Source organism: Pseudomonas sp. R3-52-08 (assembly GCF_003851745.1).
GTDB lineage: Bacteria > Pseudomonadota > Gammaproteobacteria > Pseudomonadales > Pseudomonadaceae > Aquipseudomonas.
The window spans coordinates 1,027,582-1,140,026 of the sequence record NZ_CP027730.1; the positions used below are offsets into that span (position 1 = coordinate 1,027,582).

General features: G+C 60.4%; 111 protein-coding genes, 1 other RNA gene and 1 riboswitch (2 of these 113 only partly in view). Of the genes, 68 read left to right on the forward strand and 44 right to left on the reverse strand.

Annotated elements, in window-relative coordinates; translation table 11 throughout:
* From C4J91_RS04630 to C4J91_RS04660, 7 genes are all read right to left on the reverse strand, one after another.
* A protein-coding gene (locus C4J91_RS04630; RefSeq protein WP_124361271.1) for an ABC transporter permease subunit crosses the window boundary here: on the reverse strand, positions 1–61 show its 5' portion. 950 nt of this gene lie to the left of the window's left edge; 61 of the gene's 1,011 nt are visible here — the first part of the coding sequence; it begins with the start codon at positions 59–61; its stop codon lies off the left edge, out of view.
* Positions 62–137: 76 nt separating this feature from the next.
* The gene (locus tag C4J91_RS04635; protein WP_124361272.1) at positions 138–1,736 is read right to left on the reverse strand and encodes an ABC transporter substrate-binding protein; all 1,599 of its coding nucleotides are present in this window, start codon (positions 1,734–1,736) and stop codon (positions 138–140) included.
* 80 nt (positions 1,737–1,816) lie between these two features.
* Positions 1,817–3,211, reverse strand: a complete 1,395-nt coding sequence (locus C4J91_RS04640) for an OprD family outer membrane porin (protein ID WP_124361273.1) — start codon at positions 3,209–3,211, stop codon at positions 1,817–1,819.
* Positions 3,212–3,380: 169 nt separating this feature from the next.
* Positions 3,381–4,985, reverse strand: coding sequence for an ABC transporter substrate-binding protein (locus C4J91_RS04645; protein WP_124361274.1), 1,605 nt, complete (start codon positions 4,983–4,985; stop codon positions 3,381–3,383).
* Positions 4,986–5,289: 304 nt separating this feature from the next.
* Complete coding sequence (locus C4J91_RS04650) at positions 5,290–6,918, reverse strand: ABC transporter substrate-binding protein (RefSeq protein ID WP_124361275.1); 1,629 nt, start codon at positions 6,916–6,918, stop codon at positions 5,290–5,292.
* Positions 6,919–7,176: 258 nt separating this feature from the next.
* The gene (locus C4J91_RS04655) at positions 7,177–8,778 is read right to left on the reverse strand and encodes an ABC transporter substrate-binding protein (protein WP_124361276.1); all 1,602 of its coding nucleotides are present in this window, start codon (positions 8,776–8,778) and stop codon (positions 7,177–7,179) included.
* A gap of 92 nt (positions 8,779–8,870) precedes the next feature.
* Complete coding sequence (locus C4J91_RS04660; RefSeq protein ID WP_124361277.1) at positions 8,871–9,584, reverse strand: SIMPL domain-containing protein; 714 nt, start codon at positions 9,582–9,584, stop codon at positions 8,871–8,873.
* Positions 9,585–9,829: 245 nt separating this feature from the next.
* On the opposite strand from C4J91_RS04660, the gene C4J91_RS04665 reads away from it, so the two are divergent.
* The 3 genes from C4J91_RS04665 (at position 9,830) to C4J91_RS04675 (ending at position 13,469) form a co-directional block, all read left to right on the forward strand.
* Positions 9,830–11,092: an ATP-binding protein gene (locus tag C4J91_RS04665; protein WP_124361278.1), complete on the forward strand. Its 1,263-nt coding sequence runs from the start codon at positions 9,830–9,832 to the stop codon at positions 11,090–11,092.
* A complete protein-coding gene (locus C4J91_RS04670) occupies positions 11,085–11,645 on the forward strand; it encodes a response regulator transcription factor (protein WP_124361279.1) in 561 nt (186 codons plus the stop codon). The genes C4J91_RS04665 and C4J91_RS04670 overlap by 8 nt, the downstream gene beginning before the upstream one ends.
* Before the next feature lie 99 nt (positions 11,646–11,744).
* Positions 11,745–13,469: an ABC transporter ATP-binding protein/permease gene (locus C4J91_RS04675; protein ID WP_124361280.1), complete on the forward strand. Its 1,725-nt coding sequence runs from the start codon at positions 11,745–11,747 to the stop codon at positions 13,467–13,469.
* Positions 13,470–13,662: 193 nt separating this feature from the next.
* Here C4J91_RS04675 and C4J91_RS04680 read toward each other — a convergent pair whose 3' ends face one another.
* On the reverse strand, positions 13,663–14,100 hold the full coding sequence (locus tag C4J91_RS04680; protein WP_057724532.1) for a YhcB family protein: 438 nt from the start codon (positions 14,098–14,100) through the stop codon (positions 13,663–13,665).
* A gap of 146 nt (positions 14,101–14,246) precedes the next feature.
* Here C4J91_RS04680 and C4J91_RS04685 point away from each other — a divergent pair, with 146 nt between their 5' ends.
* From C4J91_RS04685 to zapE, 3 genes are all read left to right on the forward strand, one after another.
* The gene (locus tag C4J91_RS04685) at positions 14,247–14,876 is read left to right on the forward strand and encodes an alpha/beta hydrolase (RefSeq protein ID WP_124361281.1); all 630 of its coding nucleotides are present in this window, start codon (positions 14,247–14,249) and stop codon (positions 14,874–14,876) included.
* A 24-nt stretch (positions 14,877–14,900) separates the two neighbouring features.
* Positions 14,901–16,256: a tryptophan--tRNA ligase gene (locus C4J91_RS04690; RefSeq protein ID WP_124361282.1), complete on the forward strand. Its 1,356-nt coding sequence runs from the start codon at positions 14,901–14,903 to the stop codon at positions 16,254–16,256.
* 79 nt (positions 16,257–16,335) lie between these two features.
* Positions 16,336–17,430, forward strand: a complete 1,095-nt coding sequence (gene zapE, locus C4J91_RS04695; RefSeq protein ID WP_124361283.1) for a cell division protein ZapE — start codon at positions 16,336–16,338, stop codon at positions 17,428–17,430.
* 128 nt (positions 17,431–17,558) lie between these two features.
* Here the strand turns inward: zapE and C4J91_RS04700 are convergent, their stop codons facing one another.
* Positions 17,559–18,479 carry a GlxA family transcriptional regulator gene (locus tag C4J91_RS04700; protein ID WP_177412769.1) on the reverse strand — a complete coding sequence of 307 codons (921 nt, stop codon included), beginning with the start codon at positions 18,477–18,479 and terminating at the stop codon, positions 17,559–17,561.
* 220 nt (positions 18,480–18,699) lie between these two features.
* Here C4J91_RS04700 and C4J91_RS04705 point away from each other — a divergent pair, with 220 nt between their 5' ends.
* A complete protein-coding gene (locus C4J91_RS04705; protein WP_124361285.1) occupies positions 18,700–19,836 on the forward strand; it encodes an acyl-CoA dehydrogenase family protein in 1,137 nt (378 codons plus the stop codon).
* 116 nt (positions 19,837–19,952) lie between these two features.
* On the opposite strand, the gene C4J91_RS04715 is transcribed toward C4J91_RS04705, so the two are convergent.
* A complete protein-coding gene (locus C4J91_RS04715) occupies positions 19,953–20,993 on the reverse strand; it encodes an NADP(H)-dependent aldo-keto reductase (RefSeq protein ID WP_124361286.1) in 1,041 nt (346 codons plus the stop codon).
* Positions 20,994–21,243: 250 nt separating this feature from the next.
* Here C4J91_RS04715 and rplM point away from each other — a divergent pair, with 250 nt between their 5' ends.
* The 8 genes from rplM (at position 21,244) to C4J91_RS04755 (ending at position 27,045) form a co-directional block, all read left to right on the forward strand.
* Positions 21,244–21,672, forward strand: a complete 429-nt coding sequence (gene rplM, locus C4J91_RS04720) for a 50S ribosomal protein L13 (RefSeq protein ID WP_003171742.1) — start codon at positions 21,244–21,246, stop codon at positions 21,670–21,672.
* 14 nt (positions 21,673–21,686) lie between these two features.
* Entirely contained in the window at positions 21,687–22,079 is a 393-nt protein-coding gene (gene rpsI / locus C4J91_RS04725; protein ID WP_003216038.1) for a 30S ribosomal protein S9, read from the forward strand.
* Between the two features lie 266 nt (positions 22,080–22,345).
* Positions 22,346–22,939 (forward strand): ubiquinol-cytochrome c reductase iron-sulfur subunit, encoded by a 594-nt coding sequence (gene petA, locus C4J91_RS04730; RefSeq protein WP_034118089.1) that lies wholly within the window; start codon positions 22,346–22,348, stop codon positions 22,937–22,939.
* Positions 22,939–24,150 (forward strand): cytochrome bc complex cytochrome b subunit, encoded by a 1,212-nt coding sequence (locus C4J91_RS04735; RefSeq protein WP_003171746.1) that lies wholly within the window; start codon positions 22,939–22,941, stop codon positions 24,148–24,150. The genes petA and C4J91_RS04735 overlap by 1 nt, the downstream gene beginning before the upstream one ends.
* Entirely contained in the window at positions 24,150–24,929 is a 780-nt protein-coding gene (locus C4J91_RS04740; RefSeq protein WP_057724540.1) for a cytochrome c1, read from the forward strand. Before C4J91_RS04735 ends, C4J91_RS04740 begins: the two co-directional genes overlap by 1 nt.
* Before the next feature lie 147 nt (positions 24,930–25,076).
* Complete coding sequence (locus C4J91_RS04745) at positions 25,077–25,694, forward strand: glutathione S-transferase N-terminal domain-containing protein (protein ID WP_124361287.1); 618 nt, start codon at positions 25,077–25,079, stop codon at positions 25,692–25,694.
* Between the two features lie 17 nt (positions 25,695–25,711).
* Complete coding sequence (locus C4J91_RS04750; RefSeq protein WP_124361288.1) at positions 25,712–26,131, forward strand: ClpXP protease specificity-enhancing factor; 420 nt, start codon at positions 25,712–25,714, stop codon at positions 26,129–26,131.
* Between the two features lie 158 nt (positions 26,132–26,289).
* On the forward strand, positions 26,290–27,045 hold the full coding sequence (locus C4J91_RS04755) for a FadR/GntR family transcriptional regulator (protein WP_124361289.1): 756 nt from the start codon (positions 26,290–26,292) through the stop codon (positions 27,043–27,045).
* Between the two features lie 10 nt (positions 27,046–27,055).
* On the opposite strand, the gene C4J91_RS04760 is transcribed toward C4J91_RS04755, so the two are convergent.
* A complete protein-coding gene (locus tag C4J91_RS04760; protein ID WP_124361290.1) occupies positions 27,056–27,244 on the reverse strand; it encodes a hypothetical protein in 189 nt (62 codons plus the stop codon).
* 550 nt (positions 27,245–27,794) lie between these two features.
* Between C4J91_RS04760 and kdgD the strand changes: the two genes are divergently transcribed.
* The 5 genes from kdgD to C4J91_RS04785 all read left to right on the forward strand — a co-directional run bounded on the left by kdgD (position 27,795) and on the right by C4J91_RS04785 (position 34,375).
* A complete protein-coding gene (gene kdgD / locus C4J91_RS04765; RefSeq protein ID WP_057724545.1) occupies positions 27,795–28,706 on the forward strand; it encodes a 5-dehydro-4-deoxyglucarate dehydratase in 912 nt (303 codons plus the stop codon).
* A 54-nt stretch (positions 28,707–28,760) separates the two neighbouring features.
* Positions 28,761–30,206, forward strand: a complete 1,446-nt coding sequence (locus C4J91_RS04770; RefSeq protein ID WP_124361291.1) for an aldehyde dehydrogenase family protein — start codon at positions 28,761–28,763, stop codon at positions 30,204–30,206.
* Positions 30,207–30,391: 185 nt separating this feature from the next.
* Positions 30,392–31,756, forward strand: coding sequence for an MFS transporter (locus C4J91_RS04775; protein WP_124361292.1), 1,365 nt, complete (start codon positions 30,392–30,394; stop codon positions 31,754–31,756).
* Between the two features lie 10 nt (positions 31,757–31,766).
* The gene (garD, locus tag C4J91_RS04780; protein WP_124361293.1) at positions 31,767–33,320 is read left to right on the forward strand and encodes a galactarate dehydratase; all 1,554 of its coding nucleotides are present in this window, start codon (positions 31,767–31,769) and stop codon (positions 33,318–33,320) included.
* A gap of 113 nt (positions 33,321–33,433) precedes the next feature.
* Positions 33,434–34,375, forward strand: coding sequence for an AEC family transporter (locus C4J91_RS04785; protein WP_124361294.1), 942 nt, complete (start codon positions 33,434–33,436; stop codon positions 34,373–34,375).
* A gap of 16 nt (positions 34,376–34,391) precedes the next feature.
* Here the strand turns inward: C4J91_RS04785 and C4J91_RS04790 are convergent, their stop codons facing one another.
* The 5 genes from C4J91_RS04790 to gatC form a co-directional block, all read right to left on the reverse strand.
* Complete coding sequence (locus C4J91_RS04790; protein ID WP_256658980.1) at positions 34,392–35,438, reverse strand: calcium/sodium antiporter; 1,047 nt, start codon at positions 35,436–35,438, stop codon at positions 34,392–34,394.
* 59 nt (positions 35,439–35,497) lie between these two features.
* Positions 35,498–35,869 (reverse strand): septal ring lytic transglycosylase RlpA family protein, encoded by a 372-nt coding sequence (locus tag C4J91_RS04795; RefSeq protein WP_124361295.1) that lies wholly within the window; start codon positions 35,867–35,869, stop codon positions 35,498–35,500.
* A 157-nt stretch (positions 35,870–36,026) separates the two neighbouring features.
* Positions 36,027–37,472: an Asp-tRNA(Asn)/Glu-tRNA(Gln) amidotransferase subunit GatB gene (gatB, locus tag C4J91_RS04800; protein ID WP_124361296.1), complete on the reverse strand. Its 1,446-nt coding sequence runs from the start codon at positions 37,470–37,472 to the stop codon at positions 36,027–36,029.
* A gap of 10 nt (positions 37,473–37,482) precedes the next feature.
* Positions 37,483–38,934, reverse strand: a complete 1,452-nt coding sequence (gene gatA, locus C4J91_RS04805; protein ID WP_124361297.1) for an Asp-tRNA(Asn)/Glu-tRNA(Gln) amidotransferase subunit GatA — start codon at positions 38,932–38,934, stop codon at positions 37,483–37,485.
* Positions 38,935–38,950: 16 nt separating this feature from the next.
* Positions 38,951–39,238 (reverse strand): Asp-tRNA(Asn)/Glu-tRNA(Gln) amidotransferase subunit GatC, encoded by a 288-nt coding sequence (gene gatC / locus C4J91_RS04810; RefSeq protein ID WP_005784804.1) that lies wholly within the window; start codon positions 39,236–39,238, stop codon positions 38,951–38,953.
* Between the two features lie 210 nt (positions 39,239–39,448).
* On the opposite strand from gatC, the gene mreB reads away from it, so the two are divergent.
* The 8 genes from mreB to tldD all read left to right on the forward strand — a co-directional run bounded on the left by mreB (position 39,449) and on the right by tldD (position 50,632).
* Entirely contained in the window at positions 39,449–40,486 is a 1,038-nt protein-coding gene (gene mreB, locus C4J91_RS04815) for a rod shape-determining protein MreB (RefSeq protein ID WP_002555108.1), read from the forward strand.
* A gap of 169 nt (positions 40,487–40,655) precedes the next feature.
* Positions 40,656–41,720, forward strand: a complete 1,065-nt coding sequence (gene mreC, locus C4J91_RS04820; RefSeq protein WP_256681659.1) for a rod shape-determining protein MreC — start codon at positions 40,656–40,658, stop codon at positions 41,718–41,720.
* Entirely contained in the window at positions 41,720–42,208 is a 489-nt protein-coding gene (gene mreD / locus C4J91_RS04825) for a rod shape-determining protein MreD (protein WP_124361299.1), read from the forward strand. Before mreC ends, mreD begins: the two co-directional genes overlap by 1 nt.
* Before the next feature lie 50 nt (positions 42,209–42,258).
* Entirely contained in the window at positions 42,259–42,855 is a 597-nt protein-coding gene (locus C4J91_RS04830) for a nucleoside triphosphate pyrophosphatase (protein WP_124361300.1), read from the forward strand.
* Between the two features lie 71 nt (positions 42,856–42,926).
* Positions 42,927–44,384: a ribonuclease G gene (gene rng / locus C4J91_RS04835; RefSeq protein ID WP_124361301.1), complete on the forward strand. Its 1,458-nt coding sequence runs from the start codon at positions 42,927–42,929 to the stop codon at positions 44,382–44,384.
* 76 nt (positions 44,385–44,460) lie between these two features.
* Positions 44,461–48,276, forward strand: a complete 3,816-nt coding sequence (locus tag C4J91_RS04840) for a YhdP family protein (RefSeq protein WP_124361302.1) — start codon at positions 44,461–44,463, stop codon at positions 48,274–48,276.
* 48 nt (positions 48,277–48,324) lie between these two features.
* Complete coding sequence (locus C4J91_RS04845) at positions 48,325–49,173, forward strand: carbon-nitrogen hydrolase family protein (RefSeq protein ID WP_124361303.1); 849 nt, start codon at positions 48,325–48,327, stop codon at positions 49,171–49,173.
* Between the two features lie 16 nt (positions 49,174–49,189).
* A complete protein-coding gene (gene tldD, locus C4J91_RS04850) occupies positions 49,190–50,632 on the forward strand; it encodes a metalloprotease TldD (protein ID WP_124361304.1) in 1,443 nt (480 codons plus the stop codon).
* 45 nt (positions 50,633–50,677) lie between these two features.
* Here the strand turns inward: tldD and yjgA are convergent, their stop codons facing one another.
* On the reverse strand, positions 50,678–51,199 hold the full coding sequence (gene yjgA / locus C4J91_RS04855) for a ribosome biogenesis factor YjgA (RefSeq protein ID WP_124361305.1): 522 nt from the start codon (positions 51,197–51,199) through the stop codon (positions 50,678–50,680).
* A 108-nt stretch (positions 51,200–51,307) separates the two neighbouring features.
* Between yjgA and pmbA the strand changes: the two genes are divergently transcribed.
* The 6 genes from pmbA to C4J91_RS04885 all read left to right on the forward strand — a co-directional run bounded on the left by pmbA (position 51,308) and on the right by C4J91_RS04885 (position 56,561).
* Positions 51,308–52,654, forward strand: coding sequence for a metalloprotease PmbA (pmbA, locus tag C4J91_RS04860; protein WP_124361306.1), 1,347 nt, complete (start codon positions 51,308–51,310; stop codon positions 52,652–52,654).
* 146 nt (positions 52,655–52,800) lie between these two features.
* Complete coding sequence (locus C4J91_RS04865) at positions 52,801–53,196, forward strand: FagA protein (protein ID WP_124361307.1); 396 nt, start codon at positions 52,801–52,803, stop codon at positions 53,194–53,196.
* Positions 53,189–54,565 carry a lyase family protein gene (locus C4J91_RS04870; RefSeq protein WP_124361308.1) on the forward strand — a complete coding sequence of 459 codons (1,377 nt, stop codon included), beginning with the start codon at positions 53,189–53,191 and terminating at the stop codon, positions 54,563–54,565. The genes C4J91_RS04865 and C4J91_RS04870 overlap by 8 nt, the downstream gene beginning before the upstream one ends.
* A gap of 28 nt (positions 54,566–54,593) precedes the next feature.
* Positions 54,594–55,022, forward strand: coding sequence for a hypothetical protein (locus tag C4J91_RS04875; protein ID WP_124361309.1), 429 nt, complete (start codon positions 54,594–54,596; stop codon positions 55,020–55,022).
* Position 55,023: 1 nt separating this feature from the next.
* Complete coding sequence (locus tag C4J91_RS04880; protein WP_124361310.1) at positions 55,024–55,635, forward strand: superoxide dismutase; 612 nt, start codon at positions 55,024–55,026, stop codon at positions 55,633–55,635.
* 32 nt (positions 55,636–55,667) lie between these two features.
* On the forward strand, positions 55,668–56,561 hold the full coding sequence (locus tag C4J91_RS04885) for a ZIP family metal transporter (protein ID WP_124361311.1): 894 nt from the start codon (positions 55,668–55,670) through the stop codon (positions 56,559–56,561).
* 25 nt (positions 56,562–56,586) lie between these two features.
* Here C4J91_RS04885 and C4J91_RS04890 read toward each other — a convergent pair whose 3' ends face one another.
* From C4J91_RS04890 to C4J91_RS04935, 10 genes are all read right to left on the reverse strand, one after another.
* Positions 56,587–56,859, reverse strand: coding sequence for an HPr family phosphocarrier protein (locus C4J91_RS04890; protein WP_124361312.1), 273 nt, complete (start codon positions 56,857–56,859; stop codon positions 56,587–56,589).
* 16 nt (positions 56,860–56,875) lie between these two features.
* Positions 56,876–57,733, reverse strand: a complete 858-nt coding sequence (gene rapZ, locus C4J91_RS04895; protein ID WP_124361313.1) for an RNase adapter RapZ — start codon at positions 57,731–57,733, stop codon at positions 56,876–56,878.
* A gap of 2 nt (positions 57,734–57,735) precedes the next feature.
* Positions 57,736–58,200: a PTS IIA-like nitrogen regulatory protein PtsN gene (gene ptsN / locus C4J91_RS04900; protein WP_124361314.1), complete on the reverse strand. Its 465-nt coding sequence runs from the start codon at positions 58,198–58,200 to the stop codon at positions 57,736–57,738.
* Between the two features lie 10 nt (positions 58,201–58,210).
* Complete coding sequence (hpf, locus tag C4J91_RS04905; protein WP_057724572.1) at positions 58,211–58,516, reverse strand: ribosome hibernation-promoting factor, HPF/YfiA family; 306 nt, start codon at positions 58,514–58,516, stop codon at positions 58,211–58,213.
* Between the two features lie 76 nt (positions 58,517–58,592).
* On the reverse strand, positions 58,593–60,086 hold the full coding sequence (locus tag C4J91_RS04910) for an RNA polymerase factor sigma-54 (RefSeq protein ID WP_057724573.1): 1,494 nt from the start codon (positions 60,084–60,086) through the stop codon (positions 58,593–58,595).
* 196 nt (positions 60,087–60,282) lie between these two features.
* The gene (gene lptB, locus C4J91_RS04915; protein WP_003171806.1) at positions 60,283–61,008 is read right to left on the reverse strand and encodes an LPS export ABC transporter ATP-binding protein; all 726 of its coding nucleotides are present in this window, start codon (positions 61,006–61,008) and stop codon (positions 60,283–60,285) included.
* Entirely contained in the window at positions 61,008–61,541 is a 534-nt protein-coding gene (gene lptA, locus C4J91_RS04920; protein WP_043050759.1) for a lipopolysaccharide transport periplasmic protein LptA, read from the reverse strand. The genes lptB and lptA overlap by 1 nt, the downstream gene beginning before the upstream one ends.
* Positions 61,528–62,100, reverse strand: coding sequence for an LPS export ABC transporter periplasmic protein LptC (gene lptC, locus C4J91_RS04925; RefSeq protein WP_124361315.1), 573 nt, complete (start codon positions 62,098–62,100; stop codon positions 61,528–61,530). The genes lptA and lptC overlap by 14 nt, the downstream gene beginning before the upstream one ends.
* Positions 62,101–62,108: 8 nt before the next feature.
* Positions 62,109–62,633 (reverse strand): HAD family hydrolase, encoded by a 525-nt coding sequence (locus tag C4J91_RS04930; protein ID WP_124361316.1) that lies wholly within the window; start codon positions 62,631–62,633, stop codon positions 62,109–62,111.
* Positions 62,634–63,608 carry a KpsF/GutQ family sugar-phosphate isomerase gene (locus C4J91_RS04935; protein ID WP_124361317.1) on the reverse strand — a complete coding sequence of 325 codons (975 nt, stop codon included), beginning with the start codon at positions 63,606–63,608 and terminating at the stop codon, positions 62,634–62,636.
* A gap of 307 nt (positions 63,609–63,915) precedes the next feature.
* On the opposite strand from C4J91_RS04935, the gene C4J91_RS04940 reads away from it, so the two are divergent.
* From C4J91_RS04940 to hisC, 10 genes are all read left to right on the forward strand, one after another.
* Entirely contained in the window at positions 63,916–64,725 is an 810-nt protein-coding gene (locus C4J91_RS04940; protein ID WP_057724577.1) for an ATP-binding cassette domain-containing protein, read from the forward strand.
* On the forward strand, positions 64,725–65,522 hold the full coding sequence (gene mlaE, locus C4J91_RS04945) for a lipid asymmetry maintenance ABC transporter permease subunit MlaE (protein WP_057021555.1): 798 nt from the start codon (positions 64,725–64,727) through the stop codon (positions 65,520–65,522). Before C4J91_RS04940 ends, mlaE begins: the two co-directional genes overlap by 1 nt.
* Positions 65,522–65,989, forward strand: coding sequence for an outer membrane lipid asymmetry maintenance protein MlaD (gene mlaD, locus C4J91_RS04950; protein ID WP_003171814.1), 468 nt, complete (start codon positions 65,522–65,524; stop codon positions 65,987–65,989). Before mlaE ends, mlaD begins: the two co-directional genes overlap by 1 nt.
* Positions 65,990–66,000: 11 nt before the next feature.
* Positions 66,001–66,648, forward strand: a complete 648-nt coding sequence (locus tag C4J91_RS04955; RefSeq protein ID WP_124361318.1) for a phospholipid-binding protein MlaC — start codon at positions 66,001–66,003, stop codon at positions 66,646–66,648.
* Positions 66,645–66,950 carry a lipid asymmetry maintenance protein MlaB gene (locus C4J91_RS04960; protein ID WP_124361319.1) on the forward strand — a complete coding sequence of 102 codons (306 nt, stop codon included), beginning with the start codon at positions 66,645–66,647 and terminating at the stop codon, positions 66,948–66,950. The genes C4J91_RS04955 and C4J91_RS04960 overlap by 4 nt, the downstream gene beginning before the upstream one ends.
* A 116-nt stretch (positions 66,951–67,066) precedes the next feature.
* Positions 67,067–67,306, forward strand: a complete 240-nt coding sequence (locus tag C4J91_RS04965; RefSeq protein WP_124361320.1) for a BolA family protein — start codon at positions 67,067–67,069, stop codon at positions 67,304–67,306.
* A gap of 23 nt (positions 67,307–67,329) precedes the next feature.
* The gene (murA, locus tag C4J91_RS04970) at positions 67,330–68,595 is read left to right on the forward strand and encodes a UDP-N-acetylglucosamine 1-carboxyvinyltransferase (protein WP_124361321.1); all 1,266 of its coding nucleotides are present in this window, start codon (positions 67,330–67,332) and stop codon (positions 68,593–68,595) included.
* Positions 68,596–68,810: 215 nt separating this feature from the next.
* Positions 68,811–69,446, forward strand: a complete 636-nt coding sequence (hisG, locus tag C4J91_RS04975; RefSeq protein ID WP_003171824.1) for an ATP phosphoribosyltransferase — start codon at positions 68,811–68,813, stop codon at positions 69,444–69,446.
* Between the two features lie 126 nt (positions 69,447–69,572).
* Positions 69,573–70,889, forward strand: coding sequence for a histidinol dehydrogenase (gene hisD, locus C4J91_RS04980; protein WP_124361322.1), 1,317 nt, complete (start codon positions 69,573–69,575; stop codon positions 70,887–70,889).
* Positions 70,890–70,892: 3 nt separating this feature from the next.
* Entirely contained in the window at positions 70,893–71,945 is a 1,053-nt protein-coding gene (gene hisC / locus C4J91_RS04985) for a histidinol-phosphate transaminase (RefSeq protein WP_124361323.1), read from the forward strand.
* A gap of 113 nt (positions 71,946–72,058) precedes the next feature.
* On the opposite strand, the gene C4J91_RS04990 is transcribed toward hisC, so the two are convergent.
* On the reverse strand, positions 72,059–73,333 hold the full coding sequence (locus C4J91_RS04990) for a uracil-xanthine permease family protein (RefSeq protein WP_124361324.1): 1,275 nt from the start codon (positions 73,331–73,333) through the stop codon (positions 72,059–72,061).
* Positions 73,334–73,335: 2 nt separating this feature from the next.
* Positions 73,336–73,974, reverse strand: coding sequence for a uracil phosphoribosyltransferase (gene upp, locus C4J91_RS04995; protein WP_017138223.1), 639 nt, complete (start codon positions 73,972–73,974; stop codon positions 73,336–73,338).
* A 163-nt stretch (positions 73,975–74,137) separates the two neighbouring features.
* Here upp and C4J91_RS05000 point away from each other — a divergent pair, with 163 nt between their 5' ends.
* From C4J91_RS05000 to C4J91_RS05010, 3 genes are all read left to right on the forward strand, one after another.
* Complete coding sequence (locus tag C4J91_RS05000) at positions 74,138–74,695, forward strand: hypoxanthine-guanine phosphoribosyltransferase (protein ID WP_065885799.1); 558 nt, start codon at positions 74,138–74,140, stop codon at positions 74,693–74,695.
* Between the two features lie 3 nt (positions 74,696–74,698).
* Positions 74,699–75,166 carry a WbuC family cupin fold metalloprotein gene (locus tag C4J91_RS05005; protein ID WP_124361325.1) on the forward strand — a complete coding sequence of 156 codons (468 nt, stop codon included), beginning with the start codon at positions 74,699–74,701 and terminating at the stop codon, positions 75,164–75,166.
* Between the two features lie 108 nt (positions 75,167–75,274).
* Positions 75,275–75,562 (forward strand): PA4642 family protein, encoded by a 288-nt coding sequence (locus tag C4J91_RS05010; RefSeq protein WP_124361326.1) that lies wholly within the window; start codon positions 75,275–75,277, stop codon positions 75,560–75,562.
* A gap of 103 nt (positions 75,563–75,665) precedes the next feature.
* On the opposite strand, the gene mqo is transcribed toward C4J91_RS05010, so the two are convergent.
* On the reverse strand, positions 75,666–77,204 hold the full coding sequence (mqo, locus tag C4J91_RS05015; RefSeq protein ID WP_124361327.1) for a malate dehydrogenase (quinone): 1,539 nt from the start codon (positions 77,202–77,204) through the stop codon (positions 75,666–75,668).
* 700 nt (positions 77,205–77,904) lie between these two features.
* Entirely contained in the window at positions 77,905–78,138 is a 234-nt protein-coding gene (locus C4J91_RS05020; RefSeq protein WP_124361328.1) for a hypothetical protein, read from the reverse strand.
* A 182-nt stretch (positions 78,139–78,320) separates the two neighbouring features.
* Here C4J91_RS05020 and C4J91_RS05025 point away from each other — a divergent pair, with 182 nt between their 5' ends.
* Complete coding sequence (locus tag C4J91_RS05025) at positions 78,321–78,905, forward strand: YajG family lipoprotein (protein ID WP_124361329.1); 585 nt, start codon at positions 78,321–78,323, stop codon at positions 78,903–78,905.
* 55 nt (positions 78,906–78,960) lie between these two features.
* Here C4J91_RS05025 and C4J91_RS05030 read toward each other — a convergent pair whose 3' ends face one another.
* On the reverse strand, positions 78,961–79,170 hold the full coding sequence (locus C4J91_RS05030) for a hypothetical protein (protein WP_124361330.1): 210 nt from the start codon (positions 79,168–79,170) through the stop codon (positions 78,961–78,963).
* A gap of 180 nt (positions 79,171–79,350) precedes the next feature.
* Between C4J91_RS05030 and C4J91_RS05035 the strand changes: the two genes are divergently transcribed.
* A complete protein-coding gene (locus C4J91_RS05035) occupies positions 79,351–79,608 on the forward strand; it encodes a hypothetical protein (protein ID WP_124361331.1) in 258 nt (85 codons plus the stop codon).
* A 121-nt stretch (positions 79,609–79,729) separates the two neighbouring features.
* Here the strand turns inward: C4J91_RS05035 and C4J91_RS05040 are convergent, their stop codons facing one another.
* Positions 79,730–80,893: a 1-acyl-sn-glycerol-3-phosphate acyltransferase gene (locus C4J91_RS05040; protein WP_177412819.1), complete on the reverse strand. Its 1,164-nt coding sequence runs from the start codon at positions 80,891–80,893 to the stop codon at positions 79,730–79,732.
* A gap of 133 nt (positions 80,894–81,026) precedes the next feature.
* Between C4J91_RS05040 and C4J91_RS05045 the strand changes: the two genes are divergently transcribed.
* The 4 genes from C4J91_RS05045 (at position 81,027) to C4J91_RS05060 (ending at position 83,054) form a co-directional block, all read left to right on the forward strand.
* Positions 81,027–81,209: a CPXCG motif-containing cysteine-rich protein gene (locus C4J91_RS05045; RefSeq protein WP_124361333.1), complete on the forward strand. Its 183-nt coding sequence runs from the start codon at positions 81,027–81,029 to the stop codon at positions 81,207–81,209.
* Between the two features lie 15 nt (positions 81,210–81,224).
* Entirely contained in the window at positions 81,225–81,485 is a 261-nt protein-coding gene (locus tag C4J91_RS05050) for a putative signal transducing protein (protein ID WP_124361334.1), read from the forward strand.
* 36 nt (positions 81,486–81,521) lie between these two features.
* Positions 81,522–82,142 (forward strand): SOS response-associated peptidase, encoded by a 621-nt coding sequence (locus C4J91_RS05055; protein ID WP_124361335.1) that lies wholly within the window; start codon positions 81,522–81,524, stop codon positions 82,140–82,142.
* Between the two features lie 93 nt (positions 82,143–82,235).
* Positions 82,236–83,054 (forward strand): M48 family metallopeptidase, encoded by an 819-nt coding sequence (locus C4J91_RS05060; RefSeq protein ID WP_124361336.1) that lies wholly within the window; start codon positions 82,236–82,238, stop codon positions 83,052–83,054.
* 88 nt (positions 83,055–83,142) lie between these two features.
* On the opposite strand, the gene C4J91_RS05065 is transcribed toward C4J91_RS05060, so the two are convergent.
* From C4J91_RS05065 to C4J91_RS05075, 3 genes are all read right to left on the reverse strand, one after another.
* The gene (locus C4J91_RS05065; RefSeq protein WP_124361337.1) at positions 83,143–83,727 is read right to left on the reverse strand and encodes a TMEM165/GDT1 family protein; all 585 of its coding nucleotides are present in this window, start codon (positions 83,725–83,727) and stop codon (positions 83,143–83,145) included.
* 89 nt (positions 83,728–83,816) lie between these two features.
* A riboswitch (yybP-ykoY riboswitch) is annotated at positions 83,817–83,935 on the reverse strand.
* 51 nt (positions 83,936–83,986) lie between these two features.
* Positions 83,987–84,985 (reverse strand): class I SAM-dependent methyltransferase, encoded by a 999-nt coding sequence (locus C4J91_RS05070; RefSeq protein ID WP_124361338.1) that lies wholly within the window; start codon positions 84,983–84,985, stop codon positions 83,987–83,989.
* Between the two features lie 30 nt (positions 84,986–85,015).
* The gene (locus C4J91_RS05075; protein WP_372238300.1) at positions 85,016–85,978 is read right to left on the reverse strand and encodes a 2-hydroxyacid dehydrogenase; all 963 of its coding nucleotides are present in this window, start codon (positions 85,976–85,978) and stop codon (positions 85,016–85,018) included.
* Positions 85,979–86,065: 87 nt separating this feature from the next.
* Between C4J91_RS05075 and C4J91_RS05080 the strand changes: the two genes are divergently transcribed.
* The 5 genes from C4J91_RS05080 to C4J91_RS05100 all read left to right on the forward strand — a co-directional run bounded on the left by C4J91_RS05080 (position 86,066) and on the right by C4J91_RS05100 (position 95,210).
* The gene (locus C4J91_RS05080) at positions 86,066–86,698 is read left to right on the forward strand and encodes a LysE family translocator (protein ID WP_124361339.1); all 633 of its coding nucleotides are present in this window, start codon (positions 86,066–86,068) and stop codon (positions 86,696–86,698) included.
* A 246-nt stretch (positions 86,699–86,944) separates the two neighbouring features.
* Positions 86,945–88,627 (forward strand): fatty acid--CoA ligase, encoded by a 1,683-nt coding sequence (locus tag C4J91_RS05085; protein ID WP_124361340.1) that lies wholly within the window; start codon positions 86,945–86,947, stop codon positions 88,625–88,627.
* 333 nt (positions 88,628–88,960) lie between these two features.
* Positions 88,961–90,820 carry a DUF1302 domain-containing protein gene (locus tag C4J91_RS05090; RefSeq protein WP_124361341.1) on the forward strand — a complete coding sequence of 620 codons (1,860 nt, stop codon included), beginning with the start codon at positions 88,961–88,963 and terminating at the stop codon, positions 90,818–90,820.
* Between the two features lie 42 nt (positions 90,821–90,862).
* Positions 90,863–92,227: a DUF1329 domain-containing protein gene (locus C4J91_RS05095; protein WP_124361342.1), complete on the forward strand. Its 1,365-nt coding sequence runs from the start codon at positions 90,863–90,865 to the stop codon at positions 92,225–92,227.
* 253 nt (positions 92,228–92,480) lie between these two features.
* Complete coding sequence (locus tag C4J91_RS05100; protein WP_124361343.1) at positions 92,481–95,210, forward strand: LuxR C-terminal-related transcriptional regulator; 2,730 nt, start codon at positions 92,481–92,483, stop codon at positions 95,208–95,210.
* A 12-nt stretch (positions 95,211–95,222) separates the two neighbouring features.
* Here C4J91_RS05100 and C4J91_RS05105 read toward each other — a convergent pair whose 3' ends face one another.
* Genes C4J91_RS05105 through C4J91_RS05120 form a run of 4 tightly spaced genes read right to left on the reverse strand, consistent with a single transcriptional unit; the run spans position 95,223 to position 98,665 of the window.
* Positions 95,223–95,783, reverse strand: coding sequence for a membrane integrity-associated transporter subunit PqiC (locus tag C4J91_RS05105; protein WP_124361344.1), 561 nt, complete (start codon positions 95,781–95,783; stop codon positions 95,223–95,225).
* Positions 95,784–95,797: 14 nt separating this feature from the next.
* A complete protein-coding gene (locus tag C4J91_RS05110) occupies positions 95,798–97,453 on the reverse strand; it encodes an intermembrane transport protein PqiB (RefSeq protein WP_124361345.1) in 1,656 nt (551 codons plus the stop codon).
* Complete coding sequence (locus C4J91_RS05115; RefSeq protein ID WP_124361346.1) at positions 97,434–98,078, reverse strand: paraquat-inducible protein A; 645 nt, start codon at positions 98,076–98,078, stop codon at positions 97,434–97,436. The genes C4J91_RS05110 and C4J91_RS05115 overlap by 20 nt, the downstream gene beginning before the upstream one ends.
* Positions 98,075–98,665 carry a paraquat-inducible protein A gene (locus tag C4J91_RS05120; RefSeq protein ID WP_124361347.1) on the reverse strand — a complete coding sequence of 197 codons (591 nt, stop codon included), beginning with the start codon at positions 98,663–98,665 and terminating at the stop codon, positions 98,075–98,077. The genes C4J91_RS05115 and C4J91_RS05120 overlap by 4 nt, the downstream gene beginning before the upstream one ends.
* Before the next feature lie 370 nt (positions 98,666–99,035).
* Here C4J91_RS05120 and C4J91_RS05125 point away from each other — a divergent pair, with 370 nt between their 5' ends.
* The gene (locus C4J91_RS05125; RefSeq protein ID WP_057724610.1) at positions 99,036–99,809 is read left to right on the forward strand and encodes an OmpA family protein; all 774 of its coding nucleotides are present in this window, start codon (positions 99,036–99,038) and stop codon (positions 99,807–99,809) included.
* A 66-nt stretch (positions 99,810–99,875) separates the two neighbouring features.
* Here the strand turns inward: C4J91_RS05125 and C4J91_RS05130 are convergent, their stop codons facing one another.
* The 4 genes from C4J91_RS05130 to C4J91_RS05145 all read right to left on the reverse strand — a co-directional run bounded on the left by C4J91_RS05130 (position 99,876) and on the right by C4J91_RS05145 (position 103,322).
* A complete protein-coding gene (locus tag C4J91_RS05130; protein ID WP_124361348.1) occupies positions 99,876–100,457 on the reverse strand; it encodes a BON domain-containing protein in 582 nt (193 codons plus the stop codon).
* A complete protein-coding gene (locus C4J91_RS05135) occupies positions 100,454–101,047 on the reverse strand; it encodes a phosphoheptose isomerase (protein WP_024073509.1) in 594 nt (197 codons plus the stop codon). The genes C4J91_RS05130 and C4J91_RS05135 overlap by 4 nt, the downstream gene beginning before the upstream one ends.
* A 92-nt stretch (positions 101,048–101,139) precedes the next feature.
* Entirely contained in the window at positions 101,140–101,511 is a 372-nt protein-coding gene (locus C4J91_RS05140) for a YraN family protein (protein ID WP_124361349.1), read from the reverse strand.
* A complete protein-coding gene (locus C4J91_RS05145) occupies positions 101,511–103,322 on the reverse strand; it encodes a penicillin-binding protein activator (RefSeq protein WP_124361350.1) in 1,812 nt (603 codons plus the stop codon). Before C4J91_RS05145 ends, C4J91_RS05140 begins: the two co-directional genes overlap by 1 nt.
* A gap of 176 nt (positions 103,323–103,498) precedes the next feature.
* On the opposite strand from C4J91_RS05145, the gene rsmI reads away from it, so the two are divergent.
* The 9 genes from rsmI to mraY all read left to right on the forward strand — a co-directional run.
* Positions 103,499–104,404 carry a 16S rRNA (cytidine(1402)-2'-O)-methyltransferase gene (gene rsmI / locus C4J91_RS05150; RefSeq protein WP_164484510.1) on the forward strand — a complete coding sequence of 302 codons (906 nt, stop codon included), beginning with the start codon at positions 103,499–103,501 and terminating at the stop codon, positions 104,402–104,404.
* A 96-nt stretch (positions 104,405–104,500) separates the two neighbouring features.
* An RNA gene (rnpB, locus tag C4J91_RS05155) (RNase P RNA component class A) lies at positions 104,501–104,854 on the forward strand.
* Between the two features lie 355 nt (positions 104,855–105,209).
* On the forward strand, positions 105,210–105,665 hold the full coding sequence (gene mraZ / locus C4J91_RS05160; RefSeq protein WP_124361352.1) for a division/cell wall cluster transcriptional repressor MraZ: 456 nt from the start codon (positions 105,210–105,212) through the stop codon (positions 105,663–105,665).
* The gene (gene rsmH / locus C4J91_RS05165; protein ID WP_164484511.1) at positions 105,662–106,609 is read left to right on the forward strand and encodes a 16S rRNA (cytosine(1402)-N(4))-methyltransferase RsmH; all 948 of its coding nucleotides are present in this window, start codon (positions 105,662–105,664) and stop codon (positions 106,607–106,609) included. The genes mraZ and rsmH overlap by 4 nt, the downstream gene beginning before the upstream one ends.
* Positions 106,606–106,899 carry a cell division protein FtsL gene (gene ftsL, locus C4J91_RS05170; RefSeq protein WP_124361353.1) on the forward strand — a complete coding sequence of 98 codons (294 nt, stop codon included), beginning with the start codon at positions 106,606–106,608 and terminating at the stop codon, positions 106,897–106,899. Before rsmH ends, ftsL begins: the two co-directional genes overlap by 4 nt.
* Positions 106,899–108,641: a penicillin-binding protein 2 gene (locus tag C4J91_RS05175; RefSeq protein WP_164484578.1), complete on the forward strand. Its 1,743-nt coding sequence runs from the start codon at positions 106,899–106,901 to the stop codon at positions 108,639–108,641. Before ftsL ends, C4J91_RS05175 begins: the two co-directional genes overlap by 1 nt.
* Positions 108,641–110,104: a UDP-N-acetylmuramoyl-L-alanyl-D-glutamate--2,6-diaminopimelate ligase gene (locus C4J91_RS05180; RefSeq protein ID WP_124361355.1), complete on the forward strand. Its 1,464-nt coding sequence runs from the start codon at positions 108,641–108,643 to the stop codon at positions 110,102–110,104. Before C4J91_RS05175 ends, C4J91_RS05180 begins: the two co-directional genes overlap by 1 nt.
* A complete protein-coding gene (murF, locus tag C4J91_RS05185) occupies positions 110,097–111,467 on the forward strand; it encodes a UDP-N-acetylmuramoyl-tripeptide--D-alanyl-D-alanine ligase (protein WP_124361356.1) in 1,371 nt (456 codons plus the stop codon). The genes C4J91_RS05180 and murF overlap by 8 nt, the downstream gene beginning before the upstream one ends.
* Positions 111,467–112,445: the 5' portion of a phospho-N-acetylmuramoyl-pentapeptide-transferase gene (mraY, locus tag C4J91_RS05190; protein WP_124361357.1), read on the forward strand. 104 nt of this gene lie beyond the right edge of the window; only the first 979 of its 1,083 coding nucleotides appear in the window; its start codon is at positions 111,467–111,469; its stop codon lies beyond the right edge, outside the window. The genes murF and mraY overlap by 1 nt, the downstream gene beginning before the upstream one ends.

Consider the following 112,445-nt stretch of genomic DNA (forward strand, 5'->3'; position numbering starts at 1 on the left):
ACGTGATGCCGAAGAACGTGGGGATCAATAACCCCAGTCGGCGGGCAATAAAACTAAACATCTTGGTGTGTACCTCAATCAGCCGGTTAGGCAGGTTCGGCGCCGTCAGGGTCGACGGCGCCGAGCGTTTTTCTTATTTACTTCACCTGGGTGGTGGCGAAGTTATTAGTCCCCAGAGGGCTTTGGGTGAAGCCTTCTACGTTCTTGCGCATGGCGGTGAACAGTTTCGGATAAGCCATGGGGAGCCATGGTTGGTCCTTGTCGAAAACGTCCTGTGCTTGTTCATAGAGTGCAGCGCGCTGGGCGGGTTCAGCGGTGGCGCGCGCTTTGTCGATCAAGTCTTGAAACTCTTTGTTACACCAGCGCGCGTAGTTTTCGCCGTTTTTCGCTGCATCGCAACTCAGGTTTGGCGTCAGGAAGTTGTCAGGGTCGCCGTTATCACCGACCCAGCCAGCCGATACCATGTCGTGCTCGCCGTTTTTAGCGCGCTTGAGCATCTCGCCCCATTCCATGACTTTGATATTCACCTTCAGGCCGATCTGCGCCAGATCCGCCTGCATGCGCTGGGCGCCGAGCATCGGGTTGGGATTGGTCGGGCCGCCGCCGTTACGCGTGAACAGGGTGAATTCAGTGCCTTCCGGCACGCCTGCTTCCTTGAGCAGGGCGCGAGCCTTGTCCAGATCGCGGGGCGGGTTCTTCAGTTTGTCGCTGAAACCCAGCAAGGTCGGCGGATAAGGACCAGTCCCCACCACCGCATTGCCTTTGCCGAACAGCGCTTCGGTGTAGCCGGCCTTGTCGAACGCGATATTGATCGCGTGACGCACCCGCGCATCGCTCATGTATTTGTGGGTCGTGTTCAAGGCGGTGTAACTGGTGGTCATCGCCGCCAGCTCATCGACTTTCAGGTTTGGGTCTTTCTTGATGCTTGGAATGTCATCCGGCTTGGGGGACAGTGCGATCTGACATTCGTTGGCCTTGAGCTTCTGCAGGCGCACGTTGTTATCGGTGCTGATCGCCAAGATCAGCGGGTCGACTGCCGGTTTGCCACGGAAGTAGTCGGGGTTGGCCTTGAAGCGCGCCTGGGCATCTTTCTGATACCGGGTGAAGATGAACGGGCCAGTGCCGATAGGCTTGGCGTTGAGGTCTTCGGTCTTGCCGGATTTGAGCAACTGGTCGGCGTATTCCTTCGAATGGATTGAAGAGAATGCCATGCCCAGGTCGGCCAGGAAGGGTGCTTCAGGACGCGTCAGGGTAAAGACAACGGTGTAGTCGTCGGTCTTCTCTACGCTCTTGAGCAGTTCCTTGAAGCCCATGCTTTCGAAATACGGGTAGCCCACGAGGGACTTTTTATGCCACGGGTGATTCGGGTCCAGCTGACGCTGGAAACTCCAAAGCACGTCGTCGGCGTTCAGGTTGCGCGTGGGTTTGAAATAGTCGGTGGTGTGGAACTTGATGTCGTCACGCAGGTGGAACGTGTAGGTCAGGCCATCGGCGCTGATTTGCGGCAGGTCCTTGGCCAGGGCCGGGACCACTTCGGTGGTGCCGGGCTTGAAATCCACCAGGCGGTTGAACATGGTTTCCGCAGCGGCGTCAGCGGTCACGGCGGTGGTATACAGGACCGGGTCAAAACCTTCCGGGCTGGCTTCGGTGCAGACCACCAGCGGTTTGGCCGATACGCCGATCGCCACGCTCAGCAGCGCAGCGGCCATGGCAGCTTGTAACGGGAGCATTTTCATTCAGAGCCCTCTGCAATCGATGGAGCCAGAAACGCGTAGGCGGCGAGCTCGTCCTGAGCCCGCCGCCTGCCTGGCGCTAATTAAAGAATGTTGAACGGAATGGTGGTGACCAGACGGAATTCCTTGATGCTGCCGTCGGACTGGAACTCGCTGCCACGGTGCTCAACATAGGTTGCGCGCACGGTAGTGGCTTTGAGTGGGCCGCTCTGCAGGGCATAAGAGGCGCCTACACCGTATTCCTGGTGCTTCTCGCCGTCCTGGGACTGAATGCCGTCGTAGGCGAACTTGGCCCGGCCGTTGTTGCCGGTGTAGTGGGTGCCGTCGATGTCCCAGCCGCGCGCCGAGTAGGCGTTGAACTTCAGGCCTGGCACGCCGTATTCGGCCATGTTGATGGCGTAGGCGATCTGGAAGGACTTCTCGTTCGGGCCGTTGAAGTCCGAGGTCAGGGAGTTGGCCAGGTAGATGCCGTTGGTTTCGTGCAGGTAGTCGAAGTACTCGTTACCGTTCACTTGCTGGTAAGCGAAGGTCAGGCTGTGTGCCTGGTGAGTCAGGCCCAGGGACAGGGAGAAGGTATCGTTGTCGATTTCCCCCATCTCTTTTTTGCCTTCATCGACCGTCTTGTAGTAGTTGAAACCGGTGGTCAGGCCCAGTTGCTTGGCGTCGCCCAGTTCGTGGGTAGCACCGAAGTAGTACTGGTTCCAGAAGTCCTTCACGTTGGCGGCGAAGAAGCTGGTCTTCAGGCTTTTCAGCGGCTGGTAGTTCACACCCAGGGTGGAGACTTTGTCGGTTTCTGCGCCATTGCCGTATTCGCTGCGGAATTTCGACAGGCTCTGTTCGCTACGCGGTGACACGCGATCGAAGACACCGCCCTGGAACGACAGGTTGCTGAACTCTTCGCTGTTGAAGCTCACACCCTGGAAGCTGGAAGGCAGCGCACGGTTACCGATGGTATCGACGATGCCGCTGCTGAAGTTCTGGCGACCGGCGGTCAAGGTGGTGTTGGACACACGGAACTGCACGTTGGCCAGGCCCAGTTTGCTCCACTGATCTACAGCGTCGCCGTTGGAATCGGCCAGGGTGCGGTTGGAGCCGCCTTTGATGTCACGCTTGCTGCGGTCCAACACCAGCGCGTTGTACACCGCCACTTCGGTCTTGACGCCAACAGTGCCCTGGGTGAAACCCGAGCTGGCGTTGAGGATGGTGCCCTGTACCCAGTTGGTACGGTTGCGGTCGGTACGGGTTTCGCCGTGCTTCTGGTAAGCGAAGGTGCCCCCACGGTATTTGCTTTCATGGGAGTACCAGTTACGCGTGGTACCGCCCAGGCTGAAATCTTCGATAAAGCCTTTGGCCTCGCTTTGCGCGCTGGTGCCGGCCAGGGTGGTAGGAACGAAGTCCTGGCTCTGCGTTTCAGCGTAGGCGGTGGCCGTGATGCTGCTGATGGCCAGGGCCAGAAGCGCTTTGCTGCTCAGTTTCATGGGTGAAGCTCCTTTGGTTCTCTTTTTTATGCCGGTCTTTTTAGGTGAACCGGCTATTGGGTGTGTAACTCGTTCAAGCTATTGCAAACGTTTGGCGTAGGAAAAATCCCAACAAAAGGCTGCACGTTTGCCGAAAGGCCGCCAGGCCCTTCGCCATCCGGTTATTTTCTTATGGGGTGATACTGACGCCCGAGAACACGTTGCGGCCGAAGGGGCTCACCTTGAAGCCTTCGACTTTGGCGCTCAACGGCTGGTTGACCGTCGAGTGGGCGACTGGCGTGATCGGCACCTGCTGCTTGAGCAGTTGCTGCGCCTGTTTGTACAGAACAGTCCTTTGTTCGCGGTCGGTCACGACCTTGGCTTGCTTGATCAGCTTGTCGTACGCCGGGTCACACCACATGGAGTAGTTGTTCCCGCCGATGGCGTCGCAGCTGTAGAGGGTGCCCAGCCAGTTGTCCGGGTCACCGTTGTCACCGGTCCAGCCGATCAGGCTGACATCGTGCTCGCCGTTCTTGGTGCGCTTGATGTATTCGCCCCATTCGTAGCTGACGATCTTCACTTTCAGGCCGATCTTGGCCCAATCGTTCTGCAGCATTTCCGCCATCAGCTTGGCGTTGGGGTTGTACGGCCGTTGCACCGGCATCGCCCATAGGGTGATCTCGGTGCCTTCCTTCACGCCGGCGGCCTTGAGCAGTTCCTTGGCTTTTTCCGGGTTGTAGGCGGCGTCCTTGATGCTGTCGTCGTAGGACCACTGGGTCGGCGGCATGGCGTTGACCGCCAGTTGCCCGGCGCCCTGGTACACCGCATTGAGGATGCTCTGCTTGTTCACCGCCATGTCCAGCGCCTGGCGCACTTCGAGCTGGTCGAAGGGCTTGTGGCGCACGTTGTAGGCGATGTAGCCAAGGTTGAAGCCGGGCTTGGTCAGCAGTTGCAGGTTCGGGTCGGCCTTGAGTGCGTCGACGTCGGCGGGACGCGGGTGCAGGGTGACCTGGCATTCGCCGGCCTTGAGCTTCTGCACGCGCACCGAGGCGTCGGTATTGATGGCGAAGATCAATTGGTCGAGCTTGACCTTGCTGGGGTCCCAATACTGTTTGTTGGCCACATAGCGAATCTGCGAGTCTTTCTGATAACGCTGGAACACGAACGGGCCAGTGCCGATGGGCTTCTGGTTGATATCGCTGGGTTTGCCTTCCTTGAGCAATTGCTCGGCATACTCGGCCGAGAGGATTGCGGCGAAGCTCATGGCGATGTTTTGCACGAATGCGGCATCCACCGTATTCAGGGTGATCACCACGGTGTGCGGGTCGGTTTTTTCGACCTTGGCAATGTTCTTGTTCAGGCTCATGCCGTTGAAGTACGGAAACTCGGTGGGGTAGGCCTTGCGGAACGGGTGGTCAGGGTCAAGCATGCGGTTGAACGTGAACAGCACGTCGTCGGCGTTGAAGTCGCGTGTCGGCTTGAACTCCTTGTTGCTGTGGAACTTCACGCCTTCGCGCAGATGAAAGGTGTAGGTCAGCCCGTCTTCGGAAATATCCCACTTGGTTGCCAGCCCAGGCACTACGTCAGTCGCACCTTTTTCGAACTCGACAAGACGGTTGTATAACGGCTCAGCGGCATCGTTGTCGGTGGCGGTGGTGTATTGCGCCGTGTCAAAGCCCGCCGGGCTGCCCTCGGAGCAGAACACCAGGCTCTTCTTTTCGGCGGCCTGAGCCGTGGTGGCCACAGCCAGCAGGCTGGCGGCAAACATTGCGGATAGAACGGTGGTATGGCGCATGACGATTCCGATCCTTGTGTGTAGTTATCAACAGCGAGCAATCCCTCAGGCCTGTAGCCAAGGGGACATCACTGGTCCCACATGCGGTAAGTGCCTTTCCCGAATTGGTACCTCTGTAGTCCTACGACGTTATGGGTCGCGGACTTCACAGTAAATGCGCCAAATCGGATTGACCCTGTAGGCAACGGAGGCACGAAGCGCAGTTCATTGCTGTAAGGCGGCAACGCTTGCGGGTGTGGTCTGTTTCCTACGGGTCTGGCAGATGTAATAACGGCGACGTTATGAGCGTCGCCGCTATCGATCCTTACTTGCCGCTTACGCTGACGCCATAGAAGGAGTTCAAGCCAAACGGGCTGATCTTGAAGTCCTGCACGGTGTTGCGCATGGGTTGATACACCGTCGAGTGCGCGATAGGTGTGTAAGGCAGTTCACGTTTAAGCAGTTGTTGCGCCTGTTTGTACAGTTCGGTGCGCTTGGCAACGTCTGTGGTCGCCTTGGCCTGGCTGATCAGGGCGTCGTAGTCTTTGTTGACGAATTTGGAGAAGTTGTTGCCGTTCAATGCCGGGGATGAAAACAGCGTGCCGAGCCAGTTGTCCGGGTCACCATTGTCACCGCTCCAGCCAATGATCATGGCCTGGTTCTCACCACCTTTGGAACGCTTGATGTACTCGCCCCACTCGTAGCTGACGATGTTGACCTTCAGGCCGATCTGTTTCCAGTCGCTCTGCAGCATCTCGGCCATCAGCTTGGCGTTCGGGTTGTACGGACGCTGTACTGGCATGGCCCACAGGGTGATCTCGGTGCCTTCCTTGATGCCGGCTTCCTTGAGCAGTTCCCTGGCTTTTGCCGGGTCGTACTTGGCATCCTTGATAGTGGTGTCATACGACCACTGGGTTGGCGGCATGGCGTTGACGGCCAATTGGCCAGCGCCCTGGTACACGGAGTCGATGATCTGCTGCTTGTTCACCGCCATGTCCAGCGCCTGGCGAACCCGCAGGTCAGCCAATGGGTTCGGCGTGGTCTGGCCTTTAAGCACAGGCATCACGTTATAGGCGATGTACCCCAGGTTGAAACCGGCCTGGTGCGGCATTTTCATGTCCTTGTCCGCTTCCAGTGGCTTGATGTCCGCCGGGCGAGGATAGGCCGTGATCTGGCACTCGTTTTTCTTCAGTTTCTGGATGCGGACCGATGGGTCCGTGGAGATTGCGAAGATCAGGTTGTCGATCTTGACGTCTTCAGGCTTCCAGTATTCCTTGTTGCCGGTGAAGCGAATATTGGAGTCTTTCTGGTAGCTCTTGAACACGAACGGGCCAGTGCCGATTGGCTTCTGGTTGATGTCGCTGGCCTTGCCTTCCTTCAACAGCTGGGCGGCGTATTCGGCCGACTGGATCGAGGCGAAGCTCATCGCCAGGTTCTGGATGAAGGCGGCGTCCACGGTGCCAAGGGTGAACTTGACGGTGTGGTCATCGACTTTTTCGATGTTCTTGATGTTCTTGTCCATCTCCATGTCGGAGAAGTACGGGAACTCAGTGGGGTAGGCTTTGCGGAACGGGTCGTCCTTGTTGATCATGCGGTTGAACGTGAAGAGCACGTCATCGGCATTGAATTCACGCGTCGGCTTGAAATACGGGGTGGTGTGGAACTTGACGCCTTCCCGAAGGTGGAAGGTATACGTCAGGCCGTCCGGGGACACGTCCCAGCTGGTAGCGAGGCCAGGAATCACGGCGGTGCCGCCACGTTCGAACTGGCTCAGGCGGTTGAACATGGTTTCGGCCGAGGCATCGAAGTCTGTTCCGGTGGTGTACTGGCCTGGGTCAAAACCGGCCGGGCTCCCTTCGGAGCAGAACACCAGGTTAGTTGCCGCTTGGGCAAACGGGGCTGCGGCCATAAGGCCAGCGCTCACTAATAACGGAAGGACTGCGTGTTTAAGCATGTTGGCCTCATGATTTGTTGTCATTTTTGGTGGTGAGGGCGACCTCGTGAGTCGGCCTGCGGATACTTATGCAGGCGCCATACCCATTGCAAGATGTTGAACGGTTGCAAGCGCCAAACAGTGGGACGGGCGTACAAGAATGTCGCATTTATGAAAGTTTCGACATAAATGCATCTATTTGGCGGGTTTTTTCGGTGCGCCGTGCGCACCGAAAAGGCCCAGCCGACGTGTCTAGTGCACTCGGTTGGGGCGTTGTTGTTACTTATCTAGACTCACGCCATAGAACGGTGTCAGCCCAAAGGGGCTGATCTTGAAATCGCGAACTTCCTTGCGCAGCGGCTGGAAAACCGTCGAGTTCGCAATAGGCGTTATAGGTACTTGTTCCTTAAGGATTTGTTGAGCCTGCTGATACCACTTGATGCGCTGGTCGCGGTCGTTGCTGACCTTGGCCTGCTGCACCAGCTTGTCATAGGCCGGGTTACACCATTTGGCGTAATTGCTGCCCTTGACCGCGGCACAACTGTAGAGCACGCCGAGCCAGTTATCCGGGTCGCCGTTATCGCCGGTCCAGCCGTAGATCATGGCGTCATGCTCACCATTTTTGGCGCGCTTGATGTATTCGCCCCACTCATAGCTGACGATGTTGGCCTTGATGCCGACCTTGGCCCAATCCTGCTGGATCATTTGTGCCGACATGCGCGCGTTCGGGTTGGAGGCGCGTTGCACGGTCATCGCCCACAGGTTGATGGTGGTACCTGGTGCAACCCCTGCTTCTTTTAGTAGCGCCCGGGCCTTGGCCGGGTCGTAGGGGGCGTCCTTGATCGTCGGGTCATAAGACCATTGCGCAGGAGGGAGAGCGTTCTGCGCCAATTGTCCGGCGCTTTGGTAAACGGCCTTGATGATGGCCGGTTTGTCGATGGCCATATCCAGCGCCTGGCGCACCTTGAGTTGGTCCAGCGGCGGGTGGGTGACGTTGTACGCCAGGAAACCCAAATTGAAGCCGGCCTGCTGCTGCACGCGCAGGTTTGGGTCCTGCTTGATCACCTCGATGTCGGACGGGCGCGGGTAGCCGCTGACCTGGCATTCACCCGCCTTGAGTTTCTGCACGCGCGCAGCTGCGTCAGGGGTGATGGCGAACACCAGGTTGTCGAGCTTCACGTCCTCGGGTTTCCAGTACTGCTTATTGGCGACGTAACGGATCTGCGAGTCTTTCTGATAGCGCTTGAACACGAACGGGCCGGTGCCGACCGGTTTCTGATTGATGTCCTCGGCCTTGCCCTGCTTCAAGAGCTGGGCGGCATATTCGGCCGATTGCACCGAAGCGAAACTCATCGCCAGGTTCTGCACGAACGATGCATCAACGTTGTTCAGGTTGAAGCGCACGGTGTGTTCGTCGAGTTTGTCGAGGCTCTTGATCGTGGTGTTCAGGCCCATGTCGGTGAAGTAGGGCGACTCGGAGGGGTAGGCCTTGCGAAACGGGCTCTCGGCATCCAGCAGGCGGTTGAAGGTAAACACCACGTCATCGGCGTTGAAGTCGCGGGTGGGGGTGAAGAAATCGGTGGTGTGGAACTTGACGCCGTCGCGCAGGTGGAAGGTATAGGTGAGACCGTCTTCGGACACCTCCCAACGGGTGGCGAGGCCGGGCTCGACTTCGGTACCGCCGCGCTTGAACTGGGTAAGGCGGTTGAATACGGTTTCGGCGGAGGCGTCGAACTCGGTGCCGCTGGTGTATTGGCTCGGGTCGAAGCCGGCGGGGCTGGCTTCCGAGCAGTAGACCAGGGTGGTAGAGGCGTGTGCCAGCGGCGTAACGGCCAGGAGGCCTGCGGCAAGGAGGAGCGGTTTGAAGGCGATTCTTTCCATGGAGACCCCTGAAATGGCAGCCCTATAAAAGCTGCGCAAACGAAAACGGCGGTCACCGAGGTTACCGCCGTTCAGGTGTGTCAGGTAGGGGGTTACTGCATTTGCACTTCAATCACGCCGTCGGCACTCATGTTGACCTGACTGGTGCCGGCCTCCACTTCAGGCGTTGGCGCCGAATCCACCATGGCCGCTTTCATCATCATCCCGCCGCGCGCATACGGCTGTGGATAACCATTGGTGTTGAAGTTCAGGTTGACGATCTTGTAACCCTTGCCGCCCAGCGCATCGGTGGCCAGTTGCGCGCGGGCCTTGAACGCGGCAACCGCGTCTTTGAGCAGCGCGTCTTCGCTGGCCTTGCGCGTGCTGTCAGCGATGGCGAAGTCCATGTTGTCCATTTTCAGGGTGTTCAACAGCTCGCCGGTGAGTTTGGACAGCGCCGGGAAGTCCGCGCTTTCCAGGCGCAGTTCGGCGCGTTCGCGCCAGCCGGTGATTTTCTGATTCTTGCTGTCGTAGATCGGGTAGCTGTTGCGGCTGCCTTGGCGCAGGGTCACGGCCTTGACTTCACGAGCCTGGCCCAACGCCTGGTTCATGGTGGTGGTGATTTCAGCGGCAAGCTTGGCCGGGTCGGCGTTTTGCGCTTCGGTGTAAAGAGTGACGATCATCTTGTCGCGCGCCACTTCCTGGCTGACTTCGGCGCGCAGGGAGATCTGGTTGTAATGCAGTTCATCGGCGGCCATGGCCGGCAGGCTGGCCAGGGCGCTGGCGCCGAGGGTGAGGACCGCTGCACTGCGAGTGAAACGAGACATGAAAGCTCCTTGGGATTGTCGTGTTCGGTATGACTGTAGACGGTGGCATCGGGTTCTTCGGGTTTATGAATTAGAAAAAAGTTTCAAGCTACAAGCTACAAGTGAAAGCGAGGCTGACTTGCAGCTTTCAACTTGTGGCTTATAGCTACAGCGCCCACTGCGTCAAAGAGCCACACACCGAATGCCGAGGCGCTGCTTCGTTTATACTCGTGCCGATCCGCCTGCAGCGCTCATCGGGAGAGCTCATGCTCGCCGCCGTAAAACTGACTTCCGCCACCCGCCAGAACCTCTGGCGCCTGACGTTCATCCGCACCCTGGTCTTGGCCGCACAGGCGGGTTCCGTCGGGCTCGCCTATTGGTTCGACCTGTTGCCGCTGCCCTGGCTGCAACTGGCGGTGACTCTCGGCTTCTCCAGCGTGCTGTGTGCGTTTACCGCCGTCCGGTTGCGCACCACCTGGCCGGTCACCGAATTGGAATATGCCCTGCAATTGGCATGCGACCTGTTTATCCACAGTGTGTTGCTGTATTTCTCCGGCGGTTCCACCAACCCGTTCGTTTCTTATTACCTGGTGCCACTGACCATTGCCGCCGTGACGTTGCCGTGGCGCTATTCGGTGGTGCTGTCGGGCATTGCGCTAACGTTGTACACCTTGCTGCTGGCGCAGTTCTATCCTCTGCAGACGTTTCCCATCGCCCGGGAAAACCTGCAGATCTACGGGATGTGGCTGAGCTTTGCGCTGTCCGCCGCAGTGATCACCTTTTTTGCCGCGCGCATGGCCGAAGAGTTGCGCCGCCAGGAAGAACTGCGCGCGATTCGCCGTGAAGAAGGCCTGCGCGACCAGCAATTGCTGGCCGTCGCCACGCAGGCCGCAGGCGCCGCCCACGAGTTGGGCACGCCGCTGGCGACCATGAGCGTGCTGCTCAAGGAGATGACCCAGGACCATCACGACCCGGCGTTGCAGGATGACCTCAGCGTGCTGCAGGAACAGGTCAAGCAGTGCAAATTGACCCTGCAGCAACTGGTACGCGCCGCCGAAGCCAATCGACGCCTGGCGGTTGAAATGCAGGATGTCACCCAGTGGCTCGACGAAGCGCTGAACCGTTGGCACCTGATGCGTCCCGAAGCCAGTTACCGGTTCAGCCTGTTGGGCCAGGGCAGCGTACCGCGCATGGCGCCGCCGCCTGATCTCACCCAGGCGTTGCTCAACCTGCTGAACAATGCGGCCGACGCCTGCCCCGAGGGCTTGGGCGTGCAGTTGGACTGGGACGCGGAAAACGTCACCATCAGCATTCGTGACCACGGCGCGGGCGTGCCGCTGGCCATTGCCGAGCAAATCGGCAAACCGTTCTTTACCACCAAGGGCAAAGGCTTCGGCCTCGGCCTGTTTTTGAGCAAGGCCAGCGTGACCCGCGCGGGCGGCTCAGTGAAGCTCTATAGTCATGAGGAAGGTGGCACGCTCACCGAGCTGCGCCTGCCCCGTGTCGCACGAGGAGATATCGATGAGTGACGAGATCCAAGTCGAAGGCGAAGAACTGCCGCATCTGTTGCTGGTAGATGATGACGCCACCTTTACCCGCGTGATGGCCCGCGCCATGAGCCGTCGCGGTTTTCGCGTCAGCACTGCGGGCTCAGCCGAAGAGGGCCTGGCCATCGCCCAGTCCGACCTGCCGGACTACGCCGCGCTCGACCTGAAAATGGACGGCGACTCGGGCCTGGTGCTGTTGCCCAAGCTGCTCGAGCTCGACCCGGAAATGCGCGTGGTGATCCTCACCGGTTATTCCAGCATCGCCACCGCCGTAGAAGCGATCAAGCGTGGCGCGTGCAATTACCTGTGCAAGCCGGCGGATGCCGATGACGTGCTCGCCGCGCTGCTTTCCGAGCACGCCGACCTCGACACCCTGGTGCCGGAAAACCCCATGTCGGTCGACCGCCTGCAGTGGGAGCACATCCAGCGCGTACTGACCGAGCACGAAGGCAACATCTCCGCCACTGCTCGCGCCTTGGGCATGCACCGGCGCACGTTGCAGCGCAAATTGCAGAAGCGCCCGGTACGGCGCTGAACGAAGACTGAACAATCTGCCTCAGGCTGCACGGAGCCGTGAACCGATCGCCTATGATCGGTTCAAACGCCTGTCATGATTTCCTACCGAGCCTGAACGATGAATCAGAACGCTGAATACTCCGCGGTCAACGATGCTGTGCGTGGGCAATTCTTCCGCCGAACCTGGGCGATGATCACGCCGTATTGGCGCAGTGAAGAGAAGGGCCGGGCCTGGTTGCTGCTGGCTGCCGTGATTGGTTTGTCGCTGTTCAGCGTGGCGATCTCGGTGTGGATCAACCACTGGTACAAGGATTTCTACAACGCCCTGGAAAAGAAGGACACGGCCGCCTTCTGGCAGTTGATCGGTTACTTCGGCGGCATCGCGGCCGTGGCGATCCTCGGCGCGGTGTATCGCTTGTACCTGACCCAGATGCTCACCATTCGCTGGCGTGCCTGGCTGACCGAAAAGCACTTCGCGCGCTGGCTTGCCCACAAGAACTACTACCAGCTGGAGCAGGGCGGCTACACCGACAACCCGGACCAGCGGATTTCCGAAGACCTCAATACCTTTACCACCAGCACCTTGAGCCTGGGCCTGGGACTGCTGCGCAACGTGGTCAGCCTGGTGTCGTTCTCGATCATCCTGTGGGGCGTGTCGGGCAGCATCGAAGTGTTCGGCATCACCATTCCCGGCTACATGTTCTGGTGTGCGCTGCTGTATGCCGCCGTGGGCAGTTGGCTGACGCACCTGATCGGGCGACGCTTGATCGGCTTGAACAACCAGCAACAGCGCTTCGAAGCGGACCTGCGTTTCTCCATGGTGCGGGTGCGTGAAAATGCTGAAAGCATCGCCCTCTACAACGGCGAACCGAATGAAAAGCAGCGCCTGAGCTCGCGCTTCGGCAAGGTCTGGCACAACTTCTGGGACATCATGAAAGTGTCCAAGCGCCTGACCTTCTTCACCGCCGGCTACAGCCAGATAGCGATTATCTTCCCGTTTATCGTCGCCGCGCCGCGCTACTTCACCGGCAAGATCGAACTGGGCGAGCTGATGCAAATCAACTCGGCGTTTGGCAATGTGCAGGAAAACTTCAGTTGGTTCATCAACGCCTACTCGGAACTGGCGGCGTGGCGTGCCACCAGCGACCGTCTGCTGAGTTTCCAGCAGGCCATGAGCGACAACGAGGAGCGTGCCCCGGCCATCGATGTGCGCCCTGAAGGCGAACACCTGGTGATCAAGGATCTGGGCATGGACCTGGCCGATGGTCGTCACTTGCTCACCGACGCCGACATGACCGTGGAGCCGGGTCAGCGCGTGATGCTCAGCGGGCGTTCCGGCAGTGGTAAAAGTACGCTGCTGCGCGCAATGGGCCATTTGTGGCCGGCAGGGCATGGCAGCATTCGCCTGCCGGCGACGCGTTATCTGTTTCTGCCGCAGAAGCCTTATTTACCGATTGGCACGTTGAAAGCAGTGTTGAGTTATCCACAAGAGGACAGCGATTACCCTGCGCAACGTTATGCACAGGTACTGGAAACCTGCCGCCTGCCGCATCTGGTCAGCCGTCTGGATGAAGCCAACCACTGGCAGCGCATGCTCTCGCCCGGCGAACAGCAGCGCCTGGCCTTTGCCCGCGCCTTGTTGTTCGCGCCGCAATGGCTGTACATGGACGAAGCCACCTCGGCCATGGATGAAGAGGATGAAGCGACGCTGTATCAGGCGTTGATCGATGAACTGCCGGGGTTGAGCATCGTCAGCGTCGGTCATCGCAGCAGCCTCAAGCGCTTCCATGGGCGGCATGTGCGCATCGAGGGTGGGCGGTTGCAGGAACAGCAACCGGCCTAAGGTCATGTGGGGTCAAGTGTGGGAGGGGGCTTGCTCCCGATTGCGGTGTGTCAGTCACCTACTTTGAGTCTGACACGCCGCCATCGGGAGCAAGCCCCCTCCCACATTGGATCTTCACTGAGCAACAGAAACGGCCCAATAAAAAGCCCGGCTGATCATCGATCAGCCGGGCTTTGTGTTGCTGGAAGCTAACTTACTTCTTCAAGCCGTAATGCTCATCCAGCATGCCTGGGGCGTCCGGCGTTTTTGGCGCGTAGTCCCGTGGTGGTTCCTGGTTTTCCCGAGGCGGGGTCAGGCGTTCCCGTGGGGTCTGCGGTGCATCGGAATGCAACGCGGCCAGCAGGCGCTGGCGGGTGATGTCGTCGAGGGCCAGGCGGTTAGCGCCATCGGCGAGATGATCCTGTACTTCCTGGTAGCTCTGGGTGAGCTTCTTGACCAGGGTCGCGGTGCTGTTGAAGTGGGTAACAACCTCGTTCTGATAACTGTCAAAACGTTCCTGAATGTCATCCAGCTGACGCTGCGTGCGGTTAGGCGCGGCATTCGGCAGCAGGCGAGCAACCAGGAATCCAATGGCGACACCGGCAACCAGGGCAAGAGTCGGCAACAACCAAACTAAGAGCGAGTGTTCCACGAGTCCTTCCTCTATAAACGGCTTTGCTTTACGTTAACGGCTCAAACCTGCGCTGTATACCGCGATTAAGCTCGCAATGATGCCATGCACAGACTTTTAGCTAGACGAGTCGACCCCTTGAGAGGTCACGGAGTTCATCCTTGCTCATGCGTGAAACCCCCGTTTTGATCGATGGCCCGGTGGGTCAATTGGAAGCCCTGTACCTGGATCACCCCGCCCCACGCGGTCTGGCGCTGATCTGCCACCCTAACCCGGTGCAGGGCGGGACCATGCTCAATAAAGTTGTCTCGACCCTGCAACGCACCGCCCGCGACGCCGGCTTGATTACGTTGCGTTTCAATTATCGTGGCGTCGGCGCGAGTGCCGGTAGCCACGACATGGCCAGCGGCGAAGTTGACGATGCCGAAGCGGCCGCCACGTGGCTGCGGGAAAAACACCCCGATCTGCCGCTCACCCTGCTGGGCTTTTCCTTCGGTGGCTATGTGGCCGCCAGCCTCGGCGGGCGCCTGGAAGCCAAGGGCGAGAAGCTGGCGCACCTGTTCATGGTGGCTGCCGCAGTGATGCGCCTGCGTGACACGGATGTGCTGCCACATGATTGCCCGTTGACGCTAATCCAGCCGGAAACCGACGAAGTGGTCGACCCGCAAGTCGTCTACGACTGGTCTGGCGCCCTGAAACGCCCCCATGAGCTGCTGAAAGTGGCAGAATGCGGACACTTTTTTCACGGCAAGCTCACCGATCTGAAGGATCTGGTGCTGCCGCGCCTCTCGAATTGATAGCAGTCTGATAAGCGATTACCCATGACGACGCGTACCCGTATCCTCACCGGCATCACCACCACAGGCACGCCGCACCTGGGCAACTACGCCGGTGCGATCCGCCCGGCGATCCTTGCCAGCCAGGACGCCAATGCCGATTCCTTCTACTTCCTGGCCGACTACCACGCCCTGATCAAATGCGATGACCCGCAGCGCATCCAGCGCTCGCGTATGGAAATCGCCGCGACCTGGTTGGCCGGTGGCCTGGATGTGAACCGGGTGACGTTCTATCGCCAGTCCGACATCCCCGAGATTCCCGAGCTGACCTGGTTGCTGACCTGCGTGGCCGCCAAGGGCCTGCTCAACCGCGCCCATGCCTACAAGGCCTCGGTGGACAAGAACGTCGAGAGCGGCGAAGACCCGGATGCGGGCATCACCATGGGCCTGTACAGCTACCCGGTGCTGATGGCGGCGGACATCCTGATGTTCAACGCGCACAAGGTGCCGGTGGGCCGCGACCAGATCCAGCACGTGGAAATGGCCCGCGATATCGGCCAGCGTTTCAACCACCTGTTCGGCAACGGTAAAGAATTCTTCACCATGCCCGAGGCGTTGATCGAAGAAAGCGTTGCCACCTTGCCGGGCCTGGATGGCCGCAAGATGTCCAAGAGCTATGACAACACCATCCCGTTGTTCACCAGCGCCAAGGACATGAAGGAGGCGATCTCGCGGATCGTCACCGACTCACGCGCGCCCGGCGAGGCGAAGGACCCGGACACGTCCCACCTGTTCACGCTGTACCAGGCATTTGCGAGCAAGGCTCAGGAGCAAGAGCTGCGCAGTGAACTGCTGCAAGGCCTGGGCTGGGGTGAGGCGAAGAATCGTCTGTTCCAGTTGCTGGACGGTCAATTGGGTGAAGCGCGCGAGCGTTACCACCAACTGATGTCGCGCCCGTCAGACATGGAAGATCTGCTGCTGGTCGGCGCCAAGAAGGCCCGTGCCGTGGCGGCACCATTCCTCGCCGAACTGCGCGAAGCGGTGGGCTTGCGTTCGTTCGTCAACCAGGCTGCGGCGCCGGTTGCCCCCAAGAAAAAGCCGGCGAAGGCCGCGCGCTTCGTAAGCTTTCGTGAAGACGACGGCAGCTTCCGCTTCCGCCTGTTGGCCGCCGACGGCGAGCAACTGCTGCTGTCGCGCACCTTCGCCGACGGCAAGGCGGCGGGCGCGGTGACCAAGCAATTGCAAAGCGGCGGTACCTTGGACATACGCACCCAAGCCCTGGGCTTCAGCGTATGGCTGGGCGACGCGGCCGTGGCCGACAGCGCCGAGTTCGCCGACAGCGCGTCCCGTGACGCCGCCATCGCCGCCTTGCGCGTCGCGCTGACCCCCTCCGAGGATTAACCCGACCAAGGGTTGATTGCCATTATCCAGGGCCGTCGTTACAGTGACGGCCCGTTTTTGTTGCCTTGCTAACGAAATTATGACGCCCCTAGAACGATATCAAGCTGATCTGAAACGCCCTGACTTCTTCCATGACGCGGCCCAGGAAAATGCGGTGCGTCATTTGCAGCGCCTGTACGAAGACCTGGTCGCGGCTTCGCAAAGCAAGCAGGGCATGCTCAGCAAGCTGTTTGGCAAGAAAGACCGCACGCCGGTCAAGGGCCTGTACTTCTGGGGTGGCGTCGGCCGGGGCAAGACTTACCTGGTGGACACCTTCTTCGAAGCGCTGCCGTTCAAGGAAAAGGTCCGCACCCACTTCCACCGCTTCATGAAGCGCGTGCACGAAGAGATGAAGACCCTGCCGGGGGAGAAGAACCCGCTGACGATCATCGCCAAGCGTTTCTCCGACGAAGCGCGGGTGATTTGCTTCGATGAGTTCTTCGTCTCCGACATCACCGATGCCATGATCCTCGGCACCTTGATGGAAGAGCTGTTCAAGAACGGCGTGACCCTGGTTGCCACCTCGAACATCGTGCCCGATGGTCTCTACAAGGATGGCCTGCAGCGCGCACGCTTCCTGCCGGCCATTGCGTTGATCAAGCAGCACACCGATATCGTCAACGTCGACAGCGGCGTCGACTATCGTTTGCGTCACCTCGAGCAAGCGGAGCTGTTCCACTTCCCGCTCAATGAGGCGGCCCACGACAGCCTGAAGAAAAGCTTCCGCGCGTTGACGCCGGAATGCACCCAGGCCGTGGAAAACGACAAGTTGATGATCGAAAACCGCGAAATCATCGCTTTACGTACTTGCGATGACGTGGCCTGGTTCGAATTCCGCCAACTGTGCGACGGCCCGCGTAGCCAGAACGACTACATCGAATTGGGCAAGATCTTCCATGCGGTGATCTTGAGCGGTGTGGAACAGATGGGCGTGGCCACCGACGACATCGCGCGGCGTTTTATCAACATGGTCGACGAGTTCTATGACCGTAACGTCAAGCTGATCATCTCGGCGGAAGTCGAACTCAAGGACCTCTACACGGGTGGTCGCTTGAACTTCGAATTCCAACGCACCTTGAGTCGTTTGCTGGAAATGCAGTCCCACGAATTCCTTTCGCGCGGACACAAACCGTAAGACACACACGGTAAAAATGTGGGAGGGGGCTTGCTCCCGATAGCGGTGTATCAGTGCCAGATGTGCTTACTGACACACTGCCATCGGGAGCAAGCCCCCTCCCACATTGGTTTTGTGTGCATCCTCCGTCAGGCGGCCTGCTGGAACTGCTGGCGATACTGATTCGGCGACAACTCAGTGTGCTGCCTGAACAACCGCGCAAAGAAACTCGCATCGTCATAACCCACCTCATAGCTGATGGTCTTGATGCTCTTGCGGCTGCCCGACAGCAGGCCCTTGGCCGTCTCGATGCGCAGGCGTTGCAGATAATGCAGCGGCTTGTCGCCGGTGGCAGTCTGGAAGCGTCGCATGAAGTTGCGGATGCTCATGCCGTGCTCGCGGGCGACGTCTTCAAAGCGGAACTTGTCGGCGAAGTGTTCTTCGAGCCAATGCTGGATCTGCAGGATGATCACATCCTGGTGCAGCTTCTGCCCGCCAAAACCGATGCGCCCTGGCGAGTAGCTGCGTTGCACCTCATACAGGATGTCGCGGGCCACGGCCTGGGCGATGTTGGCGCCGCAGAAGCGTTCGATCAGATAAATGTAGAGGTCGCAGGCGGAGGTGGTGCCGCCGGCGCAATACAGGTTATCGGCGTCGGTCAGGTGCTTGTCCTGGTTGAGTTGCACCTTGGGGAAGCGTTCGCTGAAGGCGGTGAAGAAGCGCCAGTAGGTGGTCGCCTCCTTGCCATCGAGCAGGCCTGCTTCGGCCAGCCAGAACACACCGGTGGCTTCTCCGCACAGCACGGCGCCGCGGGCGTGCTGTTCGCGCAGCCAGGGCAGTACCTGTGGGTAGCGGGTGCACAAGGCCTCGAAGTCGTCCCAGAAGGCGGGCAGCACGATGATGTCGGCATCTTCCAGGCCGCCGTCCACCGGCATGATCACATTGCTGAAGCTGCGCACCGATTGCCCGTCGGGGCTGACCAGGCGCGTCTCGAATGCGGGCGTCAGGCCCAGGCCCTGTTGCTTGCCATACCGCAGGCTGGCGAGATGGAAGAAATCCTTGGCTTGCATGAGGGTTGAAGCGAAGACCCGATCAACGGCCAGGATGCTGACGCGCCGCAAGGGCGTAGAGATTTGGTTAGACATAATTTCATTTATTCTTATAGGGGAAAGTGGTCACCAGACGGCTGGATCGTCTTATTTTTTGTCGCATGTGTCCAGTGTCCCGTGACGCATTCGCGGCATAGGCTCAGTGGGCTCATTCTTGTCCGACAATCCTCACAGGTGACCCATGATTCCCAGAACCTTGTTCAGCCCGGAGCACGAACTCTTCCGCGAAAGCGTGCGTACCTTCCTCGACAAAGACGCCGCGCCATTCCATGGGCAATGGGAGAAACAGGGTTACATCGACCGCAACCTCTGGAACAAGGCGGGGGAGGCGGGGATGCTGTGTTCGCACGTACCGGAAGAATACGGTGGGCTGGGCGCGGATTTCCTTTACAGCGCGGTCGTGATCGAAGAGATCAGCCGCCTGGGCTTGACCGGCATTGGCTTTTCCCTGCATTCGGACATTGTTGCGCCGTACATTCTGCATTACGGCAGTGAGGCGTTGAAGCACAAGTACCTGCCCAAGTTGATCTCCGGCGAGATGGTCACGGCCATCGCCATGACCGAGCCGGGGGCCGGTTCCGACCTGCAAGGGGTGAAGACAACGGCTGTGTTGGACGGTGATGACTATGTGATCAACGGCTCCAAGACGTTCATCACCAACGGCTACCTGGCCGACTTGGTTATTGTGGTGGCCAAGACCGACCCCAAGGCCGGCGCCAAGGGCACCAGCCTGTTCCTGGTCGAGGCCGACACGCCGGGCTTCGATAAGGGCAAACGCCTGGAGAAGGTCGGCATGAAGGCCCAGGACACCTCTGAGCTTTTCTTCCAGGACGTGCGTGTGCCCAAGGAAAATCTGCTGGGCCAGGCCGGCATGGGCTTCGCATATTTGATGCAGGAATTGCCCCAGGAGCGGCTGACGGTGGCGATTGGTGCGCTGTCGTCAGCTGAGGCGGCGTTGCAGTGGACGCTGGATTACACCCGCGAGCGCAAGGCGTTTGGCAAGGCGATAGCTGACTTTCAAAACACCCGCTTCAAGCTGGCAGAAATGGCCACCGAGATTCAGATCGGCCGTGTGTTCGTGGACAAATGCCTGGCGCTGCACCTGGAAGGCAAGCTGGATGTGCCCACGGCGGCGATGGCCAAGTATTGGGCCACGGACCTGCAATGCAAGGTGCTCGATGAGTGCGTGCAACTGCACGGCGGGTACGGTTTCATGTGGGAATACCCGATTGCCCGTGCGTGGGCGGACGCGCGGGTGCAACGGATTTATGCGGGGACCAATGAGATCATGAAGGAGATCATTGCGCGGGCGCTTTGATGCTCGTTCCCACGCTCCGCGTGGGAATGCCTCAGATGACGCTCCGCGTCATGGCTCTTGCAGCGGACGCGGAGCGTCCAAGCCGGCGTTCCCACGCAGAGCGTGGGAACGATCAATCAAGGCGCCGGATTCGGATGATCCTTTTGAATCGCCTCAATCCCGTCCAGCACTTCTTTGGACAATTTCAAATCGGCACTGGCAATGTTGCTGTCCAACTGCTCCAGGCTCGTGGCCCCGATAATATTGCTGGTCACAAACGGCTGTTGCGTCACAAACGCCAACGCCATCTGCGCCGGGTCCAGCCCATGCTCCCGCGCCAGTGCCACATAACGGCTGCACGCCGCTTCCGACTGTGGGTTGAAATAACGACTGAAACGGCTGTACTCCGTCAGACGCGCCTTGGCCGGGCGCGCACCGCCTTCGTACTTGCCGCTGAGCATGCCGAATGCCAGTGGCGAGTAGGCCAGCAAACCGCATTGTTCGCGGATGGCAATTTCTGCCAGGCCCACTTCAAAGCTGCGGTTGAGCAGGTTGTAGGGGTTCTGGATCGACACCGCGCGGGTCCAGCCACGGGCTTCGGCCAGGGCCAGGAATTTCATGGTGCCCCACGGGGTTTCGTTGGACAGGCCAATGTGGCGGATCTTGCCGGCCTTGACCTGCTCATCCAGCGCTTCAAGGGTTTCCTCCAGCGGGGTGAGGTCGTCTTCGTCCTTGTGTTTGTAGCTCAACTGGCCAAAGAAATTGGTACTGCGCTCCGGCCAGTGCAACTGATAGAGGTCGATCCAGTCGGTTTGCAGGCGCTTGAGGCTGGCGTCGAGGGCGTCGACGATATGCTTGCGGTTGTGGCGCAGGTAGCCATCGCGGATATAGTCGATGGTGTTGCCGGGGCCGGCGATCTTGCTGGCGAGGATCCAGTCGGCGCGATCGCCACGGCTCTTGAAGTAATTACCGATATAACGCTCGGTGGTGGCGTAGGTTTCGGCCTTGGGCGGTACCGGGTACATTTCTGCCGTGTCGAGGAAGTTGATGCCCGCGGCCTTGGCCCGTTCGATCTGTGCGAAGGCCTCTGGCTCGCTGTTCTGCTCGCCCCAGGTCATGGTGCCCAAGGCAATCGCGCTTACGTTCAGATCGGTCCGGCCCAGCTGTCGATAATCCATCGGGTACTCCTTCAGGGGAAAACATTCATAAAAGCAGGTTGAATTTTTTTTCGCAATCTGCATAATTGCCCACCTCTTTCTGCAGTGGAAGTGATGCGCCGTCTGCCGAAGAATCTTGCCGTTGAACGGACGCGCTGACCCGAGCCCCCGATAGCGTCTGTATCCGGCTGCCTTTGACCTTGTCAAAGTACGCACTATTCAGTAAGATCCGCCGTCTAATTTACAGGGCGGCCCCTGAGGCTATTAAAGAATGACAACTTTTACTGCAAAACCGGAAACAGTTCAGCGCGACTGGTTTGTCGTCGACGCCGCTGGTCAGACCCTGGGTCGTCTGGCCACTGAAGTCGCCAGCCGTCTGCGTGGCAAGCACAAGCCTGAATACACCCCGCACGTTGATACCGGTGACTACATTGTCATCATCAACGCTGAGCAGGTACGTGTTACCGGCAACAAAGCGCAAGACAAAATGTACTACCGTCACTCCGGTTTCCCAGGCGGTATCAAGTCTTCCAACTTTGAAGGCCTGATCTCCAAGAAGCCTGAAGCCCCGATCGAAATCGCGGTCAAAGGCATGCTGCCTAAGGGCCCACTGGGTCGCGATATGTTTCGCAAGCTGAAAGTCTATGCGGGCGCTGTACACCCTCATGCTGCTCAGCAGCCCCAAGAACTGAAGTTTTAACGGAATAGTTCATTATGTCGGCGACTCAAAATTACGGCACTGGCCGTCGCAAAACCGCAACCGCACGCGTTTTCCTGCGTCCGGGCACTGGTAACATCTCGATCAACAACCGCACTCTGGAAAATTTCTTCGGCCGCGAAACTGCCCGCATGGTAGTTCGTCAGCCGCTGGAACTGACCGAGACTGTTGAAAAGTTCGACATCTACGTCACCGTTATCGGTGGCGGTGTAAGTGGTCAAGCTGGCGCAATCCGCCACGGTATCACTCGCGCTCTGATGCAGTACGACGAAACCCTGCGTGGCGCTCTGCGCAAAGCTGGCTTCGTTACTCGCGATGCTCGTGAAGTTGAACGTAAGAAAGTTGGTCTGCGTAAAGCGCGTAAGCGTCCGCAGTACTCGAAGCGTTAATTCGCTTTACGTTCCACAAAAACGCCCAGCCTCCTCACGGAGCTGGGCGTTTTTTATTGCCTGCGATTTATGCACATTTTTCGCCGTGACAACTTGCCACATCCACAGACCCCCTATACTACAAGGCCTGGGGGTGGTGACCCGGGCAATTCCCTTGTCATCCGTGGGGCTTTTCATTACCATCCGTCAAAATTTTTATAAGTAAAGATTCAACACTTAGTAGACGCCTGATTTAACAGGCCAAAAAGCTGATGGGAGAGGACTGAATGAGCAATGACGGCGTGAATGCAGGCCGGCGTCGCTTCTTGGTAGCAGCCACATCCGTGGTGGGTGCTGCAGGAGCGGTGGGGGCTGCGGTCCCGTTCGTGGGGTCATGGTTTCCCAGTGCCAAGGCGAAAGCCGCAGGTGCACCGGTGAAGGTGAATGTCAGCAAGATCGAGCCAGGGCAGCAGATGATTGCTGAATGGCGCGGCCAGCCGGTATTCATTGTTCGTCGTACCGAGGAAATCCTGGGGAATCTGAAAAAGATCGAAGGCCAGTTGTCTGACCCTAAATCCGAGAATTCCGACCAGCCCGCCTACGCCAAGAACGAAGTGCGCTCGATCAAGCCAGAGATTCTGTTGCTGGTAGGTCTGTGTACCCACCTGGGTTGCTCACCCACCTTTCGCCCGGAAGTCGCCCCTGTCGACTTGGGCAAGGACTGGGTCGGCGGTTATTTCTGCCCGTGTCACGGTTCCCATTACGACCTTGCCGGCCGTGTCTACAAGTCTCAGCCCGCGCCCCTGAACCTGCCGGTTCCTCCGCATACCTACGAAACTGACGACCTCATTGTCATTGGCCTCGATAAGGAGAACGCGTGATGAGCAAGTTCATGGATTGGGTGGATGCGCGTTTCCCCGCCACCAAAATGTGGGAAGACCATCTCAGCAAATATTACGCGCCAAAAAACTTCAACTTCTTCTACTTCTTCGGCTCCCTGGCACTGCTGGTACTGGTCAACCAGATCGTCACCGGCGTGTGGTTGACGATGAGCTACACGCCGTCTGCGGAAGAGGCGTTCGCCTCCGTCGAATACATCATGCGTGACGTCGAGTACGGCTCGATCCTGCGCCTGCTGCACTCCACCGGCGCGTCGGCGTTCTTCATCGTCGTCTACCTGCACATGTTCCGTGGCTTGCTCTATGGCTCGTACCAGAAGCCGCGCGAACTGGTGTGGGTGTTCGGCATGCTGATCTACCTGGCGCTGATGGCCGAAGCGTTCATGGGCTATCTGCTGCCGTGGGGCCAGATGTCGTATTGGGGTGCCCAGGTGATCATCTCGCTGTTCGGGGCGATCCCGGTGATCGGCAACGACCTGACCCAGTGGATCCGTGGTGACTACCTGATCTCCGGTATTACCCTGAACCGTTTCTTTGCCTTGCACGTCGTCGCCTTGCCGATCGTGATCCTGGGCCTGGTGGTATTGCACATCCTGGCGCTGCATGAAGTGGGCTCCAACAACCCGGATGGTGTGGACATCAAGAAGCATAAGGACGAGAACGGCATCCCGCTCGATGGCATTCCATTCCACCCTTATTACACCGTGAAAGACATTGTCGGCGTGGTCGTGTTCCTGTTCGTGTTCTGCTCGATCGTGTTCTTTTTCCCGGAGATGGGTGGTTATTTCCTTGAGAAGCCTAACTTCGAACAAGCCAACGCGTTCAAGACGCCCGAGCACATTGCCCCGGTCTGGTACTTCACGCCGTTCTACGCAATCCTGCGTGCGATCCCCGACAAACTCATGGGCGTGATCGCCATGGGCGCGGCGATCGCGGTGCTGTTCGTGCTGCCGTGGCTGGATCGCAGTCCGGTCAAGTCCATGCGCTACAAGGGTTGGCTGAGCAAGATCTGGCTATGGGTGTTCTGCATTGCGTTTGTGATCCTGGGTGTGCTGGGCGTATTGGCGCCGACCCCTGAGCGCACGTTGCTGTCGCAGGTCTGCACCTTCCTGTACTTCGCCTACTTCATTCTGATGCCGTTCTACACCCGGCTCGAGAAGACCAAACCGGTTCCGGAAAGGGTGACTGGCTGATGAAAAAATTATTTGTTGCATTAGTGCTTGCGGCCCTGCCGCTTCTGTCTTTGGCTGCCGAGCATGGCGCGGAACTGGAAAAAGTCGACATCGATGTCGCCGATAAAGCCGCTTTGCAAGATGGTGCACGTACCTTTGCCAACTACTGCATGGGCTGCCACAGCGCCAAGTTCCAGCGCTACGAGCGGGTTGCCGATGACTTGGGCATCCCCCATGAGTTGATGCTGGAGAAACTGGTGTTCACCGGAGCCAAGATCGGCGACCACATGAACATCGGCATGAAACCGGCAGACGCCAAGGCCTGGTTCGGCGCAGCACCGCCCGACCTGACCCTGGTGGCGCGCGTGCGTGGCACCGACTGGCTCTATGGCTACCTCAAATCCTTCTACGAAGACCCCGCCCGCCCTTGGGGCGTGAACAACAAAGTGTTCCCGAACGTCGGCATGCCTAACGTTCTGGTCGGCCTGCAGGGGCGCCAAGTGGTAGGATGCAAGCAAGTCCAGGTCGTTGAAGATGGCAAGAAGCAATATGATCCGTTGACCGGCACCCCGCTGACCCATGAAGCGTGCGATCAACTGACCATCGTGCCCAAGACCGGTACGCTGAATGAAGAGCAGTTCGACGAGAAGGTCAAGAACCTGGTGACCTTCCTGGCCTACTCGGCCAACCCGGTCAAACTGCAGCATCAGCGCATCGGTACCTACGTCTTGCTGTACCTGGCTTTCTTCTTCGTATTCGCCTATCTGCTCAAACGCGAGTACTGGAAGGATGTGCATTGATCCAACCGTAAGCAATTGCTGTTAATCTTGCGCGCCCAGCGGCATCTCTGAACACGTAGCGTCGGTTGTTCCAGACGTTACAGAGATGCTCCCTGGGCGCGCTCGTTTTTGAGCTTTCGATAATTTCAACAAGCGAGGAGGACCGCCATGGGCGTGACCAACCGGTTGGCCTGTTACTCCGACCCCGCCGACCACTATTCCCACCGAGTACGCATCGTGCTCGCAGAGAAGGGTGTCAGCGCCGAGATCATCAGTGTGGAAGCGGGCCGTCAGCCGCCGAAACTGATCGAAGTGAACCCTTACGGCAGCTTGCCCACCCTGGTCGATCGTGACCTGGCGTTGTGGGAGTCAACCGTGGTGATGGAATACTTGGATGAGCGTTATCCGCATCCGCCTTTGCTGCCGGTGTACCCGGTGGCGCGCGCCAACAGCCGCCTGCTGATCCATCGGATCCAGCGTGACTGGTGCCGGCTGGTGGATGTGATTCTGGATTCACGCAGCAAAGAGCCGGCCCGTGTCGTGGCGCGCAAGGAATTGCGCGAAAGCCTGACCGGCGTTTCGCCGCTGTTCGCCGACAAGCCTTTTTTCCTCAGTGAGGAACAAAGCTTGGTGGATTGCTGCCTATTACCCATACTCTGGCGCTTGCCGATTATGGGCATTGAACTGCCGCGGCCTGCCAAGCCGCTGCTTGATTACATGGAGCGCCAGTTTGCGCGTGAGGCTTTCCAGGCGAGTCTGTCTGGTGTCGAACGCGATATGCGCTAAGGCTTAAGGAGCCGCTGATGAACTCCAGTCGACCCTATCTGGTCCGCGCGCTCTATGAGTGGATTGTGGACAACGATTGCACCCCGCACATGCTGGTCAATTCCGAATTTCCTGCGGTGCAGGTTCCGCAGGGTTTTGCCAGTGACGGACAGATTGTATTGAACGTATCGCCCAGTGCCGTGCGCCACCTGCACATGGACAACGAAGCGGTCAGCTTCGAAGGGCGTTTCGGCGGCGTGCCGCATACGCTGTTTGTGCCGATTGGCGCCATCCTCGGGATTTATGCCCGTGAGAATGGCCAAGGCATGGTGTTCGATCTGGAGTCGCCTTTCGAGGATGACGAAACGATCGAAGGCGAAGGCGGCGATGACGTGCCGCCACCTGATAACGAGCCACCGCGCCCTACGGGCCGGCCGAGCTTGAAAGTGGTGAAGTAAGCGGCTGTTGCCTTCGGGCGAGCCTGAAAAATGCCTCGGCGGTTGCCGGGGCATTTTTTTGTCTGCCGCGCAGAAGTGAAAGTCTCGACAGGAACGGTGATCGTACAACCGCCATGGGCTATGATGCGTCTTCAGTTCGCCGAGAAAGATGATCCATCATGGAAAACGCCAACGCCGCCCCACGTCTGCCCCGCAAGCGCCGCAGCCTTGCCCAGGAATTGGTCACGGTGTTGTCCGAACAAATCCGCGACGGCCAGCTCAAGCGTGGCGACAAGCTGCCCACTGAGTCGGCGATCATGGATGCCCATGGTGTGAGTCGTACCGTGGTGCGCGAGGCCATCTCGCGCTTGCAGGCGGCGGGGCAGGTGGAGACGCGTCACGGCATCGGTACGTTCGTATTGGACACGCCAAGCCCGAGCGGTTTCCGCATCGATCCGGCCACCGTGGTGACGTTGCGCGATGTGTTGGCGATTCTGGAGTTGCGTATCAGCCTGGAAGTGGAATCAGCAGGCCTGGCTGCCTTGCGCCGCAGTGACGAGCAGCTGGCGGCGATGCGTGCGGCCCTCGATGCCTTGAATGAAAGCGCGGCCCACGCGGGTGATGCGGTGGCGTCAGACTTTGCGTTCCACCTGGAAATAGCGCTGTCCACCGGCAACCGTTATTTCACCGACATCATGACCCACCTGGGCACCAGCATCATTCCGCGTACCCGCCTGAATTCGGCGCGTCTGGCCCATGATGACCAGCAGCATTACATGGGACGCCTGAGTCGCGAACACGAAGAGATTTATGAGGCGATCGCGCGCCAGGATTCGGACGCGGCGCGTGCGGCGATGCGGTTGCATTTGACCAACAGTCGGGAAAGGCTGCGCCATGCCCATGAAGAGGCGGAGGCGGAGGCGCAGCGTGGGTGAGCTGACGTGTTCAGGCTAGATCGAATTCTATTCCTGTAACGCTGCCATCAGCGTCATAAACGAACGTCTTTTTCAGTACTTCCCAAACCTGCCCATCCATATTCAGAAAATCACCTTTGTTCGGTAATTCCTCAATACTAATGTTCGCAGTGCTATTTTTCTTGGTGCCTTTGAATTTGACCGGGATTTTAGTTGTCATGATCAAGCCTCATTGAGCAGGAACAAAATAGGGTAGTGCCCGCACGTTGCCTATGCTCCCTGCAAGTGCGTGTGGGCTTGACCACGTTAGGGGGCCTGAGGGTGGGGAGGGTACTGTCAGAATTCACAGTTCTGACGAGCGGTATCAAGCACGGCCATGGTCCTGCCCAGCCACGGAAGAGGCCTGCCGGTTTTGTCATCCTTGAGTAACTCGTGCGTACTCCACCGCCCCCATCACATCCTTGCGGCGCAATTCATGGCGTACGCCATTTCCAATGCCTGGTCGGTACCGGTTTGATAAGCGGCCACCGCCTGTTGCAAGTCCGCGCTATGTCGTAAGACATCGTTCTAATTGGCTGTGTGCATATACCGTCAGGCCGAGAGCCAAGGAAAAACACGTAGGTCAAGAAGTCTGCTTCATCGGCAAGCTTGAGGTGAACACTGACGATTTGCAGTTGACGAATCTTTTTATAGTTGTACGATGACGTACGACATCACCATAACCAACAATAACCTTTCGACAGAAAGTCTTTACCCAGGGTGTTCGAATAATGAATCCACAAGAACTGAAGTCCATCCTCTCCCACGGTCTGCTGTCTTTTCCGGTGACCGATTTCAACGCCCAGGGTGACTTTCACCAGGCGGGCTATATCAAGCGTCTGGAATGGCTTGCCCCGTACGGCGCCACAGCGCTGTTCGCCGCGGGCGGCACCGGTGAGTTTTTCTCCCTGGCCGCCAGCGAATATTCCCAGGTTGTGAAGACCGCTGTTGATACCTGCGCCACCAGCGTGCCGATTCTTGCCGGTGTCGGCGGCGCGACCCGCCAGGCCATCGAATACGCTCAAGAGGCCGAGCGCCTGGGTGCCAAGGGCTTGCTGCTGCTGCCGCACTACCTGACTGAAGCCAGCCAGGACGGGGTTGCCGCCCACGTTGAAGCGGTGTGCAAATCGGTCAAGATCGGCGTGGTGGTGTACAACCGCAATGTCTGCCGCCTGACCGCGCCGCTGCTCGAGCGCCTCGCCGAGCGTTGCCCGAACCTGATCGGCTACAAGGACGGCCTGGGTGACATCGAGTTGATGGTGTCGATCCGTCGTCGTCTCGGCGACCGTTTCAGCTACCTCGGCGGCCTGCCGACCGCAGAGGTTTATGCCGCTGCCTACAAGGCCCTGGGCGTGCCGGTGTACTCCTCGGCGGTGTTCAACTTCATCCCGAAAACCGCGATGGATTTCTACCACGCGATTGCCAAGGATGATCACGCCACTGTCTCCAGGATCATCGACGATTTCTTCCTGCCCTACCTGGACATCCGTAACCGCAAGGCCGGTTACGCCGTGAGCATCGTCAAGGCAGGTGCGAAAATCGCCGGCTATGACGCCGGCCCGGTGCGCACCCCGCTGACCGACCTGCTGCCGGAAGAATACGAAGCCCTGGCCGCGCTGATCGACAAGCAAGGCGCGCAATAACTTATCAACAAGGCCGCTGAGCAATCAGCGGCCTTTTGCGTCAGGAGAAGATTCGTGTCCCAAGCAAAACGTTTCGAGAACTACATCAACGGTGAATGGGTTACCGGCACCGACTACTGCACCAATATCAACCCGTCGGACCTTTCCGATGTGATTGGCGAATACGCCAAGGCCGATGTCGCCCAAGTCAACGCCGCTATCGAGGCCGCTCGCGCCGCATTTCCGGCCTGGTCCACCTCCGGCATCCAGGCGCGCCATGATGCGCTGGACAAAGTCGGCAGCGAAATCCTCGCCCGCCGCGAAGAACTCGGCACCCTGCTGGCCCGGGAAGAGGGCAAGACCCTGCCCGAAGCCATCGGCGAGGTGACCCGCGCCGGTAACATCTTCAAATTCTTCGCCGGTGAATGCCTGCGCCTGTCTGGCGACTACGTGCCGTCGGTGCGCCCGGGCGTCAATGTAGAAGTTACCCGTGAAGCCCTTGGCGTGGTCGGCTTGATCACCCCATGGAACTTCCCGATCGCCATCCCGGCGTGGAAAATCGCCCCGGCCCTGGCCTATGGCAACTGTGTGGTGATCAAGCCGGCCGAACTGGTGCCCGGCTGTGCCTGGGCCCTGGCCGACATCATTTCCCGCGCCGGTTTCCCTGCCGGGGTGTTCAACCTGGTGATGGGCAGCGGCCGCGTCGTGGGCGATGTGTTGGTCAACAGCCCGAAAGTCGACGGCATCAGCTTCACCGGTTCGGTGGGCGTGGGCCGTCAGATCGCTGTCAGTTGCGTGTCGCGCCAAGCCAAGGTGCAGCTGGAAATGGGCGGCAAGAACCCGCAGATCATTCTCGACGACGCCGACCTCAAGCAGGCAGTCGAGCTGTCGGTGCAGAGCGCGTTCTACTCCACCGGCCAGCGTTGCACTGCATCCAGCCGCCTGATCGTCACCGCCGGCATCCACGACCAGTTCGTCGCGGCCATGGCCGAGCGCATGAAGTCGATCAAGGTCGGCCACGCACTCAGCAGCGGTACCGACATTGGCCCGGTGGTCTCCCAGGCCCAGTTGGACCAGGACATGAAGTACATCGACATCGGCCAGAGCGAAGGTGCGCGGCTGGTCAGCGGTGGCGGTCTAGTGACCTGCGATACCGAAGGCTACTACCTGGCGCCGACGCTGTTTGCCGACAGCGAAGCCGCCATGCGCATCAGCCGTGAAGAAATCTTCGGCCCAGTGGCCAACGTGGTGCGCGTGGCCGACTACGAGGCGGCGCTGGCCATGGCCAACGACACCGAATTCGGTTTGTCGGCGGGCATTGCCACTACGTCGTTGAAGTACGCCAACCACTTCAAGCGTCATTCCCAGGCCGGCATGGTCATGGTCAATTTGCCCACCGCTGGCGTGGATTACCACGTTCCGTTCGGTGGCCGTAAGGGGTCGTCCTACGGTTCGCGTGAGCAAGGTCGCTATGCGCAAGAGTTCTACACCGTGGTGAAAACCAGCTACATCGGCTCGTAACACGCGACACAGACTCGCATCCCTGTAGGAGCGAGCTTGCTCGCGAAAAAACTCAAGGGCACCGCGTGCATCCTGAATGCCCGCGTATTCGTTGACGCTTTTCGCGAGCAAGCTCGCTCCTACAGGGGGCGGCACACAACAAGACAATTACCCGCAAAAAAAATAATTAGTGGGAGTACTTCTACATGCAAGCGACCAAGCCGACCCACGTCCGCTATTTGATCCTGCTCATGCTGTTCCTGGTGACCACGATCAACTACGCCGACCGTGCAACTATTGCCATCGCCGGTTCCAGCCTGCAAAAAGACCTCGGCATCGACGCGGTCACCCTCGGTTACATCTTCTCTGCATTCGGTTGGGCCTACGTCGCCGGGCAAATTCCCGGCGGTTGGCTGCTCGACCGGTTCGGCTCGAAAAAAGTCTATGCCCTGAGCATCTTCACCTGGTCACTGTTCACCGTGCTGCAAGGCTACGTCGGTGAGTTCGGTATCTCCACGGCCGTGGTTGCGCTGTTCATGCTGCGTTTCATGGTGGGCCTGGCCGAAGCGCCTTCGTTCCCCGGTAACGCACGTATCGTCGCGGCCTGGTTCCCGACCGCCGAGCGCGGTACGGCTTCGGCGATCTTCAACTCGGCGCAGTACTTCGCCACCGTGTTGTTCGCGCCGCTGATGGGCTGGATCGTCTACAGCTTCGGCTGGCAGCACGTGTTTATCGTGATGGGGGCGATTGGCATCGTGTTCTCGCTGATCTGGCTGAAAGTTATCCACAGCCCGCGCCAGCATCCGATGATCAACACCGCCGAGCTCGATTACATCGCGGCCAACGGCGCGATGGTGGATATGGACCAAGACAAGGGCAAGGGTAAGAAAACCGACGGACCGAAGTGGGATTACATCCGCCAGTTGCTGACCAACCGCATGATGCTGGGCGTGTACCTGGGCCAGTATTGCATCAACGGCATCACCTACTTCTTCCTGACCTGGTTCCCCGTTTACCTGGTGCAAGACCGTGGCATGACCATCCTCAAGGCGGGTTTCATCGCCTCGCTGCCGGCCATCTGCGGGTTTATCGGCGGCGTGCTGGGCGGGGTGATTTCCGACTACCTGCTGCGCAAGGGTCATTCCCTGACCTTCGCTCGCAAGGCGCCGATCATTGCCGGCCTGCTGGTGTCCAGCAGCATCATTGCGTGTAATTACGTCGACGTTGAATGGATGGTGGTGGGCTTCATGGCCCTGGCCTTCTTCGGCAAGGGCGTTGGCGCACTGGGCTGGGCGGTGGTGTCCGACACCTCGCCGAAACAAATCGCCGGCCTCAGTGGTGGCTTGTTCAATACCTTCGGTAATCTTGCCTCCATCACCACGCCGATTGTGATTGGCTACATCATCAGCACCACCGGCTCGTTCAAATGGGCCCTGGTATTCGTGGGCGCCAATGCGTTGGTGGCGGTGTTCAGCTACCTGGTCATCGTCGGCCCGATCAAGCGTGTAGTACTCAAAGAGCCGCCAGCCAAGGGCCCTGAGTTGACCAACCTAACCGAAGCGCATTCCTGAGGTTCGTGTGATGCAGTTGATTGAACATGCCGACTCGCCGCGCTCGATTCGTTTGCACGAGCGCGACAATGTAGTGATCGTGGTGAACGACCAGGGCGTCCCGGCCGGCACCGAGTTTCCGGACGGCCTGGTCACCGTGGAGTTTATCCCGCAGAGCCATAAGGTAACGTTGGAAGACATTCCCGAAGGCGGCCAGATCATTCGCTACGGCCAGACCATTGGCTACGCGCTGGCGCCGATCCCGCGTGGCAGCTGGGTGCAGGAAGACCAGTTGCGCATGCCCACCGCGCCGCCGCTGGACAGCCTGCCGTTGTCCACCGAGGTGCCTGGAACCCAGGCGCCGCTGGAGGGTTTTACCTTCGAGGGCTACCGCAACGCCGATGGCACCGTGGGCACGCGCAATATCCTCGGGATCACCACCACGGTGCAGTGCGTGACCGGCGTGCTGGACTATGCCGTCAAGCGCATCAAGGATGAATTGCTGCCCAAGTACCCGCACGTCGATGACGTGGTGGCGCTGACCCATAGCTACGGCTGCGGCGTGGCGATCACGGCCACGGACGCCTACATCCCGATCCGTACCGTGCGCAACCTGGCGCGCAACCCGAACCTGGGCGGCGAAGCCCTGGTGATCAGCCTGGGCTGCGAGAAATTGCAGGCCGGACAAGTGATGCACGACAACGACAGCTCCGTCGACCTGAGCGAGCCTTGGCTGTACCGGTTGCAGGATTCCAGCCACGGCTTTACCGAGATGATCGAGCAGATCATGGCGCTGGCCGAGGTGCGCTTGAAAAAGCTCGACCAGCGCCGCCGCGAAACGGTGCCTGCGTCCGAGCTGATCCTGGGCATGCAATGCGGCGGCAGTGATGCATTTTCCGGCATCACCGCCAATCCGGCGCTGGGGTATGCGTCAGACCTGTTGTTGCGTGCCGGGGCTACGGTGATGTTTTCCGAAGTGACGGAAGTCCGTGACGCTATTTACCTGCTGACGTCTCGGGCGCAGAGCAAAGAAGTCGCCCAGGAGCTGGTCAGAGAAATGGACTGGTATGACCGTTACCTGGCCAAGGGCGAGGCGGATCGCAGCGCCAATACCACGCCGGGCAACAAGAAGGGCGGGTTGTCGAACATCGTCGAGAAGTCGTTGGGCTCCATCGTCAAATCCGGCAGCAGCGCGATCAACGGCGTGCTCGGCCCTGGCGAGCGCGTCAAGGGCAAGGGCCTGATTTTTTGCGCGACCCCGGCCAGTGACTTTGTGTGCGGCACCTTGCAACTGGCGGCGGGCATGAACCTGCATGTGTTCACCACCGGGCGTGGCACACCTTACGGGCTGGCGATGGCGCCGGTGGTGAAGGTGTCGACCCGCACCGAGCTGGCCCAGCGCTGGCCGGACCTGATCGATATCGACGCCGGGCGCATCGCCACCGGGCGCGCGAGCATCGAAGAGCTGGGCTGGGAGTTGTTTCACTTCTACCTGGATGTGGCCAGCGGCAAGAAGCAGACGTGGGCGGAGCGGCACAAGCTGCATAACGACATCACGTTGTTCAATCCGGCGCCGATTACTTGAGACCGAGTCGCCTGCTATCGGGGGCTTGCCCCCGATAGCGGTCTACCAGGCACCATCGAGCTGTATGGCTTATCATTAACCAACTAACGACGCTCACCAAGGTTCTCCCCGGCATGCTGGCAATCTTCCTCACCACGCTCACCATCACCGCGCCGGTGTTCGCCATGCTCTTCCTCGGTGTGCTGCTCAAGCGCATCCGCTGGATCAACGACAACTTTATCCATACCGCCTCGTCCCTGGTGTTCAACGTCACCATGCCGGCGCTGTTGTTTCTCGGCATTCTGCATGCCGACCTGCATTCGGCGCTCAAGCCGGGTTTGCTGATTTACTTTGCCGTGGCCACGCTGGTGAGCTTTGCCATGGCGTGGGGCTGGGCGATTCTGCGCTGCAAGCGCGAAGACCGCGGCATCTACACCCAGGGCGCGTTTCGTGGCAATAACGGGGTGATCGGCCTGGCGCTGGCTGCCAGCATGTACGGCGACTACGGTATCTCCCTCGGGGCGATCCTCGCGGCACTGGTGATCCTGTTCTACAACACCCTGTCGACCATTGTGCTGGCGGTGTACAGCCCGGTGATCAAGTCCGACCCATGGAGCATCTTCAAGAGTGTGGTGGCCAACCCGCTGATCATCAGCGTGTTCGTCGCGGCGCCGTTCGCCTATTTCCAGATCGGCCTGCCCGGCTGGCTGGAAAAATCCCTGCAGTACCTGGCCGACACCACCTTGCCGTTGGCGTTGATCTGCATTGGCGGCACCCTGTCCCTGGCGGCGCTGCGCAAGAGCGGCAAGATGGCATTGAGCGCGAGCCTGATGAAGATGGTCTGGCTGCCGGTGATCGCCACAGGCGGCGCGTGGCTGCTGGGGTTCCGGGGGCCGGAGCTGGGGATTTTGTTCCTGTACTTTGGCGCGCCGACGGCGGCCGCAAGCTTCGTGATGGCCAGGGCCGCCGAAGGCAATCATGAACTGGCGGCAGCGATTATCGTGATCACCACGCTGATGGCGGCGGTGACCACCAATATCGGGATCTTCGTGTTGCAGGCCGGTGGCTGGATCTAAGCTCTTTTCTGAGCGGCTATTGCGATTCCCTCTTGTGTTGGCGGTGCCAGGCGCGCAGCGACGTGAACAACAGCCCCACCCCTAACGCCGGCAAGACGTAAAACAGCATCAAGTGCTCAAGCTTGGTGGCCAAGGGCATGCCGGTGGTAAACGCCATGACATGCAGGCCATACGCCAGGTACAGCCCCAGCAACACCAGGCCTTCGGCCCGCGTGACGCGGTAGCCGGTATAGAACACCGGCAGGCACAGGACGATGGCGCCGAGCATGACCGGCAGGTCGAAGTCCAGCGCGTTGGGCGAGACCGACAGCGGCGCAGGCGCCACCAGGGCGGTGAAGCCCAGCACTCCCAGCAGGTTGAACAGGTTGCTGCCGATCACATTGCCCACGGCAATCTCGCGCTCGCCACGCAGGGCGGCAATCAACGAGGTGGCGAGGCAGGGCAGCGAAGTGCCGACGCCGATCAGCGTCAGGCCGATGACGCGCTCGGACAAGCCCAAATCGCCCGCCACCTCCACGGCCGCACCCAGCAGCAAATGCCCGGCCAGCACCAGCACCAACAACCCGCCGAGCATCAACAGCACGCTGCTCAGCCAGGGTGCCTTGGTCATGCTGGCCAGCGTGCGTGGACGACGGGAGTGGCGCGTCTGGTAGTGCAGCACGCCAAGGTAGGCCAGCAGCGCAACCAGCAGCACCAGGCCGTCGAACGGCGTCAGCGCCTCGTTGGCAGCCAGGACGAACACCAGCAGGCCGGCGACGATCATCACCGGAATATCCAGACGCACCAAATGGCGCGACACCCGTAACGGAATGATCAGCGCGGACAGGCCCAGGGTGACGAGGATATTGAAGATGCTGCTGCCGATCACGCTGCCCACGGCAATATCGGTGTTGCCGGCCAGGGTGGCCTGCAGGCTGACGGCCATCTGTGGCGCACTGCTGCCGAAGGCCACGATGCTCAGGCCGATGATCAACGGCCGCACCTTGAGGCTGGCGGCCAGACGCACTGCGGCCCGCACCAGGATTTCAGCGCCGACGATCAACAGCAGCAAGCCGCTGACCAGTTCGAGCAGGCTCCAGGGTGAGAGGGCGTTCAATCCAAAAATGCTCAAGGCTGCCTCGATCAGTTGTTCAGGGCTTGCAAACGAACCCGTGCGGTGCCGCTGCCGAGCATACGCAGTTGCTCGGCGGCCTTGCGTGAAAGGTCGATCAGGCGGCCGCGGGTGTGGGGGCCGCGATCATTGATACGCACCACCACAGAGCGGTTGTTGTCGAGGTTGGTGACCTTGACCTGGGTACCGAAGGGCAAGCGCCGGTGGGCGGCGGTCAGGCCGTTCTGGTTGAACGCTTCACCGCTGGCGGTGCGTTTGCCATGGTGCTTGGCGCCGTAATAGGAGGCGGTGCCGGTTTCATCGTAGCCGTTGGGGTCGATGAGGCCGTTGGCGCAACCGGTTAGCAGGGAAAAGACAGCCAGGAGGCCGAGTAGACGCTTCATTCCAGGTATTCCCGTATCAAATGTGGGAGGGGGCTTGCTCCCGATAGCGGTGGGCCAGTCACTGATGTGTTGACTGAATCACCGCTATCGGGAGCAAGCCCCCTCCCACAGGAGGTCCGAGTCGAGCATGAACACTCACTCGGCTCCTTCACCGCTATCAGCCCTCGAGCTTGCTTTTGAGCAATTCGTTGACCTGTTGCGGGTTGGCTTTGCCTTTGGATGCTTTCATCGCCTGGCCAACAAAGAAGCCGAACATCTTGCCGCGCTTGGCTTCATCAGCCGCGCGATATTGTTCGACCTGCTCGGCGTTCGCCGCGAGCATTTCATCGAGCACGGCCGAAATAGCGCCGCTGTCGGTGACTTGCTTGAGGCCACGCTTCTCGATGATGTCATCGGCGCTGCCTTCACCGGCGGCCATCGCTTCGAACACGGTCTTGGCGATTTTGCCGGAGATGGTGTTGTCCTTGATGCGCAGCAGCATGCCGCCCAGTTGTTCGGCGCTAACCGGTGCTTCGTCGATTTCCAGGCCTTGCTTGTTCAACAGGCTGCCCAGTTCGACCATCACCCAGTTGGCCGCCAGCTTGGCGTCGCCGGCAATGCTCACGACCTTTTCGAAGTAGTTGGCTTGCTCACGGCTGGACGCCAAGACGCTGGCATCGTAGACCGACAGGCCGAACTGCGCCTGGAAACGTTCGCGCTTTTGCTGTGGCAGTTCCGGCAGGGTGGCGCGGATATCGTTGAGGAACGAGTCCTCCAGCACCACCGGCAGCAGGTCCGGATCGGGGAAGTAACGGTAGTCGTTGGCTTCCTCCTTGCTGCGCATGGCGCGGGTTTCGTCTTTGTTCGGGTCGTACAGGCGCGTTTGCTGGATCACCTTGCCGCCGTCCTCGATCAGTTCGATCTGGCGACGCACTTCGCTGTTGATCGCCTTCTCGATGAAGCGGAACGAGTTGACGTTCTTGATCTCGCAGCGGGTGCCGAACTCGACCTGGCCTTTGGGGCGGATCGACACGTTGCAGTCGCAACGCAGCGAACCTTCAGCCATGTTGCCGTCGCAGATACCCAGGTAGCGCACCAGCGCGTGGATTGTCTTGACGTAGGCCACGGCTTCCTTGGCGCTGCGCATGTCCGGCTCGGAGACGATCTCCAGCAACGGCGTGCCGGCACGGTTCAGGTCGATACCGGTGGCACCGGGGAATTCTTCGTGCAGGCTCTTGCCGGCGTCTTCTTCAAGGTGCGCACGGGTCACGCCGACACGTTTGATGGTGCCGTCTTCCAGCGGGATGTCCAGGTAGCCCTTGCCGACGATCGGCAGCTCCATCTGGCTGATCTGGTAGCCCTTGGGCAGGTCCGGGTAGAAGTAGTTCTTGCGCGCGAACACGTTGTGCTGGCCGATCTCGGCGTCAATCGCCAGGCCGAACATCACCGCCATGCGCACCGCTTCCTGGTTCAGCACCGGCAGCACGCCGGGCATGCCCAGGTCGACCAGGCTGGCCTGGGTGTTGGGTTCTGCGCCGAACGTGGTGGCGCTACCGGAGAAAATCTTCGATTGGGTGGCGAGCTGGGTATGAATCTCCAGCCCGATCACAACTTCCCATTGCATAGTGTTCTCCTCAGAAGCCGGTAGGGGTGCGAGTGTGCCAGTCGGTGTTCAACTGGTACTGGTGCGCCACATTGAGCAGGCGGCCTTCCTGGAAATACGGGGCAAGCAATTGCACGCCGACCGGCAGGCCATCGACGAAACCGGCGGGCATGGACAAGCCCGGCAAGCCCGCGAGGTTGGCGGTGATGGTGTAGAGGTCTTCCAGGTACTCGGCGATCGGGTCGCCGGTCTTGGCGCCGATCTTCCAGGCCGGGTTCGGCGTGGTTGGGCCGAGGATCACGTCGACTTCTTCAAAGGCTGCCATGAAGTCGTTCTTGATCAGGCGGCGGATCTTCTGCGCCTTGAGGTAGTACGCGTCGTAGTAGCCAGCCGACAGGGCGTAGGCCCCGACCATGATCCGGCGTTGTACTTCCACGCCGAAGCCTTCGCCACGGGAGCGCTTGTACAGGTCGGTGAGGTCTTTCGGGTTTTCGCAGCGATAGCCGAAGCGCACACCGTCGAAACGCGACAGGTTGGAGGACGCTTCAGCCGGGGCGATCACGTAGTAGGCGGGAATCGCGTGCTGGTTGTTCGGCAGGCTGATGTCCTTGATCACGGCGCCGAGCTTTTCCAGCTCTTTGATGCTGTTGTGCACCAAGTCGGCGATACGTGGGTCGAGACCGGCGCTGAAGTATTCCTTGGGCACGCCGATGCGCAGGCCCTTGAGCGACGTGTTCAGGCTGGCGCTGTAGTCCGGCACCGGCTCATCGATGCTGGTGGAATCCTGTTTATCGAAACCGGCCATACCTTGTAACAATATCGCGCAGTCTTCAGCCGTGCGGGCCAGCGGGCCGCCCTGATCGAGACTCGACGCGTAGGCGATCATGCCCCAGCGGGACACGCGACCGTACGTCGGCTTCAAACCGGTGAGGTTGGTGAAGGCTGCCGGTTGGCGGATCGAGCCACCGGTGTCGGTGGCCGTGGCGGCCGGCAGGAAGCGCGCGGCAACGGCGGCGGCCGACCCACCGGACGAACCGCCGGGTACGTGGTCCAGGTTCCACGGGTTTTTCACCGCGCCGTAGTAGCTCGACTCGTTGGCCGAACCCATGGCGAATTCGTCCATGTTGGTCTTGCCCAGGGTCACGGCCCCGGCGGCGGCCAGCTTGGACACTACGGTGGCGTCGTAGGGCGCCTTGAAGTTGTCGAGCATCTTCGAGCCGCAACTGGTGCGAATGCCCTGGGTGCAGAACAGGTCTTTGTGGGCGATCGGAGCGCCCAGCAGCGCGCCGTTCTCACCGTTGGCGCGACGCACGTCGGCGGCCTTGGCCTGGCTCAGGGCCAGCTCTTCGGTGAGGCTGATGAAGCTGTTGACCTTGGGGTCCAGCGCGACGATGCGCGCCAGCAGGGTCTTGGTCAGCTCTTCGGAAGAAAACGTTTTGTCGGCGAGACCGCGGGCGATCTCGGCCAGAGTCATGTGATGCATGAAAGGCTCTTTCCCTTTAGTCGATGACTTTCGGAACCAGGTACAGGCCGTTTTCGACCGCTGGCGCGATGGACTGGTAGGCCTCGCGGTTATTGCGCTCGGTCACGACGTCTGCGCGCAGGCGCTGACTGGCTTCCAGCGGGTGAGCCAGGGGCTCGATGCCGTCGGTGTCGACGGCCTGCATTTGGTCAACCAGCCCGAGAATGCTGTTCAGGGCTGCGGTGGTCTGTGGAAGATCGGCGTCATTGAGGCCAAGCGAGGCCAGATGCGCGATTTTTTCCACGTCGGAGCGTTCAAGCGCCATGGGATTCTCCAGTGGAAAACAGAACGGAAGGCGTCCGTGTGTTAGATTGTCGGAACACTACCGCATTTCTACGGTCATAAGGCCGCGATTGTGGGGGTTGGTGCACAGAAAGTCGGCCAATTTAGCACATTGGCGCCTTGCCCAAAATCCCTGTCGTTGTTAGAGTTTGCCGCACTTTTTTACCCACGCGTTGCCTAGGGTCCCTTTCCCATGTTCAAGAAACTGCGTGGCATGTTTTCCAGCGATCTTTCCATTGACCTGGGCACTGCCAACACCCTTATTTACGTGCGCGAGCGCGGTATCGTCCTGAATGAGCCATCGGTTGTGGCCATTCGGACCCATGGTAATCAGAAAAGTGTCGTTGCCGTTGGCACCGAGGCCAAGCGCATGCTCGGCCGAACACCAGGCAATATTGCTGCCATTCGTCCGATGAAAGACGGCGTGATCGCCGACTTCAGTGTCTGCGAGAAGATGCTGCAGTACTTCATCAACAAGGTTCACGAAAACAGTTTCCTGCAGCCCAGCCCTCGTGTGCTGATCTGCGTCCCGTGCAAATCCACCCAGGTGGAGCGTCGTGCCATCCGTGAATCGGCCCTGGGTGCCGGTGCCCGCGAGGTGTTCCTGATCGAAGAGCCGATGGCCGCCGCAATCGGCGCCGGCCTGCCGGTTGAAGAAGCCCGCGGTTCGATGGTGGTGGATATCGGTGGTGGTACCACCGAGATCGCCCTGATTTCCCTGAACGGTGTGGTGTATGCCGAATCCGTGCGTGTCGGCGGCGACCGCTTCGACGAAGCGATCATCACGTATGTGCGTCGTAACTACGGCAGCCTGATCGGCGAATCCACCGCCGAGCGCATCAAGCAGGAAATCGGCACCGCTTACCCGGGCGGCGAAGTTCGCGAGGTTGATGTTCGCGGCCGCAACCTGGCCGAAGGCGTGCCACGTGCCTTCACCCTGAACTCCAATGAAGTGCTGGAGGCTCTGCAAGAGTCCCTGGCCACCATCGTTCAGGCGGTGAAGAGCGCCCTGGAGCAGTCGCCGCCGGAGCTGGCTTCCGATATCGCCGAGCGTGGCCTGGTACTGACCGGTGGTGGCGCCTTGCTGCGCGACCTCGACAAGTTGCTGGCCCAGGAAACCGGCCTGCCGGTGATCGTCGCCGAGGACCCGCTGACCTGCGTGGCGCGTGGCGGTGGTCGTGCACTGGAAATGATGGATAAACACACCATGGACCTGCTTTCCAGCGAATAAGCTTGCCTGGATGGTTCATGCTCGGTCGGCAGGCAGCACTTTGCAGTGCTGCCTGCTGGCGTTTATCTTCTTCAATCTGCATCCAGGCCGGTTTGATGCCGTATGAATAAAGAGAACATTTGCCTGGGAGGAGCGGCCTATTAAACCGCTCTTCGCCAAAGGCCCCTCATTGGGCGTGCGCTTGTTGGTGCTGACCGTGCTTTCGGTCGCGCTGATGGTGGTCGACGCCCGTTTTGCGCTGCTCAAGCCTGTGCGTAGCCAGATGTCGCTGGTGTTGATGCAGACTTACTGGATCACCGACCTGCCGCAACGTCTCTACCAGGGCGTGGCCAGCCAATTCGGCAGCCGCACCGAGCTGATTGCCGAGAACGAAAAACTCAAGACCGAAAACCTGCTGTTGCAGGGCCGCATGCAAAAGCTCGCGGCCCTTACCGAGCAGAACGTGCGGCTGCGCGAGTTGCTCAATTCTTCGGCATTGGTCAACGAAAAGGTCGAAGTGGCTGAGTTGATCGGCATGGACCCCAACCCCTTTACCCATCGGATCATCATCAACAAGGGTGAGCGCGACGGCGTGGTCCTTGGCCAGCCGGTGCTCGATGCCCGTGGCCTGATGGGCCAGGTGGTTGAATTGATGCCCTACACCTCACGCGTCTTGCTGCTGACCGACACCACCCACAGCATTCCGGTGCAGGTCAATCGCAACGGTTTGCGCGCGATTGCCAGCGGCACCGGTAACCCGGAACGCCTGGAGTTGCGGCACGTGGCCGACACCGCCGACATCAAGGAAGGCGACCTGCTGGTCAGCTCCGGCCTGGGTCAGCGCTTCCCGGCGGGTTACCCGGTGGCGACGGTCAAGGAGGTCATCCACGATTCCGGCCAGCCGTTTGCCATTGTGCGTGCCGTACCGACCGCCGCGCTGAACCGCAGCCGCTATCTGCTGCTGGTGTTCAGCGATAACCGCACCCCGGAAGAGCGCGCCAATGACGCCGCGCAGGCCCAGGAAGCGGAAGACAAGCAGAACGGCAGCGCGCCGGTGATTCCCGCCACCGTGCCGAAACCGGCGTTCGTGGGGCCACCGGCGCCTGCGGTCGTACCCGCAACCGCTGCGCCTGTTGCCACACCGGCCAAGCCGGCTGCACACAGTGCACGCCCGGCGAAACCGGCGGCGACCACCGCGCCTGCCGCCAGGCCTGCGACAACCGCCCCGGCCACCACGCGGCAGAGGGAGGAATAATGGCCAGTACTCATTCGCGCAATGGCTGGATTGTCTGGCTGACCTTCGCCATCGGCCTGTTGCTCAGCGTTTCACCGCTGCCACAATTCATGGAAATCCTGCGCCCGCTGTGGCTGGCGTTGCTGCTGGCATTCTGGTCGTTGAACCTGCCGCACAAGGTAGGCATGGTCACGGCGATGTGCCTGGGCTTGGCGGAGGATGTGCTCTATGGCACTTTGCTCGGCCAGAACGCGTTGATCCTGACCCTGATCACCTTCCTGGTGCTGTCGTTGCAGCAGCGCTTGCGCATGTTCCCGATGTGGCAGCAGTGCCTGGTGATCCTGGTGATCTTCGGCCTGGCGCAGTTGGTTCAGCTCTGGCTCAGCGCCCTGACCGGCAATCGCCAGCCTACTCTCGCGCTGGTATTGCCGGCCCTGGTCAGTGCACTGCTGTGGCCTTGGGTCAGCTTCGGCCTGCGTGGGCTACGTCGTCGCTACAAAATCAATTGACGGATTGCGAGGCTCTGCCTGGTTATCGAACCCTACAGGGAGAGTCTGCAATGAATGTGCTTTATCTGGCCTCGGGCTCCCCGCGGCGACGTGAGTTGTTGACCCAGATCGGTGTGCCTTTCACCGTGGTCAGCGCCGCCATCGATGAAACGCCTCTTATTGACGAAATTCCCGTCGCCTATGTCGAGCGCCTGGCTCGAAGCAAGGCAGCGGCGGGTCTGGCTGCGCTCGAGCACAGCACAGGCATCTGCGTGTTGGGTGCCGATACCGCTGTGATCGTGGATGGCAAGATTCTTGGCAAACCGGTGGATCAGGCCGATGCCTTGGCGATGTTGATGGCGCTGGCAGGGCGTGAGCATGAAGTCCTCACGGCCATCGCCCTTACCGACGGCCAGCGCTGTGAAACCCGATGTGTAAGCAGTCGCGTGGGGTTTCGTGAGATTTCTGCCCAGGAGGCTACGACCTACTGGCACAGTGGCGAACCCCAGGACAAAGCCGGCGGCTATGCTATCCAGGGGCTGGGCTCGGTGTTCGTGAGCGGACTCAATGGCAGCTATTCCGCCGTGGTCGGCCTGCCGGTGTGCGAAACCGCGCAACTGCTAGGCCGATTCGGCATACCCTGTTGGCAAAACCTTACCGCGCGCTGAACGCCTCTACTTGCGCGCCAAGCCATAAGCGATCGGTCACTATTGTGAAAACGCCTGAACGAGACCCAGCCATGAGTGAAGAGATTCTGATCAATATCACGCCGATGGAATCGCGCGTGGCGGTGGTAGAGAACGGTGTTCTGCAAGAAGTGCATGTGGAGCGCACCCAGAAGCGCGGGATCGTCGGCAACATCTATAAAGGCAAGGTGGTGCGCGTATTGCCGGGCATGCAGGCGGCGTTCGTCGACATCGGCCTGGACCGCGCCGCCTTCATTCATGCTTCGGAAATCTCCCTGCGTGAAGGCCCGGCGGTGGAAAGCATCAGCGCTCTGGTGCACGAAGGGCAGAGCCTGGTGGTGCAGGTCACCAAGGACCCCATCGGTTCCAAGGGCGCCCGGCTGACTACCCAGCTGTCGATTCCGTCGCGGTACCTGGTGTATATGCCGCGCACCGCCCATGTCGGTATTTCCCTCAAGATCGAGGATGAGGCCGAACGCGAGCGCCTGAAGAAGGTGGTCAGCGACTGTGTCGCCGCCGAGGGCATCAAGGAAGCCGGTGGTTTTATCCTGCGCACCGCCGCCGAGGGGGCGGGCGCCGATGAAATCCTGATGGATATCCGCTACCTGCGGCGTCTGTGGGACCAGATCGCGGCGCAGATTCAGACCATTGGCGCGCCAAGCGTCATCTATGAAGACCTCGGCCTGGCGTTGCGTACCTTGCGCGATCTGGTCAGCCCGAAAATTGAGAAAATTCGCATCGACTCGCGGGAAACCTTCCAGCGCACCACGCAATTTGTCGCCGAGCTGATGCCGGAAATTGCCGACCGCCTCGAGCACTATCCGGGCGAGCGGCCGATCTTCGACCTGTATGGCGTCGAAGACGAAATCCAGAAAGCCCTGGAGCGCAAGGTCCCGCTCAAGTCCGGTGGCTACCTGGTGGTGGACCCGGCAGAAGCCATGACCACCATTGACGTCAACACGGGCGCGTTCGTGGGGCACCGCAACCTCGAAGAGACCATCTTCAAGACCAACCTTGAAGCTGCCACGGCGATAGCGCGCCAACTGCGCCTGCGTAACCTGGGCGGCATCATCATCATCGACTTCATCGACATGGAAGACGCAGAGCACCAACGCCAGGTACTGCGCACCCTCGAAAAACAGCTGGAACGCGATCACGCCAAGACCAACATCATCGGCATCACTGAGCTGGGCCTGGTGCAGATGACCCGCAAGCGCACCCGCGAGAGCCTTGAGCAAGTGCTGTGCGAACCCTGCAGCAGTTGCCAGGGCCGGGGTAAATTGAAAACCCCGGAAACGGTCTGCTACGAAATTTTCCGTGAAATCCTACGGGAGGCACGCGCCTATCAGGCCGAAGGTTATAGAGTGCTCGCCAACCAGAAAGTGGTCGATCGCCTGCTCGACGAAGAGTCGGGCAACGTCGCCGAACTGGAGGGGTTTATCGGGCGCACTATTCGTTTTCAGGTCGAAACCATGTATTCCCAGGAACAATACGACGTGGTGCTGCTCTGATCCCCATTCGTTTTTCTTTTCCGAGACCGGCAGGCATTGATCTGTCGTCCGACTACCGCTTTGAGGGTCGCCTGACATGGAGCGTCTGATACGCTTTTTTGCCGCTTTGACCCGTTGGGGGCTGGGCCTGTGTGCCTTACTGCTGGTTTCGGCGGCGGTGTACGTGAGCCTGGGGCGTGAATTGACCCCGCTGGTGGCCGAATACCGCGCTGAAGTCGAAACCAAGGCCCAGGCTGCGGTGCAGATGCCGGTGCATATCGGTAGCCTCGAAGGCCGCTGGAGCGGGTTTGCGCCGATCTTGCTGGCCCACGACGTGATGGTCGGCGAGGGCAGCAGTGCGTTGCGCCTGGACCAGGTCGAGGTGGTGCCCGACCTCTGGGCCAGCCTGATGGCCCGTGAAGTACGCATCGCCCATCTGCAAGTCAGCGGCTTGCAGCTGAGTGTCAAGGAAGACCAGGACGGCAGTTGGACGCTTCAGGGCTTGCCGTTACAGGACAGCCCGTCACTGGACCCGCAACAACTGCTCACCCGTATGCAAATGGTCAAGCGCGTTTCGGTGCTCGACAGCCAGGTGACCTTGCAACCGTTCGACCGGGCGCCGGTGACCGTAACATATGTAGGCCTGAGCCTGCACACCGGCATGGCCCGGCAACGCCTGGACGCGCGCCTGACGCTGCCCGACAGCCAACCGCTCGCCCTGAGCCTGCGCAGCCGTATACGCGCCAGCCAATGGAAAGACGCCGAGGTCGAGGCCTACCTGAGCCTGCCTCAAAGCGACTGGGCCAAGTGGATTCCATCCCGGCTGACCCAACAATGGAAGCTCACCCAGCTCAAGGCCGGCGGTGAGTTCTGGCTCAACTGGGCCAATGGCACCGTGCAAAGCGCGGTGGTGCGCCTCAATTCGCCGCAGGTAAAGGGCAGCTACGCCGAGCGCCAGCCGGTGCATATCAAAAACCTGGCCCTGACCGCGTATGTGCAACGCAGCGACAGCGGCCTCAAGGTGCTGTTGGATTCGCTGGCGATGAACATCGGCGAAACCCGTTGGGAATCGCGCATGCAACTGCAGCAGAGTCTGGCCACCGACGACGCCCAGGAAGTGTGGAAACTCCAGGCCGATCGGCTCGACCTGACCCCCATCACGCCATTGCTCAATGCCCTGGCACCGCTGCCGGAAGGTTTCGCCAAGGCTGTCGAGCACCTGAAAGCCACCGGCTTGTTGCGCAATGTGCTCGTGGACTTCCGCCCCCAGGACACCACCGATCAAAAAGTCAGTTTTGCCGCCAACCTTGAACGTGTCGGTTTTGACGCGTACTTCGGCGCGCCGGCTGCGCGCAATGTGTCCGGCAGCATCAGCGGCGACCTGGGCCATGGCGAGTTGCGCATGGACAGCAAGGACTTCTCCCTGCATCTATTCCCGATTTTCGCCAAGCCATGGCAGTACATCCAGGCCAATGCGCGCCTGACCTGGACGTTGGACAAGCAGGGCTTCACCCTGATCGCGCCGTATATCAAAGTGCTGGGGGAAGAAGGCAAGGTCGCGGCGGATTTCCTGATTCGCCTGCATTTCGACCATAGCCAGGAGGACTACATGGACTTGCGGGTCGGCATGGTCGATGGCGATGGTCGTTTTACCCCCAAGTATCTACCGGCAGTGCTGAGCCCGGCGCTGGATGAATGGTTGCGCACGGCGATCCTCAAAGGCGCGGTAGACGAAGGTTTTTTCCAGTACCAGGGCTCCTTGAGCCACAACGCGCTGCCGGCTTCGCGCAATATCAGCCTGTTCTTCAAGGTGCATGATGCCGAGCTGGCCTTCCAGCCGGGTTGGCCCCATGTGAACAAGGTCAATGGTGAAGTGTTCGTCGAGGAGAGCGGCGTGCGTATCCTGGCCAGCAAGGGCCAACTGCTCGATACCCAGGTCAAGGACGTTTACGTCAATATCCCCCACGCGCCGGCCGGCAAGGACAGCCACCTGCTGCTCACCGGCGGATTTTCCGGTGGGTTGGGCGACGGTTTGAAAATCCTCCAGGAAGCCCCCATCGGTACCGCATCCACCTTTGCGGGCTGGAAGGGCGAGGGCAACCTGCAAGGCAGTCTGGACCTGGACGTGCCCTTGGCCAAAGGCACCGAGCCTAAGATCGTGGTCGACTTCAAGACCGATAAAGCGCGCCTGCAACTGGCGGAGCCCACCCTGGACCTGACCCAGCTCAAGGGTGACTTCCGTTTCGACAGCGCCAAGGGCCTGAGCGGCCAGAATATTTCGGCCCAGGCGTTCGACCGTCCGATCACCGCGCAGATTTTTGCCGAGGGCACACCCGGCAATATCAACACCCGCGTTACCGCCAAGGGGCAGGTGACGGTCAAGCGGCTCACCGACTGGTTGAAAATCAGCCAGCCGCTGCCGGTGTCCGGCGATATTCCGTACCAGTTGCAAGTGATCCTGGACGGCGCGGACAGTCAGTTGATGGTCAATTCCAATCTCAAGGGCGTCGCGGTAGACCTGCCGGCGCCGTTTGGCATGCCGGCGAGCCAGGGCCGTGACAGCACGTTCCGCATGACCTTGCAGGGCGCTGAACGGCGTTACTGGTTTGACTACGGTGAGCTGGCGAACTTCACGTTTGCGGCGCCGCCGGACAACTTCAATGAGGGCCGCGGCGAATTGTTCCTCGGCGATGGCGACGCGGTGTTGCCCGGCGCCAAGGGCCTGCGCATTCGCGGGGTGCTCTCCGAACTGAACATCGACCCGTGGAAACAACTCGCCAACCGTTACGCCGTTAACGATCCGGGCGGCAATGCCAAGCAGCTGCTCAGTGGCGCTGATTTCAAGGTAGGCAAGCTGACCGGTTTCGGTACTGAGTTCGACCAGGTCAAACTGCAACTGGATCGCAAGCCCGTGGCCTGGGGCCTGCAGTTCGACAGCCAGCAAGCCAAGGGCACGGTCAACCTACCGGACGCCAAGGGCGCACCTATCGCAATCAACCTGCAGTACGTGAAGCTGCCTGCGGTCGACCCGACCGTACAGGCGGACGAGAACGCGCCGGACCCGTTGGCCGATATCGATCCCAAGGATATTCCGGCATTGGATATCGCCATCGATCAACTGTTCCAGGGCCCAGACCTGGTGGGCGCCTGGTCGCTGAAAGTCCGGCCGACCGCCAAAGGTCTGGCCTTCAACAGCCTGGACCTGGGCCTCAAGGGCATGCAGCTCAACGGTGCCGGCGGTTGGGAAGGCGCGCCGGGGGCCAGCAGCAGTTGGTACAAGGGGCGACTGGACGGCAAGAACATTGCCGACGTGCTCAAAGGCTGGGGCTTTGCGCCCACAGTGACCAGCGAGGACTTCCACCTGGACGTGGATGGCCGCTGGCCCGGTTCGCCCGCCTGGGTCGGGCCCAAACGGTTCTCCGGTAGCCTGGACGCAGCGTTCCGTAAAGGCCAGTTCGTGGAAGTGGAAGGTGGCGCCCAGGCATTGCGGGTGTTCGGCCTGCTTAACTTCAATTCCATCGGCCGCCGTTTGCGCCTGGATTTTTCCGACTTGCTCGGCAAGGGCCTGAGCTATGACCGGGTCAAGGGCTTGCTCGCAGCCAGTAACGGCGTGTTCGTGACCCGTGAGCCCATCACCATGACCGGGCCGTCCACCAACCTTGAGCTGAACGGCACCCTGGACCTGGTGGCGGATCGCGTCGATGCCAAGTTGCTGGTGACGCTGCCGGTCACCAACAACCTGCCCATCGCGGCATTGATTGTCGGCGCGCCGGCCATTGGCGGCGCGTTGTTCCTGATCGACAAGCTGATCGGTGACCGGGTATCGCGCTTCGCCAGCGTGCAGTACACCGTGCAAGGCCCGTGGAAAGACCCGAAAATTACCTTCGACAAGCCATTTGAAAAGCCAAACTGAGAGGCTGTGGAGTAGCATGGCCCCATGCCCTTTACGGAGTGTCGGCCCATGTCCTTTGCGGTAATTCAAATGGTCAGCCAGAGTGATGTGCTGGCGAACCTGGCTCAGGCGCGCCGCCTGCTGGAGAGCGCGGCGGCGCAGGGCGCCAGGCTTGCGGTACTGCCGGAGAACTTCGCCGCAATGGGCCGCCGTGACATGGCTGACATTGGTCGCGCCGAGGCCTTGGGTGAAGGCCCGATCCTGCCATGGTTGAAACAGGCCGCCCGCGACCTCACCTTATGGATAGTGGCCGGCACACTACCGTTGCCACCCAAGGACCAACCGAGCGCCAAGCCTAACGCCTGTTCGCTGTTGATCGACGACCGCGGTGAAATCGTCGCTCGCTACGACAAGCTGCATTTGTTCGATGTGGATGTGGCGGATGCCCGGGGTCGTTATCGCGAATCCGACGACTATGCTTTCGGAAGCAACGTGGTGGTGACGGATACGCCGGTGGGGCGCTTGGGGCTGACGGTGTGCTACGACCTGCGCTTCCCGGAGTTGTACAGTGAGTTGCGCGCGGCGGGGGCTGAGTTGATCAGCGCGCCCTCGGCGTTTACGGCGGTGACCGGGGCGGCGCATTGGGATGTGCTGATTCGTGCACGGGCCATTGAAACCCAGTGTTACTTGCTGGCGGCTGCCCAGGGCGGTGTGCACCCGGGACCACGGGAAACCCACGGGCACGCGGCGATTATCGATCCCTGGGGGCGCGTGTTGGCCCAACAGGATCAAGGCGAAGCGGTGTTGGTGGCCGAACGCGACAGCAAAGAACAGGCGTCGATACGGGCGCGCATGCCGGTGGTCAATCACCGGCGCTTTTTCTCGCAGGGCGCACAGCGACCTGCTTCAGAACGATGAATTTAAGGCCAAACCTATGAGCGAGTTGTTGTCCTCAGTCAGTGAACATCTCCTGGCACCCGGTGGCGTGACCATCGAAAGTCTGCAAACCGTGCTGGGCGATCTGGCCGGACCCGGCATCGACGCGGCCGACCTGTATTTCCAGGGGCAGATTTCCGAGTCCTGGGCGTTGGAAGACGGCATCGTCAAGGAAGGCAGTTTCAACCTTGACCAGGGTGTAGGCGTTCGCGCGCAATCCGGAGAAAAAACCGGTTTTGCCTACAGCAACGCCATTACGTTGGAGGCCCTGGGCCTGGCTGCGCGTGCGGCCCGTTCGATTTCCCGTGCAGGGCAGAACGGCACGGTGCAGGCGTTCAGCACCCAGGACGTGGCGCAGTTGTACGCGCCGGACAATCCGCTGGAAGTGATCAGCCGCGCGGAGAAGGTCGAGCTGCTCAAGCGTGTGGACGCGGCGACCCGCGCCCTGGACCCGCGTATCCAGCAGGTCACCGTGAGCATGGCCGGCGTGTGGGAGCGCATCCTCGTCGCGTCTACCGACGGCGGGCTGGCGGCCGATGTGCGGCCACTGGTGCGTTTCAACGTGAGTGTGATCGTCGAGCAGAACGGTCGCCGCGAGCGCGGCGGCCATGGCGGTGGCGGGCGCACCGATTACCGTTATTTCCTCGCCGAGGACCGCGCCATGGGCTACGCCCGTGAAGCGCTGCGCCAGGCACTGGTCAACCTGGAAGCGATTCCGGCGCCGGCCGGTACCTTGCCGGTGGTGCTGGGTTCGGGTTGGTCCGGTGTGCTGCTGCACGAAGCCGTGGGCCATGGGCTGGAAGGCGACTTCAACCGCAAGGGCAGCTCCGCCTACAGCGGGCGCATGGGCGAGATGGTTGCGTCCAAGCTGTGCACCATTGTCGATGACGGTACCTTGGCCGGTCGCCGGGGTTCGTTGAGTGTGGATGACGAGGGCACGCCCACGGAGTGCACCACCCTGATCGAAAACGGCGTACTCAAGGGCTATATGCAAGACAAGCTCAACGCCCGCCTGATGGGCGTGGCGCGCACCGGCAACGGTCGCCGCGAATCCTATGCCCACCTGCCCATGCCACGTATGACCAACACCTACATGCTCGGTGGCCAAAGCGATCCGGCAGAAATCATTGCGTCGGTGAAGCGCGGCATCTACTGCGCCAACCTCGGTGGAGGGCAGGTGGATATCACCAGCGGCAAGTTCGTGTTTTCCACCAGCGAGGCGTACTTGATCGAAGACGGCAAGATTACCGCACCGGTCAAGGGCGCGACGTTGATTGGTAATGGGCCGGAGGCCATGAGCAAGGTGTCGATGGTCGGTAACGATCTGTCGCTGGACAGCGGCGTGGGCACGTGCGGGAAGGATGGGCAGTCGGTGCCGGTGGGCGTGGGCCAGCCAACCTTGAAAATTGATGCGATCACCGTGGGTGGCACGGGCTCGTAAGCCCGCAAGCTTCGGGTGGCGAAGGTCGCCACCCGGGGAAGAGGATCAACGCAGACCGCGTTGAGTCTCGTCCAGCTCACGGATGTATTTGAAGATTTTACGGCTGGTGGCCGGCGCCTTGTTATGCGCCATTTCATGTTGGGCTTGACGGATCAGGGAGCGCAATTGCTGGCGGTCCGCTTCCGGATAGTCCAATACGAATTTTTCCAGCACGGCGTCATCGCCCTCGATCAGGCGGTCACGCCAACGCTCCAGGTTATGGAAGCGTTCGTTGTACTGGCGAGTGGAGGCATCGGTTTGATCGAGCAAGGCCAGAATGGCGTCAGTGTCCTGATCGCGCATCAGCTTGCCGATAAACATGATGTGCCGTTTGCGCGCGATATTCGCGGTGTGCTTAGGCGCATCGGCCAAGGCCCGACGCATTTCGTCGGTCAGTGGCAGTTTTGCAATCAAGTCCTTTTTGAGCGTTGTAAGGCGCTCGCCAAGGTCAACCAGAGCATGCAGCTCACGTTTGACCTGGGTTTTGCTTTTCTCCCCATCGAGGGAGTCGTCGTAAGAATCAACCATGGTGGCAGTCCGCAAAGAAACGCCGCCATGATAACCAGTCGGGGGCCGCTTGTCCGGCCCGGTCGCTCGATGGCCTTAACCGAGAGCAGAATTTGAGTGGAGAAAACCATGAGTGCAGCCCAAAGCGTCGGTCCGCAAGCGTTACCGGCACTGCAGGAACAAGTCGAGCAGATCCTTGCCGAGGCCAAGCGCCAGGGGGCCAGCGCCTGTGAGGTAGCGGTGTCGCTGGAGCAGGGACTGTCGACTTCGGTGCGTCAGCGGGAAGTGGAGACCGTAGAATTCAATCGCGACCAAGGGTTTGGGATTACCTTGTATGTGGGCCAGCGCAAAGGTTCGGCCAGTACGTCGGCCAGTGGCCCGGAGGCGATCCGCGAGACCGTCGCCGCCGCGTTGGCAATCGCCAAGCACACCTCTGAGGATGAAAGCTCAGGCTTGGCCGACAAAGCGCTGATGGCCAAGGACCTGCAGGATTTCGACCTGTTCCACGCCTGGGATATCACGCCTGAGCAAGCCATCGAACAGGCGCTGACCTGCGAAGCCGCGGCATTCGACGCCGATGCGCGTATCAAGAACGCCGACGGCACCACCCTGAGTACGCATCAGGGCTGCCGTGTCTACGGTAACAGCCACGGTTTTATCGGCGGCTATGCGTCCACGCGTCACAGCCTGAGTTGCGTCATGATCGCCGAAGCCGACGGCCAGATGCAGCGTGATTACTGGTACGACGTCAACCGTCAAGGCGAGTTGCTGGCCGACCCGGTAAGCATTGGCCAGCGTGCGGCGCAGCGTGCAGCCAGTCGTTTGGGCGCACGCCCGGTGCCCACGTGCGAAGTGCCGGTACTGTTTTCCGCAGAGTTGGCCGGTGGTCTGTTCGGTAGTTTTCTCGGAGCGATTTCCGGCGGCAACCTGTATCGCAAATCTTCATTCCTCGAAGGCGCGATCGGCCAGAAGCTGTTCCCGGAGTGGTTGACCATCGATGAGCGCCCGCACCTGATGCGCGCCATGGGCAGCGCCTCGTTCGACGGCGACGGCCTGGCCACGTATGCCAAGCCGTTCGTTGAGAAGGGCGAGTTGGTGTCTTATATATTGGGCACCTACGCTGGACGCAAGCTTGGCCTGCCAAGCACCGCCAACTCCGGCGGGGTTCACAACCTGTTCGTGACCCATGGCGATGAAGACCAGGCGGCGCTGTTGCGTCGCATGGGGCGCGGCCTGCTGGTGACCGAATTGATGGGCCAAGGGCTGAACATGGTGACGGGTGACTATTCCCGTGGCGCGGCGGGGTTCTGGGTGGAAAACGGTGAGATTCAGTTCGCCGTCCAGGAAGTGACGATTGCCGGCAACATGCGCGATATGTTCAAGCAGATCGTGGCCGTGGGTAACGACCTGGAATTGCGCAGCAATATCCGCACGGGCTCCGTGTTGATCGAACGGATGACGGTCGCCGGTAGCTGACCTGCAACGTTTCAGCAAAAAGGCGCGCCATATCGATGATGGCGCGCCTTTTTTTGTGCCGCTGGCAAAAAGGATTAATCTGCTGTTCTTGTTTTGATTCTTAATATCATTTAATAATGAATATCATTACTGAATGAGTGTGGATCATGAGTTCTGTCTTGCGTGAGGACCCGTACCTGGAAAGTTGGCGGTGGATGAGTCGTCAGATTCGCTGTGGGCTCGACCCCAATGAGCCTCGCCTGATCGAACATTACCTCAATGAGGGACGCTACCTGGCGTGTTGCACCGCGACCCACCCGTGGACGATCGCCGAAACGTCATTCCGATTGCTCATCGACACCGCCAACGATATCGCGCTGCCCTGGCATTGGCGCTCCTCGTGTCTGGACCAGGCCTGGCGCCCCCTGCGTGACCTGGAAAAACTCTCTCACTGTGCCTGCCGCCTCAAGCGCTGGCAGGCCTTCGCCTGGCAATTGGCGACATGCCAATTGCTGCCATCCCTCTCTCACGCCGACTTGGTGCAAGGATCTGATGATGAGTAACACCCGTATCGAACGCGACAGCATGGGCGAACTGCAAGTCCCCGCCGAGGCCTTGTACGGTGCGCAAACCCAGCGCGCGGTGAACAACTTTCCGATCAGCCATCAGCGCATGCCCGCGCAGTTCATTCGCGCGCTTATCCTGGCCAAGGCCGCTGCCGCCAGGGCCAACGTCGACCTCAAGCAAATCAGCGAAGGGCAGGGCAAGGCCATTGTCGATGCTGCCCAAGGTTTATTGGAAGGCGACTACATGCAGCATTTCCCGGTGGATATCTTCCAGACCGGCTCCGGCACCAGCTCCAACATGAATGCCAACGAAGTGATTGCGACCCTGGCCAGCCGCTTGCTGGGCGAGGTGGTAAACCCCAATGACCACGTCAACTGCGGACAAAGCAGCAACGACATCATCCCGACCACCATTCATGTCAGCGCCGCGCTGGTGCTGCACGAGCAAACACTGCCGGCCTTGTTGCACCTGGTGCAGGTGATCGAGCACAAGGCGGAAGCGGTTCACCCGTTTATCAAGACTGGTCGTACCCACTTGATGGATGCCATGCCGGTGCGCATGAGCCAGGTGCTCAATGGCTGGGCGCAGCAGCTCAAGGCCAATGTCGGCCACCTGCAAGACCTGCTGCCGGCGCTGCAAGCGCTGGCCCAGGGTGGCACGGCGGTAGGCACCGGCATCAACGCACACCCGGAGTTTGCCGCACGTTTCAGCCAGCACCTGAGCCACCTGACCCAGGTGACGTTCACGCCGGGCAAGAACCTGTTTGCGTTGATTGGCTCCCAGGACACCGCCGTCGCCGTCTCCGGCCAGTTGAAAGCCACCGCTGTATCGCTGATGAAGATCGCCAATGACCTGCGCTGGATGAACTCCGGCCCGTTGGCCGGCCTCGGCGAAATCGAGCTGGAAGGTCTGCAGCCGGGGTCGTCGATCATGCCGGGCAAGGTCAATCCGGTAATCCCGGAAGCCACGGCCATGGTGGCTGCCCAGGTCATCGGCAACGATACGGTGATCACCGTCGCCGGCCAATCGGGCAACTTCGAGCTGAACGTGATGCTGCCGATCATCGCCCAGAACCTGCTCAGTAGCCTGGAGTTGCTGGCCAACGCCAGCCGTTTGCTGGCGGACAAGGCCATTGCCAGCTTCAAGGTCAACGAAGCCAAACTCAAGGAGGCGTTGTCGCGCAACCCGATCCTGGTCACCGCCCTCAATCCGATCATTGGTTACCAAAAGGCCGCTGAAATCGCCAAGCAGGCTTATCAGCAGGGTCGTCCGGTGATCGATGTCGCCCTCGAACACACCGACTTGCCGCGCAGCCAACTGGAAGTCCTGCTGGACCCGGAAAAGCTTACGGCGGGCGGCGTGTAATCACCGACCCTGTTTTGGAGGCTCACCCATGGAGCACTGGAAACGCACGATCGAACGGGCCAATCGCTGTTTTATGGCGGGCGAGCTGGTGGACGCACGCGAGGCCTATTTGCAAGCCCTGGCCCTGGCCCAAGTGTTGTTCGAACGCTGGGCGGACGCCGATGAAGCCGTGGCGGCTTGCGTCATTTCCCATCACAACCTGGCAGACCTGCACCTGCGCCTGAACCAGCCTGAAGAAAGCGCGGAATACCTCTGCGCCATTCACCAGCGCCTGCTGCAGACCATGCAGGACCCACGCCTCAGTCCGCAGTTGCGCGAGGCCGCGTTGCGCCAGAGCAGCAAAACCTATGTCGAACTGTTGAATTTCATCAGCGATCACGGCGAGTACCCGCGCACCCATCGCTTGCTGGGCGGTGCCGCGTCGCAACCGACCCCCTCTCACTATGGAGCACATTGATATGACCTATACCCTGCCGGCTTTGCCTTACGCCTACGACGCCCTCGAACCCCATATCGATGCGCAAACCATGGAGATTCACTACACCAAGCATCATCAAACCTACATCAATAACCTTAATGCCGCCGTCGAAGGCACCGAGTTCGCTGGCTGGCCGGTGGAGAAGCTGGTTTCCAGCGTCGAAAAATTACCGGAGCAATTACGCGCTGCCGTGGTCAACCAAGGAGGTGGGCATGCCAACCACTCGCTGTTCTGGGCGGTCATGTCGCCCACAGGTGGCGGAAAGCCTGAGGGGGAACTCGACAAGGCGATCGACGAGCAACTGGGGGGCTTCGACAGTTTCAAGGAGGCCTTTACCAAAGCGGCGTTGACCCGTTTCGGCAGCGGCTGGGCCTGGTTGAGTGTCACCCCGCAGAAGACCTTGGTGGTGGAAAGCAGCGGCAACCAGGACAGCCCGCTGATGAGCGGCAACACGCCGATCCTCGGTTTGGACGTTTGGGAGCACGCTTATTACCTGCTGTATCAAAACCGACGACCGGAGTATATCAATGCATTCTATAGCGTCATTAACTGGCCCGAGGTCGCCGCGCGCTACCAGGCCGCTTTGGCCTGATAGTCACCCTATAACAAGATCTAAGGCCGACTATGGGCACTGAAACACTGGCGATTAGCAGCGTGCGATTATTTCGCTACGCGTTTGGCTCCCTGCTTGTATTAGTCGGTACGGCATTATTGGTGGCCCATGGGCTGGCTTGGCTCGACTTGGAGCCGCGCATCTTGCGCGCCTTGCAGGGCGGAGCGATCTGCGCACTCGGTACCGCGTTGGGCGCGGTGCCGGTGCTGGTGATTCGCCGAATGCCGGCGGCGTTGAGCGATACCTTGCTGGGGTTTGGAGCAGGGGTAATGCTGGCGGCGACCGCCTTTTCGCTGGTCGTGCCCGGCATTGCCGCCGCTGAAAGCCTGGGGCTCTCGCCGTGGGGTGCGGCTGGCTTGATCAGCTTCGGCATCATGCTGGGTGCATTCGGGCTGTATCTGGTAGACCGCAAGGTGTCCGGCGCCAGCCCGGAAATGTTGGTGGGCACGCCGGATAAGCCGGTTATTCCGCCGCGCATCTGGCTCTTCGTGTTTGCCATCATTGCCCACAACATCCCGGAAGGCATGGCTGTAGGAGTTTCTGCGGGTGGCGGCATGGCGGATGCCGACAGCCTCGCCATGGGCATTGCCCTGCAGGACGTGCCGGAAGGCCTGGTGATTGCGCTGGTATTGGCTGGGGCGGGGATGTCGCGGATCAAGGCGTTCCTGATCGGCGCTGCGTCCGGTTTGGTCGAACCGGTATTTGCAGTGCTGTGCGCGTGGTTGGTGAGCCTTGCCGAAGTGCTGTTGCCCCTGGGGCTGGCGCTGGCTGCTGGCGCGATGCTGCTGGTGGTGACCCATGAGGTCATCCCCGAGTCACGCCGAAACGGTCACGATAAGCTCGCCAGCCTGGGGTTGTGCATCGGGTTCTGCTTGATGATGATGATGGATACGGCGTTGGGTTGAAGCTTGCTCCTACAGCGCAAGGCGGTTATTCGCCTTCATCAAAGTAGTTATTGATCAGCTTCACCAGCGCGTCCATGGCTTCCTGCTCTTGTTCGCCTTGGGTTTCCAGATGGATCTTGGTGCCTTTGCCTGCGGCAAGCATCATCATCGCCATGATGCTTTTACCGTCGACCATCGTTTCCGGCGTGCGCCCGGCGCGGATCTGGCAGGGGAACTGCCCGGCAACGCCGACAAACTTGGCTGAAGCCCGGGCGTGCAAACCCAGCTTGTTGATGATTTCAATTTCCCGAGCCGGCATCGCAGTGGTGTTCCTTTCAGCTAAGGTCGCGGTGGCGAACCTGGACATTCTTGAGGGTTTGTTGCAGCACCTGGCCGAGCCGTTCCGTCAGGTAGACGGAGCGGTGGTGGCCACCGGTGCAGCCAATGGCAATGGTGACATAGGCGCGATTGCTCGCGGCAAAGCGCGGTAGCCATTTGAGCAGGTAGGTGGAGATGTCCTGGAACATCTCTTCCACATCCGCTTGTGCCGCCAGATAGTCGATCACGGGCTGATCGAGCCCGGACTGATCGCGCAATTCCGGTTTCCAATAAGGATTGGGCAGGCAACGCACGTCGAACACCAAGTCGGCATCCACCGGCATGCCACGCTTGAAACCAAATGACTCGACCAGAAACGCTGTGCCAGGCTCCGGCTGGTTCAGCAATCGCAGTTTGATCGCATCGCGCAGCTGGTACAGGTTCAGGTTGGTGGTGTTGATCTTGAGGTCGGCCAGATCGATGATCGGCCCCAGCAGCTTGGTCTCGTCCTGGATGGCTTCCGCCAGGGAGCGGTTGGCGCTGCTGAGCGGATGGCGTCGACGGGTTTCGGAGAAACGCTTGAGCAGGGTTTCTTCGTCGGCATCCAGGTACAGCACGTCGCAATGAATATGCTTGGCGCGCACTTCCTCAAGCAGTTCGGGGAAGCGCGAGAGATGGCTGGGCAGGTTGCGGGCGTCGATCGACACGGCGACCAGCGGTTGCGCCAGTTCGGTGTGGATCAAGGCGCGCTCGGCCAATTCCGGCAGCAGCCCGGCGGGCAGGTTGTCGATGCAGTAGAAGCCGCTGTCTTCAAGCACATTGAGGGCAGTGCTCTTGCCCGAGCCGGAACGGCCGCTGACGATGATCAAACGCATGATTATTGCCCGCTTTGCTCATCCAGGACGACCTGATACAACGCCTCATTACTCTTGGCACTGCGCAGTTTTTCGCGTACTTCCTTGCGGTCGAGCATGCTGGCGATCTGCCGGAGCAGTTCCAGGTGCGCATCGGTGGCAGCTTGTGGGACCAGCAGAACGAACAGCAGGTCGACCGGAGCGCCGTCGATGGCATCGAAATCGATGGGGTGATCCAGGTGCAGCAGGGCGCTGACCGGTGTTGTGCAGCCTTTGAGGCGGCAGTGGGGGATGGCGATGCCGTTGCCAAAACCGGTCGAGCCAAGTTTTTCACGGGCGATCAGAGCCTCGAAGACATCTTGCATCTCCAGGTCAGGCACTTGGCTGCTGATCAGGTTGGCAATTTGTTCGAGGGCTTTTTTCTTGCTGCCGCCCGGCACGTTCACGAGGGAACGGCCGGGGGTCAGGATGGTTTCAAGTCGGATCATGGGGGGAGAGTTAACGACCTGTACCTTGCATCAGGTGCAGATTCTTTTCCTTATGCTTTTTGAGTTGGCGGTCAAGCTTGTCGGTGAGCAAGTCGATCGATGCATACATGTCTTCATGCTCGGCGTTAGCAACCACTTCGCCACCGGGTATCTGCAGGGTCGCTTCAATTTTCTGCTGAAGCTTATCGACCTTCATGATGACCTGCACGTTGGTGATCTTGTCGAAATGTCCTTCAAGCTTTTTCAGCTTCTGTTCGACGTATTCGCGCATGGGTGGGGTGACTTCTACATGGTGTCCACTGATGTTGACTTGCATACAGCTTCTCCTTCGTTGCCAGTGCATAAAGCGGCAGGCGAAAAGCGCCTGCCACTGGAACGCTGTGCCCCGCCCGTCACATCAAACGCTTTCGCTCGCTGGAAGGCGCGATCCCGAGAGACTCGCGGTACTTGGCGACGGTTCGACGGGCGACCTGAATGCCTTGTGCCTCCAGTAAACCAGCGATCTTGCTGTCACTCAACGGCTTTTTCTGATTTTCCGCGGCAACCAGTTTTTTGATGATCGCGCGGATCGCCGTGGACGAGCATTCGCCGCCTTCGGAGGTGCTTACATGGCTGGAGAAAAAGTATTTCAGCTCATAAATACCCCGTGGGGTATGCATGAATTTTTGCGTGGTCACCCGTGAAATCGTCGATTCGTGCATGCCAACCGCTTCAGCGATGTCGTGCAGTACCAGGGGTTTCATTGCCTCGTCGCCATATTCCAGGAAGCCGCGTTGGTGCTCGACGATCTGGGTGGCCACTTTCATCAGGGTTTCGTTGCGGCTTTGCAGGCTCTTGATGAACCAGCGTGCTTCCTGCAGCTGGTTGCGCATGAACGTGTTGTCGGCGCTGGTATCGGCGCGGCGCACGAAGCCGGCGTATTGCGGGTTGACCCGAAGGCGTGGCACCGACTCCTGGTTCAGTTCCACCAGCCAGCGCTCGTTGTCTTTGCGCACGATCACATCAGGCACGACATATTCGGCTTCGCTGGACTCGATCTGCGAGCCCGGGCGAGGGTTGAGGCTCTGAACCAGCTCGATAACCTGGCGCAGCTCGTCTTCCTTGAGCTTCATGCGACGCATCAGCTGGCTGTAGTCGCGGCTGCCGAGCAGGTCGATGTAGTCGCTGACCAGCCGCTTGGCTTCAGCGAGCCAGGGGGTCTTGGCCGGTAGCTGGCGCAGTTGCAGCAACAAGCACTCGCTGAGCGTACGGGCGCCAATGCCGGCGGGCTCGAATTGCTGGATACGGTGCAGGACGGCTTCGATCTCGTCCAGTTCGATATCCAGCTCCGGGTCGAAGGCTTCAAGAATTTCTTCGAGCGTTTCGTCCAGATAACCCTGGTTATTGATGCAGTCGATCAGGGTGACGGCGATCAAGCGATCGGTGTCGGACATCGGCGCCAGGTTCAGTTGCCACAGCAAGTGGCTCTGCAGGCTCTCGCCGACCGACGTACGGGTGGTGAAGTCCCATTCGTCGTCGTCATTGCTGGGCAGGCTGCTGGCGCTGGTCTGGTAGACGTCTTCCCATGCGGTGTCCACCGGAAGTTCGTTGGGAATGCGTTCGTTCCATTCGCCGTCCTCGAGGTTGTCCACCGTAGGGGCGGTTTCCTGATAGGACGGTTCCTGTACATCGGGATTGGGCTTTTGCTCGATATTGTCGGCCAAGGGGTCGGTATTGTCGAAGTCGTCGCCTTCTTCCTGGCGTTCGAGCATCGGATTGGACTCCAGGGCCTCCTGGATTTCCTGTTGCAGGTCCAGGGTCGACAATTGGAGCAGGCGGATGGCCTGTTGCAGCTGCGGTGTCATCGTCAGCTGCTGGCCCATTCTCAGGACTAGCGATGGTTTCATGGCAGGGGCTTAACACCTTATTCGCCGGCGCAATGCGCCATCCACGACAGGGCGCGTGAGCGCCAAACATAAGCAAATTATATGCCTGATATCGGGGCCTTTGCCTAGAGCGCGGTAACAATAAAAAAGCTGAGAAAAAAGCTGAGGTTTTTATTGACTCGCTCGCGCGCTCGTAAAGGGCCCGATATCACCGTGTTTACAGGCGGAACTCGTGACCCAGATAAACTTCCTTCACCAGTTCGTTGGCCAGGATCGTCGCTGAATCACCTTCGGCAATCAATTGCCCGTCGTTGACGATATAAGCGGTTTCGCAGATATCGAGGGTCTCACGGACGTTGTGGTCGGTGATCAGCACACCAATGCCCTTGGCCTTGAGGTGATGGATGATCTGCTTGATATCGCCCACCGAAATCGGATCAACGCCAGCGAACGGTTCGTCCAGCAGAATGAATTTGGGGGCGGTTGCCAGGGCGCGGGCGATCTCCACGCGGCGACGCTCACCACCGGACAAGCTCATGCCGAGATTGTCGCGAATGTGGTTGATGTGGAATTCCTGCAACAGGCTTTCCAGTTCCTTGCGGCGGCCGTCGCGGTCGAGTTCCTTGCGGGTCTCGAGGATTGCCATGATGTTGTCGGCTACCGACAGTTTGCGGAAGATCGACGCCTCCTGCGGAAGATAGCCGATACCTGCGCGCGCACGGCCGTGCATCGGCTGGTGGCTGACGTCCAGGTCGTCGATCAATACGCGCCCCTGGTCCGCCTGGACCAGCCCGACGATCATGTAGAAGCAGGTGGTCTTGCCGGCACCGTTGGGGCCAAGCAGGCCGACAATCTGGCCGCTGTCGATCGATAGGCTCACATCGCGTACCACCTGGCGGCTTTTATAGGCCTTGGCCAGATGCTGGGCTTTCAGGGTTGCCATTACTCGGCCTTCTTCTTCGGCTGGATGACCATGTCGATCCGTGGGCGAGGCGCGGTGACCTTGTTGCCATTGGCGCGACCCGCCTGGGCGACCTGGGTCTGGGTGTTGTAGACGATCTTCTCGCCTTCGGTGGAGTTACCGTCGGCACTCAGCACCTTGGCCTGGTCGATCAATACGATGCGATTTTGCTGGGCATGGTACTGGATAGTCTTGCCATAGCCTTTCATCGGCCCTGGGTCTTCTGCCTTTTGCTTCTGCTCGAAGTAAGCGAGGTTGCCCACCGAGGTCACGACGTCGATATCGCCAGCCTGGGTGCGAGTCAGTGTCACCGTATTACCGGTGATCTTCATCGAGCCTTGGGTGATGATCACGCCACCGGTGTAGGTCGCGACACCTTGCTTGTCATCCAGCTGCGCATCGTCAGCCGAGATGTGGATCGGTTGCTGGCTATCGTTCGGCAGAGCCCAGGCGCTCACGCTTCCCAGTGCTGCGCCCAGACCGAGCAAAATAGGGAGGGTTTTAACGAGCCTCATACTGTCCTCTTACGTTCGATAGCAGGTGTATCCTGCTTTCTTTCAAATACGCTTTCATTCCCTTGCCAGTCGATACACCGCCAGCGCCGTCGATTCTAACGTCTTGCTCGGTCTGCGCATATTGCTGTTGTGGGAATACCGTCATGCGACTGCTGGTAATGATGGTGTCGCGGTTCTGCGCGTCTGTACGTGCGACGCGCACCGAGTCGATCAGTTCGATTTCGGTGCCGTCCGGATTGACCTCGCCACGCAGGCTGGTGACGTGCCATGGCAGTTCGGTGCCACGGTACATGTTCAAGTCCGGGTTGGTCAGCAGGCTGACTTCCGAGGCTTTCAAGCGCTCGACCTTGTCGGAGACCAACTCGTACTGCACCTTGCCATCGGGCAGGAACTGCACGGTATGGGTGTTGGTGGCGAAGTTGTCGATGACACTTTCATCAACCTGCACGACAGGCTTGTCGAGAAAGCGCTCCGGGCTGATATTCCAGTAGCCCACCGCGAGCAACAGCGCGGCGATGGCTCCGAATAGCAGGAAGTTGCGAATCTTTTTGCTCAGCATATAACGCTCTATAAGTAGGCGGCGTGGGCCGCTTCAAGACTGCCCTGGGCACGCAGGATCAACTCGCAGAACTCGCGGGCGGCACCTTCGCCACCGCGGGCGGCGGTAATGCCATGGGCGTGTTCACGCACAAACGCTGCGGCATTGGCGACGGCCATGCCCAGGCCTACCCGACGGATCACCGGCAGGTCAGGCAGATCGTCACCCAGATAGGCGACTTGTTCATAGCTTAGGTTGAGTTGGCCAAGAAGCTCGTCCAGCACCACCAGTTTATCCTCGCGGCCTTGATACAGGTGAGGAATCCCGAGGTTTTGTGCGCGACGTTCCACAACGGGGGTCTTTCGACCGCTGATAATCGCTGTTTGCACGCCTGCCGCCATCAGCATCTTGATGCCCTGGCCGTCGAGGGTGTTGAACGTCTTGAATTCGCTGCCGTCTTCGAGAAAGTACAGGCGGCCATCGGTCAGCACGCCATCGACGTCGAATATCGCCAACTTGATGTTTTTACCGCGTTGCAACAGGTCGCTGGTCATTTACATCACTCCTGCACGCAACAAGTCGTGCATGTTCAGGGCGCCGATAGGGTGGTCGTGGTCATCGACCACCACCAGCGCGCCGATCTTGTGGTCTTCCATGATCTTCAGGGCTTCGGCTGCCAGCATCTCGGGGCGCGCGGTCTTGCCGTGGGGCGTCATCACAGCATCGATGGTTGCGGTATGGATGTCGATGGCCCGGTCCAGGGTGCGCCGCAGATCACCGTCGGTGAACACGCCGGCCAGTCGGCCGTCGGCTTCCAGGATCACGGTCATGCCCAGGCCCTTGCGGGTCATTTCCATCAGCGCGTCCTTGAGCAAGGTGCCGCGTTGCACGTGGGGCAGTTCATCGCCCGCATGCATGACGTTTTCCACTTTCAACAGCAAGCGGCGGCCCAGGGCGCCGCCGGGGTGCGAAAACGCGAAATCTTCAGCGGTGAACCCGCGAGCCTCAAGCAGCGCCACCGCCAGCGCGTCGCCCATGACCAGTGCCGCAGTCGTCGACGAGGTGGGCGCCAGGTTCAGCGGGCAGGCTTCATGGGCGACATGAACGTTCAAGTTCACTTCGGCGGCCTTGGCCAGTGTCGATTCCGGGTTGCCGGTGACGCTGATCATCTTGATGCCCAGGCGCTTGATCAGCGGCAGCAGGGTGACGATTTCGTTGGTGGTGCCGGAGTTGGACAATGCCAGAATCACGTCATCCTTGGTAATCATGCCCATATCACCATGGCTGGCTTCGGCCGGGTGCACGAAGAACGCTGTGGTTCCGGTGCTGGCCAGCGTAGCGGCGATCTTGTTGCCGACGTGGCCGGACTTACCCATGCCAACCACGACAACGCGGCCTTTGCTGGCCAGAATCATCTCGCAGGCGCGTACGAAATCTGCGTCGATATGCGCCAGCAAACCTTCTACGGCTTCCAGCTCGAGGCGGATGGTGCGTTGTGCGGATTGGATGAGGTCGCTGGATTGGCTCATGTCTGAAGTCGTATAGCCTGACGAAAAGTCGGCGATTATAGCGGTAATGATCGATTCGCTCACATAAGTTCGTCAGGCTTTATTCTGAGCGTCTCCAGGATTCGTCTGAATAACATCGCCGGCAACGTTTTTCGCTGTGCTGAATCTGAACAAGCGCTGTTCCGGCCTTGGGGGCTCTGCACCAGCAGTGATATAGTTCGCGGCCAGTTCGGTCCGCCCAACCCATGGCGTAACTATTGCACATCCATTGCAAACCAAATTCGCATACATGGTGTCTGAGTGAAAGGCTGCATCCCAAGGAGATTAGATGAGTGCCGATAACGCCTACGCGGTCGAGCTGAAGGGCCTTTCCTTCAAGCGCGGTACGCGCAGCATCTTCAATAACGTCGATATTCGCATTCCTCGCGGAAAAGTCACGGGCATCATGGGGCCTTCCGGTTGCGGCAAGACCACCTTGTTGCGCCTGATGGGCATGCAATTGCGCCCCAGTGCCGGCGAAGTGTGGGTCAACGGCCAGAACCTGCCGACGCTGTCGCGCAGCGATCTGTTCGATGCGCGCAAGCACATGGGAGTACTGTTCCAGAGCGGTGCGCTGTTTACCGACCTCGATGTTTTCGAAAACGTAGCGTTCCCGCTGCGGGTGCATACCCAGCTGTCCGATGAGATGATTCGTGACATTGTGTTGCTCAAGCTGCAGGCCGTAGGGCTTCGCGGGGCCATCGACCTGATGCCTGACGAATTGTCCGGTGGCATGAAGCGTCGTGTCGCCCTGGCGCGAGCTATCGCCCTCGACCCGCAGATCCTCATGTATGACGAGCCTTTCGTGGGCCAGGATCCCATCGCCATGGGCGTACTGGTGCGCCTGATCCGTCTGCTCAATGATGCATTGGGTATCACCAGCATCGTGGTGTCTCACGACCTGGCCGAAACCGCGAGCATCGCTGACTACCTCTATGTAGTGGGTGATGGTCAGGTGCTGGGGCAGGGGACGCCAGAAGAGCTGATGAACGCCGATAACCCGCGCATTCGCCAATTCATGACCGGCGATCCTGATGGCCCGGTGCCTTTTCACTTTCCGGCAGCGGACTACCGCGCAGATCTTCTGGGGAAGCGCTGATGCGCAAGACATCTCTTATCGAAAAGGTTCGCCTTTTCGGTCGCTCGGGCATCGACATCGTCGAAGTCCTCGGGCGTTCGACTATTTTCCTGTTCCACGCCTTGCTCGGCCGCGGCGGCATCGGCGGCGGCTTTGGCTTGCTGCTCAAGCAACTGCATGCGGTCGGCGTGATGTCTCTGGTGATCATCGTGGTCTCCGGAATGTTCATCGGCATGGTGCTGGCGCTGCAAGGCTTCAACATTCTGTCCAGCTACGGTTCAGAGCAGGCGGTAGGGCAGATGGTTGCCCTGACGCTGTTGCGTGAACTGGGGCCGGTGGTCACCGCGTTGCTGTTCGCCGGGCGTGCAGGTTCTGCGTTGACCGCCGAAATCGGTAACATGAAGTCCACCGAACAGCTGTCCAGCCTGGAAATGATCGGTGTGGACCCGCTCAAGTACATTGTTGCCCCGCGCCTGTGGGCCGGCTTCATTTCCCTTCCGCTGCTGGCGATGATCTTCAGCGTGGTCGGGATCTGGGGCGGTTCGTGGGTGGCGGTGGACTGGTTGGGGGTCTATGACGGTTCCTACTGGGCCAACATGCAAAACAGCGTGACCTTCACGGGCGATGTGCTCAACGGCATCATAAAGAGCATCGTCTTCGCCTTTGTAGTGACCTGGATCGCCGTATTCCAAGGCTATGACTGTGAGCCCACTTCAGAAGGGATCAGTCGCGCCACCACCAAGACCGTTGTATACGCCTCGCTGGCGGTACTGGGCCTTGACTTCATTTTGACCGCCTTGATGTTTGGAGATTTCTGATGCAAAACCGCACTGTGGAGATCGGTGTCGGCCTTTTCTTGCTGGCTGGCATCCTGGCTTTACTGTTGCTGGCCCTGCGGGTCAGTGGCCTGTCGGCCAGCCCCACCGCCGACACCTATAAACTTTATGCGTACTTCGACAATATCGCCGGTTTGACGGTCAGAGCTAAAGTGACCATGGCCGGTGTGACCATCGGCAAGGTCACGGCAATCGATCTGGATCGCGATAGCTTCACCGGCCGAGTGACGATGCAGTTGGACAAGAAGGTAGATAATCTGCCGACTGACTCCACGGCATCTATCCTCACTGCGGGCTTGCTGGGCGAGAAGTACATCGGTGTCAGCGTGGGCGGGGAAACAGCCCTGCTCAAGGATGGCTCGACTATCCACGACACACAGTCGTCGTTGGTGCTTGAAGACCTGATCGGTAAATTCCTGCTCAACACGGTCAATAAAGACGCCAAATGAGGAATCTGTTCATGCTCTCTACCTTGCGACGTGGCCTTCTGGTTCTGCTTGCAGCGCTGCCGTTGATGGCCAACGCAGCCGGTTCTGCCCACGAACTGGTGCAGGACACCACCAACAAAATGTTGGCTGACCTGTCGGCCAACAAGGAAAAGTACAAACAAGACCCGAGCCAGTTCTACAACGCGCTCAATACCATTGTCGGTCCGGTGGTGGATGCCGAAGGCATCTCCAAAAGCATCATGACCGTCAAGTATTCGCGCAAGGCCACACCTGCGCAGATGCAGCGTTTCCAGGAAAACTTCAAGCGCGGCCTGTTCCAGTTCTACGGCAACGCCTTGCTTGAGTACAACAACCAGGGGATTACCGTCGCTCCGGCCGGTGATGAGTCGGGTGACCGCACCAGCGTCAACATGACCGTCAAAGGTACCAATGGTGCCGTGTACCCTGTGCAGTACACGCTGGCGAAGGTCGGCGGCGAGTGGAAGCTGCGTAACGTGATCATCAACGGCATCAATATCGGCAAGCTGTTCCGTGACCAGTTCGCCGACGCGATGCAGCGCAATGGCAACGACCTGGACAAGACCATCAATGGTTGGGCCGGCGAAGTGGCCAAGGCCAAGGAAACTTCCGATAAGGAAGCCGGGAAACCAGCGCCATGACCGAGTCGGCTGTTCGTATCGGCGATGCCGGCGAGCTGTTCCTCAGCGGCGTGCTCGATTACCGCACCGGGCCTGACCTGCGCAAGCAGGGCCAGGCACTGATCAAGGCCAGCACTGCGCCCGCGCTGGTGCTGGATTGCTCGGCGGTAACCAAGTCCAGCAGCGTCGGTTTGTCGTTGCTGTTGTGCTTCATGCGCGATGCTGCTGCGGTAAAAAAGCCGGTCAGTCTCCGTGCGTTGCCTGAAGACATGCGCGAGATCGCCGAGGTTTCCGGCTTGACCGAGCTGTTGGCACACCCGTAATACACATTTATCAGAGAAGCCCTCCGTCAGAGTCCTGCTATGCGGGGTTCGCAGGCGCGGGGCTTTTTTTGTATGATGTGCGACCCGTGCGCACTGGGCGCCGATAGAGGTTGAGCATGCAGGCCCTAGAAGTTAAGAGCTTCCTTGAAGGAAAGCTGCCGGACACGGCTGTAGAAGTTGAAGGCGAAGGCTGCAATTTCCAGCTGAACGTGATCAGCGATGAACTGGCGGCATTGAGCCCGGTCAAGCGTCAGCAGCAGATCTATGCCCATTTGAACCCATGGATCACCGATGGCAGCATCCATGCGGTCACTATGAAATTTTTCAGCCGCGCGGCCTGGGCCGAGCGCACCTGAGCCCCCAAGGCGTCGAGATTCTTATGGATAAATTGATTATTACCGGCGGTGCCCGCCTCGATGGCGAGATCCGCATTTCCGGTGCGAAAAACTCCGCCTTGCCGATCCTGGCAGCGACCCTGCTGTGCGACGGCCCTGTCACGGTGGCCAACCTGCCGCACTTGCACGACATCACCACCATGATTGAGCTGTTCGGTCGCATGGGCATTGAGCCGGTGATCGACGAGAAGTTGTCTGTCGAAATCGACCCACGCACCATCAAGACCCTGATCGCCCCGTACGAGCTGGTGAAAACCATGCGTGCGTCGATCCTGGTGCTTGGCCCGATGGTCGCGCGTTTCGGTGAAGCCGAAGTGGCCCTGCCTGGCGGTTGCGCCATTGGTTCGCGTCCGGTCGACCTGCACATCCGTGGTCTCGAAGCCATGGGCGCGGTCATCGACGTCGAAGGCGGCTATATCAAGGCCAAAGCGCCGGAAGGCGGCTTGCGTGGCGCGAACTTCTTCTTCGATACCGTCAGCGTGACCGGTACCGAGAACATCATGATGGCCGCTGCCCTGGCCAATGGCCGCAGCGTCCTGCAAAACGCCGCGCGCGAGCCGGAAGTGGTCGACTTGGCCAACTTCCTCAACGCCATGGGCGCGAAGGTTTCCGGCGCTGGCACCGACACCATCACTATTGATGGTGTAGAGCGTCTGCACACCGCTACCTATAAAGTCATGCCTGACCGCATTGAGACCGGCACGTACCTGGTTGCCGCTGCCGTTACCGGTGGCCGCGTGAAGGTCAAGGACACCGATCCGACCATTCTCGAAGCCGTCCTGGAAAAACTCAAGGAAGCCGGCGCAGAAATCACCACCGGTGAAGACTGGATCGAGCTGAACATGCACGGCAAGCGGCCAAAAGCTGTCAACGTGCGTACAGCCCCGTACCCGGCATTCCCGACCGACATGCAGGCGCAGTTCATTTCCTTGAACGCGATTGCTGAAGGCACTGGTGCCGTGATCGAGACCATCTTCGAAAACCGTTTCATGCATGTGTACGAACTGCACCGCATGGGCGCCAAGATCCAGGTCGAGGGCAACACCGCCATCGTTACCGGCATCGACAAGCTCAAGGGCGCGCCAGTGATGGCAACTGACCTGCGTGCTTCGGCCAGCCTGGTGATCTCGGCACTCTGCGCCGAAGGCGATACGCTGATCGACCGCATCTACCACATAGACCGTGGCTACGAGTGCATCGAAGAAAAGCTGCAGATGCTCGGCGCTAAAATCCGCCGCGTTCCGGGCTGATGCCCGCTGTTCTGTAGGAGCGAGCTTGCTCGCGAAAAACGTCAACGATAACGGGTTTATCCAGAATAAACGCGGTGCCCATGAGTTCTTCGCGAGCAAGCTCGCTCCTACACACACACCGGTTTGTTTCAAATCGAGGCTGTAAGGGCCTCGATCTGTGTCTGGCGCCGTTTGCGACCGGACAGCAATAGCCTGATGAAGGACTGACATTTCCCATGTTGACCATCGCACTGTCCAAGGGCCGCATCCTTGACGACACGCTGCCGCTTCTGGCTGAAGCGGGCATCGTGCCGACCGAGAATCCGGACAAGAGCCGCAAGCTGATCATCCCCACGACCCAGGACGACGTTCGTCTGCTGATCGTGCGGGCTACCGACGTGCCGACCTACGTTGAACATGGCGCCGCCGACCTCGGTGTGGCCGGTAAGGACGTGCTGATGGAATACGGTGGCCAGGGTCTCTACGAGCCACTGGACCTGCGGATCGCGCTGTGCAAACTGATGACCGCCGGCCGTGTTGGCGATGTCGAGCCCAAGGGCCGCCTGCGGGTGGCGACCAAGTTCGTCAACGTCGCCAAACGCTACTACGCCGAACAAGGCCGTCAGGTCGATATCATCAAGCTTTACGGCTCGATGGAGCTGGCGCCGCTGATAGGCTTGGCCGACAAGATCATCGACGTGGTCGACACCGGCAACACCCTGCGCGCCAACGGTCTCGAGCCCCAGGATTTCATTGCCGACATCAGCTCCCGCCTGATCGTCAACAAAGCGTCGATGAAAATGCAACATGCCCGTATCCAGGCGTTGATCGACACCCTGCGCACGGCAGTGGAGTCGCGACACCGCGGTTGACTCACCCGCGTAGCCCAAAGGCTGCGCCCGTCTATCCGCCTCATAGCCAGAATTCTCAGGTGCCCAAGCGGAGCGAACGGTAGTTTAGGGCGCCTGAGTTTTTGCCAATCTATTGAGGCCCTCGCTATGACCACGTCCACTGCAATTGCCCGACTCAACGCTGCCGACCCGGATTTCGCCGATCATCTGGATCATCTGCTGAGCTGGGAAAGCGTGTCCGATGACTCGGTCAACCAGCGGGTGCTCGAGATCATCAAAGCCGTGCGCGAGCGCGGCGATGCAGCACTGGTGGATTTCACCCGTCAGTTCGACGGCCTGGACGTCAAGTCCATGGCGGACCTGATTCTGCCCCGTGAACGCCTGGAACTGGCCCTGACGCGCATCACCGCGCCCCAGCGTGAAGCCTTGGAAGTGGCGGCGGCGCGGGTGCGCAGCTATCACGAAAAGCAGAAGCAGGATTCCTGGAGCTACACCGAGGCCGACGGCACCGTACTGGGCCAGAAGGTCACGCCGCTGGACCGCGCCGGCCTGTACGTGCCGGGCGGCAAGGCATCGTACCCGTCGTCGGTGTTGATGAACGCGATTCCGGCCAAAGTGGCAGGCGTGACCGAAGTGGTCATGGTGGTGCCGACCCCCCGTGGTGAAATCAACGAGCTGGTGCTGGCTGCCGCCTGCATTGCCGGGGTCGACCGCGTGTTCACCATCGGTGGCGCCCAAGCGGTTGCCGCGTTGGCCTATGGCACCGAAAGCGTACCAAAGGTCGACAAAGTAGTGGGGCCGGGCAATATCTACGTCGCCACCGCCAAGCGCCATGTGTTTGGCCAGGTCGGTATCGACATGATCGCCGGCCCCTCGGAAATCCTCGTGGTGTGTGACGGCCAGACCGACCCGGACTGGATCGCCATGGACCTGTTCTCCCAGGCCGAGCACGACGAAGACGCCCAGGCGATCCTGGTCAGCCCCGACGCCGCGTTCCTTGATCAGGTCGCCGCCAGCATCAACAAGCTGTTGCCGACCATGGAGCGCGCCGAGATCATCGAGAAATCGATCAACGGCCGTGGCGCATTGATTCTGGTCAGCGACATGGAGCAAGCCATCGAAGTGGCCAACCGTATCGCGCCGGAGCACCTTGAGCTGTCCGTAGCGGACCCACAGGCGTGGCTGCCGTCGATCCGTCACGCTGGCGCGATCTTCATGGGTCGCCACACCAGCGAAGCCCTGGGCGACTACTGTGCAGGTCCGAACCACGTATTGCCGACCTCCGGCACCGCGCGCTTTTCGTCGCCGCTGGGGGTGTATGACTTCCAGAAGCGTTCATCGATCATCTTCTGTTCGCCCCAGGGCGCGTCCGAATTGGGCAAGACCGCCTCGGTGCTGGCCCGTGGCGAATCGCTGAGCGCCCACGCGCGCAGCGCTGAATATCGCATCCTCAAGGGAGAATAAGGCATGAGCAAATTCTGGAGCCCTTTCGTCAAGGACCTGGTGCCTTACGTGCCCGGCGAGCAGCCAAAGCTGACCAAGCTGATCAAGCTCAATACTAACGAAAACCCCTATGGTCCTTCGCCCAAAGCGTTAGAGGCCATGCGGGCCGAGTTGAACGATGACCTGCGTTTGTACTCGGACCCCAACAGCGACCGACTCAAGCAAGCGGTGGCGAAGTATTACGGCGTCGAGGCGAACAAGGTGTTCCTTGGTAATGGCTCCGACGAAGTCCTGGCGCATATTTTTCACGGCCTGTTCCAGCACGAGTTGCCGCTTTTGTTCCCGGATATCAGCTACAGCTTCTATCCGGTTTACTGCGGTCTTTATGGCATCAAGTCTGATCCTGTGCCGCTGGACGAACAGTTCCAGATCAACGTGGCGGATTACGCCAAGCCCAATGGTGGGATCATCTTTCCCAACCCTAACGCGCCAACCGGTTGCCTGCTGGCGCTGGACGCTGTGGAGCAAATCCTCAAGGCCAACCCGGAATCAGTCGTGGTCGTGGACGAGGCTTATATCGACTTCGGTGGCGAAACTGCGATCACCCTGGTGGATCATTACCCGAACCTGCTGGTGACCCAGACGTTGTCCAAGTCGCGCTCGCTGGCGGGCCTGCGGGTTGGCCTGGCGGTGGGACATCCGGACCTGATCGAAGCGTTGGAGCGAGTCAAGAACAGCTTCAACTCCTACCCGCTGGATCGCCTGGCGATTGTCGGCGCTGCCGTGGCGTTTGAGGACCGTGAATACTTTGAGAAGACCTGCGGGTGGGTGATAGACAGCCGTGAAAAACTCACCGGCCAGTTGCAGGCCAAGGGGTTTGAAGTGTTGCCTTCGGCAGCCAACTTCATCTTTGCGCGCCACCCACGGCATGACGCGGCGGGCCTGGCGGCCAAATTGCGTGAGCAAGGGGTGATCGTGCGGCACTTCAAGCAGGAGCGGATTGCCCAGTTCCTGCGGATCAGCATCGGGACGCCGGAGCAGAACCAGGCGCTGATCGATGGGCTCGGCGAGCTCTAAGCCACACTGAAGATCAAAATGTGGGAGGGGGCTTGCTCCCGATGGCGGTGTGTCAGTCAACAGATGTATTGACTGTTACACCCCTATCGGGAGCAAGCCCCCTCCCACATTAGTTAGAGCAACGGCTCATCCGGCTTTTTGTGCTTCCAACCATCATTGCCCGGCAACAGCAGGTTCAAACCAATCGCTACCACCGCGCACAAGGCGATGCCCTTGAGGCCGAAATCGTCCGGGCCGGTGCCGGTACCCACCAGTACACCGCCAATCCCGAACACCAGCGTCACCGATACAATCACCAGATTGCGCGCTTCACCCAGGTCGATCCTGTGGCGAATCAGCGTATTCATCCCCACCGCCGCAATCGAGCCGAACAGCAGGCACAGAATTCCGCCCATCACCGGTACCGGAATGCTCTGCAGCAGCGCGCCGAACTTGCCGATAAACGCCAGGCTGATGGCGAACACCGCGGCCCAGGTCATGATTTTCGGGTTGTAGTTCTTGGTCAGCATCACCGCGCCCGTCACTTCGGCGTAGGTGGTATTGGGCGGGCCGCCAAACAGGCCGGCGGCCGTGGTAGCAATCCCGTCACCCAGCAACGTGCGATGCAGGCCGGGCTTCTTCAGGTAGTCGCGACCGGTCACGCTGCCGACCGCTATCACGCCACCGATATGCTCGATCGCAGGGGCCAGGGCCACCGGCACGATAAACAGGATGGCCTGCCAGTTGAACTCCGGCGCGGTGAAGTGGGGCAGGGCGAACCACGGCGCGGCGGCGATCTTCGCCGTGTCGACCACGCCAAAGTAGAACGACATGGCAAACCCCACCAGCACGCCGGAGATGATCGGCACCAGGCGGAAGATGCCCTTGCCGAACACCGCCACGATCAAGGTGGTCAGCAGCGCGGGCATCGAGATCAGCATGGCCGTCTGGTAGTGGATCAGCTCGGCGCCGTCGCCGGACTTGCCCATCGCCATATTGGCGGCGATCGGCGCCATGGCCAGGCCGATGGAAATGATCACCGGGCCGATCACCACCGGCGGCAGCAGTCGGTCGATGAAACCGGTGCCTTTGACCTTCACGGCAAGGCCCAGGAAGGTATAGACGAAACCCGCCGCCATCACCCCGCCCATGGTCGCTGCCAGGCCGAATTGGCCCTTGGCGAGAATGATCGGGGTGATGAATGCAAAGCTCGAGGCCAGGAACACCGGCACCTGCCGCCCGGTCACTACCTGGAACAGCAACGTGCCTAAGCCTGCGGTGAACAGTGCGACGTTTGGATCAAGGCCTGTGATCAGCGGCATCAACACCAGCGCGCCAAATGCTACGAAGAGCATTTGTGCGCCAGACAGGATCTGGCGCCAAAGCGGGTCGTTGAATTCATCCTGCATGCTCACGCGTCCTTCTGCTTGGTGCCGAAGATCTTGTCACCGGCATCGCCCAGGCCTGGGATGATGTAGCCGTGTTCATTCAGGCGCTCGTCGATGGAGGCGGTGTAGATCTGTACGTCAGGGTGCGCTTTCTCGACGGCGGCAATGCCTTCGGGCGCGGCGACCAGCACCATGGCGCGGATGTCCTTGCAGCCGGCTTTTTTCAACAGGTCGATGGTGGCGACCATGGAACTGCCGGTGGCGAGCATCGGGTCGATGATCATGGCCAGGCGTTCGTTGATTTCCGGGACGAGTTTTTCCAGGTACGTGTGGGCCTGCAATGTTTCTTCGTTGCGGGCCACGCCGACGGCGCTGACCTTGGCGCCCGGGATCAGGCTGAGCACGCCTTCGAGCATGCCGATACCGGCGCGCAGGATCGGCACCACGGTAATTTTCTTACCGGCAATTTTCTCGACCTGTACGGGACCGGCCCAACCGGGGATCTCGTAGGTTTCCAAGGGTAAGTCCTTGGTGGCTTCGTAAGTGAGCAGCGCTCCAACTTCCTGAGCAAGCTCACGGAAATTCTTCGTGCTGATGTCGGCACGGCGCATAAGGCCGAGTTTGTGTCGGATCAGCGGGTGGCGGATCTCGCGAGTGGGCATGGGAAAGGCTCCGGCGGCGGGCAAAAAAACCGGCCTAGATTAATCTATCCGAGGGTGTTGTCCTATAGACATCTAGCACGTTAGTCCATTAAGGCTTGCTCGGAGCGCAGTAGAAGCGTAACTTCGCCCGCTTTTCTTGCCACAGCACCCCTTGGAGAGCGCCATGTCCGCTGATCTCGAGCATATCCGTCAAATCATGCACGAGGCTGACTGCCTGTACACCGAAGCGCAAGTCGAAGCAGCGATCGCCAAGGTCGGCGCGCACATCACCCGCGAAATGGCCGACACCAACCCGGTGGTCTTCTGCGTGATGAACGGTGGCCTGATCTTCGCCGGCAAATTGCTCACTCACCTGCAATTCCCGCTGGAAGCCTCTTATCTGCACGCTACCCGCTATCGCAACGAAACCAGCGGCGGTGATCTGTTCTGGAAGGCCAAGCCGGAAGTTTCGTTTATCGACCGTGACGTGCTGATCATCGATGACATCCTCGACGAAGGGCACACCCTGGGCGCGATCATCGACTTCTGCAAGCATGCCGGCGCGCGCAAAGTGCACACCGCCGTGCTGATCGACAAAGACCACGACCGCAAGGCGCGCCCTGAGCTCAAAGCCGATTTCGTCGGGCTGCCGTGCATCGACCGCTATATCTTCGGTTATGGCATGGACTACAAGGGCTACTGGCGCAACGCCAATGGCATCTACGCGGTTAAAGGAATGTAATCGATGGCCCGCTTTCTTGATCAGACGTTATTTGCAGAGTTGGCCGAGAAAGCGGGCGCCAGCCCCCGTGGCCGGCACCACCACAATTTCCACCAGATGGAAGAGCCGTGTCATCGCCTCGCCGTGGCCCTGCAGCCGAGTACCTATGTACCGCCGCATCGGCACTTGAGCGCGGACAAGGCGGAAACCTTGCTGGTGCTCCAGGGGCGACTGGGCCTGCTGATATTCAGCGACACCGGTGAGGTCATCACCAAGCGCGTGATGCAGGCAGGGGGCGAATGCGCGGGCGTCGACCTGCCGCCGGGCGTGTTCCATGGCTTGGTCGTGCTGAAGCCTGATACGGTGATGTTCGAGTGCAAGGCTGGGCCCTATCGACCGGTGGGCGAGGGTGAGTTGGCCGATTGGGCGCCCCGCGAGGGCGATGCCGGTGTGGCTGACTACCAACGCTGGATGCTCGCCCAGTTCGATTGAGCTGCAGTGCTGCTGTAGCCAGAACACCGGCTCTTCAGCGCTTTCGAAGCCTGTGCACCACAGGTAGACTTCAACCCCCGTATCAATGTCTGCAGGCTGGAGTCGGTAATGCGTAAAGATAAAAAACAGGTGATCGGTGACGAGATCGGCGACGACCAGATCAAATTGTTCCTGGACTTCGAGCCGGTCGATGCGACGTCCCCGTCCCTGCACAAACTGATCAAGGCCTATCGCGGCCTGCGTATCGACGACTTCGAGCGCTTCCTGGGATTCTTCAAGGAAGCCGGTCTGGACCTGGATGGCAAGGATGAGCACGGCCAGACCTTTGTCGATCTGATCAAGGACCAGCGCAACGCCGCCGAGTACATCGAGCTGATCGACAAAGCCCGCGGCTGATTATCCGAGCCATAAAAAAACGCCCCGGCCTCATAAGAGTCCGGGGCGTTTCGCTTTTAACGGCAGGAGCGAGCTTGCTCGCGAAGAACCTGAGAGCGCCGCGTCAAACCAGATGCGCTGCGTTATCGTTATCGTTTTGCGCGAGCGAGCTCGCTCCTGCAGGATCCACCAGCTCCAGGCTGATGTTGTTCTGCGTATTGATCTTGCGATACAGCTCGGCATCCGTCTCCAGCACGTTCTCGCGCGCCGGGAAGATCTCGTGCAGCTTGGTCGCCCATTCGCCCTTGGCTTTCTCCGGGAAGCAGCGCTCGATCAGGTCAAGCATGATCGACACCGTCACCGAAGCGCCCGGCGAGGCACCCAGCAGCGCCGCCAGCGAACCATCCTTGGCCGCCACCAGCTCGGTGCCGAATTGCAGCACGCCGCCTTTCTTCGGGTCTTTCTTGATGATCTGTACCCGCTGGCCGGCCACTTCCAGACGCCAGTCTTCGGCTTTCGCCTCGGGGTAGAAACGGCGCAGGGATTCCAGGCGCTGCTCCATGGACTGGCGCACTTCGCTGACCAGGTACTTGGTCAGGTCCATGTTGTCGCGCGCCACGGCGAGCATCGGGCCGATGTTGCCGGCACGAATCGACATCGGCAGGTCCAGGAACGAGCCGTGCTTGAGGAATTTGGTGGTGAACCCGGCGTACGGCCCGAACAGCAGGGACTTCTTGCCATCCACCACGCGGGTATCCAGGTGCGGTACGGACATCGGTGGCGAGCCCACGGCGGCCTGGCTATAGACCTTGGCCTGATGCTGCCTGACCACTTCCGGATTGTCGCAGCGCAGCCACTGGCCGCTGACCGGGAAACCGCCAAAGCCTTTGCTTTCTTCGATGCCCGACGCCTGCAGCAGCGGCAGTGCCGCACCGCCGGCGCCGAGGAAGACGAACTTGGCATCCACGTCGCGGCTGTTGCCGCTGTTGACGTCCTTGATGCTGACGGTCCAGCCGGCACCATTGCGCTTGAGGCCGGTGACGCGCTTGCAATACTTGACCTGGGCGTCCGCCGAACTGGTCAGGTGGCTGAGCAGTTGGTTGGTCAGGGCGCCGAAGTTGACGTCAGTCCCGTTCATCACGCGGGTCGCGGCGATTTTTTCGTCCAGCGGGCGGCCCGGCATCATCAGCGGCATCCACTCGGCCATCTCGCTGCGGTCTTCGGTGTAGTGCATGTCCGAAAACGCATGGTGCTGGCTGAGGGTTTCAAAACGCTTCTTGAGGAAGGCAACGCCGTTTTCGCCCTGCACGAAACTCAGGTGCGGGACCGGGCTGATAAAGGATTTGGACGAGCCAAAGGTGCCTTTTTTGGTCAGGTACGCCCAGAACTGTTTCGACACCTCGAACTGGGTGTTGATGTGCACGGCTTTCTTGATGTCGATGGAGCCATCGGCGGCCTGCGGCGTGTAGTTCAGCTCACACAGCCCGGCGTGGCCGGTACCGGCGTTGTTCCACGGGTTGGAACTCTCCGCGGCACCCGAATCCATCAGCTCAACGACTTCCAGCTTGAGGCCGGGGTCGAGCTCCTTGAGCAGTACGGCCAGGGTGGCACTCATGATGCCGGCCCCTACCAGAACTACGTCGACTGCTTCGTTATGCGCCATTTAACGCGTCTCCAAAATCTGCAGCACCAAATTGACGGCATGGCTGCCAGGAGTGACGGGGCGGTTCACGTGTTGCCCCAGGTTACCCATGGCCAGGATCGCCATGTCCGTTTCGCAATTCTTTGCAACTTCAGCGCACGCTTCCTGCCCGGCTAATCTGCCTATGAACGCATTCATGGGCGCCTGTGGCAATTCGACTTATGGTCAAAGCGCGCGATCCGTGCAACCAATCCGTAGCGGACAGGCTCAAGCTCCGGTTGTCGAGGAGTACTCGGTCCTGTGTTGGGCTGTTCCAGACGCTGATGGTGCTTGTACAAACGCCAAACTATTCATTTGCTCGCCACACTCTTGTGAAGTTGTGAAAACCCGTTTTTTCACGCTCTTTTGAAGACGTGAACCTCAAAAAAGGGCTGCCCAGCCTGGCACCTGGCCCGTGAAACGGGCAACAAACTCAAGTGGCCGAGCGCAATGGCAGCTCTGGCAGATTCGATAAAGACGGGTGGTTTGCAAAGGAAACAGCAAGCACGCCAGCTTCACTCGATCTGTGTGGGCGGCTCTCTGTGGGCAATTGGGAGGTTAATGCCGAGGCAATAACGATGCTGCGGGGCCCGATCAGGAGACGTCCTTATAATCGGGGGGAGATTGTAGCGAAGAACGCCGGGGAAATGGGCGTGTTTTATGACTTTTATTAGTGCGCTGGTCAGGAGGCCAACGCTTGTCGCGAAGATGCGCGTACAAACTCGGGGCTGACCCGTGCACTGGCCGGCAGCGGGCGGTGCATCCAGCCAAGGTGTGTCTCTGCAACTTCCACCCAGCCTTCACCGACGGGCGGCAAGCTGCATTGCTTGAACGCCAGGCAATGGCCGTGGGCGTCGAGCAGGGCGAAGTGGCGATGGCGGGCGTGGGAGAAGAACAATGACTTGAGAAGGCGCATGACGATGTACCGGTTGCGTTACATGCTTGAAGGTTCTCAGTCTGCCATGACATTGGAATGACGATTTTATGTGAAATTGTAATTTGCCCATGCCTTCAGCTGCGGTTCAGGATTGCTGGTGAGTGACGCGCGAGCACCGTTATACTGGCGGCCTGTGTGCGCCTAGTCCTGGAGAAATGAGTATGTTGCAACGCCTGTTGTTCGGTTTGATCACTGTGACCAGTTTGGCTTTGGTTGGCTGCGCCAACAGCCCGCAACAACTCAGCCCGCAACCCAAAGTCACGGCGCAGTTGGCCCCGGTCGGTCACGGCCAGCCGGTGTCGGTGCGTGTGGTAGATGGCCGTCCGTCACCTACGCTGGGTTCGCGTGGCGGCCTGTACCCGGAGACCGCGCTGATTTCGGTGACCGGCGAGGACGTGCTGCCCAAGCTGCAGGCCCAGGCTGAAGCCGCTGTGCGCTTGTTGGGCTTTACCCCGACCAACACGCCGGGTGCGCCGCAACTGACCGTCACCCTGGCCGAACTGAAATACCAGTCGCCCAAGGAAGGCCTGTATGTGACCGAAGCGTCCATCGGCGCGACCTTCAAGTCCGACGTCAGCGCCGGTACGCGTCGCTACAGCGGCCGCTACGCCGCATCCCTCAACCAGCGCTTCGGCATGTCGCCGAACCAGGAAACCAACACCAAGCTGGTCAGCGATGTGCTCAGCGATGCCTTGACCCGATTGTTCAAAGACCCAAGCATCGGCCAGTTGCTCAGTTCGCAATAAGCTGTTCAAAAAAACCGGGCTCATCGCTGAGCCCGGTTTTTTTACGCCTGGCGCTTCACGCCGCCGTGTCGACATAAAAATCCAACATGCTCACGCCAGTGAGTAAATCCAGCTCCGGAAGGTCGGCATGCACCTGCCCGGCGAGGGCGCAATACACCAGCCAGTGGCGGTCCTGGACGTTGAACGCAAGGCCGCCAACCAACGCCTCCTGTTCATCGCTTGGGGCAATCAGATACAGCCGGTCCTGGTTTTGCGCATGCAGCATGACAAGCACCTCACGTCGAAGGGCATCAGAGTGGCTTGTTAAGGTGACGTTCAGGTGACGCTGTAAATTACTGGATACATTAGCCGTCAACGGGGAGGGAGCAGTAACGGCGCAGGAAGCCACTATCGTTCAGGTTTGTATCTGGACCGATACCCGAATACTGTTTCGCCGAGGTTTGCGATGGCGTTGCCCGCGCTGCTCATCAATGCTGTAGCCCTATTGATTGCCTGCTCGGGCACCGTAGTGCTGTTCCTGACCCGCCTGCGCGCGCAGCGTGCGATGGCCGACCTCGCGCTGCGCAGCGAAGAGCGGGCCATAGACCAACCGATGCTGTTTCTGGATACGCGCACCGAACGGGCCTATCGCCAGGCTTACCGCGTCGGGTTTGCGGGCCTGGGGCTGGCGCTGGTTCTATCCTGGCTCAGCACCCACCTTTAAAGACACCGGAGCAAAATGTGGGAGGGCGCTTGCCCCCGATGACGGTGTGCCAGTCGATATATCCACTGGCTGACCCACCGCTATCGGGAGCAAGCCCCCTCCCACATTTTTTGATCGGTGTTTACAAAGGAATTCCGGCTTTTACCCGATATTGATTACGCACCGGCGTCGCATATTGCGTCACCAGGTACGGACGATGCTCCGATGGGCATTCGTGCAAGCGCCGCTCCCACTCCGCCTTCGCCTTGGCCAGTTCGTCGGCCGGGAATACGTCTGCGGCCTTGGGCACTTCCAGTTGTGGGTCGGCATCGTTCCATTGGGCATACGCCAGGTAGTGCACCGGGAACAACCGATAACCGCCCAGGATCTGGCGGTCCATTTCGGCAGCCAGCAGCTTGGTGTCTTCGAAGTGCTCGGTAATCGGCGGCGCGAAGTTCACGTGCACCCGGCCTTTGTAGCCGGTGATGCCCAGCGCAATACTCACGTCATCCTCGCCCGGCGCCTTGCAGTAGGTGCCGGTGGTGGCGCGGATATACAGCTCGCGGGCCTTGGCGGCGTCGCACGGATCGTACTCATAGCTGATCGACACTGGCGTCAGGTTCAACGACTGGATGACTTCGGCGAACGGCTCGTCCTTGCGGCTGACGTGGAACATCTTGAGGATCGCCGATTCGGTGCGATCATCCCCATCCTTTGCCCGACCTTCGGCCTGGGCGATCCAGATCGACTGGCAGTCGTTGCGGATCGAATGGTTGATGTAGGCCGACAGCAACTGGTAGGCCGCCATCTTTTCCTTTCGCCCGGTGATCGAGCGGTGCACGATGAAGCTCTTGTTCAAGCGCATCAGGTCGCTGACGAACGGCTTTTGCAGCAGGTTGTCGCCGATGGCGATGCGCGGCGTCGGCAGGCCGGCATGATAGACGGCGTAGTTGACGAAGGCCGGGTCCATCACGATGTCGCGGTGGTTGGCGAGGAACAGGTAGGCGCTGCCGGATTTCAATTGCTCGACGCCGGTATAGGTGACGCCGTCAGTCGCGCGGTCGATGGTATGGTCGACGTAATACTCGACTTTATCCTGCAGCGTCGCGACGGTGGTGACACCGGCGAATTCACGGCGCAGTTTGCGCGCGATCATCGGCTTGAGCAGCCAGCCCAGCGCGCCGGCGAAGCGCGGGAAGCGGAAGTGGGTCAGGATGTCCAGAAAGGCCTTGTCACGGAACAGCCGGTCCAGCACTGCCGGGACTTCGCTGTCGTTGTAAGGTCGGATGGTATCGAATTCGCCCATCATGCTCTCTTGTTAGAAACGGCTAGGGTAAGTAGAGGAAATACCAGGGTGCGGCCTGAGTAATGGGCTCAGCCGAAATATCACCCTGTAAATAGACCGGCGATTATACGCACAAGTCACTCAGGAGACTGCGATGCTGGAAACTGCGCTGTACGATTGTCCTTATTGTGGTGAAACGGTCGAAACGACGGTGGACTTGTCCGGCGGTGATCAGGTTTACATCGAGGACTGTCAGGTGTGCTGCAGGCCGATCAGTTTCAACCTGCAGGTGCATGATGACGAGTGGATGCTCGAAACCCGCAGCGAGAACGAATAAACAACAGGTAACGCCATGCAGCGAATCTACGAACCCGAAAACCTCATGGAAGGCGAGCTGCTGCAACAGATGCTCGCCAGCGAAGGGATCGAGGCGCACCTGGTGGGGCGCCATTTGCTCGGTGGCACGGGTGAACTGCCGATTTTCGGTTTGCTGGGGCTGGAGGTCGACAATGATCAGGCCGCCTACGCCCGCGAACTCATCACCGCCTATAATGCCGCGCAACCCTTGCCCGGCGACGAACCCGACAGCTTCCCCGACGTATTGGTCTGTTAGGCTGTCGCTCGGTTTACCCAAGAGTCGTGTTGCCCCATGTGTGGACGTTATGCCCTGTTTCGCTGGACCCCCGCTTTTGCTGCCTTGCCGGGGTTCCCGGCCGACCAGCAGGCCCAGTGGAATATTTCCCCCAATGATTCGGTGCTGATCCAGCGCGCCCTCGACGGCCAGCTCACCCTGGCGCGCGCACGTTGGGGCCTGACGCCGCCCTGGCTCACTGACCTGTCCCGCACGCCGGCCCATGCCCGCGCCGAAACCCTGGCCGAGCAACCGATGTTTCGCGAAGCGTTTCGCCAACGCCGTTGCCTGCTGCCGGCCAACGGGTTTTACGAATGGCGCGGCACCCAGCGCAAACGCCCGTACTGGCTCACGCCGGGGGAGGGCTCCACGTTGTTTTTCGCGGCGATCTGGGAAGCGTATCCGGTGCAGGAGCAGGTGTGGTTGAGTACGGCTGTGGTCACTCAGGCTGCGCAGGCTCAGCGCCGGCCGTTGATCCTGGATGAGGCGGGGCAGGCCGCCTGGCTGGACCCCGCGACACCGCTGGCGGTGCTGCAAGGTCTTCTGGCCAGTGAGCCCGGCGCTTTGCGCGAGCGGGTCCTGGCCAATATGGTCAATGATCCCAAGCTCAATGGGCCGGAGTGCCTGACCCCGGCTTGAACCGTCGACATTCAGCGGTTAAATGTCTGATGTATCTGGCGCCGATACCAATGTACGCCTACGATACGCGCCATGTTTTCAGGGAGAGTGTTCATGAAGAAGTCATTGGCGGTAAGCGGGTTGGTGGCAGCGATGCTGCTGGCCGGGTGTCAGTCGGTCAATACCACCAGCGGCGGCGCGGTTGGGGTTGAGCGCAAGCAGTACATGTTCAGCATGCTGTCGAGCCAGGAAGTCGACCAGATGTACGCCCAGTCCTACCAGCAGACCCTGGGTGAGGCGAGTGGCAAAGGCGTGTTGGACAAGACCAGCGCCAACGCCAAGCGCGTGCAGGCCATTGCCAATCGCCTGATCGCCCAGGCGCCGACCTTCCGCCCGGATGCGGCGCAATGGAAGTGGGAAGTGAACCTGATCAAGAGCGATGAGATGAACGCCAACTGCGGGCCGGGTGGCAAGATCCTGGTGTACAGCGCGTTGATCGACAACCTCAAGCTCACCGATGACGAACTGGCCGCCGTGATGGGCCATGAAATCGCCCACGCCTTGCGTGAACATGGCCGCGAAGCCATGTCCAAGGCCTACGGCATCGAGATGGCCAAGCAGGGCGCCGGTGCATTGTTCGGCCTGGGCCAGGACAGCCTGGCGCTGGCCGATACCGTGGCCAACTATGGCATGACCTTGCCCAACAGCCGCAGCAATGAGAACGAAGCCGACCTGATCGGCCTGGAGCTGGCCGCCCGCGCCGGCTACAACCCGAACGCCGCCATCACGCTGTGGAACAAGATGGCCAAGGCTTCGGAAGGCGCGCCACCGGAGTTCATGAGCACGCACCCGGCTTCCGACAGCCGTATTGCTTCGTTGCAGGCGGCGATTCCGAAGGTCATGCCGCTGTACCAACAGGCCAAGAAGTCCTAGGGCTTGAGCTGCAAGTGGCAAGCTTCAAGCTGCAAGAAAAAGCAATGCTTCTTCTTGCAGCTTTTAACTTGCAGCTTGCAGCTTTTAGCTAAATCCACCCACTGCTTTGCATGGCCTTGTACACCGCCACAATCGCCAGTACGAAAAACGCCGTTGCGGCCAGCCGACGAATCAACGTCAACGGCAGCTTCTCCGCCGCAAAATTCCCCGCCAGCACCACCGGCACGTTGGCAATCAACATCCCCAGCGTGGTGCCGATAATCACCAGCCATAATTCCGGGTATTGCGCGGCCAGCATCACCGTGGCGATCTGGGTCTTGTCGCCGATTTCCGCGATGAAGAACGCAATCAGCGTGGTCAGGAATGGCCCGAACTTGCGCGTGGTGCTGGCTTCGTCATCGTCGAGTTTGTCCGGCACCAGTGTCCACAGCGCCGTGGCACAGAAGCTGGCTGCGAGAATCCAGTGCAGCACCGCATCGGAGAAGAAACTCCCGAACCAGGCGCCTACCGCACCGGCAGCCGCATGGTTGGCCAGGGTCGCGGCGACGATGCCGGCGATGATGGGCCAGGGCTTGCGAAAGCGAGCAGCGAGAATGAGCGCGAGCAGTTGCGTCTTGTCGCCGATTTCGGCCAGGGCAACGATTGCGGTAGGTACGAGCAGTGAATCCAGCATCAGGTAGGTTTCCAGGGGCGGGTCGACACGGCTATGACACGTACAGCCTTCCCGCCCCGGGTAAGGTGTGCGTGTCATAGGTCTTGTCAAACCCCGGTCCGTCTGTGCGGACTCCTGGGTCGCATACGCCATGGTCTGCTGACCAAGTATGTTGACGTATGCCGGACGAGCGTGGGCTCGTGGGAGACTACTCCCCTAGGACGGAGCGGATTCTGCCTAGGCAAAACCCATTCGGCAAGCCTTCTTTTTCAAACGCCCGTCAGGGACGCTTGGCCCGATAGATGCGAAAACCATTGCCTTCGGCTTTGACGGCGCAGATGCCCAAATGCTCTTCGATCAGCGGCTGGTACTTCAGGAAACTGTTGGCGACCAGGCGCAGTTCGCCGCCTTTTGCGAGATGTTTTGCTGCTTTTCGCAGCAAGTTTTCCGTAGCGAAGTAATCGGTGTGCACCCCGACATGGAACGGTGGGTTGCTCAGAATCGCGTTCAAGCCCATCGGCGCGGCGTCGATGCCGTCACCGGTCAGTACCTCGGCCTCCAGGCCATTGGCAGCCAGGGTCAGACGACTGCTGGCAGCGGCGAAGGCGTCCACATCGAGCAGCGTCACGGTGTTATGCGGGTAGCGACGTTTTACCGCAGCGCCCAATACGCCGGCGCCGCAACCAAAGTCGAGCAAATGCCCGCTGGGCAGCTTGTCCAGGTGTGCCAGCAACAGTTCGGTGCCACGGTCCAGGCGGCCATGGCTGAACACGCCTGGCAGGCTCACCACTTTGAGCGGCCCGTCGGCGAGCGGTACGTCGAAGGTCTGCGCCAGGCTATCCAGTTCGAGCGCTGGCGGCGCGTTGCCCACCGTGACTTGCCAAAGCTGACAATGCCGCGCGTTATCCAGCTTGCGCGGTTTGCCGAAGGGGATCATCTGCTTGGCGGCGCTTTCGATGCCGGCTTTTTTCTCGCCGACCAGAAACAGTTCGGCACCGGGCAGGCGCGCGGCCACGGCGTTGAGCAGGTAGTCGGTGAGGTCTTTGGACTTGGGCAGGAAAATCACCGCCGCATCAAATGCGCGCTCAGGCACAGTCACGCCGAACTGGCTGCGCTCGGGAAAACGCGCCGCAAGCGCCGCCTGATCGCCGGCATGCCAGCACCAGCCATGGGCGTTGGGCAGGCGCCCGAGCAAATCGTCGGCCGGCAAACCGACCAGCAGCAGGTTGCCTTGAAAAAGTTCGGCCTGGCGAAGCAGTACTTCACTGCGCGGATCCATGGTCTGCTCCTTGAAAAGGGGCGCAGTTTATCAACTGACGACGCGAAGCGGGGCACCGTTGAAAAAGCCCAGGGCGTTTTCGCGCAATTGCCCGACGATCCGTTGCCGCGCTTCACGGCTGCCCCAGGCGTTATGGGGCGTGACGATCAGCCGAGGAATGTCACCGGCCAGCAGCGGGTTGCCCTGGACCGGAGGCTCGACACTCAGCACATCCGTGGCCGCACCGCCCAGGTGCCCGCTGCGCAGCGCATCGGCCAGCGCCTGTTCGTTGATCAAGCCACCGCGTGCAGTGTTGACGACAAACGCGCCGGGCTTGAGCAGCGCCAGTTCGCGCGCGCCGATAAGGTCGCGGGTGTGCTCGTTGAGCGGGCAATGCAAGGTCAGCGCATCGACCTGCGCCAGCAGTTCATCCAGCGGCACGCGGTTGGCGCGGGCAGGGCGCCCGGGAATCGCGCCGAGCACCACGCGCATGCCGAAGGCTTCGGCCAGGCGCGCCACGGCACTGCCCAGCTCGCCATGCCCGAGCAGGCCGAGGGTTTTGCCTTCCAGCTCGACAATCGGGTAGTCCAGCAGGCAGAACTGCCTAGCCTGCTGCCATTTGCCCGCGGCCACATCCCGTTGATAGTCGTTCAGGCGCGTGGCGAGGTTGAGCAGCAGCATGAGTGTGTGCTGGGCCACGGACGGCGTGCCGTAGCCCTGGCAGTTACTCACGGTGATGCCTTGGGCGCGGGCGGCATCGAGGTCGATGTTGTTGGTGCCGGTGGCCGACACCAGGATCAGCTTGAGGTCGGGGCAGGCCGCCAGAGTCTCGGCGTTGAGCGGGATTTTGTTGCTGATGGCGACGTGAGCGCCCTGCAAGCGTTCGAGCACATTCTGCGGCGTGGTCTGCTCGAACAGCTGTAGCTCGCTGAAGCAGTCGCGTAGGCCGCTGAGGTCGAGGTCGCCGAGGTCCAGGGAGGGGTGATCGAGGAAGACGGCGCGGCGATTGTTCATGATCAACTGTACCTTTTGCGACGAGGTTTGAAGGCGTAATCTGCTGAGCCTATCAGATGAAATAATCCGTTACTTCAGGGAGCGCGCATGTACGTCGCCGAGTTTTTAACCGTAGCTTTGATTCACCTGTTGGCGGTGGCCAGCCCTGGGCCGGACTTCGCCGTAGTGGTGCGCGAAAGCGTGACCCACGGTCGGCGCGCCGGTACCTGGACCGCGCTGGGCGTCGGTTCGGCGATTTTTCTGCATGTCGGTTACTCGCTGCTGGGCATCGGCTTGATCGTGTCCCAGTCCATCGTGCTGTTCAATGCGCTGAAATGGGCGGCAGCGGCCTACCTGCTGTATATCGGCTTCAAGGCGCTGCGCGCGCAGCCGGCCAAGCCCGTGGCCGATGGCGAACTGCATCGCGAGGCAGGCGAGCGCACCCCACGCGGCGCGTTCACGGCGGGTTTTGTGACCAACGGCTTGAACCCCAAGGCCACGCTGTTTTTCCTGTCGCTGTTCACGGTGGTGATCAACCCGCACACACCGTTGGCGGTGCAGGCCGGTTATGGCGTGTATCTGGCGGTGGCGACGGCGCTGTGGTTTTGCCTGGTGGCCATGCTGTTCAGTCAGCAGCGCGTGCGCGCCGGGTTTGCGAAGATGGGGCATTGGTTTGATCGCACCATGGGCGCGGTGCTGATTGCGATCGGGGTGAAGCTGGCGTTTACCAGCATGAAGTAAACCTGATCTGTGTGGGAGGGGGCTTGCTCCCGATGGCGGTGGATCAGCTAATGAATGCTTGGTTGACACACCGCTATCGGGGGCAAGCCCCCTCCCACATTGGACCTCAGTGGGTTCAAGATGATGGCTAAAAGCTAGCATTTGCTGGGCCCTGCAAATCATTCCTTTGGCTGATTTGGTTGAAACATAACGTCTCTACAGTGCAGGTCTTCACGCCAAGACCGCGCAGTCATAAAAGGGATTCGTATGTTGCAGACCCGTGTCATTCCCCCCGCCGAAGGCGCTTACCAGTACCCGCTGTTGATCAAACGCCTGTTGATGTCCGGGACCCGTTACGAAAAGACCCGGGAAATCATCTACCGCGACAAACTGCGCTACACCTACCCGACCTTGATCGAGCGCGTCGCGCGCCTGGCCAATGTGCTGACCGAAGCAGGGGTCAAGGCCGGTGACACGGTGGCGGTGATGGATTGGGACAGCCATCGTTACCTGGAATGCATGTTCGCCATCCCGATGATCGGCGCGGTGATCCACACCATCAACGTGCGCCTGTCGCCGGAACAGATCCTCTACACCATGAACCACGCCGACGACCGCTTTGTGCTGGTCAACAGCGAGTTCGTTGGGCTTTACCAGGCCCTCGCCGGGCAACTCACCAGCGTCGACAAGACCTTGCTGATCACCGACGACGACAGCAAGACCGCCGACCTGCCCAACCTGGTGGGCGAGTACGAAACCCTGCTGGCCGCAGCGAGCCCGAAGTACACCTTCGAGGATTTCGACGAGAATTCCGTTGCCACCACCTTCTACACCACCGGTACCACCGGCAATCCCAAGGGCGTGTATTTCACCCACCGCCAACTGGTGCTGCACACCATCGGCGTGGCGACCATCATGGGCAGCGTCGACAGCGTGCGTTTGCTCGGCACTAACGACGTGTACATGCCGATCACGCCGATGTTCCACGTACACGCCTGGGGCCTGCCGTATGTGGCGACCATGCTCGGCCTGAAGCAGGTCTACCCCGGCCGCTACGACCCCGAATACCTGGTGGCGCTGTGGCGCCAGGAAAAGGTCACCTTTTCGCATTGCGTGCCGACCATCCTGCAAATGGTGCTCAATGCCAAGGCCGCCCAGGGCGTGGATTTCGGCGGTTGGAAAATCGTCATCGGCGGCAGCGCGCTCAACCGTTCGCTGTACGAAGCCGCCAAGGCCCGTGGTATTCAATTGACGGCCGCGTACGGGATGTCCGAGACCGGGCCGCTGGTGTCCTGTGCCCACCTCAATGACGAGCTGATGGCCGGCAGCGAAGATGAACGCACCACCTATCGCATCAAGGCTGGCGTGCCCGGCCCGTTGGTGGAAGCGGCGATCATGGACACCGACGGCAACTTTCTGCCTGCCGACGGCGAATCCCAGGGCGAACTGGTACTGCGTGCGCCCTGGCTCACCGAAGGCTATTACAACGAGCCGCAAAAGGGCGCCGAGCTGTGGGCCGGTGGCTGGATGCACACCGGCGATGTCGCCACCCTGGACGCGTTCGGCGTGATCGATATCCGTGACCGCATCAAGGACGTGATCAAGACCGGTGGCGAATGGATCTCCTCGCTGGCCCTGGAAGACTTGGTCAGCCGTCACCCGGCGGTACGTGAAGTAGCGGTGGTGGGCATTGCCGACCCGCAGTGGGGCGAGCGCCCGTTTGCCCTGTTGGTGCTGCGTGATGGCCATGTGATAGGCGCCCGTGAGCTCAAGGAACACCTCAAGCCGTTCGTTGAATTGGGCCACTTGAGCAAGTGGGCGATTCCGAGCCAGATCGCCGTTGTTACGGAAATTCCCAAGACCAGCGTCGGCAAGCTCGACAAAAAACGTATCCGTATCGACATCATCCAATGGCAGGCCAACAACAGCACCTTCCTGTCGACCCTCTGACACCGCTCGCCGCGCCCGTTCGGGCGCGCGCTGCTCTATCTCAAGCCTTTACTTGTGATTTGCCGAATTTCAGCCATCCTTGCCGCGTCGACCTTCGTCGGCGTGGCGAAAGGGTCGTGGCAGACGGGTTGGTGATGCAAATCACACTTTAGAGGGATCAAGCACTACCCCCTGCTGGCTATAGTCCCTTCCAGAGTTTTTCGTGGATGTTGCGCTTCGGGCGAGGGTCGCCTGGTTGTCGCTCGGCATTGGAATCGTTGTATCCCGGCCGTTACATGCATCTTCCGAAAGAGCTCACTGCCATAACAATAAAATGCACATGGAGTAGCGTCGATGACCTCAGTAAACCAGTTCTGGCGCCGGGCACGACTGCCCCTGGCCGTCAGTCTCGCTTCTACGCTCGCCGGGCCCGCATTCGGCGTCAGTTTCAACATCGGTGAAATCGAAGGGAGTTTTGACTCATCCCTGTCGGTAGGCGCCAGTTGGAGCACGTCCAAGGCCAATCGCGACCTTATCGGCGCCAACAACGGCGGCAAGGGCTTGTCCCAGACCTCCGATGACGGGCACCTGAACTTCAAGCGCGGAGAAACGTTCTCGAAGATTTTCAAGGGCATCCACGACCTGGAACTGAAGTACGGCGACACCGGTGTGTTTGTGCGTGGCAAGTACTGGTACGACTTTGAGCTCAAGGACGAAAGCCGTCTGTTCAAGGACATCAGCGACAACAACCGCAAGGAAGGCGCCAAATCATCGGGCGGGCAGATCCTCGATGCGTTCGTCTACCACAACTACTCGATCGCCGACGCACCGGGTTCCGTGCGGTTTGGCAAGCAGGTGGTGAGCTGGGGCGAAAGCACCTTCATTGGCGGCGGTATCAACTCCATCAACCCGATCGACGTGTCGGCGTTTCGTCGTCCAGGGGCCGAAATCAAGGAAGGCCTGATTCCGGTCAACATGTTCTACGTGTCCCAGACACTCACCGACAACCTGTCGGCCGAGGCGTTTTACCAGCTGGAATGGGACCAGACCGTCACCGATAACTGCGGCACCTTCTTCTCCCAGCCGGACGTGATTTCCGATGGCTGCAGCAATAACCTGCGGGTACTGAACAAGCGCTCGACCATCCCCGCCGCCGCATTGCCGACGTTGGGCGCCCTGGGTGTGGACGTGAACAGCGAAGGCGTACTCGTGCGCCGTGGCCCGGACCGCGATGCCCGCGACAGCGGCCAGTTCGGCATGGCCATGCACTACAACTTCGAGCCGCTGGATACCGAATTCGGCGCCTACTTCATGAACTACCACAGCCGTGCGCCGATCTTCAGTGCACAGGGTGCGCCGTCGTCGGCCTACACCCGTCCACTGGGTCCGCTGGGGGCCTTGCGTCCGTTGATCGTGGCGGGCAGCTCCAACTACTTCGTCGAGTACCCGGAAGATATCCGCCTCTACGGTTTGAGCTTCTCCACCACCCTGCCTACCGGCACCGCCTGGAGCGGTGAGTTGAGCTACCGTCCGAACGCGCCGGTGCAGTTGAGCACCACTGATATCCTGTTTGCCGGCGTCACGCCGATTCCGGGCTTTGGCAACGCGTCGGTGCTCAAGGGCTCGCCAGGCCAGGACCTGCACGGTTACAACCGCAAGGAAGTGACCCAGTTCCAGACCACCTTCACGCACTTCTTCGACCAGGTAATGGGCGCCAGCCGCCTGACCACCGTGGGTGAAATCGGCGTGACCCACGTGGGTGGCCTGGAAAGCAAATCCCAGGCGCGCTACGGCCGCGACCCGGTATTCGGTCCCGGCACCTTGCCAGGTGGGTTCTGCAACGCGCTTAACAACTCCACCGCCAACGGCGCCGGCTTGCCCAATGCGGCGGGCCTGAACACCAACTGCAACAACGACGGCTATACCACGGCAACCTCCTGGGGTTATCGCGCCCGTGCCATCTGGGAATACCCGGACGTGTTCGCCGGCGTCAACCTCAAGCCCAACGTGGTCTGGTCCCATGACGTCAAAGGTTACTCGCCGGGCCCTGGCGCCAACTTCGAAGAAGGGCGCAAGGCGGTCAGTCTGGGCCTGGATGCCGAATACCAGAACACCTACACCGCGAGCCTGGCCTACACCAACTTCTTTGGTGGCAAGTTCAGCACCGTGGATGACCGTGACTTTGTCGCGTTGAGCTTTGGCGCCAACTTCTAAGCACACTCTTTTCAAGTGGCATGTATTCAGGAAGACCAGAGTATGAAAATAACTAAAAGTCTGTTGCACGTGGGTGTGCTTGGGCTGTCGATCCTGGCGAGCAACGTCATGGCGGCGGTCTCGGCCGATGAAGCAGCCAAGCTCGGCACCAGCTTGACCCCGATGGGCGCCGAAATGGCCGGTAACGCGGCCGGCACCATCCCGAAATGGACGCCGATGGCGACCAACGCGGGCGCCGTGGATGCCAAAGGCTTCCTGGCCAACCCTTATGCCAGCGAACAACCGCAGTTCACCATCACCGCGCAAAACGTCGAGCAATACAAAGACAAGCTGGCGCCGGGGCAGTACGCGATGTTCAAGCGTTACCCGGACTCGTTCAAGATGCCGGTCTATCCGACCCATCGCGGCGCCACGGTGCCGGCGGAGGTGTTCGCCGCGATCAAGAAAAACGCCACCACCACCAACCTGGTGTCTGGCGGCAACGGCCTGGAAAACTTCGAGACGGCCGTGCCGTTCCCGATTCCGAAAAGCGGCGTGGAAGTCATCTGGAACCACATCACCCGTTATCGCGGGGGCAGCGTCACCCGCCTGGTCACCCAGGCCACACCGCAAACCAACGGTTCCTACAGCCTGGTGTACTTTCGCGATCAGTTCGTGTTCCGCGACAAGATGAAGGACTTCGACCCGAAAAACCCAGGCAACGTGCTGTTCTACTTCAAGCAGCAAGTCACCGCGCCGGCGCGCCTGGCCGGTGGTGTACTGCTGGTGCACGAAACCCTCGACCAAGTGAAGGAGCCGCGTTCGGCGTGGGTCTACAACGCCGGTCAGCGCCGTGTGCGCCGGGCACCGCAAGTGTCCTATGACGGGCCGGGGACTGCCGCCGATGGCCTGCGTACTTCCGACAACCTCGACATGTACAACGGCGCGCCGGACCGCTACGACTGGAAACTGGAAGGCAAGAAGGAAATCTACATCGCCTCCAACAGCTACAAGATCGATGATCCGAAACTCAAGTACGCCGACATCATCAAGGCCGGCCATATCAACCAGGATCTGGCGCGCTATGAGCTGCGCCGTGTCTGGCATGTGGTCGCGACCTTGAAGGAAGGCCAGCGGCACATCTACGCCAAGCGTGACTTCTTCATCGACGAAGACACCTGGCAAGCGGCGGTGATCGACCACTACGACGGCCGTGGCCAACTGTGGCGCGTCGCCGAAGCCCATGCCGAGAACTACTACGACAAGCAGGTGCCGTGGTATGCCCTGGAAACCCTCTACGACCTGCAGTCCGGCCGCTACCTGGCCCTGGGCATGAAGAACGAAGAGAAACAGGCTTATGACTTCGGCTTCACCGCCACCACCAGCGACTTCACTCCAGCGGCCCTGCGCCAGGATGGCGTGCGCTAACCTGAACCTATGTTGATACCCCTGTGGGAGGGGGCTTGCCCCGATAGCGGTGGTTCAGTCAACTAAGCGTTGGCTGACACACCGCCATCGGGGGCAAGCCCCCTCCCACATTTTTGTTTGGGGCGTTTGCGGGATATTTTTTGTCGCAGTTCTTTTTCAGGCATTTGTTGCAAAGATCTACAATCCAGCCGCTTTTACCGCTAGTCTGCGGACATCTGCAGTGCCGACAACAGCCTTCTACAAGAGCCCGGCGATGACTGATCTGTCCCGAATCCAAGGGCCTGCCAGCGCGGTGATTCCGACCCTGGAAGGCCGTTTCTACAGGCCGCCGCTGCCTGATGGCTACGTGCTGCGCCCCCGCCTGTGCGAACGCCTGGGCGCCGGCCTGGAAGGGCGACTGTTGCTGGTCAGCGCGCCGGCGGGGTTTGGCAAGAGTTCCCTGGCGGTGGAGTTCTGCCAGAGCCTGCCCACTCACTGGCAAAATCTGTGGCTGGGCCTGAGCCCACGGGACAGCGACCCTGGCCGTTTTCTCGAGCGCCTGCTCGAAGGCTTGCGCCAGTACTTCCCGCAACTCGGCGCCCAGTCCCTGGGCCTGTTGAAAATGCGTCAGCGTCACCAACCCTTCGCCTTTGAAGAATGGCTCGATGGTCTGCTCGATGAGCTGACGGTGCACCTGTCTGTCCAGGCGCCGCTGTTGCTGGTGCTGGATGACTACCACCTGGCCCAGGGGCCGGTGCTGGACCGTTGCCTGCAGTTTTTCCTCAATCATTTGCCCGCTGGCCTGGTGGTACTGGTCACCAGCCGCCAGCGCCCGGACTGGCACCTGGCGCGCCTGCGCCTGTCGCGGCACCTGTTGGAATTGCATGAGCAAGACCTGCGCCTGACCCATGACGAATCCCTGGCTGTGCTGGACCGGCACAGCAGTTCGTTACGTGGCGAGGCCCTGGAAAACCTGATTCGCCGCAGCGAGGGCTGGGTCGCCGGGCTGCGCTTCTGGCTGCTGGCGGCCTCCGAGGCCGGCAATGACGGCGCCCTGCCGCAGGGCCTGAACGGTGGCGAAGGGCTGATTCGCGATTACTTGCTGGAAGAGGTCATCGACTGCCTGCCTGCGGAGGTGCAAGCGTTCCTGTACGACACCGCGCCCCAGGAGCGCTTTTGCAGCGAGCTGTGCGATGCGGTCCGCGAGGCCCATGACAGCCCGGAAATCCTGCGCTACCTGCAGGCCCATCAGGTGTTTCTGGTGCCGCTGGATGAACACGGTCACTGGTACCGTTATCACCATTTGTTTTCCGACCTGTTGCGCGCCCGCCGCGAAAAGAGCGCCACGTTACCGTTGGCCAGTCTGCACCTGCGCGCCTGTCGCTGGTTCAACGCCCAGGGCCTGATCGATGAGGCGGTGGAGCAGGCGCTGCGGGCCGGGCACCTGGATGTGGCGGCGAACCTGGTGCAGAACCTCTCTGAAGAACAGCTGCTGGCCGAGCAGAATGTCGGCATGCTGCTGCGCTGGAAGATGGACTTGCCCGACAGTTTGTTGATCAGCACCCCGCGCTTGATCGTGCTCTACAGCTGGGCGCTGGGGCTGGCGTGCCAGTTGGATGCGGCGCAGGAGCTGTCCGGCTACCTCAGTCGCTTCCTGCCGGCGCCGTCGGCCACCGCGCAAAAATCCATGCTTGCCCAATGGCTGGCACTGAGCGGGATCATCGCCCGTGGGCGAGGGGACCGCGAACTGACTCAGCGCTATTGCAACGAGGCGCTGGAGAGCCTGCCGCACAAGCGTTACGGCCAGCGTTTGATGTGCCTGTCGACCCTCTCCAACCTGGCCATCGTCGATGCCGATCTGTGGCGGGCTCGTGGCCTGAACCGCGAATCCCTGGAACTGGCGCAGCGCGTCGGCAACCCGCTGTTTGAAGCCTTGGCCCATTACGACCGGGCGCGGGTGCTGCAGGCGCGGGGCGAGATCCTGCGCGCCCTCGACGAAGTGCGCCAGGGCCTGCTGCGCCTGCAGGGGCTGGCACCCCAGCGGCTGTACGCCGTACGCGCGCGGTTGTCGTTGTATGAAGGCTACCTGCTGCTGCTGCGTTACCAGCCCGAAGCCGGGCTTGCGCGTTTGCGTGCTGGCCTGACCGAAGCCCGTGCCTGCCGGGATATCAGTGTGCTGATCGGGCATTGCGTGATCGCCAGCTTCGAAGGGCGGCGAGGCGATTTCTCCGCTGCCTTTGCCGAGTTGGCCGAGGCTGAGCGCTTGATGCATATCTGGGACGTGCCGCCGATCTACTACCTGGCGATGATCACCCTGATCAAATGCGAGCTGTGGCTGGCCCAGGACCGTACCGACCTGGCCGATGCCTGGTTGACGCGGCTGGGGCAAACCTACACAGGCGAGCAGGCGGCCGCCGCACCGGAGTTTCATCCGCACTTGCCGCAACATGTGGAGCTGCAACAGGCCGCGCTGGACGCCATTCGCCATCAACCCGATAGGGCATTGCGACGGCTTGATGACCTGGCGCAACAGGCGCTCGGCAGTGGCCGCCAGATGATTGCCCTGATGGCGCTGACCCAGCAGGCCCAGGTGCTGCTGGCGTGTGGCCAGGAAGCCAAGGCCAGGCCGGTATTGGCCCGCGCACTCGAAGCCGGCGCGGGCGGCGCGTTGCAACCGTTCCAGCGGTTGCTCGAGGACTATCCGGATTGGCTGCGCGAGCAGTTGGGCAAGCCGCCCCATCAGCCGTTGCACCAGGCATTGCTGGCGCTGCTACCGGCAGGCGCCGTCGTCGCGATCGCGCCTCACCATGAAACCCTGAGTACACGGGAGCTGGCGGTCCTGCAGTTGATTGCCCAAGGCTGTTCAAACCAGGAGATCAGCAACCAGCTGTTCATTTCCCTGCATACGGTGAAAACCCACGCCAGCCATATCAACAGCAAGCTGGGCGTGGAGCGCCGCACCCAGGCGGTGGCGCGGGCCAAGTCGATGGGCTTGCTGGGCTGATTGCGTCACCGTTCACTGCGCGCTCGGGCACTGCTTCAGGGACGAGCCTGCGGCGCGGTTGATCAGCGCGGCGAAGCGCTTGAGGTTGTTCTGGTGCGCCACCACCACGTCATCGATGCTCGGGCCCGCCGGTGACTGCAAGGTCGAGCGGCAGGTCAGCGCAGGGCGATCACCGCCGCCAGCCGGCCTGAGGCGCCAACGCACGTCAAGCAGCGCGTATTGCCCAGGCACCGAATCGAAGCGCTGCACTTCCACGCGCAACGACACGGCTTGCCGGGTATCGCTGCCGGCCAGCTGGTCGACCAGCGCGCTCTTCAGCTCATCGGCGAGGGTGGCGGCCCACCACTGGGTTTCCAGGATCGCCAGGCCACTGTCGCCCTGGCGGATCACGATCTGCGCACGGTCAACCTGGGGCGGCACGCTGATGCTTTCAATGCTGATGCCACCCCCCTCCGTGCGAGTGGCGTTATCCCAGTGCGCCGGGGTCAGGGTATGGAATGCAATCGGCTCGCTGCGGCATGCCGCGAGCAATAGCAGGGCGGTCACCAGGGTGATTTTCAACGGCACTGTCATGGCGGCTCCAATGGTCATTTGCGGGGTGGCCCTTGCAGGTCAAGGGGCGCGGCATTATCGGCGCGACCGCGAATCAGCGACTCCGGATGCCGGCCCAGGTAATCCGAAAGCTCGCGCAGGGAGCGCGACATGCGCGCCAGTTCATCCAGAGTCTGGGTCAGTTGTTCGCGCTGCGGCGAGTCTTCGGCCAGGGTGGAACTGGCCGACTGCAGGGTCTTGCTCACGTCGCCCAGGGTCGTCTGCACACCGGGCAGGGTCTTGGCATTGAATTGCGCCAAGCCCTTGCGCAGCTCGACCAGGCTGGCATCGAGATTGCCGGCGATACGCTCGACCGGCAGTTGGCTGATCTTGTTGACGATGCCTTCGAATTTCTCTTGCAGTTGTTCCAGGTTGCCGGGAAGGGTGGGGATGCCCACGGGGCGCTGGTTCGGGTCAAACGCGACTTTCTCGGCCTTGGGGTAGAAGTCCAGGGCGATGTACAGCTGACCGGTCAGCAGGTTGCCGCTGCGCGCCTGGGCGCGCAGGCCGTTTTCGATGAAGCTGCCGATCAGGCGTACGCCGGCCGCTTCATCGTCAGGGTTATTGTTCATCGCCTTGAGCAGCTTGGTGTGCGCCTGGCCGAGCAATTGCGGGTAGATCACGATGCCGACGTTGACCGGGAAGCTGCGTTTTTTGGCATCGAAATCCAAGTTGATCGAGACCACTTTGCCAAACTCGACGCCGAGGAATTCCACCGGTGCGTCGACTTTCAGCCCACGCAGGGCCTGATCGAAGCGCAGCACCATGTATTGCCCCTTGCCATTGGGCGGGGCGAGGGCACTTTGCTGGTCTTCGAACAGTTCAAAGTTGCGGTTTTCCTCGGCAGGCTTGTCGTTGGGGTTGTAGGGCGGAGCCTGGAAGGAGACGCCGCCCATCAACATGGACGACAACGATTCGGTCTTCAGCGCGAAGCCATTGGCGCCGACGCTGAGGTCGACACCGCTGGCATTCCAGAAGCGCGTGTTCTCGGTGACATACGCGTCATTGGGCGCATGCACGAATACCTCGATATTCACGCCCTTGCCCTCGCTGTCCAATTCATAGGCAACAACCTGGCCGACCGGGATTTTGCGGTAATAGACCGGCGAACCGATATCCAGCGACCCCAGGCCCTGGGTATGCAGGGTGAAGCGTTTGCCTGGCTCGCCATAGGTGATGGGCGGCGGGTTTTCCAGGCCTATGAACTGTTTGGCGCGGGTGTCGGACTGGCCGATATCGGCACCGATGTAGTCGCCGGAGAGCAAGGTGTCGATGCCGGACACGCCGCCGGCGCCGATGCGCGGCCGCACCACCCAGAATTTCGAATCTTCGCGGGTGAAGCTCTCCGCCTGCTTGGCCAACTCGACGGTGGCGTTGACGCTTTTCTGGTCATCGCTCAAGGCGACACCGGTGACCTGGCCGATGACCACGTTGCGGTACTTGACCTCGGTTTTGTTGGCGACCAGCCCGCTGCCGGTCTTGAAGTTGAGGGTGATGGTCGGGCCCTGTTGCAGCACGCTATGGACCACCAGGGAGATACCCACCAGCACGGCGACAATCGGCACGATCCATACCAGCGAAACGCTGAAGCGACGCGTCTTGATCACGGGGGTTCCCGCAGGGGTGTCAGCATCAGCCTTGGATGAGCTCATCCGAGGTCTCCTCATTGTGTGGATTTTCCCAGATCAGCCGGGGATCGAAACTCATGGCCGCGAGCATCGTGAACACGACCACCAAACCAAAAAACAGAATGCCCAGGCGCGGCTCGATGTCGCCCAGGGCCTGGAACTTCACCAGCGCGGCCACCAGTGCCACCACGATCACATCCAGCATCGACCAATAGCCGATCAGCTCGATAAACCGAAACAGCTTTGAGCGTTCCTTGCGCGCCCACTGGCTATTGCGTTGCACCGTGATCAGCAGCAGCCCCAGGGACACGAACTTGATGCCCGGCACGGCAATGCTGGCGATGAAAATGATCAGCGCAATGTCCCAGGCGCCATGCTGCCAGAATTCCAGCACGCCGCTCATGATGGTGCTGTCCGCCCCGGAGCCGAGCATGGTGGTGTTCATCACCGGCAATATGTTCGCCGGCACATAGAACGTCAGTGCCGTGAGCAGGTAGGCCCAGGTGCGGGTCAAGGACTGAACCTTGCGCCGGTGCAAGGGGGCGCCGCAGCGATCACACTCGGTGGGTTCGCTGCGCATGTCGCACGGCTGGCCGCAGGTGTGGCACAGGCACAGGTTGAGTTCGCGGGCGGTGGGCGGTGAATTCATAGGGTGTCCCACAGATCACGCACATCGCGCCCGGCGATGCGGATCAGCAAAAGGCTGAGGGCGGCCAGCGCGAACAGGCCGATGCCGGGTATCACATCGAGCATGCCGGCCAGCTTGAAGACCGCCACCATCGCGCCCAACAGGCACACCTCCAGCATGCTCCAGGGCCTGAGGGCTTCCAGCCAGCGCATGCACAGCTTGAAGGCCGGTGAGCGCCTGCCGGAAAGGGCAAAACTCAACACCCAGATCAGCAGCAGTAGCTGAAACACTGGTGCGATGATCATGGAAATCGCTGCCACCAAAGCGATGAATGTGATCGGCCCCTGGCTCAGCGCAACCACCGAATCCCAGAGTGTCGCGCTGTTCTTCAGGCCCTGCAGGCTGATGCTCATCACCGGATAAAAATTGGCGAACGCCCACAGCACCGCAGCGGTGAGCGTCAACGCGAGACGCTGTTGCACCGACAGGCCGTTGTAGCGCTGCAGTACCCCGGCGCAGCGTACGCACAGGGCTTTCTGATGTTTGGCGAGCGTGACTTTCTGGTACACGCAGTCGCAGTGTTCGCAGATGATCTGTTGATTCGCCATGCGTGTTGCTCCAGATGCGACTGCCTGCGGTGTGGGTCATGCCGTGGGTTCAATGGCGTTTGCGTAGCTTAGCAGCCTCGCAGGCTGTAAGACGATGAAGAACGGGGTTGTGGCTGCGGCGTGACGTTACTCACTCCAGGGCATGGTCCGGATACATGCCTGGGCGAGGCGTAAGAATCCTTTTGTGCGTGCTTGATTGATGAGCGTCGGCCCCATTTGAATCCCCTTGGCTCAGGCGAAAGTCGCTATGCTTTGTTACACCAGCAAGCGGCGCCCACGGAATTTTTACCGCTTGCCATGTTCCAAACCCGGCACAGGTCCGTTGCCCATGTCCTCTGCATCACAGAATGCAAAAGTAGGAGCTTCCTTCATGTTCACTCCGCGTCGTCTGCTTGTTGTCGCCACCGCCGTAGCCCTGTTGTCCGGCTGCGCTTCACCCAACCCTTATGACGGCAGCCAGGGACAGGCCGGCAATGGTTCCGAAAGTGGCATGAGCAAAACCGCCAAGTACGGCGGCCTCGGCGCGCTGGCCGGGGCATTGGCCGGTGCGGCCATCGACCATAACAACCGTGGCAAGGGCGCGCTGATCGGCGCAGTCGTTGCGGGTGCCGGCGCCGCCGGCTATGGCTACTACGCCGACCAGCAAGAGAAAAAACTGCGCGAAAGCATGGCCAATACCGGAGTTGAAGTGCAGCGCCAGGGTGACCAGATCAAGCTGATCATGCCCGGCAATATCACCTTCGCCACCAACTCCGACGCCATCTCCAGCAGTTTCTACCAGCCGCTGAACAACCTGGCCAACTCCCTCAAGCAGTTCAACCAGAACACCATCCAGATCGTCGGCTACACCGACAGCACCGGCAGCCGTCAGCTGAATATGGACCTCTCCCAGCGCCGTGCGCAGAGCGTGGCCAACTACCTGACCTCCCAGGGCGTCAGTGCCGCCAACCTGAGCGCACGCGGCGCCGGCCCGGATAATCCGATCGCCAGTAACGCTGACGTCAACGGCCGTGCCCAGAACCGTCGGGTAGAAGTGAACCTTGGCCCGATCCCAGGCCAGCAGTACGGCCAGCCGGGTGCCCAGCAACAGGCGCCACAACAGAACAACCAGTTCCAGGGCAACCCGTACTCGCAGTACCAGTAAACAACCGCCACGAAAAAGGGCGCCGTGCAGCAATGCACGGCGCCCTTTTTTTGGCTTGCGGTTACATCAGTCGATGTATTCGAACACCTTGACGATTTTCTGCACTCCGGACACACCCTGTACCAGGTTGGCGGCGCGAGTGGCTTCAGCCTGGGTCAACAGGCCCATCATGTAGACGATGCCATTGTCGGTGACGATCTTGATACGCGAGCCCGGAACGGCGCTGTCGGTGAGCATCTGCGCCTTGATCTTGGTGGTCAGCAAGGCATCGTTGCTGATGGCCAGCAGCGTGATCGGGTCCATGACCTGCAGTTCGTTGTGCACCTTCTTGACCCGTTGCACCGCCGAGGCGGCCTGTTCAGCCTGGGCCTTGAGTTCGGCGCGCGGTGTTTGCCCGGCCAGCAGCACGACGCCGTTGAAGCTGGTGACCACAATGCGTGACGCGCCATTGCCCAGGTCCGTAGCCGCTTTGGCGACGTTGACCTTGACCTTGGTTTCAATCAGCGAGTCGTCGATGGTGCTGCCGAAGGTACGTGTACCCCGGTCATCCTGGATGGGGGTGTCCCGTGTAGCGGTGATTGCCGTACTGCAGCCGCTGATGGCGAGGCACAGCGTGATGGCCAAAAGGCTGAGGCGATTAACGGTCATTCTTCACTCCCGAACAGTTGGCTGTCGATCAGATCGCACAGGCAGTGGATCGCCAGCAGGTGGACTTCTTGAATGCGTGCAGTGACAGTGGCCGGAACGCGAATCTCCACGTCCTCAGGCAGCAGCAACGAGGCCATGCCGCCGCCGTCGCGCCCGGTCAATGCTACGACAATCATTTCGCGATCATGTGCGGCCTGGATCGCTTGAATGATGTTCGCCGAGTTGCCACTGGTGGAAATCGCCAGCAACACATCGCCCGGCTGGCCGAGGGCACGGATCTGTTTGGAGAAGATTTCGTTGTAGCTGTAGTCGTTGGCGATCGAGGTGATGGTCGACGAATCGGTGGTCAGGGCGATCGCCGGCAGGCTCGGACGCTCGCGCTCGAAGCGGTTGAGCAGCTCGGAGGAGAAATGCTGGGCGTCACCGGCCGAGCCGCCGTTACCGCACGAAAGCATTTTGCCTTCGTTGAGCAAGGCGTTGACCATGACCTGACTGGCTTGCTCGATGTGCGGTGCAAGTACGTCCATCGCCTGTTGCTTGGTGTCGATGCTGGCCTGGAAAAGCTGGCGAATTCGGGATTGCATGTCCATCTGTGTGACCTTAATGAGCGCGGCTGTTTGGCACAGAAATGTGCAGCCCGCAAAGCAAAGAGCAAAAGTGTGGGGTGAAGGTGCCGGGTGAGTCAGCTGTCGAAGGCATCTTTGAGCCAATTCAAGTCAGTTGGACCCGACGGCGTGCTTTCCATGGCAACCACATCGAAACGGCAGGGGCTGTCGGCCCAGCGATGCTCTTTTTGCAGGAAAAACTGCGCGGCGAGTATCAGCTTTTGACGCTTGCGCCCATCGATACTGGCGAGCGCGCCACCCCATTGTGCGTGTTTTCTGTAGCGGACTTCGACGAATACTACTGTATCGCCGTCAAGCATGACCAGATCCAGCTCACCGCGTTTACATAACCAGTTCTGCGCCAGAAGGCGCAGACCCTGTTGTTGCAGATAGTTCAGCGCGTAGCGTTCGGCATCCTTGCCGCTTTGTGCGCTGGACCGCTCGGGCATCAGCGCGGGGTATCCGGCAGGCGCTGGATCTCGCCACCCACGAACTTCGCCCACGGCATCTGACGGTCAACGCGCTGGTTGGCGCTGATGCCCAGGTTACCGGAGAGGCCGTCGACACGGGTGTCCGGCAACGCCTTGAGCTGGCCCAGGCGTGGCGCCAGGCGATAGGCATCGACGCCCATCGCATACAGGCGGCCCAGGCTGCCATTGGCTTGCGGCCATTGTGCGGCGACCTGGTTGCGCAGTGGGTCGGTGGTGTTGAGCAACCAAGGGGTTTCGCAGAACATCACGTTGGTCATGTCCAGGTACTGGTTGCGGTCGCCACTGGCGCTGAAGACGTGGGACGTCGCATAGACAGGCACGTCACCGGCGTATTGGAAGTTCAGGGTCGGCTTGATCTGCTGGGCCAGTTGCGGGGTGACGGCCAGGAAGATGAACTCGATGTCCTGGCGACGCGAAGGCTGGGCGGCAACGTCAGTGCCGACGGTGTTTTGCAGGCTCTTAGCGCGGCCTTCGCTTTTGCGCAGCTGGAACAGGTCGGCGATCTGCTGGGCCAGGGCCACAGGCTGATCGACATACTCGACACCCATGACGGTGCCGCCGTTGGCTTCCCAATCCTGACGGAAAGCTTTGTAGACACGCTCGCCCCATTCGCCACGGGGCACCATGGCGGCGGCGCGATGCAGGCCGTCGGCACGGGCGCGGCGCGACACTTCACGGGCTTCGTCTTCAGCGGCCAGGCCGAACTGGAACAACTGCGCCGGGGCTTGATCGCCTTCGCTGTAGTTCAGCGCCAGGGTGGTGATCGGCAATTGCGGACGTGCACTGAGCTGTTTGACCAGTGGCTTTTCCAGCGGGCCAACCACCAGCTGCACGCCGGCAGCCTGGGCCTTGGCGTAGAAGTCGTCGATGGAGGTCAGCCGCGAGCTGTCGTAGAACTCAATCACCGGCGGCTTCTGCCCGGCCTGTTCGGCCTGGTAGTGAGCGGCCATGAAGCCTTCACGCAATGCCTTGCCGACCGACGCCAAGGCGCCTTCCTGCGGCAGCAGCAGGGCGATCTTGGTCAGCGGCTGGCTGGCCAGTTCCTTGAGTTTGGTCAAGGGCGTTGGCAATTGCACGGCCGCCGGATGGCCCGGGTTGCGCGCGCGCCAGGTGTCGATGGCGGTTTGTTGCTGCTCCAGCGTGCCGGCGCCCTTGACCGCCTGGGCCAGGGTGATCCAGCCGTCCAGCGTCGGGTTGCCGGTGGCTTGCAGCTGCTCGGCGGGCAGAGCGGCAATCAACACCCAGATCGCTTCGTGGGTGCTGTTGGCGGCGTCACCGGTGAGCAGCGGCGCCATGGCGACACGCTCCCGCGCTGCCGCCAGGGTCTGGCCGTCGGCTTCATAGGCGCGGGCATGCACGGTGCCGGTGCGCACTTGTTGATCGACCGGCAGCTCCTTCAGGCTTTGCAGGCTGGGGTGGTTCAGCGCCGTCAATGCAGCCTTGGGCTGGTTGCGGGTCATCGCCAGCTCGGCGGCCAAGGTGCTGGCGAACACTTGCGCGGCCGGTTTCAGGACATCCAGGGGCACCTGCGCAAGAATCTGCGAGGAGCGGCCGGGGTTGTTCTGCTGGTAGGCCAGGTCAGCCGCACTCAGGCGCAGCAATGCGGCCTTTTCTGGCGTCTTGGCGGCCGTAGCCTGTTCGAGCAGTTGCTCGATACTGGCGTCGGGCGTGCGTGGTAGGTCGCCAAGGCTGGACGAGGGCGAGCTGGCGCAAGCGGCCAGCAAGGCAGCGAGGCAGAGGGCGGAGAGCAGCCGCAGGCAAGCGATCATGTAAGTGTTCCTGATACCGATCAAATTAGCGTGGAAGTGTACCCAAGCACTGGCCCAGGCGCGATGTTCGTGGCGTGAAACCGTGGATTTAGGTCGTGCAATTGTTGCGTTTTACTGACAATGGCTGAAACGACATCCGCCGTGACGGCATATTTTCAGCGCGTTGACGCGCTACAATGTGGCTTTTGCCAACCATCGAGGTGTGCGTTTTGACTGCTCCAGGTCCTTTGAATTCCACTGCAGGCTCGCTTTTTGTCGTGGCGACGCCCATTGGCAACCTGGACGACATCAGTGCCCGGGCATTGAAAGTGTTGCGCGAGGTTAAATTGATCGCGGCGGAAGACACGCGACACTCCCAACGGTTGATGCAGCATTTTGGAATCCCCACGCCACTGGCGGCCTGCCATGAACACAACGAGCGCGAGGAGGGCAGCCGTTTTATCACCCGTTTGCTGGCAGGTGATGATGTTGCGCTGATCTCCGATGCGGGCACGCCGCTGATTTCCGACCCGGGCTACCATCTGGTCCGCCAGGCGCGCGCCGCTGGTATCAATGTAGTGCCTGTTCCAGGCGCGTGCGCGCTGATTGCAGCATTATCTGCAGCGGGCTTGCCGTCGGACCGCTTTATCTTCGAAGGCTTCCTGCCCGCCAAGACGGTAGGGCGTCGCGCGCGTCTGCAGGCGCTGAAGGAAGAGCCGCGCACCTTGATTTTCTACGAAGCTCCGCACCGCATCCTGGAGTGCCTGCAGGACATGGAGCTGGTGTTCGGCGGAGCGCGCCTGGCGCTGCTGGCTCGCGAGTTGACCAAGACCTTTGAAACCCTCAAGGGCCTGCCGCTGGAAGAACTGCGCGGGTTTGTCGAAGGCGACAGCAATCAGCAGCGCGGAGAGTGCGTCGTGCTGGTGGCCGGCTGGACGCCTCCAGAGGATGAAGATGCAGTCGGCAGCGAAGCCATGCGCATCCTCGATTTGCTGCTCAAGGAGATGCCGCTCAAGCGGGCTGCCGCCCTCGCCGCGGAAATTACCGGGGCGCGCAAGAATGTGTTGTATCAGGCGGCGCTGGATAAACAGAAAGCCGAATAGTTCCGGGGCCGGGCCGGTGTTTCGTCCGAAGGTGATGGCAATGCTGCACTTTTAATACTTGTCCTGAGGCCGTCGTGCCGTTAACCTGCGCGGCGGAGAGTCGATTGGACAGTCGCTGCCCTCTATGAAAATTAGGGGGGGGAGGAAAGTCCGGGCTCCATAGGGCGAAGTGCCAGGTAATGCCTGGGAGGCGTGAGCCTACGGAAAGTGCCACAGAAAATAACCGCCTAAGCACTTCGGTGCCGGTAAGGGTGAAAAGGTGCGGTAAGAGCGCACCGCACGACTGGCAACAGTTCGTGGCTAGGTAAACCCCACTTGGAGCAAGACCAAATAGGGTCCCAAGGCGTGGCCCGCGCTGGGACCGGGTAGGTTGCTAAAGATGTCCAGTGATGGCCATCGTAGACGAATGACTGTTCAAGACAGAACCCGGCTTATAGATCGACTCTCCACCTTTTTCCTTCTGCCTGAACCTCGGGCAGAAAACCCGGTAGTAACGCAAGAATCCCTCCTTGCCAAATCATTGGCAGATGCGTCTTCGTAATACCAAAAAAATCTTACTCTTAATAAATTACTTTAACTCTGGGCCATAGTGCTTTGAGTTATTTGTGCTTGTTGAGTCAAAAACCACGCTGAACTCGGGTTTCTCCTCCCGTTACGCTCGTAAATCTCCGTTCTGTAAGGCTTTTCCTTGTATCCGCGCCTTGACGGTGTGGTGGGCGCATTCCTATAGTGTGCGCAAGTGGCGGAAAGTGGCACGAAGTGGGTTTTTTGAACGTAAAACGCTAAAAATTGGAGAAACGCACCTGTGTTTCGCGGAGCTAACGCTATCAGTCTCGATGCAAAAGGCCGTCTCGCCATGCCGAGCCGGTATCGTGACGAGCTCATTTCGCGAAGTTCGGGGCAGTTAATCGTCACGATTGACGCGGTTGACCCTTGTTTGTGTGTTTACCCCCTCGATGAGTGGGAGTTGATTGAAACCAAATTGCGCGCTCTGCCTTCATTGCGTGAAGAAAACCGCCGCCTGCAGCGTTTGCTGATCGGTAATGCCGTCGACCTTGAACTCGATGGCAGCGGTCGTTTCCTGGTGCCGCCGCGTTTGCGCGAATACGCCAGGCTCGACAAGCGCGCAATGCTGGTAGGCCAACTGAACAAGTTCCAATTGTGGGACGAAGATGCCTGGGATGCTGTTTCTGCAGCTGACTTGGCTGCTATTCAACAACCGGGCGCCATGCCTGATGAACTGCGTGATTTGATCCTGTGACTATTGATAGCGGCTTTAACCACATCACCGTACTGCTTGACGAAGCCGTTGAGGCTCTCGCCGTACGCGCGGATGGCTGCTATTTGGATGGCACCTTCGGCAGGGGCGGGCACAGTCGGTTGATACTCAGCCAGCTCGGGCCCAACGGTAAACTCCTCGGGTTCGACAAAGACCCTCAAGCGATTGCCACCGGGCAAGCGCTAGCGGCCGAAGACGGCCGCTTTGTCGTTGTGCAGCGCAGCTTTGCCGAGCTGGGCGCCGAAGTCGCCGAGCGCGGCATGGCGGGCAAGGTGGCCGGGATTCTGCTCGACCTCGGCGTGTCTTCGCCGCAGCTCGATGACCCGGAGCGCGGCTTCAGCTTCATGAACGATGGCCCCCTCGACATGCGCATGGACCCTACCCGTGGCGTCAGCGCCGCGCAGTTCATCGCCACCGCGCCGGTGGAAGAAATTGCCCGGGTGTTCAAGGAGTACGGCGAAGAACGCTTCGCCGGTCGCATGGCCCGCGCCGTGGTCGAACGCCGCGAAATCCAGCCGTTCGAACGCACCGCTGACCTGGCCGAAGTGCTGAAGGTCGCCAACCCTGCATGGGAGAAGGGCAAGAACCCCGCTACCCGCGCATTCCAGGGCCTGCGCATTCACGTCAACAACGAATTGGGCGATCTGGAGGCTGGCCTCGAGGCTGCCCTGGACGCGTTGGAAGTGGGCGGTCGCCTGGTGGTGATCAGTTTCCATTCCCTGGAAGACCGTATCGTCAAACTGTTCATGCGGCGTCTGGTCAAGGGCGAGTCCGACAACCTGCCGCGCAATCTGCCGGTGCGTTTCGAAGCCTTTGTACCGAAAATCAAAATCCATGGCAAAGCACAGTTCGCCTCCGAAGCTGAACTCAAGGCCAACCCACGTTCGCGCAGCGCCGTCATGCGCGTCGCGGAGAAGTTGCGGTGAGCAAGCTTTTCGCCAAACCCCTGCCGGGCGGCAGCTTCTTTATGTTGCTGCTGTTTATCGGCGTGCTGGTGTCCGCGATTGCGGTGTCCTACAGCGCGCATTGGAATCGTCAATTGCTCAATACCCTCTATGGGGAATTGAGCGTGCGCGACAAGGCGCAGGCGGAATGGGGCCGGTTGATCCTGGAGCAGAGCACGTGGACGGCCCACAGCCGTATCGAAGTGCTGGCCACCGAACAACTGAAAATGCACATTCCGGGCGCGGCCGACGTACGCATGGTGGCGCCATGATGAAACTTGAAGGCGCACTCTACCCATGGCGCTTCCGCCTGATGCTCGGCTTGCTGGCATTGATGGTGGGTGCGATCGTCTGGCGGATCTTCGACCTGCAGGTCGTCGATCGTGACTTCCTGATCGGCCAGGGCGATGCCCGTAGCCTGCGGCATATTCCGATTCCTGCGCACCGCGGCCTGATTACCGACCGCAACGGCGAGCCTCTGGCCGTGAGTACCCCGGTGACCACCTTGTGGGCCAACGCCAAGGAACTGCAGGTAGCCAAGGACAAGTGGCCCGAACTCGCCGCTGCCTTGGGGCAAGACCGCAAAGCGCTGACCGAACGCCTGGAAGCCCAGGCCAACAAAGAATTCATCTACTTGGTTCGCGGGCTCACCCCCGAACAGGGTCAGCAAGTGCTCGACCTGAAAGTTCCGGGTGTCTATGGCATCGAGGAATTTCGTCGTTTCTACCCGGCCGGTGAAACCACCGCGCACATGGTCGGCTTTACCGATATCGATGACCATGGCCGCGAAGGTGTCGAGCTAGCCTACGACGAATGGCTGGCCGGCGTTCCCGGCAAGCGCCAGGTCATCAAGGACCGGCGCGGCAGGCTGATCAAGGATGTTCAGGTCACCAAGAACGCCAAGGCCGGCAAGCCCTTGGCGTTGTCGATTGACTTGCGTCTGCAGTACCTGGCCAACCGTGAATTGCGTAACGCGATCATCGAAAACGGCGCCAAAGCCGGCAGCCTGGTGATCATGGACGTGAAGACCGGCGAGATTCTCGCCATGGTCAACCAGCCGACCTACAACCCGAACAACCGTCGCAACCTGCAGCCGGCGATGATGCGCAACCGCGCGATGATCGACGTGTTCGAGCCGGGTTCGACCATGAAAGCCATCTCCATGAGTGCCGCCCTGGAAACCGGACGCTGGAAGCCCAGCGACAAGGTCGAGGTGTATCCAGGCACTTTGCAGTTGGGCAAATACACCATCCGCGACGTGTCGCGCACCGAGGGCCCGGTGCTGGATCTGACAGGCATCCTGATCAACTCCAGTAACGTAGGTATGAGCAAGGTCGCCTTCGATATCGGCGGCGAAACCATCTACCACCTGGCGCAAAAAATCGGCCTGGGCCAGCCCACCGGGCTCGATTTCCCAGGTGAGCGCGTCGGCAACCTGCCGAACTACCGCGACTGGAAAAAGGCCGAGACCGCCACTCTGTCGTACGGCTACGGCCTGTCGGTGACCGCGATCCAACTGGCCCATGCGTTCTCGGTATTGGCGAATAATGGCCGAATGGTTCCGCTGAGCCTGATTCACGTGGACGAAGCGCCGAAAGCCACCCAGGTGATCCCGGAAAAAGTCGCCAAGACCATGCAAGGCATGCTGCAACAAGTGATCGAGGCGCCGCGTGGCGTATTCCGCGCCCAGGTGCCGGCCTATCACGTGGCTGGCAAGTCTGGTACTGCGCGTAAAACCTCAGTGGGCACCAAGGGTTATGCGGAAAATTCCTACCGTTCATTGTTCGCCGGTTTCGGCCCGATGAGCGATCCGCGCTACGCCATCGTCGTAGTGATCGATGAACCGAGCAAGGCCGGTTACTTCGGTGGCCTGGTCTCGGCGCCAGTGTTCAGCAAAGTGATGTCCGGCACCCTGCGCCTGATGAACATCACGCCGGACAATCTTGCGCCAACCCAGCAAGCGAATGCCGCACCCCCGGCCGCTGCTGTAAAAGCCAATGGAGGGCGCGGCTGATGTCTCTTAGCCTGAACAAGATTTTTGCCCACGCCGGCCGCGATCTGCTGATTCGCGAGTTGAGCCTGGACAGCCGCAACGTGCGCGCCGGTGACCTGTTCCTGGCCGTGCCCGGTGGCAAGTTCGATGGCCGTGCGCATATTGCCGACGCCCTACAACGTGGTGCTGCCGCTGTTGCTTATGAAGTGGAAGGCGCTACTGTGCTGCCGATCACCGATGTGCCGTTGATTCCAGTCAAGGGCTTGGCCGCGCAGTTGTCCGACATTGCCGGGCGCTTCTACGGTGAACCGAGCCGCCACCTGAACCTGGTGGGCGTGACCGGCACCAACGGCAAGACCAGCGTGACTCAACTGGTCGCCCAGGCCCTGGACCTGCTGGGTCAGCACTGCGGCATCGTCGGTACCCTGGGCACCGGCTTCTATGGTGCGCTGCAAAGCGGCCTGCACACCACGCCGAACCCGATTGCCGTGCAGGCGACCCTGGCCGACCTGAAAAAGGCCGGCGCCAAGGCGGTTGCCATGGAAGTGTCGTCCCATGGTCTCGACCAGGGCCGTGTCACGGCCCTGGCGTTTGACGTGGCGGTGCTGACCAACCTGTCCCGCGACCACCTCGATTACCACGGCACCATGGACGCGTATGCAGCGGCCAAGGCCAAGCTGTTCGCCTGGAATCACCTGAAGTGCCGGGTCGTGAATCTGGATGATGCCTTCGGTCGCCAACTGGCAGCTCAAGACAGCGAAGCGCGCTTGATCAGCTATAGCCTGGAAGACACCCGTGCGTACCTGTACTGCCGCGAAGCCCAGTTCAGCGACGAGGGCGTGCGCGCCACCCTGGTAACGCCACAAGGCGAGCACCATTTGCGTAGCACGTTGCTCGGGCGTTTCAACCTGAGCAACGTATTGGCAGCCATCGGCGCCTTGCTCGGCCTGGATTACGCCCTCGACGAAATTCTGAAAGTACTGCCCAAACTGGAAGGCCCGGCCGGCCGCATGCAGCGCCTGGGTGGCGGTACGCAACCGCTGGTGGTGGTCGATTATGCCCACACCCCTGATGCACTGGAAAAAGTCCTGCTGGCCCTGCGCCCGCACGCCAAGGGCAAGCTGTTGTGCCTGTTCGGCTGCGGCGGCGACCGTGATCGCGGCAAGCGTCCGTTGATGGCCGAGATCGTCGAGCGCCTGGCCGACGGCGTGCTGGTGACCGACGACAACCCGCGCAGCGAAGACCCCAGCCGGATTTTCGACGATATACGCGAAGGCTTCAAAGACACTGCCAACGTCACGTTCGTGGCCGGTCGCGGCGCAGCCATCGCCCAATTGATCGCCGGTGCCAGCGCGGATGACGTGGTGGTGCTGGCTGGCAAGGGGCATGAGGATTACCAGGAAATCAACGGCGAGCGCCATGCCTTCTCCGATCTGGTCGAGGCGAGTCACGCCCTGACCGCCTGGGAGGTCGCCCATGCTTAAGCCGATGACCTTCAGCGAACTGGCCCAGGCGTTGTCGGCCCGGGTGCTGTCGAGCGATTGCACGTTCGACGGCGTCAGTATCGACAGTCGCAATATCCAGCCCGGCCAGCTGTTCATCGCACTCACAGGCCCGCGGTTTGACGGTCACGACTACCTGAACGACGTCGCCGCCAAAGGCGCCGTGGGTGCCCTGGTGCAACGTGAAGTGGCGCACGCGACGTTGCCGCAGCTGCTGGTCGCCGATACGCGGCTTGCGTTGGGTCAACTGGGTGCGCTGAACCGTGCCACTTTCGACAAGCCGGTTGCCGCCATCACCGGCTCCAGCGGCAAGACCACCGTCAAGGAACTGTTGGCCGGCGTACTGCGCACGCGCGGGCCGGTACTCGCCACCCGGGGCAACCTGAACAATGATTTCGGCGCACCGCTGACCCTGCTCGAACTGGCCCCGGAACACACGGCGGCAGTCATCGAACTGGGCGCTTCCCGCGTCGGTGAGATTGCCTACACCGTGGCGCTGACCAAGCCCCATGTCGCGGTTATCAACAATGCCGGTACCGCCCATGTCGGTGAATTCGGCGGCCCGGAAAAAATCGTCGAAGCCAAGGGTGAAATTCTTGAAGGCCTCGACGCTTCGGGCACCGCGGTACTGAATCTTGACGACAAGGCCTTCGAGACCTGGCGCGTACGCGCTGCCGGTCGCAAGGTGCTGACCTTTGCCGTGCGCAGCGCCGCAGCCGATTTTCATGCCAGCGACATCACCGTTGATGCGCGTGGTTGCCCGTCCTTCACCTTGCACACGCCGCAAGGCAGTGAACACGTGCAACTGAACCTGCTGGGCAACCATAACGTCGCCAACGCCTTGGCCGCTGCCGCTGCCGCCCACGCCCTGGGTGTGTCGCTGTTCGGCATCGCCACAGGCTTGGGCGCGGTGCAGCCGGTCAAAGGACGCACTGTCGCGCAATTGGCCACCAACGGCATGCGCGTGATCGATGACACTTACAACGCCAACCCGTCTTCCGTTAACGCCGCCGTGGATCTGCTCAAAGGCTTTGATGGCCGCAAGGTGCTGGTACTTGGCGACATCGGCGAATTGGGCGACTGGGCTGAACAAGGGCACCGCGAAGTCGGCGCCTATGCCGCCGATAAGGTCGACGCGTTCTACGCCGTCGGCCCGAACATGGCGCACGCGGTAAACGCCTTCGGCCCTGGCGCGCGGCATTTTGCGACCCAAGGCGAATTGATCCAGGCGTTGGCTGCGGCTGAACACGACACACACACAACCATTTTGATCAAGGGATCGCGCAGCGCGGTGATGGAAAACGTCGTCGCAGCCTTGTGTGGCTCAAGTACGGAGAAACATTAATGCTGCTGCTGCTGGCTGAGTATCTGCAACAGTTCCACAAAGGCTTCGCGGTCTTTCAGTACCTGACCCTGCGCGGGATCCTGGGTGTGCTGACCGCGCTGTGTTTGTCGCTGTTTCTGGGGCCGTGGATGATCCGCACCCTGCAGAACCTGCAAATTGGTCAATCGGTTCGCAATGACGGCCCGCAGTCGCACCTGTCCAAGTCCGGCACCCCGACCATGGGCGGCGCGTTGATCCTGTCGTCCATCGGCGTCAGCACCGTGCTCTGGGCCGACCTGCATAACCGCTACGTGTGGGTGGTGCTGCTGGTGACCCTGCTGTTCGGCGCCATAGGCTGGGTCGATGACTACCGTAAAGTGATCGAGAAGAACTCCAAGGGGCTGCCGAGCCGCTGGAAGTACTTCTGGCAATCGGTATTCGGCCTGGCGGCGGCGATCTTCCTCTACACCACCGCACCAAGCGCTGTGGAAACCACCTTGATCATCCCAATGCTCAAGGATGCCAGCATTCCACTGGGCATCGGTTTCGTGGTGCTGACCTATTTCGTGATCGTCGGCTCCAGCAACGCGGTCAACCTGACTGATGGCCTCGACGGCCTGGCGATCATGCCGACGGTGATGGTCGGCGGCGCCCTCGGCATTTTCTGCTACCTGTCGGGTAACGTGAAGTTCGCCGAGTACCTGCTGATTCCCTACGTACCGGGCGCGGGTGAGCTGATCGTGTTCTGCGGCGCGCTGATCGGCGCCGGCTTGGGCTTCCTGTGGTTCAACACGTACCCGGCACAAGTCTTCATGGGCGACGTCGGCGCACTCGCACTGGGCGCGGCCCTTGGCACCATCGCGGTGATCGTGCGCCAGGAAATCGTGCTGTTCATCATGGGCGGTGTGTTCGTGATGGAAACCCTGTCGGTGGTCATCCAGGTGGCTTCCTTCAAATTGACCGGGCGCCGTGTATTCCGAATGGCGCCGATTCATCACC

Bases quoted from the DNA above. Each gene is read 5' to 3' on its own strand.
- C4J91_RS04930 (WP_124361316.1), bottom strand. From the start codon at position 62,633: ATGACCAGCGACCTGTTGCAACGCGGTAAAAACATCAAGTTGGCGATA.
- C4J91_RS05030 (WP_124361330.1), bottom strand. From the start codon at position 79,170: ATGCTGCATGCGCAAAACCAGGACCGGCTGTATCTGATTGCCCCAAGC.
- C4J91_RS05040 (WP_177412819.1), bottom strand. From the start codon at position 80,893: ATGGGCGAATTCGATACCATCCGACCTTACAACGACAGCGAAGTCCCG.
- C4J91_RS04840 (WP_124361302.1), top strand. From the start codon at position 44,461: ATGGAGCGTCTGATACGCTTTTTTGCCGCTTTGACCCGTTGGGGGCTG.
- C4J91_RS04760 (WP_124361290.1), bottom strand. From the start codon at position 27,244: ATGACAACTAAAATCCCGGTCAAATTCAAAGGCACCAAGAAAAATAGC.
- C4J91_RS05070 (WP_124361338.1), bottom strand. From the start codon at position 84,985: ATGGATCCGCGCAGTGAAGTACTGCTTCGCCAGGCCGAACTTTTTCAA.
- C4J91_RS04785 (WP_124361294.1), top strand. From the start codon at position 33,434: ATGCTGGCAATCTTCCTCACCACGCTCACCATCACCGCGCCGGTGTTC.
- C4J91_RS05120 (WP_124361347.1), bottom strand. From the start codon at position 98,665: ATGGCGAATCAACAGATCATCTGCGAACACTGCGACTGCGTGTACCAG.
- gatA (WP_124361297.1), bottom strand. From the start codon at position 38,934: ATGCATCACATGACTCTGGCCGAGATCGCCCGCGGTCTCGCCGACAAA.
- lptA (WP_043050759.1), bottom strand. From the start codon at position 61,541: ATGAGGCTCGTTAAAACCCTCCCTATTTTGCTCGGTCTGGGCGCAGCA.
- gatC (WP_005784804.1), bottom strand. From the start codon at position 39,238: ATGGCGCTTGAACGCTCCGACGTGGAAAAAATCGCGCATCTGGCCTCG.
- C4J91_RS04735 (WP_003171746.1), top strand. From the start codon at position 22,939: ATGAGCAAGTTCATGGATTGGGTGGATGCGCGTTTCCCCGCCACCAAA.
- C4J91_RS04845 (WP_124361303.1), top strand. From the start codon at position 48,325: ATGTCCTTTGCGGTAATTCAAATGGTCAGCCAGAGTGATGTGCTGGCG.
- C4J91_RS04690 (WP_124361282.1), top strand. From the start codon at position 14,901: ATGACGACGCGTACCCGTATCCTCACCGGCATCACCACCACAGGCACG.
- rng (WP_124361301.1), top strand. From the start codon at position 42,927: ATGAGTGAAGAGATTCTGATCAATATCACGCCGATGGAATCGCGCGTG.
- C4J91_RS05110 (WP_124361345.1), bottom strand. From the start codon at position 97,453: ATGAGCTCATCCAAGGCTGATGCTGACACCCCTGCGGGAACCCCCGTG.
- C4J91_RS04755 (WP_124361289.1), top strand. From the start codon at position 26,290: ATGGAAAACGCCAACGCCGCCCCACGTCTGCCCCGCAAGCGCCGCAGC.
- C4J91_RS05045 (WP_124361333.1), top strand. From the start codon at position 81,027: ATGCTGGAAACTGCGCTGTACGATTGTCCTTATTGTGGTGAAACGGTC.
- C4J91_RS05105 (WP_124361344.1), bottom strand. From the start codon at position 95,783: ATGACAGTGCCGTTGAAAATCACCCTGGTGACCGCCCTGCTATTGCTC.
- C4J91_RS04635 (WP_124361272.1), bottom strand. From the start codon at position 1,736: ATGAAAATGCTCCCGTTACAAGCTGCCATGGCCGCTGCGCTGCTGAGC.
- C4J91_RS05175 (WP_164484578.1), top strand. From the start codon at position 106,899: ATGAAACTTGAAGGCGCACTCTACCCATGGCGCTTCCGCCTGATGCTC.
- C4J91_RS05140 (WP_124361349.1), bottom strand. From the start codon at position 101,511: ATGCCCGAGCGGTCCAGCGCACAAAGCGGCAAGGATGCCGAACGCTAC.
- rpsI (WP_003216038.1), top strand. From the start codon at position 21,687: ATGTCGGCGACTCAAAATTACGGCACTGGCCGTCGCAAAACCGCAACC.
- C4J91_RS04965 (WP_124361320.1), top strand. From the start codon at position 67,067: ATGCAGGCCCTAGAAGTTAAGAGCTTCCTTGAAGGAAAGCTGCCGGAC.
- hpf (WP_057724572.1), bottom strand. From the start codon at position 58,516: ATGCAAGTCAACATCAGTGGACACCATGTAGAAGTCACCCCACCCATG.
- C4J91_RS04750 (WP_124361288.1), top strand. From the start codon at position 25,712: ATGAACTCCAGTCGACCCTATCTGGTCCGCGCGCTCTATGAGTGGATT.
- C4J91_RS04650 (WP_124361275.1), bottom strand. From the start codon at position 6,918: ATGCTTAAACACGCAGTCCTTCCGTTATTAGTGAGCGCTGGCCTTATG.
- C4J91_RS04675 (WP_124361280.1), top strand. From the start codon at position 11,745: ATGAATCAGAACGCTGAATACTCCGCGGTCAACGATGCTGTGCGTGGG.
- C4J91_RS05025 (WP_124361329.1), top strand. From the start codon at position 78,321: ATGTTGCAACGCCTGTTGTTCGGTTTGATCACTGTGACCAGTTTGGCT.
- mreD (WP_124361299.1), top strand. From the start codon at position 41,720: ATGGCCAGTACTCATTCGCGCAATGGCTGGATTGTCTGGCTGACCTTC.
- mlaE (WP_057021555.1), top strand. From the start codon at position 64,725: ATGCGCAAGACATCTCTTATCGAAAAGGTTCGCCTTTTCGGTCGCTCG.
- C4J91_RS05090 (WP_124361341.1), top strand. From the start codon at position 88,961: ATGACCTCAGTAAACCAGTTCTGGCGCCGGGCACGACTGCCCCTGGCC.
- C4J91_RS04890 (WP_124361312.1), bottom strand. From the start codon at position 56,859: ATGCCGGCTCGGGAAATTGAAATCATCAACAAGCTGGGTTTGCACGCC.
- C4J91_RS04935 (WP_124361317.1), bottom strand. From the start codon at position 63,608: ATGAGCCAATCCAGCGACCTCATCCAATCCGCACAACGCACCATCCGC.
- C4J91_RS05020 (WP_124361328.1), bottom strand. From the start codon at position 78,138: ATGCGCCTTCTCAAGTCATTGTTCTTCTCCCACGCCCGCCATCGCCAC.
- C4J91_RS05085 (WP_124361340.1), top strand. From the start codon at position 86,945: ATGTTGCAGACCCGTGTCATTCCCCCCGCCGAAGGCGCTTACCAGTAC.
- petA (WP_034118089.1), top strand. From the start codon at position 22,346: ATGAGCAATGACGGCGTGAATGCAGGCCGGCGTCGCTTCTTGGTAGCA.
- C4J91_RS05055 (WP_124361335.1), top strand. From the start codon at position 81,522: ATGTGTGGACGTTATGCCCTGTTTCGCTGGACCCCCGCTTTTGCTGCC.
- zapE (WP_124361283.1), top strand. From the start codon at position 16,336: ATGACGCCCCTAGAACGATATCAAGCTGATCTGAAACGCCCTGACTTC.
- C4J91_RS05115 (WP_124361346.1), bottom strand. From the start codon at position 98,078: ATGAATTCACCGCCCACCGCCCGCGAACTCAACCTGTGCCTGTGCCAC.
- lptC (WP_124361315.1), bottom strand. From the start codon at position 62,100: ATGCTGAGCAAAAAGATTCGCAACTTCCTGCTATTCGGAGCCATCGCC.
- C4J91_RS04655 (WP_124361276.1), bottom strand. From the start codon at position 8,778: ATGGAAAGAATCGCCTTCAAACCGCTCCTCCTTGCCGCAGGCCTCCTG.
- C4J91_RS05050 (WP_124361334.1), top strand. From the start codon at position 81,225: ATGCAGCGAATCTACGAACCCGAAAACCTCATGGAAGGCGAGCTGCTG.
- C4J91_RS04880 (WP_124361310.1), top strand. From the start codon at position 55,024: ATGACCTATACCCTGCCGGCTTTGCCTTACGCCTACGACGCCCTCGAA.
- hisC (WP_124361323.1), top strand. From the start codon at position 70,893: ATGAGCAAATTCTGGAGCCCTTTCGTCAAGGACCTGGTGCCTTACGTG.
- C4J91_RS04700 (WP_177412769.1), bottom strand. From the start codon at position 18,479: ATGCAAGCCAAGGATTTCTTCCATCTCGCCAGCCTGCGGTATGGCAAG.
- C4J91_RS04875 (WP_124361309.1), top strand. From the start codon at position 54,594: ATGGAGCACTGGAAACGCACGATCGAACGGGCCAATCGCTGTTTTATG.
- C4J91_RS04660 (WP_124361277.1), bottom strand. From the start codon at position 9,584: ATGTCTCGTTTCACTCGCAGTGCAGCGGTCCTCACCCTCGGCGCCAGC.
- C4J91_RS04645 (WP_124361274.1), bottom strand. From the start codon at position 4,985: ATGCGCCATACCACCGTTCTATCCGCAATGTTTGCCGCCAGCCTGCTG.
- C4J91_RS04685 (WP_124361281.1), top strand. From the start codon at position 14,247: ATGCGTGAAACCCCCGTTTTGATCGATGGCCCGGTGGGTCAATTGGAA.
- pmbA (WP_124361306.1), top strand. From the start codon at position 51,308: ATGAGTGCAGCCCAAAGCGTCGGTCCGCAAGCGTTACCGGCACTGCAG.
- C4J91_RS05075 (WP_372238300.1), bottom strand. From the start codon at position 85,978: ATGAACAATCGCCGCGCCGTCTTCCTCGATCACCCCTCCCTGGACCTC.
- ptsN (WP_124361314.1), bottom strand. From the start codon at position 58,200: ATGATCCGACTTGAAACCATCCTGACCCCCGGCCGTTCCCTCGTGAAC.
- C4J91_RS04740 (WP_057724540.1), top strand. From the start codon at position 24,150: ATGAAAAAATTATTTGTTGCATTAGTGCTTGCGGCCCTGCCGCTTCTG.
- gatB (WP_124361296.1), bottom strand. From the start codon at position 37,472: ATGCAATGGGAAGTTGTGATCGGGCTGGAGATTCATACCCAGCTCGCC.
- mqo (WP_124361327.1), bottom strand. From the start codon at position 77,204: ATGGCGCATAACGAAGCAGTCGACGTAGTTCTGGTAGGGGCCGGCATC.
- C4J91_RS04955 (WP_124361318.1), top strand. From the start codon at position 66,001: ATGCTCTCTACCTTGCGACGTGGCCTTCTGGTTCTGCTTGCAGCGCTG.
- garD (WP_124361293.1), top strand. From the start codon at position 31,767: ATGCAGTTGATTGAACATGCCGACTCGCCGCGCTCGATTCGTTTGCAC.
- tldD (WP_124361304.1), top strand. From the start codon at position 49,190: ATGAGCGAGTTGTTGTCCTCAGTCAGTGAACATCTCCTGGCACCCGGT.
- C4J91_RS05135 (WP_024073509.1), bottom strand. From the start codon at position 101,047: ATGGACATGCAATCCCGAATTCGCCAGCTTTTCCAGGCCAGCATCGAC.
- kdgD (WP_057724545.1), top strand. From the start codon at position 27,795: ATGAATCCACAAGAACTGAAGTCCATCCTCTCCCACGGTCTGCTGTCT.
- C4J91_RS05005 (WP_124361325.1), top strand. From the start codon at position 74,699: ATGGCCCGCTTTCTTGATCAGACGTTATTTGCAGAGTTGGCCGAGAAA.
- hisD (WP_124361322.1), top strand. From the start codon at position 69,573: ATGACCACGTCCACTGCAATTGCCCGACTCAACGCTGCCGACCCGGAT.
- C4J91_RS04705 (WP_124361285.1), top strand. From the start codon at position 18,700: ATGATTCCCAGAACCTTGTTCAGCCCGGAGCACGAACTCTTCCGCGAA.
- C4J91_RS04640 (WP_124361273.1), bottom strand. From the start codon at position 3,211: ATGAAACTGAGCAGCAAAGCGCTTCTGGCCCTGGCCATCAGCAGCATC.
- C4J91_RS04885 (WP_124361311.1), top strand. From the start codon at position 55,668: ATGGGCACTGAAACACTGGCGATTAGCAGCGTGCGATTATTTCGCTAC.
- rsmI (WP_164484510.1), top strand. From the start codon at position 103,499: ATGTGGCTTTTGCCAACCATCGAGGTGTGCGTTTTGACTGCTCCAGGT.
- mreB (WP_002555108.1), top strand. From the start codon at position 39,449: ATGTTCAAGAAACTGCGTGGCATGTTTTCCAGCGATCTTTCCATTGAC.
- murA (WP_124361321.1), top strand. From the start codon at position 67,330: ATGGATAAATTGATTATTACCGGCGGTGCCCGCCTCGATGGCGAGATC.
- C4J91_RS04795 (WP_124361295.1), bottom strand. From the start codon at position 35,869: ATGAAGCGTCTACTCGGCCTCCTGGCTGTCTTTTCCCTGCTAACCGGT.
- C4J91_RS04745 (WP_124361287.1), top strand. From the start codon at position 25,077: ATGGGCGTGACCAACCGGTTGGCCTGTTACTCCGACCCCGCCGACCAC.
- C4J91_RS05130 (WP_124361348.1), bottom strand. From the start codon at position 100,457: ATGACCGTTAATCGCCTCAGCCTTTTGGCCATCACGCTGTGCCTCGCC.
- C4J91_RS04990 (WP_124361324.1), bottom strand. From the start codon at position 73,333: ATGCAGGATGAATTCAACGACCCGCTTTGGCGCCAGATCCTGTCTGGC.
- C4J91_RS05060 (WP_124361336.1), top strand. From the start codon at position 82,236: ATGAAGAAGTCATTGGCGGTAAGCGGGTTGGTGGCAGCGATGCTGCTG.
- C4J91_RS04670 (WP_124361279.1), top strand. From the start codon at position 11,085: ATGAGTGACGAGATCCAAGTCGAAGGCGAAGAACTGCCGCATCTGTTG.
- C4J91_RS05095 (WP_124361342.1), top strand. From the start codon at position 90,863: ATGAAAATAACTAAAAGTCTGTTGCACGTGGGTGTGCTTGGGCTGTCG.
- mlaD (WP_003171814.1), top strand. From the start codon at position 65,522: ATGCAAAACCGCACTGTGGAGATCGGTGTCGGCCTTTTCTTGCTGGCT.
- C4J91_RS05100 (WP_124361343.1), top strand. From the start codon at position 92,481: ATGACTGATCTGTCCCGAATCCAAGGGCCTGCCAGCGCGGTGATTCCG.
- hisG (WP_003171824.1), top strand. From the start codon at position 68,811: ATGTTGACCATCGCACTGTCCAAGGGCCGCATCCTTGACGACACGCTG.
- upp (WP_017138223.1), bottom strand. From the start codon at position 73,974: ATGCCCACTCGCGAGATCCGCCACCCGCTGATCCGACACAAACTCGGC.
- C4J91_RS04715 (WP_124361286.1), bottom strand. From the start codon at position 20,993: ATGGATTATCGACAGCTGGGCCGGACCGATCTGAACGTAAGCGCGATT.
- C4J91_RS04910 (WP_057724573.1), bottom strand. From the start codon at position 60,086: ATGAAACCATCGCTAGTCCTGAGAATGGGCCAGCAGCTGACGATGACA.
- lptB (WP_003171806.1), bottom strand. From the start codon at position 61,008: ATGGCAACCCTGAAAGCCCAGCATCTGGCCAAGGCCTATAAAAGCCGC.
- C4J91_RS05180 (WP_124361355.1), top strand. From the start codon at position 108,641: ATGTCTCTTAGCCTGAACAAGATTTTTGCCCACGCCGGCCGCGATCTG.
- C4J91_RS04665 (WP_124361278.1), top strand. From the start codon at position 9,830: ATGCTCGCCGCCGTAAAACTGACTTCCGCCACCCGCCAGAACCTCTGG.
- C4J91_RS04870 (WP_124361308.1), top strand. From the start codon at position 53,189: ATGAGTAACACCCGTATCGAACGCGACAGCATGGGCGAACTGCAAGTC.
- C4J91_RS04960 (WP_124361319.1), top strand. From the start codon at position 66,645: ATGACCGAGTCGGCTGTTCGTATCGGCGATGCCGGCGAGCTGTTCCTC.
- C4J91_RS05035 (WP_124361331.1), top strand. From the start codon at position 79,351: ATGGCGTTGCCCGCGCTGCTCATCAATGCTGTAGCCCTATTGATTGCC.
- C4J91_RS05010 (WP_124361326.1), top strand. From the start codon at position 75,275: ATGCGTAAAGATAAAAAACAGGTGATCGGTGACGAGATCGGCGACGAC.
- C4J91_RS05000 (WP_065885799.1), top strand. From the start codon at position 74,138: ATGTCCGCTGATCTCGAGCATATCCGTCAAATCATGCACGAGGCTGAC.
- C4J91_RS05145 (WP_124361350.1), bottom strand. From the start codon at position 103,322: ATGATCGCTTGCCTGCGGCTGCTCTCCGCCCTCTGCCTCGCTGCCTTG.
- murF (WP_124361356.1), top strand. From the start codon at position 110,097: ATGCTTAAGCCGATGACCTTCAGCGAACTGGCCCAGGCGTTGTCGGCC.
- C4J91_RS05065 (WP_124361337.1), bottom strand. From the start codon at position 83,727: ATGCTGGATTCACTGCTCGTACCTACCGCAATCGTTGCCCTGGCCGAA.
- C4J91_RS05125 (WP_057724610.1), top strand. From the start codon at position 99,036: ATGTTCACTCCGCGTCGTCTGCTTGTTGTCGCCACCGCCGTAGCCCTG.
- rapZ (WP_124361313.1), bottom strand. From the start codon at position 57,733: ATGCGTTTGATCATCGTCAGCGGCCGTTCCGGCTCGGGCAAGAGCACT.
- yjgA (WP_124361305.1), bottom strand. From the start codon at position 51,199: ATGGTTGATTCTTACGACGACTCCCTCGATGGGGAGAAAAGCAAAACC.
- C4J91_RS04865 (WP_124361307.1), top strand. From the start codon at position 52,801: ATGAGTTCTGTCTTGCGTGAGGACCCGTACCTGGAAAGTTGGCGGTGG.
- C4J91_RS05080 (WP_124361339.1), top strand. From the start codon at position 86,066: ATGTACGTCGCCGAGTTTTTAACCGTAGCTTTGATTCACCTGTTGGCG.
- C4J91_RS04775 (WP_124361292.1), top strand. From the start codon at position 30,392: ATGCAAGCGACCAAGCCGACCCACGTCCGCTATTTGATCCTGCTCATG.
- rplM (WP_003171742.1), top strand. From the start codon at position 21,244: ATGACAACTTTTACTGCAAAACCGGAAACAGTTCAGCGCGACTGGTTT.
- C4J91_RS04830 (WP_124361300.1), top strand. From the start codon at position 42,259: ATGAATGTGCTTTATCTGGCCTCGGGCTCCCCGCGGCGACGTGAGTTG.
- C4J91_RS04940 (WP_057724577.1), top strand. From the start codon at position 63,916: ATGAGTGCCGATAACGCCTACGCGGTCGAGCTGAAGGGCCTTTCCTTC.